Below are 107,462 nucleotides of genomic sequence, written 5' to 3'. Positions count from 1 at the left end.
GATAGCTGCCCATCTGCAGGTCCGGATACTCGGCGGCCAGCGTGCGGAAGGGGGCTGCGATCTCTCCCTCTCCGCGGTCCACGCGCAGGGACTGGCTCAGCAGCGGCTGGCCCTTCGTCAGGCGGCTCAGGACATCGGCCAGCATCGCGTGGAACACGTCCGGCACGCCCGCCATCACGTGGACATTGCCGATGGTGAAGCCCGGCGCGATGGACACCGGGTTGTCGATCAGCGTGGCGCTGTCGGGGATGCGGGCCATGCGCTGGCGGGCCTCGTTGAACTCCCTCCCCGTGCGTTCGTAATGCGCGGCCAGAAGGGCGGCGGCGTCAGGGCGCACGTCGATCCGGTCGCCAAAGGCCGCGGCCACGGCGTCGGCCGTGATGTCGTCATGCGTGGGCCCGATCCCGCCCGAGGTGAAGACGTGGTCGTAGCGACCCCGCAGCGCGTCCAGCGCCTCCACGATCGTGGCATGGTCGTCGGCAATGAACCGCACCTCGCGCAGGTCGATCCCCGCCACCGTCAGCTCCTGCGCCAGATGGTGGGAATTGCTGTCGCGCGTGCGGCCCGACAGGATCTCGTCCCCGATGACCAGCATCGCGGCAGTGGGATTGGGCATGGGACGGTCCTTTCCTTCGCTGTTGCCCCAAGGCTTGGCGCAGCCGCGCGGCAAGGGCAAGGTCTGGCACTTGGCGCCAAGCGGGATTATGTAGGCGGGCAAGTGGGAAAGGACATCCGGTGGAAGACATTCAAGGCCGCGTCACGCGTCAGGGCATCCGCATCTATGATCCGGCGGATTTCGAAGGCATGCGCAAGGCGGGTCGCGCCGCGGCCGAGATCCTGGACGCCGTCGCCCCGCATGTCGTTCCCGGCACCACCACCGCCGCCCTCGACGCCTTCATCGAGGACGAGATCAAGCGCATGGGCGTCACCTCGGCCACCATCGGCTACAAGGGGTATCAGCACGCGTCCTGCATCTCGATCAACCATGTCGTCTGCCACGGGATCCCCGGGCCGAAGGTGATCAAGGACGGCGACATCATGAACATCGACGTCACCGTGATCGTGGACGGCTGGTTCGGCGACAGCAGCCGGATGTACGTGGCGGGCACCCCGTCCCGCAAGGCGGAGCGTCTGATCGAGGTCACGCATGATTCGCTGATGATCGGGATCGCGGCGGTGAAGCCCGGCAACACCTTCGGCGACATCGGCCACGCCATCCAGACCTTTGTCGAATCCCAGCGCATGTCGGTCGTGCGCGACTTCTGCGGCCACGGGCTGGGCCGGGTGTTCCACGCCCCGCCGAACGTGCTGCATTACGGCCGCCCCGGCACCAAGGAGGTGCTGGAGGAAGGCATGATCTTCACGATCGAGCCGATGGTGAACCTGGGCCGCCCGGAAACCAAGGTGCTGGCCGACGACTGGACCGCGGTGACCCGCGACAAGTCGCTGTCGGCACAGTTCGAACATTCGGTCGGCGTCACGGCCGACGGGTGCGAGATCTTCACCCTGTCGCCCGCCGGACGCTTCCACCCGACGAAGGCCTAAAGCCCCAGAAGCGCGGGCAGGTCGGCCATCCGGTGGAAGACCGTCGCGCCCTCCGCCTCCAGCCCCGGATGGGCGGCGGGGGCAAGGCCGAAGCAGGGGATGCCCGCCGCGCGGGCGGCCTTGGCGCCGGGCACGCTGTCCTCGATCACGGCGCAATCGGCGGGGTCGGTGTTCAGGAACATCGCGCAATGGCGATACAGGCCCGGATCGGGCTTGGGCATGTTCAGCTCCTGCCCGGAAAAGACCCGCCCCTCCAGCCGCCGCCACACGTCGGGATGCTGGCCCAGCGTGATCATCATCTTTTCGGTCGTGCCGTTCGATCCCACGGCATAGGGAATGCCCGCCGCGTCCAGCCGGTCCAGCAGCTCCGGCACCCCGTCCATCAGCGGCGTGTGGTGGCGCAGATCGGCATAGATGCGTTCGTAGATGTCCTGCACCCAGGTGTCCGGAAGGTCCGCGCCCATCTTGCGGGCGTCGCGGAACACGATGGGCATGGTGCTGCCCATGAACAGCCGTTCGCCCGCAGCAGGGTCCAAGTCCAGACCGTGGGCGCGCATGTCGTCCAGAACCAGCGACATGGTCTGATGCTCGCTGTCCACCAGCACGCCGTCGCAGTCGAAGATCACTGCCTTGACCATCATTCCGTCCTTTCCAGTATCGTCACATGCGTTTCGCCATAGCGACGCTGGTCCAGCATCGCGAACCCTGCGGGGGCCACGGGGGCCGCGCCCTCCTCCCACACGATCAGCGCGTCGGGGGCCAGCCAGCCGCCCGCCAGGCAGGACGACAGCGCCTTTTCCCCCAAACCCTTTCCGTAGGGAGGGTCCAGGAACACGAGGGTGTGGGGATCGCCTGCAAGCGCACCCAACCGCGTCGCATCGCGCCGCAGGATGTCAGTCACACCTTCGGTCCGCGTGATCTCAATGTTGCGGCGCAGCAGCGCGCGCGAGGCGTTCCCGTCATCCACGAAAGACGCATGGGCGGCACCGCGGCTGACTGCCTCCAGCCCCAACGCTCCGGTGCCAGCGAACAGGTCCAGCACCCGCGCCCCTTCGATCGGGTTGCCATAGCCACCGTTGATCAGAAGGTTGAAGATCGCCTCGCGCACACGGTCCGAGGTGGGGCGCAAATGGGCCGTCGGATCGCCCGCGCCGACCTCGGCCAGACGGGTGCCGCGCATGCGGCCGCCGACGATCCTCATAGCAGGTCCTTTGCTTGAACGGCGGTGGCCACGGCCTCGGGCGTGGGGGAACGCCCCGCCTCGATCAGCCGCTTGCCAACCATGTAGGCGCGGGGATCGTTCGCCGCGTCCACGGCCACCAGCCGGTCCCCCGCGAAATACCAGAACGAGGTTCCGCCCTCCACCCGCGTCACCACGCGGTCATGCCCCGCGTTCAGCCCCGCGATCTGCAGCTTCACGTCATACTGGTCCGACCAGAACCAAGGCTTGGCCACGTAGGGCTGTTCGGCCCCCAGCATGTTGGCCGCCACCGCCTCGGCATGGTCGATGGCGTGGGGAACGGACTCCAGCCGCAGCCGCGCCGCCCCTTGCGGAAAGGACGCGCAATCCCCCGCCGCCCAGATCGCGGGGTCCGAGGTGCGGCCGAACGCGTCCACCGCGATGCCGTTGTCCAGCGCGAGCCCCGCCCCTTCGGCCAGCGCCGTGGCGGGGGCGATGCCGATCCCCGCGATCACGAAGTCGCAGGGAATGCGGGTGCCGTCGGCCAGCACGGCGGCCTCGACCTGCCCCTCCCCCTCCAGCCCCGACAGGGCTGCGCCTTCCAGCAAGGTCACACCATGGGCGCGGTGCAGGTCACGGAAGAAGGCCGCCGTTTCCGCGCTGGCGACGCGGGCGAGGATGCGGGGCGCGGCTTCCAGAACCGTCACCTCCAGCCCCAGCTTTGCCGCCACCGCCGCCGCCTCGAGGCCCACATAGCCGCCGCCGACAATCACTACCCGCGCGCCCGGCACGAAGCGGTCCTTCATCGCGTCCACGTCGGCCAGCGTCCGCACGGCGAAAACGCCCCCCAGATCGGTGGGCAGACGCCGCGCGACCGATCCCGTGGTCAGGGCCAGCGCGTCATAAGGCAGAACGTCCTCTCCCACCCGCACGACCTTGGCGGCGCGGTCGATGGCCGTCACGCGGGCGCCGGTCCGCAGTTCGATCCCGTGGGCGGCCCAGAAGCTGTCGGCGCGCAGGGTCAGGCGGTCGACCCCCATCTCTCCCAGCAGGTAGGCTTTCGACAAGGGCGGGCGTTGATAGGGGGCGACCGGTTCGTCGCCCAGCAGGGTGATGCGGCCCGTGGCGCCCAGCGTGCGCAGCTTTGCCGCCAGCGCCGCCCCGGCCTGACCGGCCCCCACCACCACGATGTCCATCATCTTTTCCATTCCCACGCCTGTGGGCGGAGCCTATATCTGGGCCCCAGCGAAACGCAACACGAGGGAGATTTCAGGATGATCGCCAAAGGGGACCGTCTGCCGGCCGCACAACTGGTCAGGATCGGCGAAAACGGGGTGGAACAGGTCGATCTGGCCGCCCGCCTGAAGGGCCGCAACGTGATCCTGTTTGCGGTGCCGGGCGCCTTCACGCCCACCTGCCATTCCGCGCACATGCCCAGCTTCCTGCGCAACGCCGACGCCCTGCGCGCCAAGGGCGTGGACGAGATCCTTTGCGTCTCCGTCAACGACCCCTTCGTGATGAAGGCCTGGGGCGAGGCGACGGGCGCCACCGACGCCGGCATCACCCTGCTGGGCGACCCTAAGGGCGAGCTGACGCAGGCGCTGGGCTTGGCCTTCGACGCGCCGGGGCCGGGCCTGATGGGCCGTTCGCGCCGCTATGCCATGCAGGTCGTGGACGGCGAGGTGCGCGTCCTGCATCTGGAAGACACCCCCGGCGCCTGCGAGATCTCGGGCGGCGAGGAGATGCTGAAGGCGCTCTAGTCCTCGGCCTCGCCCCGGTCGCGGCGGAACGGACCGTAGGAGGTCAAGACCTCGATCTCCTCGTCCACCGCCGCACGTTCGGCTTCCAGATACTGCGCCACGGCGCGGCGGAAGGCAGGATCGGCGATCCAGTGCAGGGAATGCGTTTCCGTGGGCAGGTAGCCGCGGGCCAGCTTGTGTTCGCCCTGCGCGCCCGCCTCCACATGCGGGATGCCATGGGCGATGGCAAAGTCCATCGCCTGATAATAGCACAGCTCGAAATGCAAAAACGGGTGGTGTTCGGTGCTGCCCCAATAGCGCCCGAACAGCGTGTCGCGCCCGATGAAGTTCAGCGCGCCCGCCACCCAGCGCCCTTCGCGTTCCGCCATCACCAGCAGGATGTCGTCGGCCATGGTGCGATGGATCTCGTCGAAGAAGGCGCGGGTCAGATAGGGGCTGCCCCATTTGCGCCGCCCCGTATCCTGATAAAAGTGCCAGAACGCGTCCCAGTGTTCGGGCTTCAGGTCCGACCCCGTCAGCGCGTGGATCGTGCCGCCGAAGGCCTGGGCGCCTTCGCGTTCCTTGCGGATGTTCTTGCGCTTGCGCGACGACAGGTCGGAAAGGAACGCCTCGAAGCCCGCGTAATTCCGGTTCTGCCAGTGGAACTGCTGGCTGGCGCGGGGCATCAGGCCCAATTCGATCCCCGCTTCCGCTTCTTCCGCCGTGCAGAAGGTCGTGTGGACCGAGGACAGGTTGTTCTGTTCCGCCAGCGCCAGCGCGCCCTGCATCAGGGCGCTGCGGCCCGTCTCCTCGAATCCGGGCAGGGTCAGGAAACGGCGACCGGTGGCGGGGGTGAAGGGCACGGCGATCTGGATCTTCGGGTAATACTGGCCGCCCGCGCGTTCATAGGCGTCGGCCCAGTTGAAATCGAAGATGTATTCGCCTTGGCTGTGGGACTTCAGATACAGCGGGGCCGCCGCGATCATCCGCCCGCCGACGCTGGCCGTCAGCGGGCGCGCCTGCCACCCGCTGCGCCCGCCGGTCGAGCGCGATACCTCCAGCGCGTGCAGGAAGCGGTGGGTGGTGAAAGGGTCCGGCGGCACGCCGCCCTCGGGATTGCTTAGCGCGTCCCATTCGGCCGCGTCGATGCTGCCGAACCCGTCCTGCGCCGTCACTTCGGTCTGTGTGTCCATGCGCCGATGCTGGCGCATGGACGGGCGAAATCAAGATGGGATCGCCGCCGGATAGCCTTCGAAGGTCACATTCGCGGCAACGGTTCGGGCCTGCGCCTCCTCCTCGGGGGTGCGGATGGTCCAGCACAGGATCGCCGCCCCCTGCGCCTTCAATTCCGCCACGCGGGGCCGGTCCAGATCCCGGTGATAGTGCGAAAGGAAGGACGCCCCCGCCCGGTCATAATCCGGAATTTCGCGTAGCCGGGCGCGCTCCGCCTCCTCCAGATGGGGCCAATCCTCGGCGGAGTAGTCGCAGGTGGTCAGGCCGCGGGCGATGTCGGGGGCCAGTTCGGCCATCCGCACCACGGTTTCGGGGTTGAAGCCCATCACCGCCACCGGGCCGTCATACCCCTTCAGCAGGGCCGCCGTCGCCCGTTCCAGATCGCCGGTGAACGGTGTCTGGTCCTTGATCTCCACCAGCAGGGGAACCTTCCCGGCCACGATCTCCAGCACCTCGGCAAAGGTCGGGATGGTCTCGTCCCCGCCGGTCAGGGGGATGGTCGACAGGTCCTGCGCCGTGCGGGCCGCCACGGGCCCGGTCCGATCCGTCAGCCGGTCCAGATCGTCGTCGTGAAACACCACCGGCACGCCGTCAGACGACAATTGCAGGTCGATCTCGATCGCGTAGCCGGCGGCGATGGCCGCGCGGATCGCGGCGCGCGAATTCTCGACCCGGCCGGCCGCGCGATCGTGCAGCGCACGATGGGCCACGGGAAGGCGCAGGAAGTCGGGGTGCAGCATCAGCGGATCTCGAAGATGGCTTCGATCTCCACCGCCACCCCGCCGGGCAGCGAGGCGGCCGACACGGCGGACCGCGCGTGACGGCCCGCATCGCGGAACACCGCCACCATCAGATCCGACGCGCCGTTGATCACCTTCGGCTGGTCGATGAAATCGGGGACGGAGTTCACGAAGCCCACCAGCTTCACCACCCGCACGATCCGGTCCAGATCGCCCCCGAGTGCGGCCTTGGCCTGCGCGATCAGGCTCAGCGCGCAGACCTTCGCGGCGTCGGCCCCCTCCTCGGCCGTCAGGTCGGCGCCCAGCTTGCCCGTGATCCCCCGGCTGATCTGGCCGGACACGAACAGCTGCTGCCCCGTCACCACGAAGGGCACGTAGTTGGCCACCGGCAGCGGCGCCTCGGGCAGGGTCAGTCCAAGGTCGGACAGGCGGGATTCGATGGTCATGGCAGGCTCCTTTGGGTTTGGCCCGAACGCTAGGGGCCGGACCGACGGCTGGCAAGTCAGCTTTCCCGGAAGGCCCGGTCGAAATAGCTGGTGAAGGGGTGCAGCAGATAGCCCAGCGGCGACCGCGCGCCGGTTCGGATGAAGGCGTCCGCCGGCATTCCGGGGGTCAGAACCAGCCCCGGCGGTGCGGTCAGGGCAATGCGGGCGACATAGAAGCTCGCGCCCTCCTTATCCTGCAAGGTGTCGGCCGACACCTGCTGCACGATCCCCTCCACCTCGGGGGCGGTGCGGCCGGGGAAGGCCGGAAGGGTCAGGCGCACGGGCTGGCCTTCGCGCACCTCGTCGATGTTGACGGGGGGGATCCGCGCCTCGGCCAGAAGGGGTTCGTCCTGCGGCACGATCCACAGCACGGCGTCCGCCGCGCGGATCACGGCGCCCGGCGTGGTCACCGTCAGGCCCAGCACCCGCCCGGCGACCGGTGCGCGGATGTCCAGCCGGTCGAGCTGCCGGCGCAGGGCCGCGCGGCGTTCCGTCAGTTCGGCCAGCTGATAGGAAAAGTCGCGCAGCTGGGTGATCGCCTCCTCCCGCCGCTCCGCCGTCAGGGACAGCGCCCGCATGCGGTATTCGGTGATCCGGTCCTCCGCCTCGGCCAGATCGGCGACAAGGGCGCCGGCCTGCCCCTGAAGGCGCGCCCCTTCCCGTTCCAGCGCGCGAACCTGCGCCCGCTGGGTCAGACCCTTGGCCAGAAGCACGCGTTCGTCGGCCAGCTCCTCCTCGGCCAGCCGCAGTTGGGTGGCGTTGGCGACGGCCTGCGCGTTCAGCCCGTCGATCTGGCTGCGCACCTGCGCCTCGCGCTGGCGCAACTGGTCCTGCTGCGCGGCCAGGGTGGCGGCGCGGGCGGCGAACAGGGTGCGCTGGCCTTCCATCTGAAGCGCGACTTCGGCCCGGTCGGCGGGAAGGTCGGGCGGGAAGGTGATCGCGGCCCGTTCGTCCCGTTCCGCCGCCAGGCGGGCGTGGCGGGCCGTCACCTCGAACACCTGGCTTTCCACGATGGCGAGTTCGGAGCGAAGGGCGCTTCCATCCAGGCTGAGCAGCAGATCACCCGCCTGCACAACCTGCCCTTCGGCCACGCTCACCCCGGTCACCACGCCACCGTCCAGATGCTGCACCGCGCGGCGGTTGCCCGGCACCTGCAGGCTGGCGGGGGCGATCACCGCGCCGTCGATCCGCGCCAGCACCGACCAGCCGCCAAAGCCCGCCACCAGGATCGCCAGCGCCACGCCCCCGGCCACGACCTGCCCCTTGATCCCGAAGGTCATGCGGCGCCCCTTTCGCGCAGGATTTCGGCGTGGTTCCGGACCATCTGGCGCAGGATCTCGTCCCTCGGGCCGAAGGCGCGGCGCATCCCCGCCTCCAGCACCAGAAGGCGGTCGCAATCCTGAATGGCCGAGGGGCGGTGCGCCACGATCACCGCCGCGCCCCCGCGGGCCTTGTGGTCGCGCAGCGCAGCACGCAGCGCCTCCGTTCCCTCGGCGTCCAGGCTGGCGTCGGGTTCGTCCAGCACCAACAGGACCGGATCGCCATACAGGGCGCGGGCCAGGCCGATGCGCTGGATCTGCCCGCCCGACAGCTGCGCCCCCAGCGCCGTGACGCGGGTGTCGTAGCCTTGGGGCAGCGACAGGATCATCTCATGCGCGGCGGCCTGCTGGGCGGCGGCCAGCACGCGCTCGGCGTCCGGCGTGCCCAGACGGGCAATGTTTTCGGCCACCGTCCCGTCGAACAGCGTCACCCGCTGCGGCAGATAGCCCAGCCACGCCCCCAGCGCGTCGCCGTCATATTGCCCCAGCGCCGCGCCCCCCAGACGCACCTGCCCCGCCTGCGCGGACCAGACGCCCGTGATTGCCCGGGCGAGGGAGCTTTTCCCCGCCCCCGACGGCCCGATCACCCCCATCGCCTGACCGGGGGCGACGGTGAAGCCGATGCCACGCAGCACAGGCGCCCCGCCGTTGGGAGGAAGCACGGTCAGCCCTTCCACCTCCAGCCGGGCGACGGGGCGGGGCAACGGCAAAGGCATCTGGGGGGCCGGTTCCGCGATCAGAAACCCGTTCAGGCGGGTCCAGCCCTGCTGGGCCCGCACGACGGTGGCCCAATGGGCGATGATCCCCTCGATCGGGGCCAGCGCCCGTCCCATCAGGATGGAGGCCGCGATCATCACCCCGGCCCCGATCGCCTGATGCAGCACCAGCCATGCGCCAAGGCCCAGCATCGCCGATTGCAGGATCAGGCGCAGCACCCGCGTCACCGCGCCGATGCCGCCGTTCAGCCCCGCCGCGGCGGCCCCGCTGACCAGCCCTTCGTGCCGCAGGTCGTGCCAGCGGCGGAAGGCCGCGTCGGACATGCCCAGCGCGCCGATGGTTTCCGACTCGGCCAGCAGGATCTGCTGCGCGCGTTCGGCTTCGGCACCGAGGCGGGCCGCTTCGGCCAAGGGGGCGGCGGACAGGCGGCGGTTCAGTGCCGTCAGCGCCACCAGCACCGTCCCGCCCCCCAGGGCCAGCCAGCCCAGCGCCGGATGGAACAGGAAGATCAGGCCCAGAAACAGCGGCGTCCACGGCAGGTCGAACAGCGACGCGGTCACGGGGGAGGCGAAGGCCTTCTGCACCGCCTCCAGATCGCGCGAGGCGGCCAGCGCCCGCGCGTCGTCCGGCCGCCGCGACAGCCGCGCCAGCGCGGCCCGGAACACCCGCAGGTCCAGCCCGTCCTGAAACGCGGCCCCTAGACGGACGAGGATGCGCCCGCGCACCGCGTCCAGAAAGCCCATGACCGCGAACAGCCCGCCCGCCAGAAGAGACAAGGCCACCAGCGTTTCCACCGAGCGCGCCGCCAGCACACGGTCGTAGACCTGCATCATGTAAAGCGGTCCGGTCAGCATCAGAAGGTTGCAGAAGAACGAGAAAACCCCCACCGCCACCAGACCGCCCCTTGACAGCCGCAGGGCCTGCCGCAGTTCTGGTATTCCGGTTCCGTTCGTCATTTTTGCCACGATGCCCCTCGTCCCGTTTCGGCCGACGTTGTCATCGCCGGTCTGGCCGAATATGGCGTGAACCTGGGGCGGTGACGTTCAGTCACGATTTGATGGGGACATTAGGATGATGGTGGTTAACAAAGCTTTGTCGCGGGTATCGGCCTTGGCCGCTGTTTCGGGACTGGCCCTGCTGGCCGCCTGTGGCCCCGCCCCGCAGGCGACGGGGGTGAACGACCCGAACGAAGGGGTGAACCGCAACTTCCACGCGTTCAACAAGGGTCTGGACCGTCGCGTCCTTCGTCCCGTGTCCCACACCTATGGCCATGTGCCCAGTCCGGTGCGGACCAGCATCTCGAACGTGGCCGAAAACCTCGAACTGCCGGGCGATGTCGTGAACGGCGTTCTTCAGGGCCGCCCGGGCAGCGCCTTGTCGAACACCGGCCGGTTCCTCGTGAACTCCACCATCGGGGTGCTGGGCATCTTCGATCCGGCGACGCATCTGGGCATGCCCCAGAAGGACGCCGATTTCGGCGAAACGCTGTACACCTGGGGTGCGGGCGAAGGCGCCTATGTGGAAAACCCGGTCTTCGGCCCGTCCACCACGCGCGACACCTTGGGCCTGATCGTCGACACGATCACCAATCCCTTGAACTTCCTGATCGACAAGCCCGAAACCACCTACGCCTCCGTGGCCAAGGGCGGAGAGATCCTGGACACCCGCTACACCTACACCGACACGATCGACGATGTGCTTTATGACAGTGCGGACAGCTACTCGCAGGCGCGTCTGGCCTACCTGCAGAACCGGCGCTTCACGCTGGAGCAGAACGCCGGGCGGGGAACCGCAGAGGGGGATGGCGGGTTTATCGATCCGTATGCCGATGCACCCGGTGGTGCGGCCCCGGCCGCGGCGTCCGCAGATTTCATAGATCCCTACGAGGATACCAATGCTCAATAACACTCCCTTTGCCCCCGTTCTGACCCGCCGCGCTTTGGCCGGTGGTCTGGTCGTCGGTGGTCTGGCGCTGACGCTGCCCGGCTTTGCCCGCGCGCAAAGCGGTGCCGACGCGGCCCGCCGCGCGGTCGAACAGGCTGTCGCCTCGGTCAACCAGATCATCGCTTCGGGCCAGTCCGAGCAGCAGATGTACGACGACTTCGAGCGGGTCTTCGCGACCTATGCCGACGTTCCCACGATCGCCCGTTCCACGCTGGGCGTGGCCGCACGTCAGGCGACGCCGGCCCAGCTTCAGGCCTACACGCAGGCCTATCAAGGCTACGTGTCACGCAAGTACGGACGTCGCTTCCGCGAGTTCATCGGCGGCAAGATCCAGGTGACCGGTGTCAACCCGATCAAGAGCTATTACGAGGTGGTGTCCACCGCCTCCTCCCGCAGCAGCTCGGGGGCGGATGTACGCTGGCACGTGTCGACGAACAGCGGCAGCCCGAAGTTCTTCAACATCATCATTCAGGGCGTGAACATGCTCGCCTCCGAACGGACCGAGGTTCAGGCGATCCTGGACCAGCAGGGCGGCAGCATCGACCGCCTGACGCAGGCCCTGCGCCGCGCCTGAACCCGCCGGTTTGGAATGAAAAAGGCCCCGCCATCTGGCGGGGCCTTTCGTTTATCCCCCAAAGGCGCGCCGGACGTCGTTCAGGATGCGCTCGGCGACGTTGGGTTCGCCCTGCGACTGCGGCTGGGCCTGCGGGACCGGCTGCACCTCGGCCACGGGGGCGTTGGTGGGGGCAGAAGGGGGAACGCGGGCTTCGGGCACGATCTTGCGCAGCGGAACCAGCGGCTGGCCGTCCTCGATCCGGCTCATGACCTCGCGCCAGATGTCTGCGGGCAGACCGCCGCCCGTGGTACCCTTCAACGGCGTGTTGTCATCATAGCCCATCCAGACGCCCACGACGTAATCAGCCGTGAAGCCCATGAACCACGCATCGCGCGCGGCCTGCGTGGTGCCGGTCTTGCCCGCCGCCTCGCGCCCTGACGGAAGCTTCGCGCGCCGGCCGGTCCCCGTTTCGATCACCTGCGTCATCATGTAGGTCAGAAGCTGCGCCGCCTCGTCCGAGATCACGCGTTCGCCCAAGCCCCCGGTCTGGCCGATCAGGGGCGTGTCGTCGCCGCGCAGGCGCAGGCTGGTCAGGCCATAGGGATGCACGGCCATTCCGCCGTTCAGGATGCCGGCATAGGCGCCCGTCATCTCCAGCAGCGTCGCCTCGGACACGCCCAGCGCCAGCGAGGGGCTGTTCACCAGGTTCGAATGGATCCCGAAGCGCGATGCGACGTCGATGACCTTCTGCCGGCCCACCGCCTCGGACACGCGGACGGCGGGGATGTTCAGCGAATGGGCCAAGGCGTGGGTCAGCGTCACGACCCCGCTGAACGTGTGGTCATAGTTCGACGGCGTCCACGGGCCCGATCCGGGGATGTTCAGCGTGAAGGGCTTGTCTTCCACGAAGTCGGCGGGGCTGAAACCTGCGTCCATCGCGGCGGCATAAACGAAGGGCTTGAAGGACGACCCCGTCTGCCGCAGCGCCTGCGTGGCGCGGTTGAAGGACCCGGCCGGTTCCACCGTCCGCCCGCCCAGCATGGCGCGCACGGCGCCGTCCGGCGACATGACGACCACGGCCGTCTGGGCCTTCGATCCTTCGCTGACCTTGTCCTTAAACACCTGCGTCACCGCGTCCTGCGTCGCACGCTGAAGACGCTGGTCCATGGTGGTCTGGATCACCACATCCTCGGTCGTGTCGCGGGTCAGGAAGTCGGGGCCCGATTCCATCACCCAATCGGCGAAGAACCCGCCGGACCGGTCCTCGGCCGCGCCGGACAGCTGCGCCGGATTTGCCACGGCATAGCGGGCCTGTTCGGCGGTCAGGTAGCCCTGATCCTCCATCAGGCCGACGATGACGTTCGCGCGGTCAATGGCGCGCTGCAGGTTGTTCGTCGGCGCGTAATAGGACGGGGCGCGCAGAAGGCCCGCCAGCATCGCGGCCTCGGCCGGTTCGACCGCCTTCGCGGACTTGCCGAAATAGCGTTCGGCTGCGGCTTCGAACCCGCGCGCACCGGCGCCCAGATAGACGCGGTTGAAATAGATGGTCAGGATGTCGGCCTTGGAATACTTGGCCTCCATCGCCAGCGAATAGGGCACTTCCTTGATCTTGCGCCACAGGCTGGTGGTGCGGCAGTCGGCCTCGTACTCGGCTTCCGACTTCCACTTTTCGGGATCGTATTGCACACCGAGGCACAGCAGCTTCGCCACCTGCTGCGTGATGGTGGACCCGCCGTTGCCGTCGAACGGGCCGCGGCCCGCGCGCAGGTTGATCGCGACGGCCGAGGCGATGCCCCGCGGGCTGACCCCGAAGTGGCGGTAGAAGCGCCGATCCTCGGTCGCGACGACGGCGTTGCGCAGGTTGGCCGACGCATCCTCGGACCGGAGGGAGCCGCCATACACTTCCCCCCGCCAGGCGAAGGTTTCGCCGTTGCCGTCCAGCATGGTGACCGACCCGCGCACCCGCGCGTCCAGAAGGTCCGACACCTGCGGCAGGGTGGAAGCGAAGTAGAACGTGGCCCCGCCGATCAGAAGCGCCAGCACCAGGGCGGAGCGCCAGAAGACCCCCCACACCACGCGGCGCAGCAGGGTCAGCAGGCCCAGAACCAGCGCGACGACCGGGTTGCGCGGCCGGCGGGGCGCAGGCTTGCGCGGCGCGGGTTTCCTTGGCCCACCACCGTTGCCGCCCTGACCGCCGCCGGTCCGGCCCCCGCCATTGCCGCCGCCCTGACCGCCGCCCGCTGCCCCACGTCCGCTGCCGTTCGCCGCATAGCGCTTCTCCGCCACGAGAGGCGTGCGCCTGGTCGGTCCACTCATGCCTGTCTGCCCTTCTTTTTCTGTCGCAGCAGAATAACGTTTCTCGCCGGCTTTGTTGAGGGCTGTTTGTTTCCGCCCCGTTACCGCGCCGCAAAGTTTTTGCGCATTCCGCCGAAATAACAGGCGTACCGCCATATTGGCCTGTCTTCAGCCGCCTTGCGGTTCGGCGGATGATTGCCGGAAGCCCAAAAAGACCGCTTTCTGCCCCCAATGGCCCAAGGCCGCAATCACGAGGGGATGCACGGTGAAACTGATCATTGCAGCCATCAAGCCGTTCAAGCTGGAGGAGGTCCGCGAGGCCCTGACCGCCATCGGCGTGCGCGGGATGATGGTGACGGAAATCAAGGGCTTCGGATCGCAGTCGGGCCATACGGAAATCTATCGTGGCGCGGAATACGCCGTGAACTTCGTGCCGAAGGTCCGGCTGGAGATCGTGGTGTCGGACGCGATGGCAGAATCGGTGGTGGACGCCATCCAGGCCACCGCCAAAACCGACAAGATCGGCGACGGCAAAATCTTCGTGCTGGATGTGGAACAGGCCGTCCGTGTGCGCACGGGCGAAATCAACGACGATGCGCTTTGATCGCACGGGGGGACTGGGGACGATGAGACAAGTGATGAAGACCGCGGGTCTGGCCGCACTGGGCGCGATGGGCGCCCTTCCGGCGCTGGCGCAGGGCGCCGTGCCCGCCGCCGTGGTGGAGCCGGTCATGGACAAGGGCGATGTGGCGTGGATGCTGGTGTCCACTGTGCTCGTGCTGTTCATGATCCTGCCGGGCCTCGCGCTGTTCTATGGCGGCCTCGTGCGGACGAAGAACATGCTGTCGGTGCTGATGCAGTGCACGCTGATCACCGCGATGGTGATCGTGGTCTGGGTTCTGTGGGGCTATTCCTTCGCCTTCGGCGGCAACACGGGGCCGTTCTTCGGCGGCTTTGCCAAGATGTTCCTGGCCGGCGTCACGCCGGACAGCATGGCGGCCACCTTCTCGGCCGAATACGTGATTCCGGAATACGTGTTCATCTGCTTCCAGATGACCTTCGCCTGCATCACCCCGGCCCTGATCGTCGGCGCCTTTGCCGAACGGATCCGCTTCAGCGCGCTGATGCTGTTCATCCTGCTGTGGGTCACCTTCGTCTACTTCCCGATCGCGCACATGGTGTGGGACGCCAACGGCCTGCTGTTCGGCTGGGGCGCATTGGACTTCGCCGGCGGCACCGTGGTGCACATCAACGCCGGGATCGCGGGCCTTGTCGGGTCCATGCTGGTGGGCAAGCGCATCGGTCTGGGCCGCGACATGCTGGCCCCGCATTCGATGACGCTGACCATGGTCGGGGCCTGCATGCTGTTCGTGGGCTGGTTCGGCTTCAACGCCGGATCGAACCTGGAAGCCAATGGCGGTGCCGCGCTGGCCATGATCAACACCTTCACCGCCACCGCCGGCGCCACCCTGGCCTGGGTCGCGATCGAAGGGGCCGCCCGTGGCAAGGCCTCCATGCTGGGCGCGGTGTCGGGCATGGTGACGGGTCTGGTGGCGGTCACCCCCGCGGCCGGCCTGATCGGACCGGTGGGCGCGATCGTGCTGGGCGCCATCGGTTCGGCCGTATGCTACTTCTTCGTGGCCACGGTGAAGAACAAGTTCGGCTATGACGACAGCCTTGATGTCTTCGGCATCCACGGCATGGGCGGCATCGTGGGCGCGATCGGCACCGGCATCTTCACCTCCGCATCCTTGGGTGGCATCGGCTATGCCGAGGGCGTGACGATGGGCGCCCAAGTCTGGACGCAGATCCTTGCGGTTCTGGTGACGATCGTGTGGTGCGGCGTGGTGTCGGCCATTCTTTACAAGATCGTGGACGTGGTCATCGGCCTGCGGGTCACCGCAGATCAGGAACGCGAAGGCCTCGACACCACCTCGCACGGCGAAAGCGCCTATCACTACTGATCGCCCCTTCGGGCAAAGAAAAAGGGCGGAGCCGCGGCTCCGCCCTTTTTCACATCACGGGCTTCACATCACGGCGGCGATGGCGGCCGCCACGACCGGGATGTTGGCGTGGCTGAGGCCGGCGACATTGATCCGGCTGTCCCCCAGCATGTAGATCCCATGATCGACCCGCACCCGCTCCGCCTGTTCGGGGGACAGGCCAAGGCGCGAGAACATGCCTCGATGTTCCGCGACGAAGCCGAAGCGGTCGGTGCGGCAGGCGTCGCGCAGGGCCACCGCCAGCCCTTCGCGCAGGGCGATCATGCCGGTGCGGATGCCTTCCAGCTCGGCCCGCCAGTCGGCGCCCAGCGCGGGATCGGTCAGGATCGTGCTGACCACCCGCGCCCCGTGATCGGGCGGGAACGAGATCGACAGCCTGTTCAGCGCCGCCAGATTGCCCTGCACCCGCGCCGGATCGCCGCCCGTAGCCAGCAGGACCCCCGTGCGTTCGCGGTAGATCCCGAAGTTCTTGGAACAGGAGGCCGCCACCAGGACCTCCGGCAGGCGCTGAACAAGGAAGCGGGTTGGAAGCGCATCCTCCTCCAGCCCGTCGCCGAAGCCCTGATAGGCCAGATCGATCAGCGCCAATGCGCCCGCGCCCGTCAGGACCTTCGCCACCTCGGCCCATTGCACAAGCGAGGGGTTCGCCCCCGTCGGGTTGTGGCAGCAGCCGTGCAGCAGGACCACGTCGCCGGGTTTGACGCGGGTCAGATCCTCCAGCATCCCCTCGATGTCCAGACCACCGGTGGCCGCGTCGAAATAGCGGTATTCCGCGCGGCGCAGGCCCAGATAGTCGATGATCGCCGGATGGTTCGGCCAAGTCGGGTTCGACAGCCAGATCGTGGCGTCGGGGTTCATCATCCGCACCAGTTCCAGCGCCTGCCGCACCGCGCCCGTGCCGCCGGGCGTGGCGATGGCCGCGCCCCCTTCCGCGCCCAGGATCAGGCGCTGCATCGCGGCCAGGAACACGGGATCGCCGGGCATCGCGGTGTAGACCTTCGTGTCCTGCGTGTCCCAGATCATCCGCTCCGCCTCGCGCACGGCGCGCATGACAGGGGTGCGGCCTTCGGCGTCCTTGTAGACGCCCACGCCCAGATCCACCTTCACGGGGCGCGGGTCGTCGCGGAACATCTGCATCAGGTGCAGGATCGAATCCGCGGGTTGTGGTTTCAACGTGTCGAACATCAGCCCTTCTCCACCGGCAGGTCGGCGCGGCCGCCCCATTCCGTCCATGATCCGTCGTACAGCGCGTGATCGGGATGGCCCAGCCGTTCCAGCGCAAGGCTCAGCACCGCCGCCGTCACGCCGGACCCGCAGGAGGTGACGACAGGCTTTTTCAGATCCACCCCCGCCGTGCGGAACGCCTTTTCCAGCGCCTCCACCGGCTTCATCGTGCCGTCGGGGTTCAGCACCTCTCCGAACGGCAGGTTGCGGGCGCCGGGGATGTGGCCGGATCGCAAGCCGGGACGCCGTTCGGCCACCTCGCCCCGGAAGCGGGGGGCGGCGCGGGCATCCACCACCTGCGCGCGGCCGGTCGCCACCTGTTCGGCGGTGCGGACGCGGCCCAGTTGCAGGACGGGCAGCACGGCTTCGAACAGCAGTTCAGGGATTTCGGTGGTCAGGGGACGACCCTCCGCCTGCCACTTGGGCAGCCCGCCATCCAGCACGGCCACGGCGTCGTGGCCCATCAGGCGGAACATCCACCAGGCGCGGGCGGCGGAAAAGAGGCCCTTGCTGTCATAGACCACGACCTGCGTCGCGCCGCCGATGCCCATGGCGCCGATGGCCTGCCCGAACGCTTCGGCCGTGGGGGCCATGTGGGGCAGGTCGCTGTCCGTATCGCTGATCCGGTCGATGTCGAAGAAGCGCGCTCCGGGAATGTGCGCCTGCGCGTATTCGGCCGCCGCGTCGCGCCCGTCCGCCGGCATGTGCCACGAGGCGTCGAGCACCACCACCTCGTCCAGCCGCGCGGCCAGCCAGTCGGTGGAAACAAGGGTATGGGGATCGTTTGTCATGGGGACACCTCCGCCCCCTTCGTTACGCGCCGCTCAGCCCTGCTTCAAGAGGCGGGCCTGCTGGCGCTGCCAATCGCGCTTGGCCGAGGTTTCGCGCTTATCGGCCAGCTTCTTGCCCTTGGCGATGCCGATCTTCACCTTCACGACGCCACGGTCGTTGAAATACATCCGCAGCGGGACCAGCGTCATGCCTTCGCGCTTCGTGGCGTTCCACAGGCGCGACAGCTCCTTGCGGTTGACCAGCAGCTTGCGGCGGCGACGCTCCTCATGCCCCCAGGTCTTGGCCTGAAGATAGGGCGCGACATAGCCGTTGATCAGCCATAGCTCCCCGTCCTCCACGCTCGCATAGCTTTCGGCGATGTTCGATCCGCCCTGGCGCAGCGACTTCACCTCGGAGCCGAGGAGCATGATCCCCGCCTCGATGTCATCCTCGATGGCGAAATCGAACCGCGCGCGGCGGTTTTCGGCGATCAGCTTGCTGTTGGGATCGGATTTTTTCATGGGGCAGAGATAGGGGGCGCGGGCGCCCCCGTCCAGATGTCAGTTCAGCAGGCCCGCATGGCGCATGGCCGCGTCGATCCGCGCCTTCACCCCGTCGCTGACGCCCACCAGCGGCAGGCGCACCTCCTCCTCGCACCGGCCCAGACGGGACAGGGCGTATTTCGCGCCGGCAAGGCCCGGTTCCAGGAAGATCGCCTCGTGCAGCGGCATCAGGCGGTCCTGATACTCCAGCGCCTTGGCGTAATCGCCGGCCAGCGTCGCCGCCTGGAATTCGGCGCAAAGACGCGGGGCCACATTGGCCGTCACGGAAATGCAGCCCACACCACCGTGCGCGTTGAAGCCGAGTGCGGTCGCATCCTCGCCCGAAAGTTGCACGAAGTCAGGACCGCAGGTGATGCGCTGCTGGCTCACCCGCTCCAGCTTGCCGGTCGCGTCCTTCACGCCGACGATGCGGGGCAGCTTGGCCAGTTCGCCCATCGTGTCGGGCGACATGTCCACGACCGAACGGCCGGGAATGTTGTAGATGATGATCGGCAGGTCGCTGGCGTCGTGCAGCGCGCGGTAATGCGCGATCAGGCCCGCCTGCGTGGGCTTGTTGTAATAGGGCGTCACCACCAGCGCGGCGTCCGCCCCCGCTTCCTGCGCGAAGCGGATCAGGCCGATGCCTTCCACGGTCGAATTGGACCCTGCCCCCGCGATGACCGGCACGCGGCCCGCGGCGTATTCCACCACCTTGGCGACCACGGTGCGGTGTTCTTCATGCGTCAGGGTGGGGCTTTCGCCCGTCGTGCCCACGGGCACCAGCGCGGACGACCCTTCGGCGATCTGCCAGTCGACCAGCTTCTTCAGCGTGTCCAGATCCAGTGCGCCGTCCTTGAACGGCGTCACGAGGGCAGGAATGGAACCCTTGATCATGACACGCTTCTCCCCTTCGGCGGATTCGTCCGCATTGAAACGCGACTTCCTTACGCCGCAAGACGGCCTTTGCCAAGCTGGCGCGGTCGTGTGTTGCCCCGGGGGCTGCGCTTTGGCAGGATGCGCGGCATGAAAACCCTGCTTTTGTCCGCCTGCCTGATGCTTCCGCTGCCCGCACTGGCGGACGGGCTGAAGACCGCGCTGCAACTTTCAGCCCAGCACGACTGGGACGCCGCCCGCAACGCCGTGCAAAGCGACGTGGCGCGCGACATCGTCGAATGGCAGCGCCTGCGCGAAGGGGACGGCACGGCCCGCGACTACGAGACGTTCCTCGCCCGCCGTCCGGACTGGCCCGGCATCCCCCTTCTGCGCCAGAAGGGGGAAGCGGAGATCGCGGTTTCGGGCGATGCGGACCGGATCATCACCTATTTCGCGACGCAGCGCCCGCAAACGGCCAAGGGGGCCATCGCCCTGTCGCGCGCCTATCTGGCGCAGGACCGCGCGCCCGAAGCGCAAGCCGAAGCGTTGCGTGCCTGGCGCGACCTGTCGCTGACGGCCGACGAACAGGACGAGTTGTCCCGCATGTATCCCGTCCCCATCGCCGGTGAGGACATCCCCCGCACCGACCGCCTGCTGTGGAACGGCAAGCGCGCCGAGGCGGAGCGCATGATTCCCCGCCTGTCCGCGGGCTGGCAGGCGCTGGTGCGCGCCCGGCTGGCCCTGCGCGCGGACGAGGACGGCGTGAACGAGCTGATCGCCGCCGTTCCGCCCCAGCTGGCCGACCATCCGGGGCTGGCCTATGAACGATTCGCCTGGCGGATGCGCAAGAAGCTGTACCCCGAGGCGGCGGAGCTGATCCTGGCGCACAGCACGGGCGCCGCAGCCTTGGGCCGCCCCGACCTTTGGGCCCCCCGCCGCATCTTCCTTGTGCGGGAGTTCGAGGACAAGGACCCGCAGCTCGCCTATCGCATCGCTTCCTCCCACGGGTTGACGGAAGGGGGCGATTTCGCGGATCTGGAGTTTCTGGCCGGCCACATCGCCCTGCGCCGCCTGAACCGCCCCGCCGACGCGCTGGAGCATTTCCGCCATCTGGAACAAGGCGTGGGCACGGCGATCAGCCTGTCGCGCGCGCTGTATTGGCAGGGCCGCGCGCTGGAAGCGATGGGCAACTACGACGCCGCGATGACCACGTTCCAGAAGGCGGCGGCCCATTCCTCGGCCTATTACGGGCTGCTGGCGGCCGAACGGCTGGGGTTGAACACCGATCCCGTCCTTCTGGCCGGCAACGCCACGCCAGACTGGCGCACGGCGCCTTTCATGACCGGATCCGTGATGCAGGCCGCGCGCCTGTTGCTGGAAGCGGGGGATTTCCAGCAGGGCCGCCGCTTCCTTCTGCATCTGGCCGAATCGCAGGACGCGACGGGCTTGGCGCAACTGTCGGACATGGCGCTGGCGATCGACCAGCCGAACATCGCGCTGAATCTTGCCAAGATGGCGGCGGGGCGCGGCATCATCCTGCCCGCTGCGTATTATCCCGTCCCGGATCTGGTGCCGGACGGGCTGCCGGTGACGCGGGCCTTCGCGCTCGCCATCTCGCGTCGGGAAAGCGAGTTCGATCCGGCGGTGGTCAGCCCGGCCGGCGCGCGGGGGCTGATGCAGGTGATGCCCGAAACGGCGAAGAAGCTGGCGACCGGCCTTGGAGCCGATTTCAGCACGGCGCGCCTGACGGCCGATCCGGCCTTCAACGTGCGCCTCGGCTCCACCTACCTTGCCCAGATGATCGAGGAGTTCGGGCCGGCCGTGTCGCTGGTCGCCTCGGGCTACAATGCCGGACCCGGGCGGCCGCGCCAGTGGATCGCGGCCATGGGCGATCCGCGCGATCCGGCCGTGGACGTGGTGGATTGGGTGGAGGACATCCCTTACGCCGAAACCCGCAGCTATGTGCAGCGGGTCGTGGAATCGCTCGTGATCTACCGCGCGCGGCTGGCAGGGGTGCCCGTGCCCGTCCGCGTCACGGACGAGTTACGGGGGTAGGCTCCTCGCCCTTCTTTTCGGCGCGCCACAGGGTGAAGAGGCCGGCCGCCACGACGATGAAGGCCCCGATGACGATGTTCGGGGTCAGTGCCTCGCCCAGGAAGGCGACGCCGATGATCGTCACCCAGACCAGTTGCAGGAAGGAAAACGGCTGGATCTCGCTCGCCTCGGCGAAGTCGTAGGCGCGGATCATGCACCAGTGGCCAAGGATGCCCGAACAGGCCAGCAGCGCCATCCAAGGCGCGCTTCCCGCGCTGAGCGGTTGCCAGAACCACAGGCCCAGCACCGTGATGGCCGCCGCCCCCGCAATGCCCGCCCAGAAGAAGCTGACCTCTGCCCCGTCCTCGGCCGCGACGAAGCGGGTCAGCAGGCCGTAAAGCGCGAACATCAGCGCGGCGGCGAAGGGCAGGACCGACCAGACCGACAGCACCCCCGCCCCCGGCTGCAGGATGACGAACACCCCGACGCAGCCCACGGCCACCGCGAGCCAGCGCCGCCAACCGACATATTCGCCCAGGATCGGCCCGGACAAGGCCGCCACCAAGAGCGGGAAGCAGGTGAAGACGGCGTGCGTGGCCACAAGCCCCAGCTTCACGAAGGCCACGACCATGATGCAGATCTCGGCCACCAGCAGCACGCCGCGCAGCCCCTGGATCAGCGGATAGCGCGGCCGCAGCATTCGCCGCAGCCCGCCCGAGGATCGCATCGCGAACGCCACCACGAAGGCCGCGAAGACCCAGTAGCGGATCATCACGATGACGAAGACGTTGTTCGTTTCCCCCAGATGGCGGGACAGGGCGTCCTGCAGGGAAAAGATCATCGTGGCCGCGATCATGAAGGCGATGCCCTTGCGGGTATTGGCCTCGGTCATGGGGTCTCCTCCGGTCGATGGCCGACCGTCATGTGCCGTTTCGTTCCAAATCCCGCCCGGCGTTCCACCGCGAAGCCCGCGGCCTGAAGGGCGCGACGCACATGGCCCGCGGCGGTGTAGGTGGCGAAGGTGCCGCCGGGCGCCGTGTGCCGTCCCACCTGCGCCAGAAGGTCGTCCGACCACATCTCGGGGTTCTTGGCAGGGGAAAAGCCGTCAAGGAACCATGCATCCGCGGCGCCCTCCCAGGCGGGCAGGGTGTCACGGGCGTCGCCGGTCACGATCCGCGCGTCCAGATCGTCCAGCTGGATGTGGCGGGCGCCGTCGGCGTATTGCGACAGGAACGGGGCCGCCACCTCCGCCACCTCGGGGAAGGCGGACAGGGCGCGGGCCATGTCGGGCGCGGCCATCGGAAACGCCTCGAACGAGGTGAAGTGCAGCCGTCCCGGCACCCCCGCCGCCCGCCACGCGATCAGCGCCGCCAGCAGGTTCAGCCCGGTGCCGAAGCCCAGTTCGGCGATGTGGAACCCGTCGCGAAAGCGTGCGGGCAGGTCGTTTCCGTCCAGAAACACGTGCCGCGTTTCGGACAGCCCGCCCGTAAGCGAGAAGTAAGGATCGTCAAAGCGGGAGGAGACTGGAATCGCCCCGTCCCGCCAGTCAAGCTCTGCCTGCATGGGAATCTCCGTCGCCCTCTCCATGCTCCCGCCTTGCGCCAAGCGCAACACCCGTTCTGGCGGTCGGGGTCCGCATCCCGTAAGGAAGGGCGCATGACACCCGATCTGATCATCCACGGCGCCGGGATCTTCGGCCTGTCCATCGCGTGGGAGGCGGCGCGGCGTGGCGCTTGCGTGGCCGTGGTTGATCCCCATGGCATCGGCGCCGGCTCCTCGGGCGGGGTGGTGGGCGCGCTGGCGCCGCATGTGCCAGAGAACTGGAATCCGAAGAAGGCGTTCCAGTTCGACAGCCTGCTGATGGCCAACGCCTTCTGGCACGGGGTGGAGGACGCCTCGGGCCTGCCCGCCGGCCACGCCCGCACCGGACGCCTGCAACCACTGGCCGACGCCGCCGCCGTGGCCATGGCCGAAGCGCGGGGGGCCGAGGCGGAGACCCTGTGGCAAGGCCGTGCCATGTGGCGCGTGCGCCCGGCCCAAAGCGGGTGGGAGCCCCCTTCCCCCACCGGCCTGCTGATCGAGGATACGCTGTCCGGGCGCATCCATCCTCGCATGGCGCTGACCGCACTGGCCGAAGCCATCCGATCCAAGGGCGGCACGATCGGGCCTTTGGCGGAAGGCGCGCCCACCCTGTGGGCGACGGGCACGGCCGGCTTGGCGGACCTGTCCCGCGCGTTGGGCCGGAACGTGGGCACCGGGGTGAAAGGTCAGGCGCTGGTGCTGCGGCATGATGCGCGGGATCTGCCGCAACTGTTCGTGGACGGGCTGCACATCATCCCCCATGCCGACGGCACCGTCGCCATCGGATCGACGACCGAACGCGACACGCAGGACCTGTCCACCGACGCGCAACTGGACGCGCTGCACGCCAAGGCCGTCGCGGCCGTGCCGGTTCTGGCCGACGCGCCTGTGGTGGAGCGTTGGGCAGGGCTGCGCCCGCGCGCGAAGTCCCGCGCCCCGATGCTGGGGGCTTGGCCCGACCGTCCGGGGCATTTCATTGCCAATGGCGGCTTCAAGATCGGCTTCGGCATGGCGCCCAAGGTGGCGCAGGTCATGGCCGATCTGGTGCTGGGGGGGCGCGACGCGATTCCCGAAGGCTTCCGCGTCACCGATAACTAAAGGTCGAGATCGACCCAGACCGGGCGATGGGGCGCGCCCTCACCCACACCCGCGCCGCTGACGGTCAGGCCCGCCTGCGGCAGCACGTAATCCAGCCGCAACGGGCCGGTCTGCGCGTATTCGGCCGTGATGGTGCCGGGCAGCGGATCAGTCAGGGACGGATGGGCCAGAAGCGTGGCGATCCCCTCGCGCCGCCCGTCGCCGGCGTGCGGGTCGGCGTTGGCATTGCCCAAGATCACCCAGGGGCCCTGCGGGGATACGAAGGACAGCCGTCCGTCGATCAGATCGGTCCAGAACGTGATCTCATCCGCGTTGCGGCGGCCGTTGCGATCCTCGGGACCGTCGAAGACCGGCGTCGTGGCGTGGAAGGCCAGCAGCCGCAGCACCGGACCCGACGGCAGTTGCACCGGCACCTCCCAATGCGCGACGGAAGACAGGCGCTGCACGGCTTTCGCGTCCTCTCCCATCCCCTCGAACAGCAGGGCATCGGGTTTCGCGGTCCAAAGCATGTCCGAGAAGTCGCGCACCCCCTCTGTCAGGATGGGAAAGCGCGACAGCACCGCCATCCCGCCATCCCCGGCAAAGAAGCCGAAGCCCTGCCCGTCCGCCGCCCCGCCCAGTCGTCCGTCACCGTCCAGATCCAGACCGGTGCCCATGCCCGTGTTGGGCCGCAGCGCGAAACGGTAGGGATAGTCGGTGGCCAGAAGATCCGCGAAGGCGTTCAGCCCCACGCCGTGCAGGTCGTAATCCACGTCCTGCAGCACAAGGATGTCGGCCTTCGTCGCATCCACCGCCGCCACCGCTTTCGCCGCGTCCCCCCGCAGGATGTCGCGCAGCATCAGGCCCGGTCCCTTGGCGGACAGGTCCGTGTGGAAGGTGGCCACGCGCACCGGATCGGCCGAAGCCGCCAGTGGCATCAGCAGAAGGAAAAGGAAAAGCCCGACACGCATGGTGCCGGGCTATCAAATTGCGGTTAACGCGGGGTTAAATCCGTGGTTAAACCCAGGGCCGCGCGGTGGCCATCTGCGCCTCGAACCCCTGGATCGCGGGGGCCTTTTCCATGGTCAGGCCGATGTCGTCCAACCCGTTCAGAAGGCAGTGGCGGCGGAAGGGATCGATGGAAAACGCGAATTCCTTCCCGTCCGAGGTGGTGACCACCTCCCGCTCCAGGTCCACGGTGATGCGGGCGTTGGCGCCGCGCGTCGCGTCGTCCATCAGCACGTCCACCACCTCTTGCGGCATCACGATGGGCAGGATGCCGTTCTTGAAGCAGTTGTTGTAGAAGATGTCGGCGAAGGAGGTGGAGATCACGCAGCGCACCCCGAAATCGAGGAGCGCCCAAGGCGCGTGTTCGCGCGACGATCCGCAGCCGAAATTGTCGCCCGCGATGATGATCTCGGCGTTGCGATAGGCCGGCTGGTTCAGCACGAAGTCCGGATTCTCCACGCCCTGCGCGTCATAGCGCAGCTCGTCGAACAGGTTCTTCCCAAGGCCCGACCGATGGATCGTCTTCAGGAACTGCTTGGGGATGATCATGTCCGTGTCGATGTTCACGAGCGGCATGGGGGCGGCGACGCCCGTCAGTTGGGTGAACTTGTCCATTACACGGCCTCCTGCGTCATCAGTTCGCGCACGTCGGTCAGGCGTCCCGTCACCGCCGCCGCCGCCGCCATCGCGGGCGACATCAGGTGCGTGCGTCCGCCGCGGCCCTGACGGCCTTCGAAGTTGCGGTTCGACGTGGCGGCGCAACGGTCGCCCGGCGACAGCTGGTCGTCGTTCATGCCAAGGCACATCGAACAGCCCGCCAGACGCCATTCGAAACCGGCGTCCAGGAACACCTGCGCGATGCCTTCGGCTTCGGCCTGCGCGCGCACAAGACCCGATCCGGGCACGACCATCGCGCGGATGCCGTCCTTGACCTTGCGGCCGCGCAGAACGTCGGCCGCCGCCCGCAGATCCTCGATCCGGCCGTTGGTGCAGGAGCCGATGAAGACCGTGTTGATCGCGATCTCGTCCAGCTTCTGGCCCGCTTCCAGACCCATGTAGTCCAGCGAGCGTTGGGCCGCGGCCACCTTGCCGCCCGCGAAGCTGGACGGCTCCGGCACCACGCCGGTGATCGGCAGCACATCCTCGGGCGAGGTGCCCCACGTCACGACCGGGGCGATGTCCTCGGCGCGGATGGTGACGACCTTGTCGTAATGCGCGCCTTCATCGGAGAACAGCGTCTTCCAGTAGGCGACGGCGGCGTCCCACTGTTCGCCCTTCGGCGCATTGGGGCGGTCCTTGCAATAGGCGAAGGTCGTCTCGTCCGGCGCGACGAGGCCCGCACGCGCGCCGCCTTCGATCGCCATGTTGCAGACGGTCATGCGGCCTTCCATCGACAATTCGCGGATCGCCTGCCCGCAATATTCGATGACATGGCCGTTGCCGCCCGCCGTGCCGGTCAGCCCGATCACGGTCAGGGTGATGTCCTTCGCCGTCACGCCGGGGGGGAGCGAGCCGGTGATCTCCACCTTCATGTTCTTCGATTTCTTCTGGATCAGCGTCTGGGTGGCCAGAACATGCTCCACCTCGGACGTGCCGATGCCGTGGGCCAGCGCGCCGAAAGCGCCATGCGTCGCGGTGTGGCTGTCGCCGCACACCACCGTCATGCCCGGCAGCGTCCAGCCCTGTTCAGGGCCGACGATGTGCACGATGCCCTGCCGGATGTCGTCGATGGGATAGTAGTGCACGCCCGAGGCCCGCGCGTTGGTGTCCAGCGCGGCAACCTGGATGCGGCCTTCCTCATTCTCGATATGCGTTTCGCGGCCGGCGGTGGTGGGCACGTTGTGGTCCGGCACGGCGATCGTCTTGTCGGGCGCGTGGACCTTGCGACCCGTCATGCGCAGCCCTTCGAAGGCCTGCGGACTGGTGACTTCGTGCACCAGGTGGCGGTCGATGTACAGAAGGCAGGTGCCGTCGGCGTCGGCTTGGATGACGTGGTCATCCCAGATCTTGTCGTAAAGGGTACGGGGTTTGTCCTGAGCGGTCATGGCGTCCTCGGAAGGAATCATCGGGGAGGGGCTTTGAATGCAGATCAGCGGCGTGTGGGATGCCAAAAGGCACCCCGCCGCGTCAAAGCCGCGCGAGGATGTTGCGGGTCGCACCGAAGAACCGCGCCGGAAGGCGGGCATGGTCGGTGATGTTGAAGTAGATGAACCCTTGCATGGTGCGCATCATACCAGCACTGTCGCGGCAGGCAAGGTTTTCAAAAGGGCACGGCTTATGACGTGGTTGCTGCGGGCGGTGTTCGCGATGTTGCCGGCGGTGGCTTGGGCGGATGGAACGCGGTGGACGAGGGGGCAGGTGTCGGGGGGATCGAACTGAGGATGACGTTGTCGGACGGCCGCGCCCTCAGGTATCCCGAGGGCACGATCGACATCGTCCGCGAAAACCGGGACACGCAACCGGATGATCGCGTCGGAATGGCCCTGATGCAGGGGCCTGTCAGGACGGCACAAGGCGCGACCTACCGCTTCGCGGTGGTGGAAGAGGATCGCCAAAGGGCGGTGGACCTTTGGGATCGCACCGGCCCCCAGCGTGAATATCGCCCCTCCCTCTCGTTCTGCACGACGATGGAACGTCGGACCAAACCCTCCATCACCTACTCCCTGTATCGTTCCGGCTTCGGCAGCACGAAATCACAGAGCCTGAGCGCGGACAGCCTGCACGGGATGATGGCGAAAATCCGCCCCTGCCCCACCCCCTGAACCGCCCGTTGAGGTTGCGGCCCCTTGATGTTAACATGGACGGGATTTGCGCGGGCTGTCCCGCGCGCGACAGCTGGAGGACGATGTCCTGTCTCATTCCGATCCATCGACCGGTCTGCCGGTCGGGCCGCGCCCTGACATGAACGCGGCTTCCCCCGACAACTCGCAAAGCGAGGCGATCCTGGCCCGCGTCCTGCAGTCGCTGGACGACGACAAGGCCGAAGAGGTCGTGCAGATCGACCTGCGCGGACGTTCCGACATGGCCGATTACATGGTCATCTGCTCGGGCCGGTCCTCGCGTCAGGTGGCGTCCATCGCGGAAAAGCTGATGGACAGCGTCAAGCAGGACTTTGGCCGCATTTCCAAGGTCGAAGGCAAGGACACCGGCGACTGGGTGCTGATCGACACGGGCGACGTCATCGTCCACGTCTTCCGCCCCGAGGTCCGGGAATTCTACCAGCTTGAAAAGATGTGGCTTCCTTCGGACCAGCAGTCCCCCACGCTCTGATGAGGGTGCATCTGTGCGCGGTGGGCCGGCTTCGGCAGGGCCCCGAGCGTGAACTGGTCGACGACTACACCACCCGTTTCGACCGCACGGGCCGGGCCCTCAGCCTCGGCCCGTTGAGCGTTCACGAGGTGGAGGACCGCAAGAACGGCGGGATGGAGGCGGAGGCGGAGCTTCTGGCCCGCGCCGTCCCCTCGGGCGCGCTGGTGTGCGTGATGGACGAACGCGGGCGCACGCTGTCCAGCCCGGACTTTGCCGACCATCTGGCGCGGTGGCGCGATGGCGGGCGGCAGGATGTCGCCTTTGTCATCGGGGGTGCGGACGGGCTGGCCCCGGCGTTCCGCAACCGCGCCGATTTCGCGCTGTCCTTCGGGCAGATGGTGTGGCCGCACATGCTGGTGCGGGTCATGCTGACGGAACAGCTGTATCGCGCGGCCTCGATCCTGTCGGGCGCGCCGTATCACCGCGCGTGATCGGGGTGGCGCAGACGGTAGCCCGTCTTGCCGCGGTCGAAGCCCAACCCTTCATAGAAGCGATGCGTGGCGGGATCGCGGGATCCGGTCATCAGCAGGATCTTGTAGCACCCGGCCTGCCAGGCGGCGTTGATCGCGGCCTGCATGACCGCCGCACCATGGCCCTGCCGCCGATGGTCCGCATGGGTCACTACATTCTCGATCAACGCATAGGGCCGCCCCTGCCGCGTCAGGTTCGGGATGACGATCAGCGTGGCCGAGGCCACGATCGCGCCGCCGGACCGCAGCACGAAGACGCCGCTGCCCGGGTACAACGCCAGCTGCGTCAGCCGCTCCTGCGCCGAGGCGACATCCAGCACCGGATCCTCCGACACGAGGTGCTGGTACAAGGCCAGCAACTCGGCCGCGTCCGAAGGTCGGGCGAGGCCGATCATGTCACATCCCCGCCCGCCGACCGCCAAGCGTGACCGTTCGGGTCCAGACGCGGAGTGCTTGGTTGATGATGACCTTCAGCGGAACATGCGGTGCGCAGCGGTGGGTTGAAATCGGCCAGCAGGCCAGAGGGCGGATCCACGTCACAATAGCCTGACACGTCATACCCCCCTGTCCGGCGTGAAGAGCGACAGGTCGCCGCTTGAATGGCCCGGAGATGATGTGAACGTCACCAAGCCGCATGAAGCCGCCTTCCTGTTGCCCTACCATAGCTAGCGGGCACGGAAGGAAGGGGAAGCGCCACCTGTTCAACGCCCTGCACCCCGCATAGGATGCGGATCATGGAAATCCTTGTCGTTGCCCCCAACCTGAAGCGGCGCCTGTCCGGCGTCACCGCCACCATCGCCCGCCTTGTGCCGGTGCAGGCGCGCCAGATCGGCATCGTGGCCACGGGGCCCGGCCTGCCTGCGGGCGTGCCGCACATCCCGCTGCGGCGGGCGGCCACCCTGCCCCGCGACCGCTGGCGGGTTTGGCACGCCCGCCGCAACACGGAGATGCTGCTGGGCCTGATCCTAGTTTACGGGCTGCGGCGGCGCTACAGGCTCCTGTTCACCTCCGCCTCTCAACGCCGGCACACGGGGTGGACGAAGTGGCTGATCGGGAGGATGGACCGGGTGGTCGCCACCTCGGCCAAGGGTGCCGCCTATCTGGAGCGGGAGGCCGAGGTCATCCTGCACGGGATCGACACGGAAACGTTTGCGCCGCCGGCCGATCGCGCGGCGCTGCGCGTGCGGCTGGGCTTGCCGCAAGGCGTGCTGGTAGGCTGCTACGGGCGCATCCGGTCCTCCAAGGGAACGGACAACTTCGTGACGGCGATGATCGACCTGCTGCCGACCCGCGGGGATGTCACGGCCGTGGTCATGGGCCGCGCGGTGGACAAGGACCAGCCCTTTCTGGCCGATCTAAAGGCCCGCGTGGCGGCCGCCGGACTGGGGGGGCGCATCCTGTTCCTGCCCGAAGTGACGGTGGACCGGATGCCCGACTGGTATGGCGCGCTGGACCTGTATGTGGCCCCCCAGCGATGGGAAGGCTTCGGCCTGACACCGCTGGAAGCGATGGCCTGCGGTGTGCCCGTGGTCGCCACCCGCGTCGGTGCCTTCGAGGAGTTGCTGAGCGCCGACAGCGGCCGCCTCGTGCCCCCCGACGACGTGCCCGCGCTGACCGCCGCCCTTGTGCCCCTTCTGGACGGTCCGGCCCTGCGCGCCGGCATGGCCCGCGCCGCCCGCCAGCGGGTGGACAGCGCCTTCCGGATCGAGGATGAGGCGGAGGCCTTGATCGCCCTGTACCGCCGGATGCTTGCATGAACCGCTTCAGCTTCTTCGTCGCCCGGACGCTGCGCAACGAACACGGGATCGAATCGCTGTCCGTGCCGCAGCAGGCGGTGCTGGACGATGTCGCCGGACGCCGCGTGGCGTTGATCGGCAATGCGCGGGGATTGGCGAACGCCGCCCACGGGGCCGCCATCGACGCGGCCGATGTCGTGATCCGCATCAACCGCGCGCCGATGCCCAGCCCCCTGTCCCACGGGATGCGCACGGACATGCTGGCCTTGGCGACCAGCCTCGATCACGGGCAGCTGGACCGGATCCGGCCGAAGCGCATCCTGTGGATGTCGCACAAGCGCAAGCGGCTGCCATGGGCCATCGCGCGCAGCCCCGGCTTCTACCTCCACCCGCTGGCCGATTACGCGGCGCTGCAGGACCGTCTGGGCGCCCCGCCCACCACGGGGGCGATGATGATCGACCTTCTGGCCCGGTCCCGCGCGGCGCGGATCGACCTTTACGGCTTCGACTTCTTCGCCACCCTGTCGCTGTCGGGCCATCGCACCGCTGATCAGGTGCCCCATGACTTCGCCGCCGAGGCGGAATGGGTGAACAGCCTGATCGCGCAAGATTCGCGATTTATTCTGCATTCCCACGGATAATCCTTTCAACCGAAGGGGCTTCGGGGTAAGGGAACGCGTCCCTTCAACCGGAGGGGCACGCCCCTCTCAGACGAAAAGGAGGTCCATCGTGGGCTACAGGGTCGTCGTCGCGGGTGCCACGGGCAACGTGGGTCGCGAAATGCTGAACATCCTCGCCGAGCGCGAGTTTCCGATTGACGACATCGTGGCGCTGGCGTCGCGCAAGTCCATTGGCACCGAGGTCAGCTTTGGCGAAAAGACACTGAAGACCAAGGACCTCGACACCTTCGATTTCACCGGCTGGGACATCGCCCTGTTTGCCGTGGGTTCGGACGCCACGAAGATCTACGCGCCGAAGGCCGCCGCCTCGGGCTGTGTCGTGATCGACAACTCCTCGCTGTACCGCTACGACCCGGCGGTGCCGCTGGTCGTGCCGGAAGTGAACGCGGAAGCGGTCGACGGCTACACCAAGAAGATGATCATCGCGAACCCGAACTGTTCGACCGCGCAGATGGTCGTGGCGCTGAAGCCGCTGCACGACCGCGCGAAGATCAAGCGGGTCGTCGTGTCCACCTACCAGTCCGTGTCGGGCGCCGGAAAAGAGGGCATCGACGAGCTGTGGAACCAGACCAAGGGCATCTACGTCCCCGGTCAGGAAGTCGCCGCGTCCAAGTTCTCCAAGCAGATCGCCTTCAACGTGATCCCGCACATCGATGTCTTCCTGGACGACGGTTCGACCAAGGAAGAATGGAAGATGGTCGCGGAAACGAAGAAGATCCTCGACAAGGACATCCGCGTGACCGCCACCTGCGTGCGCGTGCCCGTCTTCGTGGGCCATTCGGAATCGATCAACATCGAGTTCGAGGATTTCCTGGACGAGCATGAGGCCCGCGACATCCTGCGCGAAGCCCCCGGCATCCTGGTCGTCGACAAGCGCGAGGCCGGCGGCTACATCACGCCGATCGAATGCGTGGGCGAATACGCGACCTACATCTCGCGCATCCGTCAGGACTCGACGATCGACAACGGCCTGAACCTCTGGTGCGTGTCGGACAACCTGCGCAAGGGCGCCGCCCTGAACGCGGTGCAGATCGCGGAAGTGCTGGGCAAGCGCTGCCTGAAGAAAGGCTGAGGATCAGGCGCCCCGCAGGGCGCCTTTTTCCATTGCGCCAAGGCCCGGCGGCGTCCAGAACCCGTTCAACCGCGAAAGGACGCCCCATGCTCGACACCCAGCAACAGATCCTCATCGAACAGCGCATCACGAACGAGGCGAAGTCGCCCGGTGCGGCCTATCTTCTGTGGTTCTTCCTGGGCACGTTCGGGGTGCACCGCTTCTATCTGGGCCACCTGAAAACCGGTCTGGCCCTGCTGGCGCTGATGCTGCTGGGGGTGGTGACCATGGGTGTCAGCTCGCTCATGGCGCTGCTGTGGTGGGTGGTGGATGCGTTCCTCATCCCCGGCATGATCGCCGGGGACAAGAACAGGCTGCGCGCCCGCCTGACGGCGGAGATGTCGCGCTGATCAGACCGGCGTGAACGCCCGTTCGCGCCAGTCGTAATGCTCCAGCCCGCCTTCGCCGATGTCGTTCCAGCAGCCGTGCAGGCTCAGCACGCCTTCGGCCACCGCGTCGCGCACGAAGGGGAAGGTCATCAGGTTGTCGAGGCTGGTCAGAACCGCCTCGTTTTCCAGCGCACGCAGGGGATCGGCGGGCTGGGCTTCCTTTACCCGTTCATAGCCCGGCCGCAGGATGTCCATCCAGCGCCCGACGAACGAGGTGGAGGCTTCCAGTTCCGGCGCGCGGCCTTCGCACATGTCGTGGCAGCCCTTCACGCCGCCGCAGCTGGAATGGCCCAGCACGACCAGATGCGCCACCTTCAGCGCCGTCACCGCGTATTCGATCGCGGCGGAGGTGCCGTGATAATCACCATCGGGATCATAGGGCGGCACGAGGTTCGCGACGTTGCGGTGGATGAACAGCTCACCCGAGTCGGCGCCGAAGATCTGGGCCACGTCCACGCGGCTGTCGCAGCAGGCGATGACCATCGCGCGCGGGTGCTGACCCTCGCCGGCCAGGCGGCGGTACCAGGCACGGTTGGCGGCATAGGTGGTGGCGCGCCAGCCGTGGTAGCGTTGGATCAGGTAATGCGGAAGGGGGCGTGAGTCCTTCATCAAATCTCCTTTTGCGCGTCTTCAGGCACAAGTCCTTTGGATATCGCGACTATTTTGCACGGAACCCCTCATGTGGGAACATGGTTCGTTTGTCAAAAGGGGCACGTGATGTCGCAGGCCCCCGGAAGGACTTCGCATGACCGCCACGATTCACACCCTGATCCCGCCGTGCCGCCTGTTCTGCGACCCTGCCCCCATTGTGGACATCTACCGCAGGAAAGGCTTCGAGGCATCGCGGTTTTTGCGGGCGTCGCTCACCGCGCTGGCCCTTGAAGTCACCCTGACGGACGATCTTGTGGCAGCCGGAAATCGCGCGGACCTGCCGCGACATGCGCGGAAGATCGCCGGAATGGCGCAGGATCTGGGCCTGATCTCGCTTAGGCAAACGGCAGATCAGGTGGCCGAGGAGGCCGGGCATCCGGCCTTGCCCGCCCTTTGGGCACGCCTCAAGCGGATGACCGAGGCGGCGCTGGACCCGCGCCGCGATCTGCTGGCCCGGTCGCGCTAGGGGTTGCGGCTGCGGTCCAAGCGGCTACCCTCCGCCCGCCACGACTGTTCGGAGCCTTCCATGATCCTGCCCTTGTCCCCCGCCGGCGCCCCTTCGCGCCCGCTGTTCGTCGTCCGCCCCGAGGCGCTGGAGGCGTGGATGTCGGGCCAGCCCGCCCATGTGGGCGCATGGTTGCGCGGCACGGGCTTTGCCGCCGCCTCGGGCGACCTGCGCCTGCTGCCAGGCGCGGATGGCGCGCCGACGGGTGCGGTGATCGGACACGGCACGGCCGCCCAGCGCCTCCGCACCCGCTTTGCACTGGCCCCCGCCGCCCGCCTGCCCGAAGGCGACTGGCATCTGGAGGGCGAGCTGAGCGAGGCGGAGCGGGACGAGGCGGTTCTGGCTTTCCTTCTGGGCGCCTACCGCTTCACCCGTTACCGCGATCAGCCCACACCCGGCGCCCGCCTGAAGCTTCCCGAAGGGTCCGAATATCTGGTACCGGTGGCCGAAGGCGAATGGCTGACCCGCGACCTGATCAACACCCCCGCCAGCGACATGGGTCCCGAGGAACTGGAGGCCGCGACCGCCGCCCTCGCCCGCCGTCATGGCGCGATGCTGGCGGTGACGCAGGGCGACGATCTGCGCAACGGCTTCCCCATGATCCACGCCGTGGGCCACGGGTCCGAACGCGCGCCGCGCCTGCTGGACATGCGCTGGGGCTCGGCCGGCCCCACGCTGACGCTGGTGGGCAAGGGCGTCTGTTTCGACACGGGCGGGCTGGACATCAAGCCCTCGGCCTCGATGCTGCTGATGAAGAAGGACATGGGCGGGGCGGCCACCGTGCTGGGGCTGGCGCATGCGATCATGGCGCTGAAGCTGCCGATCCGCCTGCGTGTGCTGATCCCGGCGGTGGAAAACGCCGTGTCGGGGCGCGCTTTCCGGCCCAAGGATATCCTCACCTCGCGCAAGGGCCTGACGGTGGAGGTCAACAACACCGACGCCGAGGGGCGGCTGGTGCTGGCCGACGCGCTGGCCTACGCGGCCGAGGAAGGGGCGGATCTCACCATCTCCATGGCGACGCTGACGGGGGCCGCGCGGGTGGCTGTGGGGCCGGACCTTGCGCCCTATTTCACCGATGACGCGGGCGTGTCTTCGGCACTGGACGCGGCGGCGGCGCAGGTGCGCGATCCGGTCTGGCGCCTGCCCTTCTGGGAGCCGTACGAGGCGATGATCGAACCCGGCATCGCCGATCTGGACAACGCGCCGGCGGGCGGCATGGCGGGGGCCATCACGGCCGCACTGTTCCTGCGCCGCTTCGCGGGCGACCGTTACGTGCACTTCGATATCTACGGCCACCAGCCCGCCGACGCGCCCGGACGTCCCAAGGGGGGCGTGGGTCAGGGCGCGCGCGCGATCCTGCAGGCCTTGCCCGACCTGCTGGGAATCTGACATGGACCGCCGCAGCACCCCCGCCACCCGCGCCGTCGCGCATGAATCCTTGAAGGGCCTGATCGACGCCCCCCGTTTCACCAAGGGCGAGGCGCGGCAGGTGTCTGTCGCCCTCGTTGACCTTCTGGCCGCACCGCAAGGCGCACGCGAACGGCAGATGGTGATGGGCGACGGCTTCACCGTGATCGACCGCGACAGCCACTTCGCCTTCGGCATGTCGGACAAGGACGGCTATTGCGGCTGGCTGCCCGCCACCGCGCTGGAACCGGCCCTGCCGCAGACGCACTGGCTCGCCTTCCCGGCCAGCCATCTTTACCCCGAACCGAAGGTCCGCGCCCGCGCGATCGAGGCGTTGACCATGGGCGCCCGCCTGACCGTCCTGGGCGAACAGGACGGCTGGGCGGAAACCACGAAAGGCTTCATCTGGGCCGCGCATCTGCGCCCCTTGGGCGAATGGATGGCCGATCCCGTGGCGGTGGCGGAACGCTTTCTGGGCACACCCTATCTGTGGGGCGGCAACAGCCGGGACGGGATCGACTGTTCGGGCCTTGTCCAGATCTCTCAGCTCGCCTGCGGACGGCCCTGCCCCGGCGACAGCGACCAGCAGCAGGCGTTGGGAACGGATGTTGAGGGTCCGCTGCAACGGGGTGATCTTCTGTTCTGGAAGGGCCATGTCGCGATGGCCATGGACGAACGTCGCATCATCCATGCGACCGGCGCCTTCATGTGCGTCGTGATGGAGGAGACGGAGGCCGCCATCGCGCGCATCGCCGCTGCAGGTTTCCCGCTGGTGGCGCGCCGCCGGCCCTAGTCGATCACGCGGATCGTCTTCTTTTCAAGGACCCGCAGCACCTGCGCCAGATCGTGCCCCCGGCGCAGGATCTGGCCGTCCATCCCCACGACGGAATACATGCCCTGACGCTGGCGCATCTTCGGACGCTTCTCGATCCGGTAGAGCGGATGTTCCGCCGTCCGCCGGAAGACCGAAAACACGGCCAGTTCCCGCAACGAGGAGATGCCGTAATCGCGCCATTCGCCCATCGCCACCATGCGGCCATAGACCGAAAGGATGGTGTTCAGTTCCCTGCGGTCGAAGTTGACCTGTTCGGGGATGTGCGGCGAAAACGGGATCGGGGCGTCCATTCGTCTGATGTTGCGATGAACGCCCGCGGTTTCAAGCCGCAAAGCCCCCCGACGTGCGGAAGAGACCGGTTTCCAACCCGCGCCAATTCGTCTGCACCGTGTCCAGCCGCTTGCGCGTGGCCGGATGGTCGTAGTCCAGAACCCCCAGACTTACCAGGATGCGGGCGATCGCCGCTTCGGCCGCGCGCACGCTGCCATCGGTGATCTTCAGCGCCACGCCCAGACGCTGTTCGGGCAGGATCGCGACATAGACCGCCTCGGCGCCGACCTTCATCGCGACGCCGTTCATGGCGCGCATCAGTTCGGTGTCCGCGCGCCCTTCGCCCGCGATCAGTTCGGGATGCGCGGCCATGGCACGGGTCAGCTGGTGGGCAGCCCGTTCGCGCGCGTTGCCCCCGTCCGTCGCCTCGGCGAAGAAGGCCATCGCCCGCGCCAGCCCCTGCACCGAGGTGGTGAAGTTCGGGGCCGAGCATCCGTCGATCCCGTAACCGGTGGAGGTTTCTTCCGTCAGATCCTCGAACGCGGCCTTCACGGCGCGCTGCACGGGGTGGTCGATCTCCACATACTCGCTGTCGCCGCCCAGATGGTGGTTCAGCGTCAGGAACCCCGCATGCTTGCCGGAACAGTTGTTGTGCAGCGGGCAAGGCTCCTCCTCGGCGCGGATCAGGCGGTCGCGTTCGGCGATGTCACCGGGCATGTGGCTGCCGCAGCGCAGGGCGTGGTGATCCGTGCCCAGATCGGCCAGCCACCGTTCGACCATCCGCACGTGCTGCGACGATCCCGAATGGCTGGCGCAGGCCAGCGCCAGCTGCGCCTCGGTCAGGCCGAAGGCTTCGGCGGCGCCCGATTCCACCAAGGGCAGCGCCTGAAGCATCTTGCTGGAGGACCGGGGGAAGATCACCGTCTCCGGATCGCCCCACGACTCCACGATCCGGCCACCGGGGCCGCAGATCACGGCGTGCCCCGTGTGGACGCTTTCCAGCATCCCTCCGCGCCAAAGCTCGGCCATCGCCACCGGTGCCGTCATGGCCGCATCCCTCTCACAGATGCGCGATTCAGGGGCAGATGGCCTTTGAATTCGCGCAGGTTTCACGGTAAGAACGGTAATCGAGTTGGACAGGCCCGCGCCACAGAAAAGCGCACGCAGGCGGCAGGCCGGGCCGAAGCAGAGAGGCTGGACATGAAACCTTTGACCACGCGCCTGATCGGCGCCGCCATGCTGTCCCTTGTGGGGATGGGTGCGTTCGCCCAGGAATCTACGAACCGCGTGGCGACGAAGACCGACTGGAGCGTGTTCACCGAGAACAGCCCCAAGGAATGCTGGGGCGTTTCCAGCCCGAAAAACACCGTGAACACGAAGGATGGCAAGCCCGCCCAGGTGTCGCGCGGCGACATCCTGCTGTTCGTGACCTTCCGCCCCGGCGCAGGCTCGGCCGGTGAAGTGTCCTTTACGGGCGGCTATACCTTTGCCAGCGGATCGACCGTGGACATGGCGATCAATGGCAAGACCTATTCCATGGCCACGGACGGCGAATGGGCCTGGCCGTCGGACAAGGCGGCGGACGCCACGATCCTGGCCGCGATGAAGGCCGGGTCCGAGGCGGTGCTGACTGCGCGTTCGGCCCGCGACACGCGGACGCAGGACACCTTCTCCCTCATGGGCTTCTCGGCCGCGATGACGGAAGCCGAGAACCGCTGCAAGTAAGCCATGCGGCACATGCAAGGCGCCCCGGCATCATGTCGGGGCGTTTTTGCATTTAAATTTTCGTCGGGATCGCTTATATGACGGCCTTCCCCACATCACGCCCCCGCCCCGAGGACGCCATGAACGCCACCGCCCCCATCACGCAGGACGTGCTGACCATTCCGCGCAAGCTGCCGGAAGGCGGCAAGACGAACATCATCGGCCTGACCCGCCCGCAGCTTCACGCCGCGCTGGTGGAGATGGGGACCCCGGAAAAGCAGGCGAAGATGCGCGTGGGTCAGGTGTGGCAGTGGCTGTATCACTGGGGCGTGCGCGATTTCGCGGCGATGACCAACCTTGCGAAAGACTACCGCCTGAAACTGGCGGAGCATTTCGAGATCGTCATCCCCGAGGTGGTCAGCCGCCAGATCTCGGCCGATGGCACGCGGAAATACCTGGTCCGCATCGCCGGCGGGCACGAGGTGGAAACCGTCTACATCCCCGAGGAAGGCCGCGGCACCCTGTGCGTGTCCAGCCAGGTGGGCTGCACGCTGACCTGTTCCTTCTGCCACACGGGCACCCAAAAATTGGTCCGCAACCTGACGGCCGGCGAGATCGTGGGCCAGCTGATGCTGGCGCGTGACGATCTGGGCGAATGGCCCGAACAGGGCGCACCCCAGGATGAAACGCGTCTTGTGTCGAACCTCGTTCTGATGGGCATGGGCGAACCGCTCTACAACTTCGACAACGTCCGCGACGCGATGAAGGTCGTGATGGACGGCGAGGGGCTGACCCTGTCGCGCCGCCGGATCACGCTCTCCACCTCGGGCGTGGTGCCGGAAATCGCCAAGACCGCCGAGGAGATCGGCTGCCTTCTGGCCATCAGCTTCCACGCCACCACCGACGAGGTGCGCGACAAGCTGGTGCCGATCAACAAGCGCTGGAACATCCAGACGCTGCTTGAGGCGCTGCGCGAATACCCCCGCCTGTCGAATTCCGAACGCATCACCTTCGAATACGTGATGCTGAAGGACGTGAACGACACGGACGCCGACGCACGGCGGCTGGTCAAGCTGATCGCGGGCATTCCGGCCAAGATCAACCTGATCCCGTTCAACGAATGGCCGGGCAGCGCCTATCAGCGGTCGGACGCGGACCGGATCGCGAAGTTCGCGGACATCATCTATCAGGCGGGCTACGCCTCGCCGATCCGCAAGCCGCGGGGCGAAGACATCATGGCCGCCTGCGGCCAGCTGAAGTCCGCGACGGAGCGGGAACGCAAGTCCCGCGCGCAGATCGCCGCCGAAGCCGGCGTCTGACGGGAACGCCAGCGCCCTTTCGCGGTTCACCTGCGAAAGGGAGATTCGGATGGCACAATTTCACAAGGGCGACCCGGTCCAATGGAACTGGGGCAGCAGCACGGCCGAAGCCAAGGTGACCGAAGTGTTCACCCGCAAGGTCCAGCGGACGCTGAAGGGCAAGAAGGTCACCCGCAAGGGCACGAAAGAGCGTCCCGCCTACCTGCTGACGCAGGAAGACGGGACCAAGGTGCTGAAGCTGGAATCCGAACTGTCGAAGGCCTAACGGACCAGCGGGCCAAGGGGCGGCGGCTGCCACGCGTCCAGCGCCGCCACCGCCTCCTCGGCCGTTTCCACATACTGGAACAGCTCCAGATCCGTGGAGGAGATGGTGCCCGAGGCTTCCAGCGCCGCCCAGTTGATGATCGAATCCCAGAAGGCGCGGCCGAACAGCAGAACCGGGATGCGCTTCATCCGGCGGGTCTGGATCAGGGTCAGCGTCTCGAACATCTCGTCCATGGTGCCGAAGCCGCCGGGGAAGACGCAGAGCGCTTCGGCCCGCATCAGGAAGTGCATCTTCCGCAGCGCGAAATAATGGAAGTTGAACGAGAGTTCGGGCGTCACGTAGGGGTTCGGCGCCTGCTCGAACGGCAGCACGATGTTCAGCCCGACCGACCGGCCGCCCGCCTCCTCGGCGCCACGGTTGCCCGCCTCCATCACACCGGGGCCGCCGCCGGTGCAGATGACGCCGGTGCGGCCGCCATCTGCCATGCAGCGTTCGGTCATCAGGTGGGCGAAGCGACGCGCCTCGTCATAGAAATGCGACAGTTCGGCCAACGCCGGGGTGCGGGCGGTGTCCTTCTTCGCGGGTTCGGGAATGCGCGCCCCGCCGAACAGGACGATGGTGCTGTCCACCCCCTCCTCGTCCAGCGACATCTGGACCTTCAGCAGTTCCAGCTGCAGGCGGATCGGGCGCAGTTCTTCCCGCGTCAGGAAATCCTGATCGGCAAAGGCCAGGCGATAGGCGGGCGATCGGCTTTGCGGAGTGTCCGGCACGCGGTCTGCGGTTTCGAGGTCCTGTTCCGAGTGGCGCAGCGGGTGCTTGCGGGTCTCTTCGTTCATCTGCCGTCCTTCGCGATTGCGGGGCATGCCCCCCACGTTTATAGCCGTTCCAACCCCAATGGAAAGGACCGCCCCATGTTGAACGCCGCGCTGGAAACCGCCATCGAAGCCGCGTGGGACGCCCGCGACACGATCACCCCCGCCACCACCGGCGAAACCCGCGACGCGATCGAGGCGACGCTTTCGGCGCTGGACGCAGGCACCCTGCGCGTGGCCGAAAAGCGCGACAACGGCGACTGGCACGTGAACCAGTGGGCCAAGAAGGCCGTGCTTCTGGGTTTCCGGCTGAAGGACATGGAAATGCAGTCGGGCGGCCCGCAGGGCGGCGGCTGGTGGGACAAGGTGGATAGTAAGTTCGCGGGTTGGGGCGAGGGTGAATGGCGTGCCGCCGGCTTCCGCGCCGTGCCGAACGCCGTCGTCCGCCGGTCGGCCTTCATCGCCAAGGGCGTGGTGCTGATGCCTTCCTTCGTGAACCTTGGCGCCCATGTGGGCGAAGGCACGATGGTCGACACCTGGGCCACCGTCGGATCCTGCGCGCAGATCGGCAAGAACGTCCATCTGTCGGGCGGCGTCGGCATCGGCGGCGTGCTGGAACCCATGCAGGCCGGCCCCACCATCATCGAGGACCACTGCTTCATCGGCGCCCGCTCCGAGGTGGTGGAAGGCGTGATCGTGCGCGAAGGGTCCGTTCTGGGCATGGGCGTCTACCTGGGCCAGTCGACCAAGATCCTGGACCGCGAAACGGGCGAGGTGAGCTACGGCGAAGTGCCGGCCGGATCGGTGGTCGTGTCCGGCTCGCTGCCGTCGAAGAACGGGGTGCACCTGTACTGCGCCGTCATCGTGAAGAAGGTGGACGCGAAAACCCGTTCCAAAACATCCATCAACGAGCTTTTGCGCGACTGATCGGCGGAACCCCGCTTCTGTTCCCCGCGTTGCCCCTGCGAAGTCAATATTTTAAGGGGAACAGAAACATGGCTGGTTTGGGTTGGATTGGCGCGATCATCGTGGGTGCGATCGCGGGTTGGATCGCTGAAAAGCTGATGAAGACCGACCACGGTCTGCTGATGAACATCATCCTAGGCATCCTGGGTGCGGTTCTGATGAACTTCATCCTCGTGAACCTTGTCGGCTGGACGACGGCCGGCGTTCTGGGCCAGCTGCTGGTCGGCGTGATCGGTGCCTGCATCCTGATCGCCCTGGGCCGTCTGCTGCGCCGCAAGACCTGAGTGTTTCGCAACATGTAACGAGGAACGGGGCGGTCTTCGGACCGCCCTTTTTCATGACCGCCCCCCCGATCTTGCGAAGCGCCCCCGAACCTGCCACACCCGAACGAACACGGCAGGGAATGGTCCATGAGCGAGAAGCGTCCCCAACAGGTTTACACCTTGGCCATCGAAGTGGGGCGCAAGCCCGGCGATGGCCTGCCCGACAAGGCCACCGGCGCGGGCCTGATCTGCTACGCCTCGGGCGTGGACGAGGCGGAGGCCGTGCGCGAAACGGTCGCGATCCTGAAGCAGGCCGATCTGGCCCCGCTGGACGTGTCCGGCTACGGCACGCTGGAGGAGCGGCTGAAGAACGGCGACGAGATCGACGACGAGGAGCGCGAGCTGATGGAGCGGGCGCTGGCCGAGAACTCCGTCATCGTCGCCCAGATGACCCCTTTCTACGAGTGATGCCATGACCGATCCCGTTGCCCTGACCGCCGAACTGGTCCGCTGCCCCTCCGTCACCCCGAACGAAGGGGGCGCGCTGGTCCTGATGGAACGCGTTCTGTCCGAGGCCGGCTTCGACTGCACGCGCGTGGACCGTGGCGGCATCTCCAACCTGTTCGCCCGCTGGGGCCGGCCGGGCGCGAACCGCACCTTCGGCTTCAACGGCCATGTGGACGTGGTGCCGGTGGGCAATGTCGCGGACTGGACGCACGATCCCTTTGGCGCTGTGATCGAAGATGGGTGGCTGTACGGGCGCGGATCCACCGACATGAAATCGGGCGTGGCGGCCTTTGCCGCCGCCGCCGTGGATTTCGTCCAAGCCACGCCGCCGGACGGCGCGATCATCCTGACCCTGACGGGGGACGAGGAGGCGGACGCCGAACATGGTACGGTCGCGATCCTCGACTGGATGGCCGAACACGGCGAGAAGATGGACGTCTGCCTTGTGGGCGAGCCGACCTCGGTTGCCGAGATGGGCGACATCATGAAGATCGGGCGTCGCGGTTCCGTCACCGTGAAGTTCACGGCCAAGGGCGTGCAGGGCCATTCCGCCTATCTGCACCGCACGAAGAACCCCGTCGCCGCCTTGGCCCGCCTGATCGCGCGGCTGGAGGAAACTCCGCTGGATCAGGGCAACGACCATTTCGACGCGACGACGCTGGCAACGGTGACCTTCGACGTGGGCAACCCCGCTTCCAACGTCGTTCCGGCCGAGGCGCAGGCGACGGTGAACATCCGCTTCAACGACATCCACACCGGCCAAAGCCTGATCGCGCATCTGGCCGCCGAAGCCGCCAGGATCGAGGCGGAGACGGGCGTGGTCATCACCCTGTCGTCCAAGATCAACGGCGACAGCTTCGTCACGCCGCCCGGCGATCTGACGCGGCTGGTGGCGGGGGCCGTGCAGACGCAGACGGGGCGTGTGCCCGAAGCCTCCACCTCGGGCGGGACGTCGGACGCGCGGTTCGTGAAGGATCACTGCGCCGTAGTGGAATTCGGGCTGGTCGGTCACCGGATGCACGCGGTGGACGAACGGGTGCGGGTGGACGACATCACGCAGCTGAAGGACATCTACACCCGCATTCTGGGCGACTACTTCGCCTGAGGATCAGGCGAGGTCGCGGGCCAGAAGCTGCCCGCCCTCGCCCAGCACCACCTCGAACCGGCTGACCTTGCGGATCAGGTCCGACAGCTTCGCGGCGCCATAGGTGCGGGTGTCGAAATCGGGATTGGCCTGCGTGATGTACTGGCCGATCTGGCCCAGCGAATACCACTCCCCTTCCGGGTCGATGGCGCGCATCGCGGCGGCGATCAGGGGGATCGCATTGGCCGGCGCCTCTTTCGTGGAACGGGGGGCGACAGGGGCCTCGGGTTCCGCCGGCTCTTCCCGCGCGGTCAGATTTTCCACGTAGATGAACCGCTTGCAGGCCATGCGGAAGGCTTCGGGCGTCTTCTTTTCGCCGATGCCATAGACGTCCAGCCCTTGTTCGCGCACCCGCGCGGCCAGCCGGGTGAAGTCGCTGTCCGAACTGACCAGCACGAACCCGTCGAACAGGCCCGAATGGAGGAAGTCCATGGCCGCGATCACCAGCCCGATGTCGGACGCGTTCTTTCCCCGCGTGTTGGAGAACTGCTGGTCGGCCACCAGCCCCAGATGCGCGACCTTTTCAGCCCAGTTCTTCAGGCGCAGGGCGGACCAGTCGCCATAGATGCGCCGGACCGACGCCTCCCCCAGCGACGCGATCTCCTCGAAGATCGCCTCGGCGTAATGGGCAGGCACGTTGTCGGCGTCGATCAGGACGCAAAGGCGGGGGGTGCGGCTGTCCATGAGGGCTCCTCTTTTGGCTGTTGTCGCAGCGCTTTGGCTGTTGTAGCAGAGCCTGTGGCCGACGCCAGCGCCCGCACTAGCTTCTTGCGCATAGGAGGACTTTTCATGAAATACATCGCACTTGCCGCCGCCGGTCTCGCTCTGGCCGCGTGCCAGCCGACGACCCGCACCACCGTCATCACGCCGGCGCCCGCCGCCTGTGACGCGACGCCCTATCAGCAATGGATCGGCAAGGATGCCTCCAGCCTGATCAGCATCGACACGCCCGACAACATGCGCGTGATCCGTCCCGACGCGGCGGTGACCGTCGACTTCGACCCGTCGCGCCTGAACGTCGAAACGAACCAGCGCGGCATCATCACCGCCGTCCGCTGCGGCTAACGAAGGCTCGCCAGCAGTGATGCGCTGGCATAGCCGTCGGGAATGAGACCGGCCGAACGCTGATAGGCGGTGATCGCCGAAACGGTGTTCGGCCCCACGCGACCGTCCGTGCCCTGCGTGTCGAACCCGCGGCGCGTCAGGCGTTCCTGCAATTCCTGCGTCTGCGTCCGGCTCAGCGGCGGTTCGGCATTGGCGGGAATGTTGCGGATCGGGCCGCGCCCCTTCAGCCGGTCGGCCAGATGTCCCACCCCTATCACGTAGCTGTCGGCCGCGTTGTAGCGTTCGATCGCGCGGAAGTTCGGGAAGATCAGGAAGGCCGCGCCCTTCGCCCCGCCCGGCAGCAGGATCGACGCTTCACCCTGCGGGAAGGCCCGCCCGTCCGCAGAACGCACGCCCTGCGCGGCCCAGGCCGCCGAGGACATGCGGTTCGTCTTGCCGATGCCCGAATAATTGAAGCCGGACGGCAGGGTCACTTCCATCCCCCAGATCCCGCCGCGCTGCCAGCCGGCCTTCGCCAGATAGTTCGCGGTGGAGGCCAGCGCGTCCGTCGGATCGTCCGACCAGATGTCGCGTCGCCCGTCGCCGTTGAAGTCCACCGCATATTCCAGGAAGGACGATGGCATGAACTGGGTGTGCCCCATCGCGCCCGCCCAACTGCCGACCATGTTCGCCGGGGTCACGTCGCCCGCCTGCACGATCTTCAGCGCGTCCAGAAGCTGCGTTTCGAAGAATTCCGCCCGTCGCCCGTGATAGGCCAGCGTCGTCAGGCTTTCGATCAGGTGGGTGCTGCCGCGGTTGCCGCCGAAGTTCGATTCCATGCCCCAGATGGCGACCACGATCTCCTTGTCGACGCCATAGCGGGCCTCGATCGCGTTCAGGGTCGTCGCGTGGCGGGACAGCATGGCCCGCCCCTGCGCGATGCGGTCGGCCGACACGGCGCCCGCCAGATACTGCCAGACGGTCTTGGTGAATTCGGACTGGCGGCCGTCCAGGCTCACCACCTCGGCGTTGTAATGCACGTCGGCGAAGGCGAGGTTCAGGGTGGCGGGGCTGATGCCCGCCCGTTCCGCGCGCGGCCGGAAATCGGCGATCCAGGCCTGCATTCCGGCTTCCGTTCCCACGCCATTCACCGGACCGGGCCGTGGGCGAAGGGAGGAGGTCACGTTTCCGGGGCTGGCACAGGCGCCCAGAAGGGTCAGCACCGAGGCTGTCAGGAGGATCTTCCGCATTGGTCGTCACCGCTCGATTTTTATCGTTGCCGCCAGTGTAGCGGCAACGACCCTCGGGGCAAAGAACTGCTTAACGACGCGACCGGATGACGCGGCGCTTCCGCTCCAGCTTGGCCGGTTTCCGCGGACCGCCGCGCCCGCGACGCACCGCCTTGCGGGGAAGCGCGTCGCCTTCCAGCTCCAGCAGCTCCAGCATCAGGCCGCCGGTGACGGGCGTCGCCTCCACCAGCCGAACGAGGACGCGCTGGCCGATGCCAAGGGTCAGCCCGCTGTCGGCGCCGGTCAGAACCTGCGCGTCGGCGTCGAAATGGAAGAACTCGTGCCCCAGGCTGCGGATCGGGATCAGGCCGTCGGCGCCCGATTCATCCAGCTTCACGAACAGGCCGAACCGCTGCACGCCCGACACGCGGCCGGTGAATTCCGCCCCCACGCGGTCCGACAGCCACGCCGCCAGATAGCGGTCGTTCGTGTCCCGCTCCGCCATCATCGACCGGCGTTCGGTGTCGGAGATCTGCTTGGCGGTTTCCGACAGGTTGTCGATGTCGAAGGCCGACAGCCCGTCCTTGCCCCAGCCATGGCCGGAGATCAGCGCCCGGTGCACGATCAGGTCGGAATACCGCCGGATGGGCGAGGTGAAATGCGCGTAGTTCTTCAGCGCCAGCCCAAAATGGCCAAAATTCTCGGGGTAATAATACGCCTGCGTCATCGACCGCAGGGTGGTGATGTTCATCAGTTCGTCGAAGTCGGTGCCCTCGGCCTGCGCCAGAAGGCGGTTCAGGTGGCTCGTGCGCAGCACCTGCCCCTTGGCCAGCGTAAAGCCCGACGCTTCGGCCACCTCGCGCAACGCGTCCAGCTTCTGGGCGTTCGGTTCCTCATGCACGCGGAACAGCAGCGGGCGGCGCAGGCGGATCAGCTCCTCGGCCGCCGCCACGTTGGCGAGGATCATGAACTCCTCGATCAGCTTGTGCGCGTCCAGCCGTTCGCGGAACGCGACGGAAGTGACCTTGCCATCCTCCGTCAGTTCGATCTTGCGTTCGGGCAGGTCCAGTTCCAGCGGCTGGCGGCGGGACCGCGCGGTCTTCGCCGCCTCGTAGGCCGCATAAAGGGGCGCGATGACGTGGTCCATCAGCGGGGCCGTCTGCTCGTCCGGTGCGCCGTCCTGCGCCGCCTGCACCTGACCATAGGTCAGGCTGGCCGCAGACCGCATGATGCCGCGCACGAAACGGTGGCCGATCTTCTCCCCCTCCGCGTCCAGATGCATGCGCACGGCCAGACAGGGCCGGTCCACATGTTCGTGCAGCGAACACAAATCACCCGACAGAACATCGGGCAACATTGGCACCACCCGGTCGGGGAAGTAGGTGGAGTTGCCGCGCAGCCGCGCCTCGCGGTCCAGCGCCGATCCGGGGGTCACGTAATGGGCGACATCCGCGATCGCGACCCAGACGATGTGCCCGCCATCGGGCAGGGTTTGGGCAAAGACCGCGTCGTCATGGTCGCGCGCGTCGGCGGGGTCAATCGTGACCAGCGCCAGATCGCGCAGATCCTCCCGGTCGTCCTTCGGGGCGGGCTTGGCCGCCTCCGCCTCGGCCACGACCTTGTCGGGGAAGTGGTCGGGAATGCCGTGCTGGTGGATCGCGATCAGCGAAATCGCGCGGGGCGCCGACGGGTCCCCCAGACGCGCCACGATCCGTGCGCGCGGCAAGCCTATGCGTTTCGAGGTCGCCTCGCCTTCCACCAGCTCGCCGTCGCGGGCGTCATTGGTGTCGTCGCGGCCGACCACCCATTCCTTGTCCTGCCCCTTATCCACGGGAACGATCCGCCCCCCTTCCGAAGACTTGCGGAAGATGCCCAGCACCCGCAGCGGGTTCGACCCGATCTTGCGGATCAGCCGCGCCTCGTAGTCGTGATCCTCATCCTCCACCGCCGTCAGGCGGGCCAGCACGCGGTCTCCGGCGCCCAAGGCGTCGGAGGGGGCCGCGCGCATCAGGATGCGGGGCGCGTCGCCTGCGCCTTCCCATTCCATCGGCTCGGCAAAAAGATCGCCCGCCTCGTCCGGGCCCAGAATCTTCAGGATGGACACCGGGGGCAGGCTGGAGGCGTCGCGATAACTGCGCGACTTCTTCGCCAGCTGCCCGTCCGCCTCCATCTCTTTCAGAAGGCGCTTCAGCTCGATGCGCAGCGCACCCCCCTTGATCCCGAAGGCCTTGGCGATGTCACGCTTGGCGGCCTGGGCGGGGTGATCGGTGATCCATTGAAGGATCTGCTCTTTCGAAGGCAACTGGTCCATATCCTGCAGCTAGCACGCGGCAGGGTCTTCGTCACGCAGAGGTTTCGGCGCAATGCCGGCGGAAGGCGCGTTTCAGAAGTTCCAGTTCGGCCCGCAGCAGGTCGATCTCGGCCCGCAGGTCGGCCTCCATGCCGTCGCCGGCGCCGATGGTGAAGTGGCCCAGAACCTCCTCGCCGTCGCGGATGACGAAGGTCTGCAGCCCGTCCTCCAGCGCCTCGGCGGGAATGGGAACGGACAGGCGGTGGCGACCGTCGCCCTCGTCCGTCACGCCGACCTCCGGCACGGGGGCGCCGTGCAGCAGCACCTCGATCCTCGGCTCGGTCGCCTGCAGCACCATGCCGTGCCACACGCCCGTGCGGAGGCCTTCACGTATCAACTGCGCCATTCTTACATCTCCGCCCGGGGTCTGCGCGTCATGGTCAGATCGCGCAGGACGATCCGGTTCATCCGCGGGTTCTCGAAGATCAGGTCCAGCCACATCTTCTCGGCCCGCGCTTCGTTCAGCTTGGAATAGGACAGATCGAACTCGGCCGCCGAATCCTCGTCGATCTCGGCCAGAATCTGTTCGGTATTGGGGCCGTGGCGCACGTTCAGGCGGGCGAAGATGCGTCCCCCACGTTCGGCATCCGCGGTCAGGGTCAGGGCCACCAGATGCTTGCGGCGCAGGCTGACCACCGCCTCGTCCGGAAGCTCGATCGCCAGCGACAGGAAGCCGCCCCGAAACTCGAACACGTCGATCTGCAACGCATAGGGCGTTTCCGAGGAGGAATCCCGGTTGCTGATCTGCTTCACCCCGACCTCGTTCAGGCCGCAGTCGTGAAACAGCGTCACGTCCTGGCAGATCACCGACCGGTCGGACGAGGCGAACCCCATGCGCTGCGCATGGGTGAACAGACCCGGCCGCCAGATCCAGTCGGTTCCCAGCGGGCGCGGGATGGCCGGCGGCACGCGAAGACGTTTTTCGCTTTGCGCGATCAGCCGGTCCAGATGATCCCGCAGCGACCAAGCGCGCCGGCGAAGCGTTTTCAGGCGGGGCAGTTCCGTCTTCTCGGCCTGCTCCGCCTCCTGGGCCCACTGGGCCATGCTGTGCCGAAAGAGCTTGCGCTCGATCCAGCTTCCCTGGTCCTGTCCCACAAGCAATAATCCTGCCGAATGATGCTTCCGTTGTTGTGGCGCGGAATCATCTTCCATGCAATCAAAGATTTGGAGGATGCGCCTCCCTTCCGGCAGGTCCCCGCGCAAGAGGATTTCCGCGCGGGAACCGGCAGGATCACTGATCCATGTAGACGTGTTTTTCGGCCGCAGCACCCGGATGGGTCGTCGCGCCATAGCGCGCGCCGCCGACCAGACGGGCGTATTTCCACAAGGCGCCCGATTCGTATTCCGTCGGGCGCGGGCCCTTCCAGGCCTGCCGGCGGCGGTCCAGTTCCTCATCCGTCAGATCGACCGACAACTCTCCGGTGACGGCGTTCAGGGTGATCATGTCGCCGTTCTGCAGAAGGGCGATCGGACCGCCATGTGCCGATTCCGGGCCGACGTGGCCCACGCAGAACCCGCGCGTCGCGCCGCTGAACCGGCCGTCGGTGATCAGCGCCACCTTCTTTCCCATCCCCTGCCCGGACAATGCCGCCGTGGTCGACAGCATCTCGCGCATGCCGGGGCCGCCGGCGGGACCTTCGTTGCGGATGACGATCACGTCGCCTTCGGCGTATTCGCGCTTCTGGACGGCCTCGAACGCCTCCTCCTCGCATTCGAAGACGCGAGCCGGACCGCTGAAGACCTGCTCGGCTTCGGACATGCCCGCCACCTTCACGATGGCGCCTTCGGGGGCGAGGTTGCCCTTCAGACCGACCACGCCGCCCGTCTTGGTGATCGGCGCGTCGATGAAGTGGATGACCTTGCCGTCGGGTTCATGCGTGATGCGGCCCAGGCTTTCGCCCAGCTCCTCGCCCGAGGCGGTCAGGCAGTCGAGGTGCAGGAGGCCGGCCCGCGCCAGTTCCTTCATCACGACCGGCACGCCACCCGCTTCGAACAGGTCCTTGGCGACGTATTCGCCGCCGGGACGCAGGTTCACGAAATAAGGCGTGTCGCGGAAGATGTCGCACACGTCGAACAGGTCGAAGTCGATCCCCGCCTCATGCGCGATGGCGGGAAGATGAAGGCCGCCATTGGTGGACCCGCCGGTGCAGGCCACGACGCGGGCCGCGTTTTCCAGCGCCTTGCGCGTCACCACATCCCGGGCGCGGATGTTCTTCTCGATCAGGTTCATGACGGCCTGGCCCGAGAAGTCGCCATACTGGTCGCGCGATTCATAAGGCGCCGGCGCGCCGGACGAATTCAGCAGCGCCAGACCGATGGCTTCGGACACGCAGGCCATGGTGTTGGCGGTGTACTGACCGCCACACGCGCCCGCCGAAGGGCAGGCCACGCGTTCCAGGATCTGAAGCTCGGCGTCCGACATGGTGCCGGCGGCGTGCTTGCCCACCGCCTCGAACACGTCCTGCACCACGACATCCTTGCCGTTCAGCTTGCCCGGCAGGATCGACCCGCCATAGACGAAGACCGACGGCACGTTCAGCCGCACCATCGCCATCATCATCCCCGGCAGCGACTTGTCGCAGCCCGCAAGACCCACCAGCGCGTCATAGCAGTGGCCGCGCATCGTCAGCTCAACGGTGTCCGCGATCGCATCGCGCGAGGCGAGCGAGGAGCGCATCCCTTCATGCCCCATGGCGATGCCGTCGGTCACGGTGATCGTCGTGAACTCGCGCGGGGTGCCGCCGCCCTTCTTCACGCCCATCTTCACCGACTGCGCCTGACGGTTCAGCGCGATGTTGCAGGGCGCGGCCTCGTTCCAGCAAGTGGCGACGCCGACCCAGGGCTGGTGAATCTCTTCCTCGGAAATTCCCATGGCATAGAAGTAGCTGCGGTGCGGGGCGCGCGAGGGCCCTTCGGTCACATGGCGGCTGGGAAGCTTCGACTTGTCGAAACGCGCGTTCTGCATCGGGAATCCTCCGGCTTTTGGCTAAGGAGCGTCATAAAGGGCATGATTGATGGCTTCAAGTCGTTATTTTGTTGCGTATACGGCCTTTCCTTCGCAACGACTTGCCAAGATGAAGGAAGGTGTTGCAGATCGCCCTGGCCTGCCTAACTTGAAGGGCATGAACCCTGTCACACGCCGCACCGATTATTCCCGTTCCGAATGGCGCAGCGATGCGACCGTGCATGTGCTGGGCACCGTTCTGGCGCTTGCGGCCGTGCCGGTGCTAATCACGCTGACCGCCTTTCTGCGGCCGGAGGTTCCGGCGCTGGTCGGCACGGCCGTCTACGGCACCACTCTGATCGCGATGCTGCTCTGCTCGGCGCTCTACAACATGGTGGGGATCCCGGGCTGGCAGGGGGTGCTGCGGCGGCTGGACCATTCGGCGATCTACATCAAGATCGCCGGCACCTACACGGCCTTCGTCCTTTTGTCCGGCGCGACGGAGGTGCCGCTGGTCATCCTGCTGTGGACGGCGGCGCTGATCGGGGTGGGGCTGAAGGTTGCGGCGCCCGACCGGTTCACCTGGGTGGGCTTCGGCCTTTATATCGGCATGGGCTGGGCCGGAATCGTCGCCGGCTGGCCGCTGTTTGCCACCATGACCGCGCCCGTCCTGACACTGATCGTGGTGGGCGGCCTGATCTACACGGTAGGCACGCTGTTCTACCTGCGCCACCGGATGCGGTTCCACAAGACGATCTGGCACGTCTTCGTTCTGGCGGCGAGCGGGGTGTTCTTCGCCGCCGTGACCACTCACATGGTCCAGAGCACCGGTTGAATCGCATAGCCGATGTAAAGGGGATGCTTCGGATGCCCCGCCGCCGACAGCCCCAGATGATAGAGCGGCAGGCCGGTGGCGCGCAGCAGCGCCTCCACATGCGGGCCACGGTTCAGGAAGGCGCCATGCGTGCCCCAGGCACAGACGATGGTGTCCGCCCAGAACGCGCTGTCCACGATGGCCTGATCGTTTTCCGCACCAACAGGCTCGGGCGCGGCGCGCATCTTCTTGGGATCGGTGTCGCGCCAGGCGAAGATGTTGCACACCCGGAACGCGCCGAAGCCCAGCGTCCGGGCCCGCCGCTCGCAACGCTCCACCGTCGGGTCGTTCTGGTATTCGGTCGCGGTCGACGGGTTCAGCATGATGAACAGCGCCTTCTTCCCCGCCGGATCCCAGGTGCGGGTCAGCAGGAAACGATACCGTTCGCAATCGGAATAAACGGCGGTGGAGGGGGCGTCCCCCTTCACATGCGTGCGTTCGATCATTCGACGAAAACGCGGCTGGGATGCAACTCGCCGCCCTTGTAGACGCCCACGGCCACCGCGCGCCCCTGGTAAGAGGCCCAGGCCTCCTCCCCATACTCCGCCCCCGTCAGGACCATGCCGGGATTGCCGTTCTTCAGCCGCGCGGCCCCTTCGGGCGTCGCCTGAAGCTGCGGCAGATCGGCCAGCCCCATCTCCAGCGGCTTCAGATGGGCGTCCAACTCCTCGGTCTTGGCCAAGCGGTCGATCTCCTCGACCGAGATGCCGTCTTCCGCAGTGAAAGGGCCGGACCAGGTGCGGCGCAACCATTGCACATGGCCGTGGCAGCCCAAAGCCGCCCCCAGATCCCGCGCGATGGAGCGGACATAGCCACCCTTCCCGCACACCATCTCCAACTCCACATGGTCGGCGTCGGGGCGCGACAGCAGGATCAGGCTTTCCACGAACAGGGGGCGGGCGGCCAGATCCATCTCCTCGCCCGCGCGGGCGATGTCATAGGCGCGTTCGCCGTCCACCTTCACCGCGGAAAACTGGGGCGGGACCTGCAGGATGTCGCCCCGGAACCGGGCCAGCGCCGCCGCGATCTGCCCATCGTCCGGACGGTCGGAGGATTCGGCGATCACCGCGCCCTCGGCGTCGTCGGTGGTGGTGGACTGCCCCAGCCGCACCATGAAGCGATAGCATTTCAGCGCGTCGGTGATGTAGGGGACGGTCTTCGTCGCCTCTCCCAAAGCCACGGCCAGAACGCCGGTCGCGGCCGGGTCCAGCGTGCCCGCATGGCCCGCCTTCTGCGCGCCAAACGCCCAGCGCACCTTGTTCACGACCGAGGTGGAGGTGATGCCCGCCGGCTTGTCCACGACCAGCCAGCCCGATACGGCACGGCCCTTGCGCTTGCGTCCCATCTGTCACCTCCGTTGAAGAAGCGGCCTGCTACACCGCGCAGGCCCTGCGGGTCAACGGTCTACGACCACCCCGACGATGGGGCCCAGCGGAAACCCGATGTCGTCGCGCCCCAGCTCCGGCGCGTGCAAGCGCGAGATGGAGCCATCGAAGAACAGCGCGTTCGGCACCTTCAGCGCGTCGCGGAACAGGCTGCCGAATTCGTGGAACGTCACCTGATCGGTGGAAATCACGAAATACGCCGTCTTCCCGTCGGCACTGACGCCCACCCCGTTGCGGATGTAGCGGCTGTCGCTGTCCACCAGAAAACGCGGATGCAACTTCCCGTCGATGACCAGCATCGGCCCCGATTGGGTGGCAAAGCGGCAGGACGGCGGATCGGCGGCAAAGGCGCGGGTTTCCACCACGCGGAAGCTGTCGCCGACGCAGAAGATGCCGTTCGGCTCCAGCCCGAAATTGCCCTCGGACGGGCCGACGACCAGATCCTTGCGGGTGACCCCATCCTCGATCATCAGGCCCACGGGGCTGCGGTCGGGGTGATACATGCCGGCGTTCATGGCAAAGGCCAGACGCTTGCCTTCGGTCCGCAGCGCGTTGTTCACGCGGGTGAAGCTGCCATAGGTGCGGCCATCCGCCCCCGTCTGGAAGATGCGCAGATCGTCAGCGCTCGTCGCCTCGCACAGCACGTAGCCCTGACCGCGATAGCTGATCGTCTCGCACGCATGGCCCGCGACGGGCAGGAACAGCGCGGCCAGCGCGCCGAGCAGCCTATTCCTCATCGGTGTCGTCGGTCGCGCGAAGGTCGCGCTGCACCTTTTCGTCGGCGAACAGGCGGCGCGTCTCGTCCAGACGGTCGAACGTTTCATCGGGGCGGAAGCGCAGGTCGGGGGCGTATTTCAGCGTCATCTCCCGCGCGACGCGGTGGCGCAGCTCGCCCTTGTTGCGGGCCAGGGCCGCGATGATCGCCTGCACGTCGCCGCCCCCCAGCGGCATGACGTAGACGGTCGCGATCTTCAGGTCGTTCGACAGCACCACCTCGCCCACGGTGATGGATGCGTTTTCAAGGTCGGGATCGTGAATCTCGCCCCGGTTCAGCATGTCGGACATGACACGGCGGATCAGCTCGCCGACGCGAAGCTGACGTTGCGAAGGGCCTTTGCCCGCGGAGAAACTGTTGCTTGCCATGTTCTGCGATGTAGTGGTTTCGCGTCCCCTTCGCAATCCGGCCTTTCCGCGTTATCACCCCCAAAACGGAGGATGCGATGACGGAACTTCCCGGAATGGTCGTGACGGGTGCGGCGGGCCGCATGGGCCGACTCCTGATCGGGGCGGTGCTGGCGTCGGACAAGGCGCGGCTGGCGGGCTGCGTGGTGCGGCCGGGCCATGCGTGGGTGGGGCAGGATGTGGGCGTGGCCATGGGCGGCGCGCCCGTGGGCTGCCTTGCCACCGACGATCCGCTGGAGGCGTTCGCCCGCGCGCAGGGGGTGCTGGACTTCACCACCCCAGACGCCTCGGTCGAATTCGCCGGACTGGCCGCGCAGGCCCGCGCCGTGCATGTCTGCGGATCGACGGGGTTCGAACCGCATCATCTGGCGAAAATCGATGCCGCCGCCCGCCATGCCGTCATCGTGCAGTCGGGCAACACCAGCCTTGGGCTGAACCTGCTGCTGGGCCTGACCCGCAAGGTCGCCGCCGCGCTGGACGCCGATTGGGATATTGAGATCGTGGAGGCGCATCACCGCATGAAGGTGGACGCCCCTTCGGGGGCGGCCCTGATGCTGGGCGAGGCGGCCGCCGAGGGGCGCGGCGTCCCTCTCGCGCAGGTGCGCGATTCGGGCCGCGACGGCATCCCCGGCGCCCGCACACGCGGCGACATCGGATTTTCGTCCATCCGTGGCGGGTCCATCGTGGGCGAACATGACGTGATCTTCGCCGGCGACGGCGAACGCATCACCCTGTCCCACATCGCCAGCGACCGGGGAATCTTCGCGCGTGGCGGGCTGAAGGCCGCGCTGTGGGGGCAGGACAAGAAGCCGGGCGTCTACTCTATGATGGACGTGCTGGGCCTGTGATCCGCCAGCTGTTCCCCGACGACTGGCAGACCTTCCGCGCCCTGCGGCTGGAGGCGCTGGAACTGGAACCCGACGCCTTCCTGAGCACCCATGCCGAATGGGTGACACAAACCGAAGCCGAATGGCGTGCGCGGCTGGACAGTTCCGCCGTGTTCATCGCCGAGGATCCCGATCCGCAGGGGCTGGTGGGGCTTCTGCCCGACGGATGCGTGGTGATGGTTTATGTCCGCGCCGCCGCGCGTGGAAAAGGGCTGGCGCAGGCCCTGCTGCAGCGGGTGCAGGACGAAGCGCGGGCAAAGGGGATGCCCCGCCTCTGGCTGCACGTCGCCTTGGGCAACCAGCCGGCGCAAAGCCTTTACGAACGGCTCGGCTACCGGTCCAAGGGGTCAGCGAACGGCGACCTCCTCATGGCGCGCGAGCCCTAGAAGTCGATAGCGAGGCCCTTCTTTTCCCAGTCGCCGTAGCGCACGGGTTCGGGGCCGTCGCGGCCGCCCAGTTCGGTCGGAAGGTCCTGCGCGGCCTGCTTGCGGCGTTCTTCGGCTTCGGCCAGGGCACGAAGGGCGGCGGGGGGCAGTTCGGAACGCTCGGTCATGGGCGTCTCCTTGTGAAAGGGGTGCGGCTGATATACCGCTGGAACCCGAAGTAACAAGGGGGCTGCATGGCGGTCGAGGGGTTTCGCACGCGGCTTGCGGCGGTGCATTCGCTGGGGGCGATCCTGTCCGAAGGGCAGCTTCTGGCGCAACTGACGGCTCAGCCGAACGGTCCGCTGGACGGTCTGCCGCCGGCGGAACGCGCCCGCGCGCAGCGGCTGGTGTCCATGGTGCTGCGGCATCTGGAACAGGCGGACCGCGTGCTGGAACCGCATGTCCGCCGCGCCCCGCCCAGGCTGGTGCAGAACGCCCTGCGGCTGGCCGTGGTGGAAATGGCCGTGGGCGGAACCGCCGCCTACGGGGCCGTGAACGCCGCCGTGGACATCGTGCGCCACGGGCGCAAGACGGCCCATCAGGCAGGCTTCGTCAACGCCGTGCTGCGCAAGGTCGCCGACACGCCCGACCTGTTCGAAGGCCTGCCGCCCCAGCGCCTGCCGCGCTGGCTGCGCCAGCCGCTGGTCCACACCTATGGGCGCGAAGCGGTGGCCGTGATGGAATCCGTGCAGGCACAAATCCCGCCCGTGGACCTGACGCCCCGGCGGGGCGCGACCGCCCTGCCCGACGGCACCACCCTGCCCACCGGCAGCCTGCGTCTGACCGAAGGGACCCAGATCTCGGCCCTGCCCGGCTTTGCCGAAGGGCAATGGTGGGTGCAGGACGCGGCCGCCGCCCTGGCCGTGCGGCTTCTGGCGCCGCAGGACGGCGAACGGATCGCCGATCTATGCGCCGCGCCGGGCGGCAAGACGCTGCAACTGGCCGATGCCGGGGCCAAGGTCACGGCCGTGGACATCTCTTCCCCCCGGCTGAAACGGCTGACGGAAAACCTCACCCGCACCGGCCTGAGCGCAACCGTGGTCGCCGCCGACGTGCTGACTTGGACGGACGAGCCCTTCGACGCGATTCTGCTGGACGCGCCCTGTTCGGCCACCGGCACGATCCGCCGCCACCCCGACCTGCCCTTCGTCAAGACGGGAGAGGAGGTCGCGGGCCTTGTGGATCTTCAGGCGAAGATGCTGGACCACGCGCTGAACCTTCTGAAACCCGGCGGGCGGCTGGTCTTCTGCACCTGCTCCCTTTTCCCCGAGGAAGGGGAGGCGCAGCTGGCCGCCGCGCTGGAACGTCACCCCGGCCTGACCGTCCTGCCCCCGCAGATCGACGGCCTCGACCCCGCCTGGGTGACGGAACAGGGCGGCCTGCGCCTGCGGCCCGATCACTGGGCCGAAAATGGCGGCATGGACGGGTTCTTCATGGTCTGCCTGCGCAAATAGGTCACAGTTTCGTCATCCTTGCCGATGACAGAACCTCAACCGCCGGTTATCCTTGGCCAAAGGGACGGGGATACGATGACAGGCACAAGGCTGGGCGACCGGATCGCCGCATGGCGCAGCAAGGGCACCGCTCCGGCGCAGCGCCTTCTGCCCATGCCGGCCCTGCCCCTGACCGGCGACGCCGACCGGGCCGAAGCGCTTCTGGCGCAGGATTCGGTCTGGGACGCGCCCGATGCGATGGCCTTCGGCTGGCTGGACGATCTGGCCGCGCTTGGCGATGAACGCACGGGACGTTTCGCCGCGCGTATGGCCAATGACTGGGTCACCACCTTCGGCACCGGCCGCGACTGGACGCCCGAGGCGACGGGCCTGCGCCTGCTGCGCTGGCTGGCCCATGCGCGGTTCCTGTATCCGCGCGGCGTGCCCGCCCATGTGATGGACACGCTGCCCCGTCAGGCCGCCTATCTGCAGAAACGCTGGCATGGCGCACCCGCGGGCTGGCCGCAGATGGCCGCGCTGGCCGGCCTGTCCGCCGCCGCGCTGGTTCTGGAACGTCCGGAGCTTCGCCCGGCCTTTCCCGCCATTCCCGCCCTTCCCCGCCGCCCCGACGACCTGCTGCAGGCGCTGATCCTGCTGCTGGCCCTGCGCGATACATGGCCGGACGCCCCCGTGCCGCCGTCGATCGAACAAGCGGTGGGCGCCCTGCGGATGATGCGCCACACGGACGGACGCCTGACGGGGCTGGCCGGGGGCCGGGACAGCGATCCGGTGCAACTGGACGCGGCTTTGGTGGCGTCGCGCGTGCGCGGGCCGGTGCCGCCACAGGGCATGGGGCTGATGCGGCTGTCGCGCAGCCGAAGCTCCGTCCTTGTGGACGTCTCCGGCCCCGATTTCGCCTTCGAACTGACCGCCGGCCGCTGTCCCATCGTCGTGGCCACGCCCCATCTGCGGGCCGGGATGCAGATTGCGGGAACGAAACAATCCCGGCCCGGAATCTCGGTCCAGCGAGGGGCCATGGACCTCGTGGCCGGGCATGACGGCTGGAAGGGCATGCTCTGCACCCGCAGCCTGACCCTGACGCCGGACGGCCACGCCCTGACCGGCAGCGACCGGCTGGAACCACGCACCCGCCGCCCCCGCCCGGTGGACATGTTCCTGTTCTTCCCGCTGCACCCCGACATCGCGGCCGAACAGGAGCCGGATGCCGTGCGCCTGACCCTGCCCAATGGCGATGTCTGGCGGTTCACGGCGGACGGTGCCCGCGTGGACGCGGCGCAACATGCCATCGCCCTTCCATGCCACGTTCCGCGGTTTCCCGCGCGCATCGACTGGACCTTTGCCAAATCCGACGCTACTCCGCTGACCATCCGCGATCTGCCGACAGGAGCCTGACCATGACCGACCTCGTGTATATCGGACGCGCGCTGCTGTCCGTTTCGGACAAGACGGGGCTTCTGGACCTCGCCCGCGCGCTGCACGGCCGGGGGATCGAGTTGATCTCCACCGGCGGCACTGCCAGCGCGCTGCGCGGCGACGGCCTGCCCGTCCGCGACGTGGCCGAGATCACGGGCTTCCCCGAGATGATGGACGGCCGCGTGAAGACGCTGCACCCCAACGTCCATGGCGGCCTTCTGGCCCTGCGCGACGACGACGAACACCTGGTGGCCATGGCCGCCCACGGGATCGAGCCGATCGACCTTCTGGTCGTGAACCTTTACCCGTTCGAGGCGACGGTGGCCCGCGGCGGCGATTACGACGACTGCATCGAGAACATCGACATCGGCGGCCCGGCCATGATCCGCGCGGCGTCGAAGAACCACCGCTTCGTGAACGTGGTGACGGATGTGCAGGACTATCCCGCGCTGCTGGCCGAACTGGACGCCCATGACGGCGCGACCAGCCTTGCCTTCCGACAGAAGCTGGCACTGACGGCCTATGCCCGCACCGCCGCCTATGACGCCGCCGTATCGGGCTGGATGGCCCAGACACTGGGCGAAACGCCGCGCTACCGCACCTTCGCGGGCACGCTGGCCTCCTCGCTCCGCTATGGCGAGAATCCGCACCAGAACGCGGCCTTCTACACCGACGGAACGGCCCGCTCCGGCGTCGCCACGGCCAAGCAGTGGCAGGGCAAGGAACTGTCCTACAACAACATCAACGACACCGACGCCGCGTTCGAGCTGGTGGCCGAATTCGCGCCCGCCGAGGGTCCCGCCGTCGCGATCATCAAGCACGCCAACCCCTGCGGCGTGGCGCGCGGTGCCACGCTGGCCGAGGCCTATGCCCGCGCCTTCGACTGCGACCGCACGTCTGCCTTCGGCGGGATCGTGGCGCTGAACCAGCCGCTGGACGGCCCCACCGCCGAGAAGATCGCCGAGATCTTCACCGAGGTGGTGATCGCCCCCGGTGCCGACGACGCGGCCAAGGCCGTGTTCGCGGCCAAGAAGAACCTGCGCCTTCTGACCACCCTGAACCTGCCCGACCCGAAGGCCCCCGGCCTTGCGTTCAAGCAGGTGTCGGGCGGCTTCCTTGTGCAGGACAAGGACACGGCGGCCCTGCCAGACCTTCGCGTGGTGACCAAGCGCCAGCCGACCGAGGCCGAGATGGCCGACGCCCTGATCGCGTGGAAGGTCGCCAAGCATGTGAAGTCGAACGCCATCGTCTATGTCAAGGACGCCGCCACCGTCGGCATCGGCGCGGGGCAGATGAGCCGGGTGGATTCGACCCGCATCGCCGCCCGCAAGGCCGAGGATGCGGCCGAGGCGATGGGCCTATCCGCCCCGCTGACCAAGGGCTGCGCCGCGGCGTCCGACGCGTTCTTCCCCTTTGCGGATGGTGTGGAAGTGCTGGCCTCGGTGGGTGCGACCTGCGTGATCCAGCCCGGCGGATCCATGCGCGACGCCGAGGTGATCGAGGCCGCCGACCGTCTGGGCCTGGCCATGATCTTCACCGGCCAGCGCCATTTCCGGCACTGACATGCGCGCCGTTGCCCTGACCGCCGCCCTGACCTTCGCGCTGGACCAGATGACCAAGCTGGCCGTGGTCTACGGCCTTGGCCTGATCCAACTGGGCCGGATCGAGGTGTTTCCCCCCTTCCTGACCTTCCAGATGGCCTGGAACCAGGGAATGAACTTCGGCCTGTTCGCGGGGGATGCCGTCACCACCAAGTGGCTGCTGATCGTGGTGGCCGTCGCCATTTCCGCCTGGGTCGTGTGGTGGATGCGCAAGCCCGGCCATTCGCGTCTGGCGCAGGTGTCGGGCGGGCTGCTGATCGGCGGCGCGATGGGCAACGTGATCGACCGGCTGTTGTACGGCGCGGTGGCGGACTTCCTGAACATGTCCTGCTGCGGGTTCGAAAACCCATATGCCTTCAACGTGGCCGACATCGCGATCTTTGCCGGCGCCATCGGCCTTGTGCTGTTCACGGGGGAGCCTAAGCCCCCGAAAGGCACCCCGTCAAAGACCGCGTGACGTGACGGGGCCTTTGCGCTAAACGAAATCCGAACGACGAAGGAGTTGGACATGCGGGCAGCACTGGCAATCGCGGGCGCGGCGTTCCTCACGCTCTCGGCCTGCGGGGGAAGCGATGACCCGAACCTGATCCGCCTTCGCGCCACGGGCAACGGACCGGACGAATTTTCCGTCGTGCCGCAGCGTCCCTTGGAAATGCCCCCGTCGCTGAACGAGCTGCCGCCCCCCACCCCGGGCGGCGTCAACCGGACCGAACCGAACCCGCAAGGACAGGCGATCGTGGCGCTGGGCGGCAACCCCAACGCCGGCACCGCGGGCGACCGCGCGCTGCTGACCGCCACGAACCGTTACGGCACGCAGGCCAATGTGCGCGGCGATCTGGCCACCGACGATCAGACCTTCCGCGACGGCAACCGGGGCCGCCTGCTGAACCGCGTGTTCAGCAACACGACCTATTACCAGGCCTATTCGGACCAGACGCTGGATCCGCGCTCGGAAGCGGCCCGCTGGCAGGAACAAGGGCTTCGCACGCCCGCCGCCCCGCCCGCCCGCTGACGATCACAACCGCGTAGGACGGCTTGCCCTTCGGTCGGGGCTGGGGTCACCTTGCCCAAACCGCAAGGAGGACCCCCATGCCCCACCGCTTGCCAGCCACGCTGGCCCTGTGTCTGTGCGCCGCCCCCGCCCTGGCCCAGGATGTGACGGAGTTCCGGCTGGACAACGGCCTCGACCTCGTCGTGATCGAGGATCACCGCGCCCCCGTCGTCACCAGCATGGTCTGGTACCGCACCGGATCGGCCGACGAGAAATCCGGCGAATCCGGCGTCGCGCATTTTCTGGAGCATCTGATGTTCCAAGGCACCGCCAACACCAAGCCGGGCGAATTCGCGGCCACGGTGTCCGCCCTGGGCGGGTCCAACAACGCCTTCACCTCGTATGACTACACCGCGTATTACGAACGCGTGGCCGCTGACAAGCTGGACCTGATGCTGTCGATGGAAGCGGACCGGATGGTCAACCTCGACCTGTCGCAGCCCATCGTCGACAACGAACGCAACGTGATCCTGGAAGAACGCAGCCAGCGGACCGATTCCAATCCCGCCGCGCAGTTCCACGAACAGATGAGCGCGGCGCAATACATGAACAGCCCCTATCGCCGCCCCGTGATCGGCTGGCGGACCGAGATGGAGGAGTTGAGCCGCGAAGACGCGCTGGACCATTACCGCACCTTCTATGCACCCAACAACGCGGTGCTGGTCGTGGCGGGCGACGTGGTGCCCGAAGACGTGCGGACGATGGCGCAGCAGCATTTCGGCGCGCTGAAACCGTCGGACAGCCTGCCGCCGCGCGTGCGGCCGCAGGAACCGCCGCAACTGGCCGAACGGCGCCTGACCTTCCGTGATGAACGGGTGGCGCAGCCCTACCTGACCCGCTCCTACCTTGCGCCCGAACGCAACGCGGGCGATCAGGCCGGCGCCGCCGCGCTGGCGGTTCTGGCGGCGCTGCTGGGTGGGGATCCCACCACCTCGGTCCTGGCGCAAAAGCTGCAATTCGGGGACACGCCCGTCGCGGTCTACACCATGGCCGGCTATGACGGGACCTCGGTCGATCCGTCCACCTTCACGCTGGGCGTGGTGCCCGCCGACGGTGTGTCCCTTCAGGCGGCCGAGGAGGCGATGGACAAGGTCCTGGCCGACTTCCTGACGGACGGCGTGGACGCCGCCCAGCTGGACCGCATCAAGACGCAGCTGCGCGCCAGCGACATCTACGACCGCGACGACGCCAGCGGGCTGGCCAACCAGTATGGCGCGGCGCTGGCCGTGGGGCTGACAGTGCAGGACGTGCAGGACTGGCCCCGCGCCTTGCAGGACGTGACCGCCGAACAGGTCATGGCCGCCGCCAAACAGGTTCTGGACCGCCGCCAGTCCGTCACCGGCTGGCTGGAGCAAGAGGAAACCACGCCATGAAGATCCTGCGTTATACCGCCGCCCTGATCGCCCTTGCGCTGCCCGTGCATGCCGCCACCGACATTCAGGAGGTCACCTCGCCCGGCGGCATCACCGCCTGGTTGGTGGAGGATCACAACATCCCCTTCACCGCGCTGGAACTGCGCTTTCGCGGGGGCACGGCGCTCGACCCCGACGGGCAGCGCGGTGCTGTGAACCTGATGACCGCCACGCTGGAAGAAGGCGCGGGCGATCTGGACGCCCAAGGGTTCGCCCAAGCCCGCGACGCGCTGGCGGCCCGCTTCGGGTTCGATTCGCACGCGGACGCCATTTCCGTCTCGGCCCAGATGCTGACGGAAAACCGCGATCAGGCCGTGGACCTTCTGCGAAGCGCGCTGGTGGACCCGACGTTCGAGGCGGGGGCCGTGAACCGGGTGCGGGGGCAGGTGCTGTCGAACCTCGCCTCCTCGGCGCAGGACCCGGAAAGCATTGCGGCGCTGGCCTTCCAGCACGACGCATATGGCGATCATCCCTACGGCACCGATTCCTCCGGCACGATGGACAGCGTGAAGGCGCTGACGCCGGAGCAACTGGCCGCCGTGCACAAGTCGGCCATGGCGCGAAACAACGTCCATGTCGCCGCGGCGGGCGACATCACGCCCGAACAGCTGGGTGGCCTTCTGGACCGGCTTCTGGGCGACCTGCCCGCCACCGCCAAACCCCAGCCTGCCGCCGCGCCATGGCAGGCCACGGGGGGCACGAACGTCATCGACTTCCCGACCCCGCAGGCCGTGGTGGAATTTGGTCAGCCGGGGCTGGACGTGCAGGATCCCGACTTCATGGCTGCCTTCGTCGCGAACGAGATTCTGGGCGGCGGCCGTTTCACCGCCCGCCTGATGGACGAATTGCGCAGCAAGCGCGGCCTGACCTATGGCGCCTACAGCCAGCTGGCCACGATGGATCTGGGCGATTTCGTGGCGGGCCACTTCGCGTCGGACAATGACAAGGCCGCCGAAGCCGTGTCCCTCGTGCGGGAGGAGTGGGAGAAGATCGCCAAGGACGGCGTCACGCAGCCGGAACTGGACGCGGCCAAAACCTACCTGACCGGGGCCTATCCCCTGCGCTTTGCCGGGAATGGTCCGATCGCCAGCATCTTGGTAGGCATGCAGATGCAGGGCTTCCCCATCGACTATCCGAAAAATCGCAACGCCCTGATCGAGGCGCTGACGCTGGACGAGGTGAACCGCGTGGCCGCCGAACTCTATGATCCGGCGAAGCTGCACTTCGTCGTGGTGGGCCGCCCGACGGGGCTGGACGCGCATTGACGCGTGGCGGGGCGGTAGCCAGCCGCCCCGCTTCCATGCTATCCCCGGGCCATCATGCCCGACACCCTTCCGCCCCGCCCCGTCATCCGCCAGCTGGACGAATCCGCCATCAACCGCATCGCTGCGGGCGAGGTGGTGGAACGTCCCGCCTCGGCCGTGAAGGAGCTGGTGGAGAACGCGCTGGACGCCGGCGCGCGCCGCATCTCGGTCGATTACGTTGATGGCGGCAAGACCCTGATCCGCGTGACCGACGACGGCTGCGGCATGGGGCCGGACGATCTGCCGCTGGCCCTGACGCGGCACGCCACGTCCAAGATCGACGGCAGCGACCTTCTGGCCATCCACACCTTCGGCTTCCGGGGGGAGGCGCTGCCCTCGCTGGGCGCGGTGGGCCGCCTTTCCATCACCTCGCGCTGCGAGGGGGGGGCGGGCGCGGTCATCGCCGTCGCGGGCGGCCGGGCCGAAGCCGTGCGCCCTGCCCCGGCCCGCAACGGCACCGTGGTGGAACTGCGCGACCTGTTCTTCGCCACGCCCGCACGGCTGAAATTCCTGCGATCCGACCGGGCCGAGGCGCAGGCGATCGCCGACGCGATCCGCCGTCTGGCCATGGCCGAACCGACCGTAGGCTTCACCCTGACGGATGCGGGCAGCGCGCGGGTGATCTTCCGCACGGACCCCGAGCCGGGCGACTTCTTCGATGCGCTGGCGGGGCGGCTGGGGCGCATCCTTGGCCCCGATTTCGTGACCAACGCCCTGCCCGTGGACATCGCACGGGACGATCTGCGGCTGTCGGGCTATGCCGCCCTGCCCACCTATTCGCGCGGATCGGGGACGCAGCAATTCCTGTTCGTGAACGGACGTCCGGTGCTGGACCGGATGCTGACCGGTGCGCTGCGGGCCGCCTACATGGACGTGCTGTCGCGCGACCGGCACGCGGCGGCGGTTCTAGGCATCACCTGCGACCCGCAACTGGTGGACGTGAACGTGCATCCGGCAAAAACGGAAGTGCGGTTCCGCGATCCCGCCGCGGCCCGTGCGCTGATCGTGTCGGGGCTGCGACAGGTGCTGGCGGGGGCGGGGCACCGCGCCTCTTCCACCGTGGGGACCGAGACGCTTGAAGCGTTCACCCCGGAACCGCCGCGCGTGTACCAGATGGACCGCCCTTCGCAGCCCGTGCTGACACGGAGCACGGCCTGGCAGGCGCCGCTGGGTTTTGCCGAAGCCCCCTCGGCCCGGGTGGAGGAGGCGGTTGCGGCGGACGAAACCCTTCCCTTGGGTGCGGCACGCGGGCAGGTGCATGGCAACTACATCATCGCGCAGACCGCGCGCGGCATGGTCATCGTCGATCAGCACGCCGCGCATGAACGGCTGGTCTACGAACGCTTGAAGACGCAGCGCGACGCGGCGGGCGTGGCCGCCCAAGCCCTGCTGATCCCCGACATCGTGGAACTGTCCCCGCCCGACGCCGCGCAGCTTCTGGACATGGCCGAGGATCTGGCCCGCCTTGGCCTGACCGTCGAAGCGTTCGGCCCGGGGGCGGTGGCGGTTAGGGAAACGCCCGCCATCCTGGGCCGCGTCGATGCGGCGGCCCTGTTGCGCGACATCCTGGACGAGTTGGCCGAAGGGGACAGCACCACGCTTCAGGCGCGGATGGACGCCATCCTGTCGCGCATGGCCTGCCACGGATCGGTCCGCTCCGGCCGCCAGATGCGGGCGGAGGAGATGAACGCCCTTCTGCGCGAGATGGAGGCGACGCCCAGATCCGGCCAATGCAACCACGGCCGGCCCACCTATGTTGAACTGGCCCTGCACGACATCGAACGCCTGTTCGGCCGGCGCTGACCCTTACCGGACCAGCAGTTCGGCGTGCAGCGCGCCCGCCGCGTCGATGCTTTTCAGGATGTCGATCATGTCATAGGGCGCGACGCCCAGCGCGTTCAGGCCCGCCACCACCTGCGACAGGCTGGTGGAACCTTCCAGTTCGGCCAGTCCCGTGCCCGGGTCCTGTTCCATCTGCACCCCCGTGCGCGGCACCACGATCGTCTGACCGGGAGAGAAGGGGTTGGGCTGCACCACCTGCGGCGTTTCCTCGATCCGCAGGGTCAGGTTGCCCTGCGCCACGGCCACGCGGCTGATGCGCACATCCTCTCCCATGACAATGGTGCCGGAGCGTTGGTCGACGACCACGCGGGCCCGTGTCTCCGGCTCCACCAGAAGGTTTTCAAGGGTGGCCAGAAGGTGGGCGGGCGACTGGCCCCGCAGGTTCAGTTGCACCGTGCCCGAATCCTGCAGGGTCGCGATGCGACCGAAGGCCTGATTCACAACCGCCTCGATCCGTGCGGCGGTGGTGAAATCGGGGTTCCGCAGGGCGAGACGCAGGGTCTGCAGCCCGTTGAAGTCGAACTCCACCTCCCGCTCCACCCGCGCGCCGCGGGGGATGCTGCCCGACGTGGGAACCCCCTGCACCACGCGCGCCGCCTGCCCTTCGGCCGAGATGCCGGCCGCGATGATGGTGCCCTGCGCCACGGCATAGATTTCCCCGTCCGCACCGTTCAGCGGCGTCATCACCAGCGTGCCGCCCAGAAGGCTTTTCGCGTCGCCGATGGCGGAAATGGTGGCGTCGATCTGGCTGCCCGACCGTGCGAAGGCCGGCAGGCTGGCCGTCACGAACACGGCGGCCACGTTCTTGGGGCGCAACATCTCCCCCGTGACGTTCACGCCCAGCCGCTCCAGCAGGTTGGCCATGATCTCCTCGGTGAAGGGGGAGTTGCGCAGGCTGTCGCCCGTACCGTTCAAACCGACGACAAGGCCGTAGCCGACAAGATCGTTGCCGCGCACGCCGTCGTAATCCACCAGATCCTTGATGCGGATCGGGGCCGCCGCCACGGGAAGCGCGAAGCAGACAAGAAACAGGACCAGCCGCCACATCACAGGAAGTCCGTCAGCGACATCTTCGACAAACGCGCGGTCACGGAATACAGCGTTTCGATCTGCGTCTGCGTCGCTTCCAGTCGGACGGCGCTTTCATAGCTGTCCACCGACAGGATGTCGGTGCGGGCCAGTTCCAGCGCCGAGATCTGCGCCGTGTTGCGTGTCTGGATGTTGGCCAGACGCCCTTCGCCCGCGCCAAGACGGGCCATCAGGTCCGTCCGCTCATCTCCCCCTTTCAGGATCGCCCCGCCAGCCCGCTGCGCCAGGTCCTGACGTTCGGCCGTCTGCCCTTCCAGCGCGCCTTGCGACAGAAGCGCCCCCATGGCCAGCCCCTTCAGGGTCTGCACGATCGCAGGGTCTGTCGCGGTGACCGAGGCCTGAACGCGGTCGCTTTCCCCCACGGTGTAGGGCGCGCGCTCCGCTCCGCCCTTGTAGGCGACGGCCGTGAAGTCCGAGGCGAACCAGTCGTTCACCGCAGCCTCCAGCTCCTGGGCCGTGCCGGCACCGGCCGTGGCCTCTCGCAGCGCCGACAGTATGGTGTCCGCATCGGCCAAGGGGGCGGTGTTCACTTCGGTGCCGCCGAACAGGCTTTGCCCGCTGACGCTGGTGTTCAGCGACGACACGGTCGCCTGAAAGGCCTGCAGGGCCGTCTTGCCCAGCGTGTCGACGGAGGAGGCCGTGCCGGTCATCGTCGGGTTCGACATCTCGATGCCCAGGGCGCCGATCGAGCTGTCAATCGCCTCAAGCGCATCCTGCGTGCCGGAGGTCAGCGTCGCCGCCAGCGTGGCCGCCGTGCCATAGGCCTCCAGACGCGCCAGGCTGCCGGTGATCGCGGAAAGTTCGGTGAAGTCGCCCCCCACGGCCCGCCCGGTGTCGGCGGCAAGGCCCGTGACCGTTTCCTGCGACAGGCGCTGCACTTCGGATTGCAGCGAGGTGTTGTGGCGGCGAAGGGCGAAGGTCTGGGCCATGTCGGCCAGCGTCACGGAAGCCATGTCACAACTCCAGCAGGGTGTTCATCATCGCATCCACGGCCTGAATGACCTTTGCGTTGGCGGAATAGGCCTGCTGGATCACCAGCAGGTTCGTCATCTCGGCATCAGAGTCGACGCCGTTCGCCAGTTCGGCGGTGCGCAGCGTATCATACTGCGCGGTCCGGAAGCTGGCCTCATCCTCGGACGCGATGCGGGCCGAGGAGACGCCGGACAGAAGATCCTTCGCCGCCCCTTCCGCCCCGCGCCCTTCCCCCATGGCAGACACAAGCGCGCCGAGGCGCGTGGCGTCGCCCGCCGCCCCTTCCATCGTGGCGCCAAGCCCGTCGCGAAGGCGCCAGGGCTCCTCCTGCAAGGCGGCGTTGACCTGAAGCCCGTCGGGCCCCGCCTCGATCAGGCCGCTGCCGGCAAAGCGGGTGGTCAGATCCTGCGCCACCGTGTCCAGATCGGCCTGCGCTTCCACCCCCAAGGCGTCGCGGATGTCGAACTGCGCGGCCAGTTCCCCATCCCCCAGCGAGGTCATGGGATGCCCGTTCAGCGTCAGCCCCGACAAGGCACCCGACTCGGTGGTCATCTCGGCCGTCATCGTGTTGACGGGGGAAAAGCCCAGCGTCGGGGCCTTTCCGTCCAGAAGCGTGGCCCCGCTTTGGGTCACCAAGGCGATGCGGCCGTCGTCCCGTGTCACTTCCCGCAGGGGGATCTGGCGGGCAATGCCGTCCACAAGCGTTTGCCGCTGGTCCTGCAGCGTCGTGACGTCCTTGCCCGATCCGCCCATGCTGGCGATCTGGGTGTTCAGGGTTTCCACCTGCTTCAACGCCGTGTTCAGATCGCGCACGGTGGTCGCGATCTGGCCGTCGGCCTTCAGGCGGGCGGCTTGAACGGTGTCGCCAAGGCTGTTGATCCGGCTGGCCAGCGTGTCCGCCGCCTGCACCGCCGTGCCCAGCGCCGTGGCCGATTGCGGCTGGCTGGCCGCATCGATCAGCGCCCCTTCCAGCCCCGAAACCATCGATCCCAGCGATCCCGTCGCGCCGGCCACCCCGATCGCCTCTTCCAGATCGCTGTGGAAGCTGGCGCGGGCGGTGCTGCCCGCGCTCCCCGCCTCGGCCGTGCGGCGGTCGGCGGTCACCGCCTGATCCACGAAGCGCGTGACCCCCGTCACCGCCACGCCGCCCGTGGTGCGCGTGGTCAGCGACATCTCGCGCCGGGAATAGTTTTCGTTCAGGGCGTTCGCGATGTTCTGCGAGGTGAGGTCGGCCGAACGCGACGCCGCGTTCAGGCCAGATTGCGCGATGGAAAGGGCGGAGCCAAGCGACATGCTGTCCTCAACGTTTCAGGTCGGTGGTTTCCTGCAACATCTCGTCCACCGTCTGAATGATCTTGGCATTGGAGGAATAGGCGTGCTGCGTCTGGATCAGGGCCGTCAGTTCATGCGCGACGTCGGTGGTCGACTCCTCCAGCGTATAGCCTTCGGTCGTGCCCACGGGGCCAGTGCCGGCATCCCAAAGATAGAAGGCGCCCGCCTCGTTGGTCAGCTCATACGTCTGGTTGTTCAGCGTCTTCAGCCCCTCGGGGTTGGGGACGTCCACCACCGGCACCTGATAGATGGTCCGGCTGAAACCTTGGTTGTAGATCGCGATCACCTGACCGTTCTGGTCGATCTCCACCGATTTCAGGCTGCCGATGGCCGAGCCGTTCTTCTGGATCGACGACGGGGTGTAGGTGTCCGACAGCTGCGTCATGCCGTCCCGCGCGCCATAGGTGCCGATGTCGAAGCTGACCTCCGTCCCGCCCAGGGTCATGCCGATCGTGCCGGTTTCGGGATCATAGGCGCCGCCGGACAAGGTCTGAACGCTTGACAAGGTCCCGCCCGCCGCTTGGTTGGTGTCGAAGGTCAGAAGGTAGCTGCCCGTCACCTCTCCCGACGCCTCGTCCCGCAACTCCATCGTCCATTGGTTGGAGGCGGCGGTGCCCGTCGCCTCCACCGGGGTGAAAGTGGCGGTCAGGGCCTGTGACGTCCCCATCGTGTCGAAATATTCCATCGTCTGCGTCAAGGGCTCGGACGTGGCGCCGGGGCGCGTGGCGGTGGCGGGCAGGTTCACCGCCATCGACATTTCGGTCGTCGGATTGGACATGGCCTGGTTCAGGTTGATCTGGACAGGCTGCAGCGCCGCCATGGATTCGCGCGCCACGGCCGGGATCGTCCCGTCGGCGTTGGCGGCCCAGCCCATCAGGGTCAGGCCCGAATCCGTGACAAGATATCCGTTGGCGTCCGTGCTGAACGATCCGGTCGTGGTCAGCACCGTGGTGTTTCCGTCGGCGGTGACGGGAATGAAGCCGCGCCCGTTGATCGCGATGTCGGTGGCGTTCGATGTGCCGATCAGCGCCCCGCTTTCCCCGATATCGCGCGAGGAGGTGGTCCGCACGCCGCCGGCGGCGTAGTTGCCGCCGCCCGAGCTGCCGGCGTTCACCATTTCATAGAACGAGGTGTCGACGCGCTTGTAGCCGTAGGTGCCGGAATTGGCGATGTTGTCCGAGATCGTGGCCAGCCGCGAGGAGTTTGCGTTCAGGCCCGCGACGCCGGCATTCATGGAAGAGGTGATCGACATGGAAATCGCGCCTTTCTGATGCAATGCCGGCAGCGTCGCCGACTCGGCTTAACATCGCCCTAACGGTCGTGGCGCAGCAGGATCAGTTCGATGCGGTTGTTGCGCACAGCCATCGGATTGGCGGTGACCGGGTCCCGGTCGGCATGCCCTTCCATCCGGCTGATCCGCGCCTGCGGAAGGCCCAGATCGGCCAGAAGACTGCGCAGCGCCTGCGCCCGCCCCGCCGAAAGATCCCAGACCGGATTGTTCTTCAGCGTGACTGGATAGGTGCGAACATGCCCCGACACCGCCAGGCCATTCTTTGTCAGCGCCAGCACATCGGCCAGCACCCATGCGATGTCGCGCATCACCGGGCGCGGCACGGACGTGTCCCCGTCGAACAGCGGCACTTCGGGAAGGTCGAACACCTCGATCACCAGGCCTTCGTCGGTCACGCGCGTCACGACATGGCGCAGAGCGTTCTGCATGGTCATGCTTTCGCCGCCCCGGGCGCGAAGCAGCTCGTCGATGTTGCTTTGCTGCTCTTTCAGGCCAGTGTCGCCACGGCCCGCGTCGCCCCGGGCGCGGTCCACCTCGGTCGGCAGGATCTGCGAGGCGCCGGAGCCGTTCTGGGCCATCTCCTCCTCGGAATAGACGCTGTCGCCGCCAAACATCCCGGCCCCGCCGCCCGACACGCGGTTGATCGGAATGGTGGGGTTGAAGAAGTCGGCGAGCCCCTTGCGCTGCTTTTCCGTGGTGGCGTTCAGCAGCCACATCAGCAGGAAGAACGCCATCATCGCCGTGACGAAATCGGCATAGGCCACCTTCCAGGCGCCGCCGTGATGGCCCCCGCCGGCGACCACCTTCTTGCGCTTGATGATGATGGGGCGGTTTCGGTCGGTCATGGGCGGCTCCTTTGCCCCTCGACCGGTAAAGGACAATCCTGAAGGGGGCTTTAATGGCCCAGGCGCCGGATTTGTTGACCATTCCGCATGGGATTGAAACTTGACTGTTTAAGTCAATAATCCTAAGGCCGCTGGGAAGGTCATTTGAAAAGGGTGGTGACATGATGGTTCGCGCTGGCGCCGTGGTTCTGGCAGGCTTGCTTCTGGCGACATCGGCCGGAGCGCAGGACGCGCCGCCCCCCGTCGCCACCGAAGCCCCGGTCCCGCAGGCCGCCCCCCCGTCCACACCCGCGCCGGCCGCCGAACCCGCGCCCGCACCAAGTGCGGCAACGCCGGTTCAGGACGCCCCCGCCGCCGCGGCCCCCGCGCCCAGCCCCGCCGCGCCGGCGGCCAAGCCCATCCTGCCCGTCCATGACCTGTCGGTGATGGGCATGTACCGCCAGGCCGACTGGGTGGTGAAGGCCGTGATGCTGCTGCTGCTGGCGGCCTGCTTTGCCACCTGGACGGTGTTCCTGTTCAAGACGGTGCTGTTCGCGGGCGCCAAGACGCGGCTGCGCCACTCCTCCCGCCAGATCCGCGAAGGGGACAACCTTGCCACGGTCGCCAAGGCGCTGGACGGCCGCCGCGACCCCGCCAGCTTCATGGTGCACGCCGCGCTGGACGAACTTCGCCGGTCCGACGCCGCGCTGGACGTGGCCGGCGTGGCGGGCGTGAAGGAACGCGTCCGTTCCATCGTCGAACGGATCGAGGCGCAGGCCGGGCGCCGCATGCGCAAGGGCACGGGCATCCTCGCCTCCGTCGGGTCGGTGGGGCCGTTCGTCGGCCTGTTCGGCACGGTCTGGGGCATCATGAATTCGTTCATCGGGATCGCGGAAAGCAACACCACGAACCTAGCCGTCGTGGCCCCCGGCATCGCCGAGGCGCTGCTGGCCACGGCCATCGGCCTTGTCGCGGCCATCCCGGCCGTGGTCATCTACAACACCTTCGCGCGGCGCATCGCGGGCTACAAGCAGGCCCTGGGCGATGCGGGCGCGGGCGTCGAACGGTTGCTGAGCCGCGATCTGGACTTCCGCCACGCCCCGAAACATTCCATGGCGGCGGAGTGATCTGATGGCCGGTGGTATCCGCGACGACGACGATCTGGAAGAATCGCACGAAATCAACGTCACTCCGTTCATCGACGTGATGCTGGTGCTGCTGATCATCTTCATGGTGGCGGCCCCGATTTCCACTGTGGACGTGGCGGTCGACCTGCCCAGTTCCAACGCCGCCCCCCAGCAGCGCCCGCAGGAACCGGTCTACCTGACCGTCCAGCAGGACCTGACGCTGAACCTTGGCAATGCGCCCGTGGCGGCGGACGCTCTGGCCGCGACGCTTGACGCGCGGACCGGCGGCGACAAGGAACAACGCATCTTCCTGCGCGCCGACGAGGCCGTGCCCTATGGCCAGTTGATGGGCGTGATGAACCAGTTGCGGGATGGGGGGTATCTGAAGGTCGCACTGGTGGGATTGGAAGGGGGCGCGCCATGAACGCGAACGGCGCCGACTGGCTGTCCCAGATGACCCGGGCCGAACAGCGGCGCGAACGTCTGGGCTGGGTGGGCGCCGCTGCGGCCGTGGCCGTCGCCGTGGCCGCCACGACCGCCATCGCGATGCACAGCGACCGCGAAGGGCAGCGGGACGAGGACGCGATCCTCATCAACCTGGAACCGCCCGCCGCGGCGCCCCCGGCGCAGGCCGTGTCCGCCCCCGCGCCCGAAGTGCCGCAAACCGAAGCGCCCGAGGCGCCGGAACTGATCGAGGAAGCCGCCCCGCCACCCGAGCCGCTGGCCGAGGACATCCCCCTGCCAGAGCCGGAGCCGCTGGAAGAACTCCCGCCTCCGAAACCGGACGAGATCGCCCTGCCCGACGCGCCGCCGCCCCCGCCGCCGAAAGTGCGGCCGGTGGAACGGCCGGAGCGTCCCGAACGCGTCGTGCGCGAGGAGCCGAAACGCGAACGCGCCGCACCCCCGCCGCAGAACGCGGCCCCGGCAGCCCCGTCCCGCACGCAGGGACAGGCGCAAAGGCAGATTTCGGCAGGTGCGGCGCAAGACCTGCGGAGGCAGTGGGGCGCGCAGATCAGCTCTCGAATCGAACGTCGTCTTAGAGGAGGAAGAGGCAAAGGAATAGCGACCCTGCAACTGACGGTCACATCGTCAGGGCAGCTTCTGGGCGTCTCTTTGCTCTCATCTTCGGGTGATCCGGCCTTGGACCAGAGGATCATGCAGGCGACACGATCCGCCGCCTCCAGTTTCCCGTCAGCCCCCGCTGGATTGACGGAAAGCCGCTACTCCTTCGAAATTCCAATGGGTCTGAAGTGATCGAGCCAGAAGCCGCCCCGTCACACGGGCGGCTTTCCCTTGGCCGTGCGCAAGGCGACGGTCAGCAGGAACAGCGTCAGGAACACGCCGAACAGGATCTGGCCTATCGTTTCGGCCATGCCATCGATGCCGGTGAAGCCGAAGGCGGCCGCCAGCATGGCGCTTATGACAAAGGTCAAGGGCCAACCGAGCATGAAATTCTCCTGTTGTCATGCAACGCAGAATTGCGAATCCATCATCGCCAACCAAGGTTTCACGTATTTGTTCCAAATCCTTTCGTCTCCATTTCGGAACCGGCAGGACATTCCCTTCGTTTTCCCCGCAACTGGCCGATGACGGAGATGCCGATGCCCTTCACCCAAAAAAAGCATGTGCGAGAGATGGATGAGGCAGTGACCCGGGCCGCGCGGGAAGCGCGTCGCCGTGCGTCGGATTTTGCTGATCGGCTGGACCACAAGGCGCATCGCAAGACCTGCCGCGGAAAGGCCGGAGCCCGGCTGGAGGAGGCGCAGGGCTGTGTGGAGGACGCGCGCGATTTCACCCGCCGCCACCCCCTTTCGGTGGTTGCAGGTGCTGCGGTGGCCGGCGCGGTTCTGGCCACCGTGCTGCGGCGCGGCAGATGACACCCGGGCGCCCCCCTCTGCCCGGCACGCCCTTGTCGGATCTGGCCACCATTCTGGGCCGGATGGCCGCGGACGAGATGGCCTTGGCCAAGGCCGAGGTCGCGCTGGGGGTCCGGCAAATGGCCGGAGGCGTCGCCTTTCTGGTGGTGGCGGTGGTGCTGCTGCTCGTGGCTCTGAACATGCTGGCGGGATCCGCTTCGGCGGGTTTGGCCTTTGCCGGCGTCCATCCGGTCCTGGCGCCGGCGCTTGTGGGGGGCGCGCTTCTGCTTCTGGCCGGTGGGCTGGTTCTGTGGGCCGTCTCGGCCCTGCGAACCTCGCGCCTGCTGCCGGTCCGCACCGCCGCGCGCTTGCGCCGTGACATTGAACTGATCAAGGAGATGATGACCCATGACTCGCAAACGTAACTTCCGCGACATCGAAGAAGATCTGGATCAGGATCGCGCCCAGCTTGGTTCGATCTTCGACAACCTGTTCAACCGCTCCACGGTGGACATCCTGATGCGCGAAGCGATGCACACGATGCGCGCCAATGGCGGGGCCCGTGAAACGGCCGAAGCCGTGATCCGCCGCAACCCGATGGCGGCGGGCGTCGTGGGTCTGGGCTTGGCCTGGATGCTGTTCGGCAGCACCCGCAAGACCAAGGTGGAGGAGGATGTGGAAGAGGCGAAGGATGACCTGCGCCGCACCGACCGCCGCGCCCGCCGCTTTGCGGAAGAGGAAGTCGAGGCCGTGGAGGACAGCGCCTGGGCCGACGCCATGGACCGCCTGCGGGCCCGCGCCTCGATCCACCTGCGGGAACTGGAAGAGGACGCCGCCGCCTACAAGGACGACCTCGCCGCGGGTCTGAGCGAGAAAGCCGACGAGGTGCGCGATTTCGTGGCCGAACGCGCGGCCATCCTGTCCGATCTGGCCGAAGACCTGCGTGAACGTTTCGCGGAGGGCTTGGACGAGTTTTCCGCCACCGCCCGCGAACGGATCATCAAGGCGCGTGAAGAAGCCTATGCCGCCCGCCTGAAGGCGCAGGAAGCCCTTGGGAAAAGCGGACGCGAGGCCAAGCGCGTGGTGGAAGATCACCCGATGGTTTCCGCCGCCGTGGTGCTGGCCCTTGGCACCGCCATCGGAACCGCGGTCTATCGCGGGCGCCGCAGCACGGCCGACCGGGTAGCCGAGGATCTGGACGACGCCGCCGATGCGGTCGAGGAAGAGGCCCGCACCCGCTGGCGCCGCCACAAGGCCCGTCGGGGCTGACACGGAAAGGCCCGCGACTGCGGGCCTTTTTCCGCTGAAGGTCAGACCATCTCTTCCGGCACCGGCACGGACTGGCCGAATTTCTCCGAGATGCGGAGGTCGTAGGGCAGGATGAAGCCCTGGCGTTCTTCGGGCGGCCGGTTCAGGTTCTGCATCGCAAGGCGGGCCCAGGCCTGCGCGGCCGTGTCGGGATCGAAGAACGCAGCGCCCGCGTTCATTGGCAGCCAGTGGGCCATGGCACGGCGGCGCAACTCCTCCACGTCGCGGGGAACGTTCAGGTAGACGCCGGCTTCAGTGTCCCAGCGCAGGCTGCGCCCGTTCAGGTTCGCCGAGGAGACGATCGCCGCAGTGTCGTCGAAGATCGACACTTTGGCGTGGATGTAGATGATGGGCGCGTCCTGCAGCCTGTCCCGATCAAGATCGGTTTCCCGCCCGGCCCGACGGGGCTGCGCCGCCCCGCCCACGAACATGCGGGGCCCGAACCCCTTGCGCAGGATGCGAAGGGCGCGGGCCTGAAGATATTCACCATACCGCACATCCAGACCGAAATGGTTCTCGAAGGCCACATCCTCGGGGGCGGCCGGCAGGATCAGGATCAGGGTCAGCTTCGGGTTGGCCCGCGCGGTCCGGGCCAGCCGACGGGCCAGGGACAGGCTGCGGAAGAACTGCGTTTCCAGATAGATCAAACGCTGGGCCCGATCGGCCAGCGCCTCATGCCCCTGCTGCAATTCGTGGGCCACCGTTACCGGCACGTAGTTCCAGATCTTCAGCCGCTTGCGCCGCGACAAGGTCCGCAGCAGGCGCCGCTGGGGCGACGGGTCCATGCGCGCTTCGGTCACGGCCATGAAGGTTTCCAGATGATTCTGCGCCTCCGCGACCACGGGGCCTTCCATCATCACCTGCACGTCATGCCAGGTCTGCGCAGCCGGACGGTCGTGCTGGGGCGTGTCATAGCGGCGTTCGTCCAGATCCAGACCGCCGATGTAAAGCTTCCGGCGGTCGAACACGGCCAGCTTCTGGTGATGCGTCGCCGGATAAAGGCGCGGCACGCGGAAGCGGCGGGTGTGGAAGGTGCCGTCCGCCTTCTGCCACAGCCGCCGCGCCAAGCCCGGCATGTCCCGCATCGCGGCGGCCCGGGTGGCGGGGTCCTGCCGGTTCAGCCAGCGGCAGATCCGGTCCATCCGGCGCTGCACCACCGGCCAGAAGGCCAGCCGGATCAGCAACCCCGTCCGGGCCGGATGCATGGCGGCAATGGCCTCAAGACGGGCGGCGGGACCGGCGAGTTCGGCCGCCGCGTGCAACATGCGGATGCTGCGCCATGTGCCGCGGTGCAGGGCCGACCGGGCGATCGGATCGAAATCCGTGATGCGGATGTGCAGGGCCACGCCCCTGCGCAGCACATGCACGATCAGGTCGAACCAGGTGCTGCCGACGGCCAGCCCTTCGGGCGAACGCAGCCGGGTGCGAAGGTCGAAAATGCGAAAGCTCGCATGGATTTCCACGCGGGCTTCCAGGAAAGCGCGCTCCAGTGCCGGGAACGCTTCCGACCCCGTGATGAAAACCTGCGTCGACGTTCGCTTGATGTCCCTCACGGTTCCTGCCTGCATCGCCTTCCGGCCGCCGCTTCGGGCGGCCGAACGTTCATCGCACGGCCCCCCCGGAGATTCGGGCCTCCCCTTCGTTCAGGGGCCGCACATCGAAGGTCACGCGCAGGGTATAGTTATCTTCATCCTGGGAAATGTCGACACGTCCCCCGACCTGTTGGGAAAAAGCGCTCAGCAATTGGGCACCAAGACCCGTGCCTTCGACCGGATGGGTGGACACGGGGCGCGGGCCCATGGTGTTCTTCACCTCCAGCACCGCCTGCGTGCCCCCTTCGCGCCACATCGACACCCACAGGCGAGGTTGGCCGTCATGGGAGCCTGCGTATTTCAGCGCGTTGGCCAGCGCCTCCGTCAGGAGAAGGGACAAGGGAACGGCCTGGTCGGGCGTCAGGCGGACATCGGCAAAGCTGTGTTCAAGGCCGATCTGCCGTCCCGGCCCCGTCGCGATCTGAACCACCTGACGGGTGATCTCCACCAGCAGCTCATCCGCGCGGATGTCCGTCAGGCCGCTGGTCTGGTACAGCCCGCGATGGATGGTCGCAAGGCTCATGACCCGTTCCTGAAGGCCCTTCATCAGGGTCTTCGCCTCGGCCGAATGGGCCTGCCGCATCTGCATGTTCATGATCGACGCGATGAGCTGGAGGTTGTTCTTCACGCGGTGATGCACCTCGCGCAGAAGAACCTCCTTCTGGTGAATCATGTCCTCCATCTCCGCCTCGTCGTGGAGGATGGTGTCGGTCATGTTCTCGAACGTTTCGGCCAGATCGCGGATTTCTGCAGGGGCGGTCGCCATGTCCATCTTGCCGATGATGCGCTTGCCGTCGCCAAAGCCCAGCATGGCCGAACGCAGCACGCGCACATGCCGCGTGACCAGACGTTCCACGGACAGGAAGGCGACCAGCAGGCAGCAGATCCACATCACCAGCGGCAGCGTGATCGAGGGCAGCGCGCGCAGGTACCACACCGCCTGGCTTTCGGATGGCCAGCTTCCCATCGCGTACAGCATGTCCGGCACGATCGGGATCACGGCATAGGCCCGCTGGGATCCGTCCAGCGTGCGGGCGGTGAAGGACATGTCCGTCGCTTCCCTCGCCAGGGATTTCAGCGAATGCGATTGCGGCAGGACGGTGTCGCGATCTTCGGGCCGCACGGTGGAGGTGAGGACGCTTCCTTCGCCGTTGAACGTCATCAGTTCGGGGCGAAGGCTGGCGCCGGCGGACAGGGCGCGGTCAACCAGCGCATCATGCGCCAGCGACAACGAGATGAAGCCCAGAAGCGTGCCCGCCGCATCACGGACCGGCTGGCCCACTACGATGACGGGCTGCTTCGACAGCATCCCTTGGGGCACCAGAAGGATCCAGGGCTTCACCTCCTTGAAGGCGCGCCGGAACGTGAGGCTTTCGCTGATGTCCGTGCCGGCCGCGGAGGACGCGCAGATCAGGCGCCCGTTCACGTCGGCAAAGGCGGCCAGCGTATAGAATTCGGATTTCGCCACCAGCGCCTGAAGCGATGCCGAGCAGCTTGCAGGATCCTGCAGCATCGGGAGGATGACGTCCGACAAGGCAGATACTGCCCCCCGTGCCTGCTGGACGACCAGAAGATCCGACTGCGCGGCGCGCATCGTTTCCCCCAGCAGGGCCGCTTCGGACCGGGCGCGGCTTTCCTTCAGCATCTCCGCGGATTGCAACGCCGACACAACGCCAAGGGGCAAGAGGGCGATGGCCAGAAGAAAGGCCAGCCTGAAACCCAACGTTCCCGTCAGGTTCCGAAACCTGGCCTTCCAGTTGATCATGCGGCGTTCACACCCGATTTCGACATCACGGCCATCGTGGCCCCGTCGACACCGGAGAACACTTGCTCGCCGTCGTCAAGATGAAGAAGCTCGGCCAGACGGGTGCGGGCACGGTTTGCGCGGCTTTTCACCGTTCCGACCGCGACGCCCATCATGTCGGCGGCATCCTCGTAGGAAAAGCCCGAGGCGCCGACCAGGATCAGGACCTCGCGGTGTTCCGGCGTCAGCTTGTCGAAGGCCGCACTGAATTCGGTGAAGGCCATGCGACCGTCATGATCGGGCTTCACGAACAGCGTCGCGGCGTGGGCGCCTTCGGGATCGGGCACCTCGCGGCGTGTCTTGCGCTTGTCGGAATAGAACGTGTTGCGCAGGATCGTGAACAGCCACGCCCGCAGGTTGGTGCCCGCGGTGAACTTGTCGAAATTCGTCCACGCCTTCACGATCGTATCCTGCACGAGATCGTCGGCGACGGACACGTTCCGGGTCAGGGAGATGGCAAAGGCCCGCAAGGCCGGCAGATGGTCGGGCAATTCGTCGCGCGGATCGCGCACACCTTTGGGCAACACCTGCGGGCTGGTCATGTTTGCGGACCTTTCGCGCGCAACTGCGCAAGCAGTTGCGTGAACCTGTCGGGAACATCCTGTTCCAGCGCTTCCTCGTAAACCCGCTTCAAATTGTCGTCGATCTGCTTGTAGGGTACGGGTCGATCGCGCTCTTTTGCCATCTGGTCCAAATCTCGCCACTTCCGATTTTGCAATCTTGTTGGGAACCGAACGTGATGCCAAGAGTTTGGTTCCCGAGAAAATGAGCTTGAAGGGAACATTCAATGCCGTCAGACGTCACTGCCGACCTTTCTTCCGTCATAGCGGCGAACCTTCCTTACCTTCGCCGCTATGCCCGGGCGTTGACCGGCAGCCAGTCGACCGGCGATGCCTTCGCAGCCGCCACGCTTGAGGCGATCCTAGAAGACACTTCGATCTTCGACATGACCGGCAACGCCAAGGTTGCCCTGTTCCACGCCTTCCACCTGGTCTGGGCCAGCGCCGGTGCCCCGCTGGGCGAACCCGACAGCCGCCTGTCCGAGAAGGCCCAGAACCACATGGCGCATCTGACGCCGAACACGCGTGAGGCGCTGCTGCTGCACGCCATCGAAGGCTTCACGCATGAAGAGATTGGCACAATCATGCAGGTCGAGGCGGGCGAGGCTTCCGAACTGATCGAGATCGCGCAGCGCGAAATGGCCAATGCCATCGCCGGCAAGGTCATGATCATCGAGGATGAGGCCATTATCGCGATGGACATCTCGGCCATCGTCAAGGAAATGGGCCACACCATCACCGGCATCGCCCGCACCCGGACGGAAGCCGTTGCCCTCGCCTCCTCGGAACGGCCCGACCTGATCCTGGCCGACATCCAGCTGGCCGACAACTCGTCGGGGATCGATGCGGTGAACGACATCCTCAAGCAGTTCGACGACGTGCCGGTGATCTTCATCACGGCCTTCCCCGAACGGCTTCTGACCGGCCAGAAGCACGAGCCGGCCTTCCTGATCACCAAGCCGTATCACGAGGATCAGGTGCGCTCGGCGGTGAGCCAGGCGATGTTCTTCTCCTCGACCGAGACGCTGATCGCCTGATGGCAAGATGGTGATGTCCTGTGTCATGCAGGCTTAACCACAACCGGCCGCTCATGTTCCAGAAGGGCGTCAGGGGAACCTGGCGCCCTTTCCTTACGTTCTGAGGGCATCGTCGCGAACGACCGCGACCCTTTCAGGAGAAGATGCCCATGCCTTCGAAATTCCTGCCTTCCGCCGCCCTTGCCGCCGTTCTTGCCCTGCCCTTCGCGCTTCCGGTCCACGCCCAACAATGGGCCGATTCGATCGATGTCGGCGTGACCGCGAACGAGATCACGAGCCCCGCCGCCGCACAGCGTTACGCCACCGTGGACGCGGACCTGACGGCCGCCATCGCCGAAGCCCTGACCGCCAAGCCCGACAGCGCCGAAGGCGGGGCCCGGATCACTGTGGATCTGGATGAAGTGGCCTTGGCCGCGCCGTTCGCCGGAACCCCCGGCCCGACCACGGCCGTGATGGCCGGCACGGTCAGCGTGGAAGATCAGGGCAGCTCAGGCAGCCAGCGCAAGTTCAATCTGGCCGTCGCGATGAACCAGATCATGCCCTACGTTCCTGGCAACCAGAACGTCACCGTGGTCGATGTCTCCAGCGACGCGGTGTATCAGGCCACCCTGAAAACCTTTGCCGCCGCCGTGGTGGACAACCTGCCGAAGTAAGGCTTCAGGCCTTCCAACCCTATGCCGCGCCGGTCTCCTTGGGGCCGGCGTCGTTTTGCGTCAGTCCGGCAGGACCAGCCGGGCGCGGACGGGAAGGTGATCCGACGCCCGCCGCGACAAGGCGGACACGTGGACGGTGAAATCCTCGATCCGCCCATGGCTCAGCATCACGCGATCTAAGGGGAGGATGGGGAACGGCGCAGGAAAGCTGGGCGCGCGGGCGCTTTGCGGGAAGTGCGGCAGGAACCCCTTCAGCGTCGCCTCGCCCCGCCGCCATTCGTTCGTATCGCCCATCAGGACGGTTGGACGGTCCGACAAGGCGGCCAGCTGGTCCAGAACCATGGCCACCTGCTTGATGCGGGACTGCCCCAGAAGCGCCAGATGCGTGCCGATGACCCGAACGGGCACGCCATGCACCACGAGATCGGCCACAATGGCGCCGCGGGGTTCCAGCCCCGGAAGGGCCAGACGTTCCACTCCCTCCACCTCGGTGTCGCGGCGCACCAGCATCACGTTGCCGTGCCACCCGTGGGAGCGTTCGCGCAAGCCCCGCACCTCCACCCTCTTCAGGCCCATCGTGGCCAGCCGGTCCAGATCCAGAAGGCCCCTGCGGTCGCCAAAACGGGCGTCCGCCTCCTGCAGGGCGACGACATCGGCCTGAAGTTCCTCGATGACATGGGCGATGCGGGTCAGATCGCGGCGGCGATCGATCCCGATCCCCTTGTGGATGTTGTAGGAGGCGACGGTGATGTCTGGCATGGTGGCGGTATCCTTTGGATGGGATATGGGCCGCCTTAACCCTTTGGGCAAATCCGCGCGCGAAGGACTGCCATCTGACGCGCGACCAGGGCCGCATCCCCCCGCGCTTCCACGTTCAGGCGCAGCAGCGGTTCTGTGTTGGAAGCGCGCAGGTTGAACCGCCAGTCGCCCATGTCGAGGCTGAGGCCGTCCAGATCGTCCGGCACCCCGTCGAACGCCGCCTGCACCCGCGCGATGGCGGCGGGCACGTCGTCAATGCGGAAGTTGATCTCTCCGGAAGACGGAAAAGCCGCGCGCCGCGCCGCCACCAGATCGGCCAGGCTTTGGCCCGTGCGGCCCATGACCTCGGCCACCAGAAGCCAGGGGATCATGCCGCTGTCGCAGCAGTGGAAGTCGCGGAAGTAATGATGCGCCGACATCTCGCCGCCATACACGGCGCCCGTATCCCGCATCGTCCGCTTCAGGAAGGCGTGCCCGGTGCGGGAGGCGACCGCGCGGCCGCCTGCCTGTGCCACCACGTCCCGCGTGTTCCAGATCACGCGCGGGTCGTGCACGATCGTCGCCCCCGGCTCTTTCGCCAGAAAGGCCTCGGCCAGCAGGCCCACCACGTATTCGCCGTCGACAAAGGCGCCCGTGCCGTCGAACAGGAAGCATCGGTCGAAATCGCCGTCCCACGCCACGCCCAGATCGGCCCCCGTCGCGCGCACGGCCCGTGCCGTGGCGTCACGGTTTTCGGGAAGCAGGGGGTTCGGGATGCCTTGCGGAAAGGTCCCGTCCGGATCGTGGTGATGGCGCAGGAACCGCAGTCCGGTTCCCTCCAGCCCCGCCGCCAGCGCGTCGAAGCTGGGCCCCGCCGCCCCATGCCCCGCGTTCACCAAAACGGTCAGCGGGCACAGCGCGCGGCGGTCCACGAACCCCAGAACCGTCCGCACCCAAGCCGCCCGCGCCTCGGCCGCGACGTCGCGGCAGGGGGCGGATCGTCCAGAAGGCGCCATATCCATCAACGCCCGGATCGGCTCCAGACTGTCCAGAGGGGCGGCCCCGGCACCCACCAGCTTCATCCCGTTGTAATCGGCCGGATTGTGGGATGCCGTGACCATGATCCCGCCGGACGCGCCGAAATGGGCGGTGGCGTGGTACATCTCCTCGGTCCCGCACAATCCAAGGTCCAGAACCTCCGTCCCTTCGGACCGGGCTGCCGTCATGATCGCCTGCGCCAGTTGCGGGGAGGAGGGACGGTTGTCGCGCCCCACCACGATGCAGGAGGCATTCAGATGCCGCACGAAGGCGCGGCCCAGACGAGCGGCGAAGCCGGCGTCCAGATCGACGCCCAGCCGCCCGCGGATGTCATAGGCCCCGAAGGCCGTCATGCCGCCGAAAGCCGGGCGTAGCGGCCGCCCGAAGCCTCCAGCTGCGCATGGGTGCCGGTTTCGGTCACGCGCCCTTCTTCCATCACCACGATCCGGTCGGCGTGGCGGATGGTGGCCAGGCGGTGCGCGATGATCAGCGTGGTGCGCCCGACCGAAAGCGCGTCCAGCGCGGCCTGAATCTCGCGCTCGGTTTCGGTGTCGAGGGCGGAGGTCGCCTCGTCCAGGATCAGGATCGGCGGGTTCTTCAGGAAGGCGCGGGCGATGGCCACGCGCTGCTTCTGACCGCCCGACAGCATGACGCCGCGTTCGCCCACCACCGTGTCCAGCCCGTCCGGCAGGGCCGCGATCATCGGCGACAGTTGTGCGCGATGGGCGGCTTCCAGAATCTGCTCCTCGGTCGCGTTCAGGTCGCCATAGGCGATGTTCTCGCGCAGGGTGCCGCCGAACAGGAACACATCCTGGCTGACGATGCCGATCTGGCGGCGCAGGCTTTCGATCGTCATGTCGCGGATGTCGGTGCCGTCGATGGTGATGCGGCCCGCCGTGGGGTCATAGAAGCGCGGCACCAGTGCCAGAAGCGTCGTCTTGCCCGCGCCCGAGGGGCCCACGAAGGCCAGCGTCTCGCCCGGCCGCACGTTTATGCTGACACCTTTCAGGATCTGGCGGCCCGACTCGTAACCGAAATGCAGGTCCTCGAAACGGATCGCGCCGGTCAGGGGGCCGGCGGGGCGGGCGTGGGGGGCATCGGCGATCTCCGGCTCGATGTCCATCAGCTCCTTGTAGCGGGCGAAGCCGGCGATGCCCCGGGGATAAATTTCGATCACCGAGGCGATCTTTTCCAGCGGGCGGAAGAACACGCTGACCAGCAGCAGGAAGGCCACGAAGCCGCCCGCGGACAGCTGCCCCGCCAGCACGAACCAGGCCCCCGTCACCATCGCGATGACCTGCACCGCGCGCATGCCCATGTAGTTCAGGGACACCGTCTGCGCCATCACGCGATAGGCGGCCAGCTTCGTTTCGCGATAAGCGGAGTTGTCGCGCGCGAAAAGCGTCTTCTCGTGCTCCTCGTTGGCGAAGGCCTTCACGACGCGGATGCCTCCCACGTTCTCCTCCAGCCGGACGTTGAAGTCGGCCACGCGGGAATAGATGGTGCGGAAGGTGTTGGTCATCCGGCCGCCGAAATAGATCACCAGCCCCACGGTGACGGGCACCACCAGCGCCGTGATCAGCGCCAGTTGCAGGTGGATCATCGCCATCAGGACAAAGGCGCCGGCAAAGGTCATGACCGCGATGACCAGATCCTCGGGGCCATGGTGGGCGACCTCGCCGATCTCCTCAAGGTCGCGGGTCACGCGGGCGACCAGCTTGCCCGTGCGCTGGTTGTCGTAATAGCTGAAGGACAGCTTCTGCAGATGCTCGAACGCGCGGCGGCGCATCTCCGTCTCGATGTTGATGCCCAGCATGTGGCCCCAATAGGTCACGATGGCCATCAGCCCCGAGTTGAACAGGTAGACGATCAGCAGCCCCAGGGCCGCCAGGATCGTCAGCGCCAGATCGCCCTGCGGCAGAAGGATGTCGATGAAGCCCTTGATGGCCAGCGGGAAGGCCAGTTCCAGCACGCCCGACAGGATCGCGCAGCCGAAATCCAGAAAGAACAGCGGCATCCACGGCCGGTAGTAGGAGAAGAATTCGCGCAGCATGGGGGCCTCCGGTCTGACCCCCTTCCCCTACGGTTTTGGTGCGGAATTGGCCAGCCTCATTCCCGCGTCAGCGCTTCCACCGGATCGAGGCGCGAGGCCGCGCGCGCCGGCAGGAAGCCGAAGGTCACGCCGATCACGCTGGACGACACCACCGCCGCGATGATGGAGGTGGAGGAGTAGATCAGGCTCATCTGCGGGATGGCGGCCTGAAGGGCCCAGCCAAGGCCCAGCGCGAGCGTAATGCCGAGCACGCCGCCCAGAAGGCAGACCAGCACCGCCTCGATCAGGAACTGGGTGATGATGTCGGCCCGCCGCGCGCCCACGGCGATGCGGACCCCGATTTCCTTCGTCCGCTCCGTCACCGAGACCAGCATGATGTTCATCACCCCCACCCCGCCCACGAACAACGAGATGACGGCGATCCCCGCGATCAGCATCGTCAGAGTGCGGGTGGTGGAGGTGATGGCCTCGCGGATCGTGTCGGTGTTGGTCAGGAAGAAGTCCTGCTTGCCGTGCCGCGTGGTCAGAAGCTGGGTGATCAGCGCCTCGGCCGTGTCCATGTCGAAATCGTCGGCCACGCGGACCGAGATGGAGTTGACGTAATCCTGCCCTGACAGGCGCGCCATCGCGGTGGTGTAGGGGATGAACAGGTTCAGCGCCGACTGGGGGCCGAAACTGGTGCCCGACGCCTCCACCACGCCCAGGATCCGCACCGGCACGCGACCCATCATCACGACCTGCCCAACGGGGTCGGCCGCGCCGAACAGGGCGGTGGCGCCGTCTGTGTCGATCACCGCCTCTTGCGCGTAATGGGACACGGCGGTGGCGTCGAAGGTGGCCCCGCCCACCGTCTTGAAGGCGCGGGCGGCAAAATACTCCACCCCCACGCCCGTGACGCTCGCCGACAGTTCGGTGGCGCCGAACCGGATCGTGGCGCTGGCCGACACGGTGGGCGACACGCCGGCGGCGTAGGGCTGGACGGCCAGCGCCTCCGCATCCTCGGCCGTCAGGGCACGGATGCGGTTGGCGCTGCGGTCCCCGAAGCCCGACCCGTTGCGGATGTCGATCGTGTTCGACCCGATGTTGGAGATGTTGGCCAGAACCTGCTGCTGGCTGCCCGACCCCAGCGCCACCACCGACACGACGGACGCGATGCCGATGATGATGCCCAGCATGGTCAGGAAGCTGCGCATCCGGTGCGCGGCCATGGCCTTCACCGCCATGCCGAACGCTTCGCGCAGACGGTCGAGGCCGGGGGCCAGCGCGCGGCGCGACGGGGCGGCGGCGCGCGGGGCGGCCGTGGCGCCGGCCGCGCTGTCCGACACGATCACGCCGTCCCGCATCTCCACGATCCGGTCGCACTGGGCGGCGATGCCGGGATCATGGGTCACGATGACGATGGTGTGGCCTTCGGCGTGCAGTTCCTGCAACAGCCGCATCAGTTCCGCCCCCGAGACGGTGTCGAGCGCGCCCGTGGGTTCGTCGGCCAGGATCACCTCGCCCCCATTCATCAGGGCGCGGGCGACGGACACCCGCTGCTGCTGGCCGCCCGACAACTCACCGGGGCGGTGGTCCAGACGTTCGCCAAGGCCCAGCCGCGTCAGAAGCGCCCGCGCCCGTTCGCGGCGGGCGCCCCGCGCCACGCCCTTGTAGATGGCCGGAACCTCCACGTTGCCCACCGCGTCCAGATCGCCCAGAAGCTGGTAGCGCTGGAAGATGAAGCCGAAATGCTCGCGCCGCAGTTCGGCCAGATCATCGGGGGCCAGATCGCCGATCTCGCGCCCCCCGAACCGGTAGGTGCCGGCGTTCGGCCGGTCGAGGAAGCCGAGGATGTTCATCAGCGTCGACTTGCCGGAACCGGACTGGCCGACGATGGCCAGCATCTCTCCGGCGTGGATGTCCAGATCCACGTCCTTCAGAACGGCGATGCGCTGGTCGCCCGCCGCGTATTCGCGACGGATGCCGCGGATGCGGATCAACGGTTCCATCAGAAGCCCATCGGCCCGCGGCGCCCGCCGCCCGTGGCACGGGATAGCCCTTCCGCAGCACCCGAGGCGAGGATGCGGTCGCCTTCCTTCACGCCGTCCGTGATCTCGGCCGTGACGTTGTCGTTCAGGCCGACCTTCACCGGACGCGGAACAAAGCCCGTGCCGTCCTGCACCTGTACAGTGTAGGTGCCATCCGCACCCCGCCGGCCCAGCGCGGCCGATGGCAGGGTCAGCACGTCCTGCACGCCCTGAAGGGCGATCCGCACCTCGGCCGTCATGCCGATGCGCAGCACGCCGTCCGGGTTTTCGACGTCGAACAGCCCGTTGTAATAGATCGCCTCGTCCGAGGAGATGGTGTCGCTGTCCTCGATCCCCGCGGGGGCGGGTTCGATCTGGCGGACCGTGGCCTGGAACGTCCGGTCCGGCGCGCCGAGGATGGTGAAGCTCACCTCCTGCCCCGGCTCCACGCGGACCACGTCCGCTTCCGAGATCTCGGCGTTGACGACCATGTTCTCCAGATCGGCCAGCTTCACGATGGTGGGGGTGGACTGGTTGGCGTTCACCGTCTGGCCGGCCTTGGTGACCACGGCCACGACGGTGCCGTTCATGGGCGCGGTGATGCGGGTGCGTTCCAGCTCCACCTCGGCATCCGACACGGCGATGCTGGCGTCGTCGCGGCTGGCCTTCAACTGGTCCAGCGACGCCTTGGCGATGGCCAGATCGGCCGAGGCCTGTTCGAACGTTTCCACAGTCAGGCTGCCGCCACGCGACAGGCGGGCGCTGCGGTCATAGGTTTGCTGCGCCTGCACCAGCGTCGCTTCGGCCGAGGCGATCTGCGCCTCGATCCCGGCCAGCGTGGCCTTGGCGCGGGCGACGGCATTTTCCTGATCGCGGCTGTCGATGCGGGCGATCAGGTCGCCGGCCTGCACGGTCTGGCCCAAGGCGACGGCCAGTTCCTCCACCTCGCCCGACACGCGCGCGCCCACGCTGACGAGGGAGGAGCTTTCGATCTGCCCCGAGGCCAGCACGTTCACCGACACGTCCCCGCGCTTCACCGCATAGGTCGCGGGCGGGATGGCGGCCTCACCGGACCTGTCCTGCCAAAGATACGCCCCCACCCCCAGCGCAGCCGTCACCGCCAGCGCGGGCATCCACAACCTGCGTCGTGCCATTCGTCCATCCGTTCCATCTGTCGCGGCGAATATGGGGTGATACGGCGGCGCCCGCCATATCTGTCGCGGAACCCCCGCCTTTTTCGCGGATTGACCCGCAAAGGAATGCGGAGGTTTCCATGATCCTGAACATCGCCCAAGCCTTGGACATCCTGTCCGCCGCCGACCGGGGCACGTGGACGGCACCCGACGGCGCGCCGCAGGACGCATTGACGTCGGCCTTCGTGGTGCGGGCCTTGTCGGTGGCGCATCCGGATCGGGCGTGGGCCGAGCTGGAATCGCTTCTGGCCGCGCAATGGCCGGACGGGATGGTGCCGCATCTGGTCTATCACCAGCCGACGGAGGCGTTCCCCGCCAGCGGGCTGTGGGTGACGGGGCGGCCGGTCACCACCTCCGGCCTGACGGCGCTTCCGATCTGGGGCAGCGTGCTGCGGCGGCTGCACGAACGCGCGCCCGATGCGGCCCGCGCCCGTGCGGCGCTGACGGTGATCGACCGCTGGCACGGCTGGTTCGGCACGCATCGCGACCCGCAGGGCACCGGCCTGTTCGCGATCCTGCATCCGTGGGAGTCGGGGCGGCCGGACGCCCCGGAATGGCAGGTTCCCTTTTCCCGTGTCCCGACCGAAGGGGTGGCGTCCTACCTGCCCGCAGCCGCGCCGGCAGCGCAGGCCCGCAGCGTCTGGCTGATCGAACGCTTTCGCTCACTCGGTTGGGAAACGCCGGAACTGCACGACACCTCCCCCTTCCGCGTGGTGGATCCGGGTGCGAACGCCGTCCTGATCCGCAGTTGCGAGGATCTGGCCGCCTTGGCCGACGCGCTGGAGGAGCCGGAGATGGCCGAAGGCAACCGCCTGATCGCGCAGCGCGCACGCGTGGCCATGGACAGGCTGATGCAGGACGGACGGTATCTGCCGCTGGACCGCATCACCGGCCACAGGATCCAGACCGCCTCGGTCGGGACGGTTCTGCCGGCTTGGGCCGGCCTGCCGGTGGAGGCGCAGGTGGAAGGCGTGGTGGAGCCTTGGGCGGCGGCGTTGGTTGCTGATGCCCCCGCCGTCCGGATGGAGGCGCCCGTGCCCGCGGACGATGTTCTGGCGGCCGCCCTGTTCATCGAAAACGCGACGGCCGCATCGGCGCGTTGACACTTTGGTCGCGCTGGCCCACGCTTTGCGCATGCCCACACTTCTTTCCCTTGGTCACGGATATTCGGCGCAGGCGCTGGCCCGCAGGTTGCGGGCGCAAGGCTGGCGGGTCATCGGCACGACGCGCGATCCGCAAAAGGACCTGCCCGACGTGGAGCGGCTGGTCTGGCCCGCGCCCATTCCCGAAGGGGTGACGCATCTTCTCGCCTCAGCCGCGCCGGACGAAGGGGGCGATCCTTTTCTGGCCACCCATGCCGACGCCATTGCCGCCCTTCCGCTGGAATGGGCCGGGTATCTGTCCACCACGGGTGTCTATGGCGATCATGCCGGCGGCTGGGTGGACGAGGCAACGCCCCCCAGCCCCACGACCCGCCGCGGCGCGTGGCGGCTGAAGGCGGAACAGCAATGGCAGGCGTGCCGGCCGGTCCACATCTTCCGGCTGGCAGGGATCTACGGTCCCGGTCGCGGCCCGTTTGAAAAGGTGAAGGACGGCACGGCGCGGCGCATCATCAAGCCGGGCCAGGTGTTCAGCCGCATTCATGTGGAGGATATCGCGCAGGTGCTCGACGCCTCGATCCGGCAGCCCGCGCCGGGGATCTACAACGTTTGCGACGACGATCCGGCGCCGCCCGAGGATGTGATCGCCGAAGCGGCCCGCCTTCTGGGCCTTCCCGTGCCCCCCGCCATCCCGTTCGAGGAGGCCGAGCTGACACCGATGGCGCGCAGCTTCTATGCCGAATCGAAGCGCGTGCGGAACGACCGGATCAAGGCGCTGGGCGTGCGCCTTGCCTTTCCGGATTACCGGGCGGGTTTGGCCGACCTTCTGGCATCGGCCACGGTGACGGCGAAGCAGACGATCCCCGCCACGGACAACAGCGCGCCCACGTAACCCGAGGCCTGGAAGCCGTAGCCCGCCGAGATCGCCGCGGCCGCGACGGCCGGCCCGATCGCGTTGGCGATGTTGAAGGCCGAATGGTTCAGGGCGGCGGCCAGGGTCTGCGCCTCACCCGCGACGTCCATCAGGCGCGATTGCAGCGGAATGGACAGCGCACCCGACATGCCGATCAGGAAGACCAGCGGGATCAGCGTGACCAGCGAAGCGGTGGCGGGCCCGTAGCACAGCATCAAGAGGCCGGCGATGGTCATGATGGCAAAGGGCGCCAGCGTCGGGCGGCGGTCCGCCACCCAGCCCACGACCAGCGTGCCCACGACCATGCCGCCCCCCATCGCCGCCAGCACGAAGGGCACCGCCGCCTCTCCGGCTTGGGTTACGTTGATGACGGTGGAGGCGACATAGCTGTAGACCGCGAAGAAGCCACCAAAGCCCACGGCGCCGGTCAGCAGGGTCAGCAGCACCTGACGGTTGCCCAGCGCCGACAGTTCGGACAGGGGGGAGCCGCTGCGCGGCGCTTCATCCCGCGGGGCATAGATCCAGATCAGCGCGACGCACAGCAGCGCCAGCACGGCCACGATGCCGAAGCCCCACCGCCAGCCCACCGTCTGTCCCAGCACGTTGGCAAAGGGCACGCCCAGAACCGTGGCCACGGTCAGGCCGGTCATCACGCGCGCCACGGCCTTGGACCGGTCCTCGCGCGGGACGACGCTGGCGGCCATCAGCGCGGCCACCCCGAAATACGCCCCGTGCGGCAGGCCCGAGATGAAGCGGTAGGCCAGCATTCCGTGATAGTTTTGCGCGAAGGCCGAGGCGACATGGGCCAGCGCGTAGACGATCATCAGCGCGATCAGCAGCGTCCGGCGCGGCCAGCGGGCGCCCAGAACCGCCAGAACCGGCGCCCCGATCACCACGCCGAGCGCATAGGCCGAGATCACGTGGCTGGCCGTCGTTTCGGCAATGCCAAGCGAGGGTGAGAAATACGGGATGAGGGCCATGGCCGCGAATTCGGAGGTGCCAATGGCGAATCCCCCGACGGCCAGCGCGAAGTGGACAATGCCGGGGCGCGTTTCCGCCCGGCCAAGGCTGCGGGTGTCCGACAAGGTCGTCCTCATGTGTGATGGCAGGTTCACGCCCATGCGCCACAAAGCGCCCCGGATGCCAAGCCCCTGATCTTTCGAGGATACCAGCCATGCGTCCGCCGCATGGCTGAACGTCGCTCAGGCCCGTTTCTGAACGGAGGAAATCCCCAGCGCCTCCAGCGCCTTCGCCTCGATCTGGGGGGCGTCGAGGCCTGCGATGTGATACATGGCCGCCGGGCTTGCCTGATCGATGAACGTGTCGGGCAGCACCATCGAGCGGAACTTCAGCCCGCTGTCGAACACGCCTTCATCCGCCAGAAGCTGCGCCACGTGGGAGCCGAATCCGCCCACGGCGCCTTCTTCTAGCGTGATCAGCGCCTCATGATCCCGGGCCAGTTGCAGGATCAGGTCGCGGTCCAGCGGCTTGGCAAAGCGCGCGTCCGCGACGGTGGTGGAGATGCCGCGCGCTTCCAGCGCCTCGGCCGCCTTTTCCGCTTCGAACAGGCGGGTGCCGAAGGACAGAAGCGCCACGCGGCTGCCCTTGCACACGATACGGCCCTTGCCGATCTCCAGCGGGGTGCCATGCAGGGGCAAGGGCACGCCCGTCCCTTCGCCGCGCGGATAACGGAAAGCGATGGGGCCGTCGTCATGCGCGGCGGCGGTGGCGACCATATGAACCAGTTCCGCCTCATCCGCAGCGGCCATGACCACGAAACCGGGAAGGTTCGCGAGGAAGGCCACGTCGAACGAACCAGCGTGCGTCGCCCCATCGGCGCCGACCAGACCGGCGCGGTCGATCGCGAACCGCACCGGCAGGCGCTGGATCGCCACGTCGTGCACGACCTGGTCGTAGCCGCGTTGCAGGAAGGTGGAATAGATCGCGCAGAACGGCTTCATCCCGCCCGCCGCCATCCCGGCGGCAAAGGTGACGGCGTGCTGTTCGGCGATGCCCACGTCAAAACAGCGATCCGGGAAGCGGCCGTCGAACAGGTTCAGGCCGGTGCCGTCCGGCATGGCGGCCGTGACGGCGACGATCTTCGAATCCCGCTCCGCCTCGTCCACCAGCGCCTGGGCGAACACCTTGGTGTAACTGGGCAGGTTCGACGAGGCCTTGGCCTGCGCGAAGGTCTGCACGTCGAACTTCGACGTGGCGTGGCCCTTGTCGGCGGCGCGTTCGGCAGGGGCGTAGCCCTTGCCCTTCTTGGTGATCACGTGGATCAGGACGGGACCGGTGGCCTTGTCCTTCACCGTGCGCAGCACGGGCAGCAGCGCGTCCAGATCGTGCCCGTCCACGGGGCCGATATAGGAAAAGCCCAGCTCCTCGAACAGGGTGCCGCCGAAGGCCATGCCCTTCAGCATCTCCTTCGCGCGGCGGGCGCCTTCCTGAAGCGGTTCGGGCAAAAGGCTGACGGCGCCCTTGGCGGCCGATTTCAACTCGTGGAACTTCGCGTTGCCGTACAGGCGCGACAGATAGGCCGACAGGGCGCCGACGGGGGGCGCGATCGACATCTCGTTGTCGTTCAGGATCACGAACAGGCGCTTGTCCAGATGACCCGCGTTGTTCATCGCCTCGAACGCCATGCCGGCGGACATGGACCCGTCGCCAATCACCGCAATCGCGTCGCCCGGCTGGCCGCCCAGATCCCGCGCCGCCGCAAAGCCCAGCGCCGCGCTGATGGAGGTGGAGGAGTGTGCGGCACCGAAGGGGTCGTATTCACTCTCGCTGCGCTTGGTGAAGCCGGACAGGCCGTTTTCCATGCGCAGCGTGCGGATGCGGTCGCGCCGCCCGGTCAGGATCTTGTGGGGATAGCATTGGTGGCCCACGTCCCAGACCAGCTTGTCCTTGGGCGTGTCGAAGACGGCGTGCAGCGCGACGGTCAGTTCCACCACGCCCAGACCCGCGCCCAGATGCCCGCCCGTGACGGACACGGCTGAAATCGTCTCGGCCCGCAGCTCGTCGGCGAGCTGGCGCAGCTCTCGGTCCGACAGACGCTTCATGTCGGCGGGGATCGTCACGCGGTCCAGGATCGGGGTCTCGGGTCGTGTCATGTTCTTCTCAGCTTTCCCGCGAGATGACGAAGCGCGCGGCTTCGCACAGGATGGCGGCGTCGTCACCGTAAGGGGCAAGGGCGGCCTCTGCCTCCCCCACCAGTTCGGCGGCGCGGGTCTTGGCGCCTTGCAGGCCCAGAAGGCTGACAAAGGTGGCCTTGCCCGCCTCGGCGTCCTTGTTCAGCCGCTTGCCCGCCTTGGTCGCGTCGCCTTCCACGTCCAAGATGTCATCGGCGATCTGGAAGGCAAGGCCCAGCGCGCCGGCATAGGCACGCAGCGGCGCGGGATCGGCCCCCGCGATCAGCGCACCCGCCTCGGCGGAAAAGCCGATCAGGGCGCCGGTCTTGCCGGCCTGAAGGCGCGTGATCTGATCGAGAGTCAGCGGCGTGGCGGCGGTTTCGGCCGCGATGTCCAGCGCCTGTCCCAGCACCATCCCTTCGGCCCCTGAGGCCTTGGCCAAGGCCAGCACTAGCGCGATCCGGCGGTCCGACGCGCCGATGACGGGGTCGGCGAGACATTCGAAGGCCAGTGTCTGCAGGGCGTCACCCGCCAGAACCGCTGTCGCCTCGTCCCACTTCACGTGAACGGTGGGCTGACCGCGGCGCAGGTCGTCATCGTCCATGCAGGGCAGATCGTCATGCACCAGCGAGTAGGCGTGCAGCGCTTCCACCGCGGCGGCCACAGGCATGGCCCGGTCGGCCACCCCGTGCAGCCGCGCCGATTCCAGCACAAGGAAGGCGCGCAGCCGCTTGCCGCCCCGCAGGGCGTAGCGCATCGCCTCCACCACCGGGACATCGTCGCGCGCGGCAAGGGTAGCCATCAGGTGGTGTTCGGTGTCGCGGGCGGCGTTGGCCAGACGGTCGGAAAAGCTCACAGCCCCTCCGTCGGGGTGGTGCCTGTGGCACGGCCTTCCTGCGCGCGGATCATCTCCACCTTTTCCTCGGCGGCCTTCAGCTTCGTGGCGCAATGGGATTTCAGCGCCGCGCCCCGTTCGTACAGCGCGATGGACTGTTCCAGCGGCACGTCGCCCTTTTCCAGCGCGGCCACGACACGCTCCAGCTCGGCCATGGCGTCTTCAAAGCTCATCTCGGCGATCTGCATGGGGCCTTCCTTTCGTATGTCGCCGCGACCATAACCGGAGGCACCGCGCAAGGCCAGTCTAGTCGGGCGCGAGCATGTAGCCCGATCCGCGCACCGTCTGCAGATAGCGCGGCTGGCGGGGGTCGGATTCGATCTTGCGGCGCAGGCGCGTGATCTGCACGTCCACGGCGCGTTCCTGCGTGTCCGTCGCCTCCTCGGACAGATCGCCGATCAGGCGGTCGCGGCCCACGGGTTCATGCGGGGCGGCGGCGAAGACGCGCATCAGCGCGGCCTCCGTCGCGGTCAGGCGCACGAGGTCGGACCCGCGCCACAATTCCCCCCGCTCCATGTCATAGCGGACATCGCCCAGATGCAGCATCTTCGGGCCGGCCTGCGGCTTCACATGCGGCACGCGGCGCAGGATGGCGTTGATGCGCAGCAGAAGCTCCTTTGGCTCGAACGGTTTGGGCAGATAGTCGTCGGCACCCGCTTCCAACCCCTCGATCCGGCTTTGCGTCTCGCCGCGCGCGGTCAGCAGCAGGATCGGCGTCATCATGTGGTCGCGCAGGGAGCGGGTGAGCGACACGCCATCTTCGCCCGGCATCATCACGTCCAGGATCAGCATGTCGAATTCCAGCCCCGACAGCAGCTTGCGCGCCTGCGCGGCATCGCGGGCGGCGGACACCAGAAACCCGTTGCGGACCAGAAACTTCTTCAGCAGCCCCCGGATGCGTTCGTCGTCGTCCACGACCAGAAGATGCGGTGCGTCGTTCATCATCTCTTCTCCTTCAGGTCGTGATACTGGCGAAGAAGCTCGGGGTCCATCATCGCCTCCAGCACCTGGCGGAAGCCCTGCACGGCGGCGGGACCGGCGGCGCGGTAGGCCGCCCGCATCCGGGCGCGCTGCGCGTCGGACAGTTCGCGCTCCAGCGCCTCGCCCGTCTCGGTCAGGTGCAGCAGGCGTTCGCGCTTGTCCTTGCGGCCGACCCGCGCCTCCACCAGTCCGTCCTCCAGCAACACGCGCAGGATGCGGTTCAGGCTTTGCTTCGTGACGCCCAGAACGGTCAGAAGGCGCGTGACGGTGATTCCCGGCGCGCGGTGGATGAAGTGGATCGCGCGGTGATGGGCGCGGCCATAGCCGTAATCCTCAAGAATCCGGTCGGGATCGGCGGTGAACCCCCGATAGGCAAAGAACATCGCCTCGATGCCCTTGCGCACCTGTTCATCGGTCAAAAACAGCAGCTGTTCGCCGCCCACAGGTCCGCTTGCCATATCCGCCCCCTTGCTTCGATCACAATTTACGGCAGGGACGTTGACATTCCAATATGCAACCGTTAGCGAAAAGCCATGTTTGGCGCAATTTTATGTCCGAACAAGACAGATGAAAGCAATATCGCTAAGGAGAGCGAAAATGGCTGGGGCCTACGACGACCGCGACGGCAAGATCTGGATGGATGGCACGCTGGTGGACTGGCGCGACGCGAAGGTTCACGTCCTGACCCACGCGCTGCACTACGCATCCTCCGTCTTCGAAGGGGAGCGGTGCTACAACGGCAAGATCTTCAAGGGCCGTGAACATTCCGCCCGCCTTCTGAAATCGGGCGAGCTTCTGGACATGCCGATCCCCTACACGGTCGACCAGATCGAGGAAGCGAAATACGCCATGCTGAAGGCCAACGGCTGGATGGACGCCTATGTCCGCGCCGTGGCCTTCCGTGGCGCGGGCGAGGACATGGGCGTTTCGGCGGCACGCAACAAGGTGAAGCTGGTCGTGGCGGGCTGGGAATGGGGCGCCTATTACGGCGACGCCAAGATGCAGGGCGCCAAGCTCGGCATCTCCAAGTGGAAGCGCCCGTCCCCAGAAACGATCCCGAGCCAGGCGAAGGCCGCCGGCCTTTACATGATCTGCACCATGTCCAAGCATGACGCGGAGGCGAAGGGCTTTTCCGACGCGCTGATGATGGATTATCGCGGCTATGTGGCCGAAGCCACGGGCGCCAACATCTTCTTCGTCAAGAACGGCGAAGTGCACACGCCGCTGGCCGACTGCTTCCTGAACGGCCTGACGCGCCAGACCGTGATCGAAATGCTGAAGGAAAAGGGCATCACCGTTCACGAACGCCACATCATGCCGGAAGAGCTGGAAGGCTTCGAGCAGTGCTGGCTGACCGGCACGGCGGCCGAATGCACCCCCGTCAGCCAGATCGGGGACTACCGCTTCGAAGTGGGCCAGCTGACGAAGGACGTCACGAAGGCCTACGAGGCGCTGGTCCGCGCCTGACACGGAAAGGGGGCATAGGCCCCCTTTTTCACGTCTCGCGTCCGCGCTCGATGCGGGCGTAGTGCTCGGCGCGGCGGTTGTCGTCGCCGCGTTCCGCCGGCCGGCGATGCACGGCCACGGTAGAGGGGTGGCTTCCCTCCTCCCTTTGCGTCTTTTCGATCTGGGTATAGCGTTTCAGTCGGCTGTCGTCGCTCATGGCGCGGTCCTCCTTCGGCTGGGCCGCATATAGGACGCGGCCGCCGCAAGGAAAGCCTAGAAGTCCAGATCCGAGTAATGGCGCGCGGGCGACTGGCCGGGAATCTGGTCGGACAGGATGCCGCGGAAGGCCGGGCGCGACTTGATCTTGGCGTACCAGTCCTTCAGCACCGCGTGCCGGTTCCAGTCCACATCCGACACGTAGTCCAGCGCCGAGATGTGCGCGGCGGCCGCGAAATCCGCCAGCGTCAGGTTGTCGCCCGCCAGCCAGCGCCGCTGGTCCAGCAGCCACGCCATGTAATCCAGGTGGAACTTGATGCGCTGCGATCCGAACTTGATGTTCTTGGCCTCCGGCACGCGGCCGCCGATCTTCAAACGTTCGTAGACCAGCTTGGAGGTGACCTCCTCGTGAAACTTGCCGTCGAACCAGGCGCACAGGCGGCGCACCTCGTACCGGCCCTCCAGGTCGCGGGGCATCAGCGGCGGGGTCGGAACCGATTCCTCCAGCCATTCGCAGATGGCCTGGCTTTCGGACATGAAGCGCCCGTCCACCCGCAGGACCGGCACCTTTCCGGCCGGGTTCCGGCGCAGGAAGTCCGGGTTCTGTTCCCAGAAGCGTTCCTCGACCAGCTCCACCTCGATCCTCTTTTCGGCCAGCGTCAGGCGAACCTTGCGGCAGAAGGGCGACAGCGGAAAATGGTAAAGACGATTCATCGTGGCATCCGGTTTGGTGTGCCCCATGACATGCCGCGAAGGGACGGTTGATGCAACCCGATCAGCCCTCGAAACACTGCGAACGCCCATCTGCGCGGATCGTTGCCGCCCCCGACGCGGCCGCACGCGCACGGCCGTCGACGAATTTCGTGGGCCGGATGGGATCGCGCCGCTTCGGATCGGGCAGGATCGCGGCCAGACGCGCGGCCTGGCTGGGGGACAGATCGGCGGCGTCGACGCGAAAATAATGCTGCGCCGCCGCCTGCACGCCGAAGATGCCTTCCCCGAATTCCGCCACGTTCAGATAGACTTCCAGAAGGTGCCGCTTGGTCCAGACCAGTTCCACCGCCGGGGTCAACACCGCCTCCAACGCCTTGCGCACCCAGCTGCGGCCCTGCCAAAGGAACACGTTCTTCGCCACCTGCTGCGACAGGGTGGAGGCGCCGCGATTCGACCCCTCTGCCACGGCGGAGCGGATGGCCCGCATGTCGAAGCCCCAGTGGCGGCAGAAATTGGCATCCTCCGCCGCAACGACGCTGCGCGCCATGACGGGGGCGATGTCGTCCATGTCCACGGTCTGGTGCGAGATTTCGCCCAAGCGGGCGCGTTCGGCCAGCATGTAGGGGGTGATCGGCGGGGTGACGACGCTGTAGATCACGATCAGCAGGCCCAGCGCGGCCAGGATCCCAAGGCCGATCCGGCGTATCCAAGGACGCAGCTTTGGCAGCGCGTTGAAGCGGGATCGGGAAAGGGAACGCTTTTTCGCCATGCGGGCCTTTAGCCATGAAGCCCCCGCAGGGGTCAATGAAAAAGGCCCGCTTTCGCGGGCCTTTCCTTATTCGGCGGGCATCGCCTGCGGTTCTTCCGACAAGGGATGCTTCAGGTGGATCAGCATCTCCTTCGGGCAGACCTGAAGGAAGTTCGACCGCTCCGCCTCCCAGTGGCGCAGGATGCGGTTGGCCTTCTGGCTGCCGGTTTCCCGCGCATGCTGTTCGACCAGTCCGCGCAGTTGCGCCTCCCAGTGCGGATGCGACACGGCACAGGTCACAAGCGTTTCAAGGTTCATCATGTCCTCGGCCACGCCGTCGGGATCGTAAAGATAGGCCATCCCGCCCGTCATCCCGGCCCCGAAGTTCGCCCCGATGGACCCGAGGATCACCGCCACGCCGCCGGTCATGTATTCGCAACCGTTGGTGCCGCAGCCTTCGATCACCACCGTCGCGCCCGAGTTGCGGACCGCGAAGCGTTCACCCGCACGGCCGGCCGCGAACAGGAAGCCGTCCGTGGCGCCGTAAAGGACTGTGTTGCCGATGATCGTGTTGTTCTCGGCCACCAAGGGACTGCCCATCGCCGGACGCACCACGATGGTGCCGCCCGACAGGCCCTTGCCGACATAGTCGTTGGCGTCGCCCTGCACCTCGATCTTCAGCCCCCGCACGGCAAAGGCCCCCAGCGACTGCCCCGCGCTGCCCGACAGCTTCAGCGACAGGTGGTCGGCCTGAAGGCTGTTGCGCATCCCGAACTTCTTCACGATGTGGCTGGAGGCGCGCGTCCCGATGGTCCGCAGCGTGTTCCGCACGGCGTAGGAGAGCTGCATCTTCTCCCCTTCCTCGAAGAAGCGGGCGCCGTCCTTCACGATTTCCGCGTCCAGCGTGTCCATCGCGTGGTTGCGGGGTTTCGACCGGTCGTAGGTGATGCGGCTGGCCCCATCCACCGTGATCAGCAGCGGGTTCAGGTCCAGATCGTCCAGATGCGCCGAACCGCGGCTGACCTGGCTCAGCAGGTCGGCGCGCCCGATGATCTCGTCGATGGACCGCGCGCCGATGGAGGCGAGAATCTCCCGCACCTCCTGCGCGTAGAAGGTGATCAGGTTCACGACCTTGTCGGCCGTGCCCGTGAACTTCTTGCGCAGCGCCTCGTCCTGCGTGCAGACGCCCACCGGGCAGGTGTTCGACTGGCACTGGCGCACCATGATGCAGCCCATCGCGATCAGGGCGGCGGTGCCGATGCCGTATTCCTCGGCCCCCATCATCGCCGCCATGACCACGTCGCGGCCCGTCCGCAGGCCACCATCGGTCCGCAGCGTCACCCGCTCGCGCAGGTTGTTCATGGACAGGACCTGATGCGCCTCGGTCAGGCCCATTTCCCACGGCAGGCCCGCATACTTGATGGACGTGCCGGGGCTGGCCCCCGTGCCGCCGTTGTGGCCCGAGATCAGGATGATGTCGGCCTTGGCCTTCGCCACGCCGGCCGCGATCGTGCCCACGCCCGAGGACGACACCAGCTTCACCGTGACCTTGGCGCGCGGGTTGATCTGCTTCAGGTCGTAGATCAGCTGCGCGAGGTCTTCGATCGAATAGATGTCGTGATGCGGCGGGGGCGAGATCAGCGTCACGCCCTTCGTCGAATGCCGCAGCCGCGCGATCAGCTCGGTCACCTTCATGCCGGGAAGCTGGCCACCCTCGCCCGGTTTCGCACCTTGGGCGACCTTGATCTCCAGCTCCTCGCAGGCGTTCAGGTATTCGGCGGTGACGCCGAAGCGGCCCGATGCCACCTGCTTGATCTTCGCCGACGGGTTGTCGCCGTTCGCGTCGGGCAGGAAGTGCGCCGGGTCCTCGCCGCCCTCGCCCGAGTCGGACTTGGCGCCGATCCGGTTCATCGCGATGTTCAGCGTCTTGTGCGCTTCCGGCCCCAGGGCGCCCAGCGACATGCCCGGCGTGATGAAGCGCTTGCGGATGGAGGTGATGCTCTCCACCTCCTCGATCGGCACGGGCTTGCCCAGCGGCTTGATCGCCAGCAGGTCGCGCAGGTGGATCGGCGGGTTCGCCTGAAGGGCGGCAGAATACTGCTTCCAGATGTCGAAGCTGGCGCGGTCGCAGGCCGCCTGCAGCATGTGCATCGTCTGCGCTTCCCAAGCGTGCTTCTCCCCGGCGCGGCGCGCCTTGTAGAAGCCGCCGATGGGCAGGATGTCATGGCCCGTCAGCCAGCCGCGGGCGTGCACCTCTTCGACCTTGCGCTGCAGGCCGTGCAGACCGATGCCCGAAATGCGGGACTGCATGCCGGGGAAGAACTCGGCTACCAGCGCGCGGGACAGGCCTACCGCCTCAAAGTTGAGGCCGCCGCGATAGGAGGACACCACGGAGATGCCCATCTTCGCCATGATCTTCAGAAGGCCCGCGTCGATGGCGTCGCGGTAGCGGCGCATCGCATCCGTCAGGTTGCCGTCGATCAGGCCACGCTCGATCCGGTCGGCAATCGAATCCTGGGCCAGATAGGCGTTCACGGTGGTGGCGCCGCAGCCGATCAGTACCGCGAAATAGTGCGGGTCGATGCATTCCGCCGACCGCACGTTGACCGAGCAGAAGGTCCTGAGCCCCTTGCGCGTCAGCCAGGAATGCACGGCGCTGGTGGCCAGGATCATCGGCAGGGGCACGCGCGCGTCGGACTGGTGTTCGTCCGTCAGCACCAGGTGGCCCGCGCCCGATCGCACCGCGTCCTCGGCCTCGGCCCGGATGCGGGTCAGCGCCTCGGCCATGTCACCGCCCACGGGGAAGGTGCAGTCGATGACCGCGACCTGATCGCCGAACTGCTTCAGCATCACCTCGAACTCGGCGTTCGCGACGAAAGGCGATTCCAGAACCAGGATTTCGGTCTGGCCCGAATTTTCGTCCAGCACGTTCTTGAGGTTGCCGAAACGGGTCTTCAGGCTCATCACCCGCGCTTCGCGCAAGCTGTCGATGGGCGGGTTCGTGACTTGGCTGAACGCCTGCCGGAAGAAGTGCGACAGCGGACGGTAGACCGACGACAGAACGGCCGCAGGGGTGTCATCGCCCATCGAGGCGACCATTTCCTTGCCGTCCTCGGCCATTGGGGCCAGAACCTGCTCCAGCTCCTCCAGCGAATAGCCGGCAGCGATCTGGCGGCGGCGCAGTTCGGCGCCCGCAAAGCGCGGCGCTTCCGGCACGTCGTGCAGCAGGACGCTCAGGTCCACGACCTTCTCGATCCAGTCGCCGAAGGGGCGATCGGCGGCGAGTTTGTCCTTCAGCTCCTGATCGTGGTAAAGACGGCCTTCGGCCATGTCGACCGCGATCATCTGCCCCGGCCCGAGCGCGCCCTTTTCCCGGATCGTCGATTCGTCCACCGGGACCATGCCGGCCTCGGACCCCGCGATCAGCAGGCCGTCCCCCGTCACGACATAGCGCATGGGGCGCAAACCGTTGCGGTCCAGACCGCCGCACACCCAGCGGCCATCCGTCATCGCCAGCGCGGCGGGGCCGTCCCACGGCTCCATCACCGCGTTGCAATAGGCGTACATGTCCTGCCACGCCTTCGGCATCTCTCCGGTCTGCTTGGACCAGGCCTCGGGCACCAGCATCGTCTTGGTCATGGGGGCGTTGCGGCCGCCGCGCACCAGAACTTCAAACACCGCGTCCAGCGCGCCGGAATCGGACGTGCCCCCCGGGATGATCGGCTTGATGTCGCCCGCCGCGTCGCCAAAGGTCGAGGACGCCATGCGGATCTCATGGCTCTTCATCCAGTTGACGTTGCCCTTCAGCGTGTTGATCTCGCCGTTGTGGGCCAGCATGCGGAAGGGCTGGGCCAGCGACCATTGCGGGAAGGTGTTCGTGGAATAGCGCTGGTGATAGATGGCAAAGGCACTTTCGAACCGTTCGTCCATCAGGTCGGGATAGAAGACCGCCACCTGTTCGGCCAGCATCATCCCCTTGTAGATGAGCGAGCGGCACGACAGCGAGCAGATGTAGAGGGTGGTGATGTTGGCTTCCAGCGCCGCCTTCTCGATCCGACGGCGGATGATGTACAGCTCGCGCTCGAACTGCTCCTCGTCGATGTCCTTGTCGCAGCGGATCAGGATCTGCTCGATCTCGGGGCGGGTCGCGTTGGCCTTGTCGCCCAGGACGGAGATGTCCACCGGAACGTGCCGCCAGCCGTAGATGTAATGGCCCATGCGCAGGACTTCCGTTTCCACGATGGTCCGGCAGCGCTCCTGCGCGGCGAAATCCGTGCGCGGCAGGAAGACCTGCCCCACGGCGATGCGCTTGGAGGTGTCGGGCTCATGCCCCGTGCGGCGCACCTGGTCGTAGAAGAAGGGAACCGGGATCTGCACATGGATGCCCGCGCCGTCGCCGGTCTTGCCGTCGGCGTCGACCGCCCCGCGGTGCCAGATGGCCTTCAACGCGTCGATCCCCGCCTGCACCACCCGCCGCGCCGGCTGGCCGTTCAGCGACACGACCAGACCGACGCCGCAGGAGGACTTCTCGTCCTCGAAACGGAACAGGCCGTTGTCGTTCATGAACTGGCGCTTGGCTTCCTCGGCGGCAACCCAGTGTTCGTCATAGATGGTCATGGCTGGCCTCCTTCGGCGGGGCTTGCGGGACGGCTGGCCGGTTGCGGCACATGTCCCTTGCGTCGAAAATAATCCTGTTCGGTTTCGCGGGGATGATCCCCCGCCAGACCCCAGCCGTCCGGTTTGCGGTCGACAAAGATCTCATGCGTCAGGCGCAGGTGATCCGCATCGTCCAGCAACCCGACCGGAATCTCGTAACTGGGGCGGCCGTCGTCGCGGAACCACAGCGTCGATCCGCAGATCCGGCAGAACGACCGCGTGCTGATGTCCGAGGAACGGTAGCGGCTCACATGCTCCTCCCCCTCCACCGTCACCTGCGCGTCCGGAACCTCGATCGCGGCGAAGGCAAGGCCGGTCCACCGCTGGCACATCTTGCAATGGCAGATGCCGAAATCCCGCGGAAGGTCGGTGATCGTGACGCGCACGGCGCCACACAGACAATGTCCCGTCGTCATGGCCTTCCCCCTTACGAACTTACGGCGTCGCAGTCGAAGATCGGCTGGCCCGCCTCGAACCCCTTGTCGCCGGGGAAGGCAAAGGTCATCGGGCTGCCATCCGACGGCCGCCACGTGCCCGTCCCGTCCCCGTGTTCGGTCGGCCCAGCAAAGAAGCTGCCCCGTTCGCGGCTGACATATTCCTGCCCCCGCGCCTGTTGCAGAACCACGCCGTCCGCATCCGTTTCGGTGAAGGAGAAACGGGTCCGCGCCAGGCTTTGCCCGTCGATGACCGAGGTTTCGCCCGTCAGCTTGTCGCGGCCGGTGACATGGCTGCGGCTGCCGTCCTCCCGCTCCAGCCAGAAGTCGTAGCTGTCCTGCCCTGCTTCGAACAGGGTACGGATGGAGCCGTGATCCTGCACCTCGGCCAGATGCTGCGCGCCCGACGGGGCACCGTCATGGCTTTGCAGCCATTCCCCTTCGATGTTCGTCTGCGTCAGGAAGAACGGGCCTTCCTGATCGGCGTCCACCCGCCATTGCGTGCCCGCCGGATCGTTCTGGCAGGTGTAGTAGTTCGACACCCGGCATTGCTTGGACTGCACCGTCATCGTGGTGGTGCAGCCTTCGGGCGGGGAAAACCCCGCCGCCTGCGCCGACACGGGCAGCGCCAGGCACAGAAGCGCCGCGCGGATCATTCCGCCGCCACCGCCGCCGGCGCGGCGAGGTAGTCGAGGATGGCCCCCGCCGCCTCGCGCCCGTCGCGGATGGCCCAGACCACCAGCGACGCGCCGCGCACGATATCGCCCACGGCATAGACGCCGGGGATGTTCGTCGCATGGCTGCGGAAGTCGGCCTTCACGGTGCCCCAGCGGGTCGTACCCAGATCCGGCGCGCTCCAGTGGGACGGCAGGTCTTCCGGCTCGAAGCCGAGGGCAGTGATCACCAGATCGGCCGGCTCCACGTAGTCGCCGCCCTCGATGATCTCGGGCGCCTGACGGCCCGACACGTCGGGCGGCCCAAGGCGCATCTTCTGCACGATCACGCCTTCGACGTGGTCGGTGCCGACAAAGCCCTTGGGGGCGGTCAGCCAGTTGAACTCCACGCCTTCTTCCTCGGCGTTCTGGGTTTCGCGCTGCGACCCTGGCATGTTGGCGCGGTCGCGGCGGTACAGGCACTTGACGCTGGTGGCGCCCTGACGGATGGCGGTGCGCAGGCAGTCCATCGCGGTGTCGCCGCCGCCGATGACGACGACGCGCTTGCCGGCGGCGTTCAGGTTGCCGTTGTCATAGGCCTCGACCTCGTCCCCGAAGCTCTTGCGGTTCGACGCGGTCAGGTAGGCCAGCGCGGGAACGATGCCCTGCGCGCCGATGCCGTCGCCCGACAGGTCACGCGCCTTGTAGACGCCCGTCGCGATCAGGACGGCGTCATGCTGGCCGCGGATCGCGTCGAAGCTGATGTCGGTGCCGACGTTGCAGTTCAGCACGAACTGGACGCCCGCCTGCTCCAGCTGCTCCACCCGCCGCATCACGACGTGCTTTTCCAGCTTGAAGCCGGGGATGCCATAGGTCAGCAGCCCGCCCGCGCGGTCGTAACGGTCGTAGACCGTCACCTGGACGCCCTGGCGGCGCAGCATGTCGGCGGCCGACAGGCCCCCGGGTCCGGCGCCGATGATGCCGACCGATTCCGTCCGTTCCGCGATGGGCAGGCCGGGCTTGACCCAGCCCCGCTCCCACGCGGCGTCCGTGATGTACTTCTCGATCGAGCCGATGGTGACGGTGCCGTGGCCCGACTGTTCGATCACGCAGTTGCCTTCGCACAAACGGTCCTGAGGGCAGATGCGGCCGCAGATCTCGGGGAAGGTGTTGGTGGCTTGGGACAGGTTGTAGGCCTCTTCCAGCCGCCCTTCGGCGGTCATGCGCAGCCAGTCGGGGATGTTGTTGTGCAAGGGGCAGTGCGACTGGCAATAGGGAACGCCGCACTGGCTGCACCGGCTGGATTGCTCCGCCGCCTTGGCGTCCGCGAATTCACGGTAGATTTCGTCGAAATCCTGCGAACGCAGATCCGGAAGACGCTTCTCGGGCATCTCCCGCTCGGTCGTGACGAATTTCAGCATGCGCTGGGTGGCCATGGCAGGGCAATCCTTGCGAAGAGGCGGTCAAACGCTTTCTTGCACAAGACATTTGCCTATAAAAGTCAGCAATGCTGACCTTTAAGCGTTAATTTTGCATTACCATGTCCAAATTCGGCAGAAGGCAGCGTTGTTATAGGTAAGTATAACTTACCTAGACATGTTCAGCCCCAAAGGGTCAGGGCGATCAGGGCCAAGCTGCCCACGATGATTCGCCACCAGCCGAAGACGGCGTAGCCGTGCCGGGCCACGTAACCCAGCAGCCAGCGGACCACGCACAGGCCGGACAGGAAGGCCGCGACGAAGCCGATGGCGATCAGGCCCGCCTGCCCCGCGTCCAGCTGGTCGCGCGTCTTGTAAAGGTCGTAGGTGAAGGCCCCCAGCATCGTGGGCATGGACAGGAAGAACGAAAACTCCGCCGCCGCCTTCTTGCTGCAGCCCAGCGCCAGCGCCCCCACGATGGTCGCGCCCGAACGGGACACGCCGGGGATCATGGCCAGGCACTGGATGATCCCGATGCGCAGCGCCGTCCACAGCGGCAGACGCATGGCGTCGTCATGTTTGGGGGCCACGGCCATCCGGTCCACGAACAGCAACACCACGCCGCCCAGGATCAGCATCAGCGCGATCAGGCGGGGGGTTTCGAACAGAACGGTCTTGATCACGTCATGCGCCAGAACGCCGATCACCACCGCCGGCAGGAACGCGATCAGGACCGAGGCCACGAAGCGGCGGGCGGCGGGATCGTGCGGCGCGGCGCGCAGCACCTCCCACAGGCGGGCGGCATAGACGCTCAGCACCGCGAGGACGGCGCCCAGCTGGATCATCACGGCAAAGCTGTTGCCCGCGCTTTCGAAACCGATGAAGTGACCCGCCAGAAGAAGGTGACCGGTGGAGGAAACGGGGATGAACTCGGTCAGCCCCTCCACCACACCCAGGAAGAGGGCTTCGAGCGCGTCATGCATCGGAATTCAGACTTTCAAAGTTTGATGGAAGGGCGCAGACGGGCATATTGCCCCGTCGGACGGAAGGGCCACAGGTATTCCGGAATCACCGCCTCGAAGGCCTGCGGGGTGATGTCCAGCTCGGCAAAACCACGGGCACCTGCGGACACGACGTTGTCGCGGGCCAGAAGGCGCAGCTGGTCACGGGTCAACGTCTTGTTCGACACCAGCCCGCCCGTCAGCCTTTGGACGCCGTCCAATGTACCAGCCATGAGGCTGGCGAGCCCGACCGGCAGATCCACCAGCGGACGCTTGCGCATCACGATGGTCAGCATCTGGCGCATCAGGGTCCGGAACTCCTCGGGCACCGGACCACCCAGTTCGTAGACGCCGGGGGCCCCACGCTCGATCCCGGCGACGACGGCCTTGGCCACGTCGTCGACATAGACAGGTTGGAAGCGCGTCTTGCCATGCACCACCGGCAGCACCGGCCAGCGGCGCGACATGGCGGCGAATCGGTTGAAGAACTCGTCCTCCGGCCCGAAGATGACGGACGGGCGCAGGATCACGGCCGTGGGGAATGCGGCCTGAACGGCGGCTTCCCCCGCGGCCTTGGTGCGGGCATAGGCGCTGTCGCTGTTTGCATCCGCCCCGATGGCCGACAGGTGCACCAGCCGCGTGGCGCCCGCTTCGGCGGCCAGACGCGCGATGCGCCCCGCGCCCTCGGCCTGCACGGCTTCGAACGTGTTGCGGCCATCGGCCTTCAGGATGCCCACGCAGTTCACCACCGCGTCCGCCCCCTGCAGCACCTGCCGCACCGAAGCGTCGTCGCGGATGTTGCAGAAGACGGGTTCCACCTGCCCCACGGAACCATAGGGTTTCAGGAACAAGGCCTGGTTCGGGCGGCGGACAGCGATGCGGATGCGCCACCCTTCACGGGCCAGGCGCTGCACCACATAGCGCCCCACGAAACCAGACCCTCCGAAGACCGTGACCAGCTTGCTCATCCCCAATCCTCCCGGGCCTTGGCTTTACATTGCTCGAGATACGCTGGCAGAGGGGGTCGGGCAAGTCTTGTGACGTTCTTGCAAAAATCTTCCGATTGCCCGTTGACAC

The 107,462-nt window shown here is 67.3% G+C and carries 113 protein-coding genes (1 of these 113 only partly in view); 48 read left to right on the top strand and 65 right to left on the bottom strand.

Translation table 11 applies throughout. The features are described from left to right. On the bottom strand, positions 1–616 hold the 5' portion of the coding sequence (locus ACSHZY_RS04295) for a competence/damage-inducible protein A (RefSeq protein WP_435165922.1). It extends 104 nt beyond the left edge of the window; the window shows 616 of its 720 coding nt (coding positions 1–616); its start codon is at positions 614–616; its stop codon lies beyond the left edge, outside the window. A gap of 119 nt (positions 617–735) precedes the next feature. Between ACSHZY_RS04295 and map the strand changes: the two genes are divergently transcribed. Further along, positions 736–1,545, top strand: coding sequence for a type I methionyl aminopeptidase (gene map / locus ACSHZY_RS04290; protein ID WP_435165919.1), 810 nt, complete (start codon positions 736–738; stop codon positions 1,543–1,545). Here the strand turns inward: map and ACSHZY_RS04285 are convergent. From ACSHZY_RS04285 to ACSHZY_RS04275, 3 genes are read right to left on the bottom strand one after another with little or no spacing between them, the layout of a single operon-like run. Then, on the bottom strand, positions 1,542–2,186 hold the full coding sequence (locus ACSHZY_RS04285; protein ID WP_435165916.1) for an HAD family hydrolase: 645 nt from the start codon (positions 2,184–2,186) through the stop codon (positions 1,542–1,544). The genes map and ACSHZY_RS04285 overlap by 4 nt on opposite strands. Further along, positions 2,183–2,746, bottom strand: coding sequence for a 16S rRNA (guanine(966)-N(2))-methyltransferase RsmD (gene rsmD / locus ACSHZY_RS04280; protein ID WP_435165913.1), 564 nt, complete (start codon positions 2,744–2,746; stop codon positions 2,183–2,185). The genes ACSHZY_RS04285 and rsmD overlap by 4 nt, the downstream gene beginning before the upstream one ends. Beyond that, positions 2,743–3,924: an NAD(P)/FAD-dependent oxidoreductase gene (locus ACSHZY_RS04275; RefSeq protein ID WP_435166913.1), complete on the bottom strand. Its 1,182-nt coding sequence runs from the start codon at positions 3,922–3,924 to the stop codon at positions 2,743–2,745. The genes rsmD and ACSHZY_RS04275 overlap by 4 nt, the downstream gene beginning before the upstream one ends. A gap of 75 nt (positions 3,925–3,999) precedes the next feature. On the opposite strand from ACSHZY_RS04275, the gene ACSHZY_RS04270 reads away from it, so the two are divergent. Then, the gene (locus tag ACSHZY_RS04270) at positions 4,000–4,485 is read left to right on the top strand and encodes a peroxiredoxin (RefSeq protein WP_435165910.1); all 486 of its coding nucleotides are present in this window, start codon (positions 4,000–4,002) and stop codon (positions 4,483–4,485) included. On the opposite strand, the gene ACSHZY_RS04265 is transcribed toward ACSHZY_RS04270, so the two are convergent. The 5 genes from ACSHZY_RS04265 to ACSHZY_RS04245 are packed head-to-tail and all read right to left on the bottom strand — an operon-like array spanning position 4,482 to position 9,923. Beyond that, on the bottom strand, positions 4,482–5,657 hold the full coding sequence (locus tag ACSHZY_RS04265) for a GNAT family N-acetyltransferase (RefSeq protein WP_435165907.1): 1,176 nt from the start codon (positions 5,655–5,657) through the stop codon (positions 4,482–4,484). The two genes, ACSHZY_RS04270 and ACSHZY_RS04265, sit on opposite strands and share 4 nt — an antisense overlap. 30 nt (positions 5,658–5,687) lie before the next feature. After that, positions 5,688–6,437: a glycerophosphodiester phosphodiesterase family protein gene (locus tag ACSHZY_RS04260; protein WP_435165905.1), complete on the bottom strand. Its 750-nt coding sequence runs from the start codon at positions 6,435–6,437 to the stop codon at positions 5,688–5,690. Next, positions 6,437–6,883 (bottom strand): RidA family protein, encoded by a 447-nt coding sequence (locus tag ACSHZY_RS04255; protein ID WP_435165903.1) that lies wholly within the window; start codon positions 6,881–6,883, stop codon positions 6,437–6,439. The genes ACSHZY_RS04260 and ACSHZY_RS04255 overlap by 1 nt, the downstream gene beginning before the upstream one ends. Positions 6,884–6,939: 56 nt before the next feature. Beyond that, positions 6,940–8,202, bottom strand: a complete 1,263-nt coding sequence (locus ACSHZY_RS04250; protein WP_435165900.1) for an HlyD family type I secretion periplasmic adaptor subunit — start codon at positions 8,200–8,202, stop codon at positions 6,940–6,942. Next, the gene (locus tag ACSHZY_RS04245; protein WP_435165897.1) at positions 8,199–9,923 is read right to left on the bottom strand and encodes a type I secretion system permease/ATPase; all 1,725 of its coding nucleotides are present in this window, start codon (positions 9,921–9,923) and stop codon (positions 8,199–8,201) included. Before ACSHZY_RS04245 ends, ACSHZY_RS04250 begins: the two co-directional genes overlap by 4 nt. A 109-nt stretch (positions 9,924–10,032) precedes the next feature. Here ACSHZY_RS04245 and ACSHZY_RS04240 point away from each other — a divergent pair, with 109 nt between their 5' ends. Both ACSHZY_RS04240 and ACSHZY_RS04235 read left to right on the top strand, forming a co-directional pair. Continuing rightward, complete coding sequence (locus tag ACSHZY_RS04240; RefSeq protein WP_435165894.1) at positions 10,033–10,863, top strand: MlaA family lipoprotein; 831 nt, start codon at positions 10,033–10,035, stop codon at positions 10,861–10,863. After that, entirely contained in the window at positions 10,853–11,476 is a 624-nt protein-coding gene (locus ACSHZY_RS04235) for an MlaC/ttg2D family ABC transporter substrate-binding protein (RefSeq protein ID WP_435165891.1), read from the top strand. Before ACSHZY_RS04240 ends, ACSHZY_RS04235 begins: the two co-directional genes overlap by 11 nt. A 51-nt stretch (positions 11,477–11,527) precedes the next feature. On the opposite strand, the gene ACSHZY_RS04230 is transcribed toward ACSHZY_RS04235, so the two are convergent. Beyond that, the gene (locus tag ACSHZY_RS04230) at positions 11,528–13,774 is read right to left on the bottom strand and encodes a transglycosylase domain-containing protein (protein WP_435165888.1); all 2,247 of its coding nucleotides are present in this window, start codon (positions 13,772–13,774) and stop codon (positions 11,528–11,530) included. Between the two features lie 244 nt (positions 13,775–14,018). Here ACSHZY_RS04230 and ACSHZY_RS04225 point away from each other — a divergent pair, with 244 nt between their 5' ends. Then, a complete protein-coding gene (locus ACSHZY_RS04225) occupies positions 14,019–14,357 on the top strand; it encodes a P-II family nitrogen regulator (protein ID WP_435165885.1) in 339 nt (112 codons plus the stop codon). 22 nt (positions 14,358–14,379) lie between these two features. Then, complete coding sequence (locus ACSHZY_RS04220; protein ID WP_435165882.1) at positions 14,380–15,717, top strand: ammonium transporter; 1,338 nt, start codon at positions 14,380–14,382, stop codon at positions 15,715–15,717. Between the two features lie 63 nt (positions 15,718–15,780). Here ACSHZY_RS04220 and ACSHZY_RS04215 read toward each other — a convergent pair whose 3' ends face one another. From ACSHZY_RS04215 to dapA, 4 genes are read right to left on the bottom strand one after another with little or no spacing between them, the layout of a single operon-like run. Then, a complete protein-coding gene (locus ACSHZY_RS04215; protein ID WP_435165879.1) occupies positions 15,781–16,941 on the bottom strand; it encodes an aromatic amino acid transaminase in 1,161 nt (386 codons plus the stop codon). Continuing rightward, on the bottom strand, positions 16,941–17,771 hold the full coding sequence (sseA, locus tag ACSHZY_RS04210) for a 3-mercaptopyruvate sulfurtransferase (RefSeq protein WP_435165876.1): 831 nt from the start codon (positions 17,769–17,771) through the stop codon (positions 16,941–16,943). Before sseA ends, ACSHZY_RS04215 begins: the two co-directional genes overlap by 1 nt. Before the next feature lie 33 nt (positions 17,772–17,804). Then, positions 17,805–18,272, bottom strand: a complete 468-nt coding sequence (gene smpB, locus ACSHZY_RS04205) for an SsrA-binding protein SmpB (RefSeq protein WP_435165873.1) — start codon at positions 18,270–18,272, stop codon at positions 17,805–17,807. Positions 18,273–18,311: 39 nt separating this feature from the next. Then, entirely contained in the window at positions 18,312–19,187 is an 876-nt protein-coding gene (gene dapA, locus ACSHZY_RS04200; RefSeq protein ID WP_435165870.1) for a 4-hydroxy-tetrahydrodipicolinate synthase, read from the bottom strand. Positions 19,188–19,316: 129 nt separating this feature from the next. Between dapA and ACSHZY_RS04195 the strand changes: the two genes are divergently transcribed. Continuing rightward, positions 19,317–21,221, top strand: coding sequence for a transglycosylase SLT domain-containing protein (locus ACSHZY_RS04195; RefSeq protein WP_435165867.1), 1,905 nt, complete (start codon positions 19,317–19,319; stop codon positions 21,219–21,221). Here ACSHZY_RS04195 and ACSHZY_RS04190 read toward each other — a convergent pair. Both ACSHZY_RS04190 and mnmD read right to left on the bottom strand, forming a co-directional pair. Beyond that, positions 21,199–22,092, bottom strand: coding sequence for a DMT family transporter (locus tag ACSHZY_RS04190; protein ID WP_435165864.1), 894 nt, complete (start codon positions 22,090–22,092; stop codon positions 21,199–21,201). The genes ACSHZY_RS04195 and ACSHZY_RS04190 overlap by 23 nt on opposite strands. Continuing rightward, on the bottom strand, positions 22,089–22,763 hold the full coding sequence (gene mnmD / locus ACSHZY_RS04185; RefSeq protein ID WP_435165861.1) for a tRNA (5-methylaminomethyl-2-thiouridine)(34)-methyltransferase MnmD: 675 nt from the start codon (positions 22,761–22,763) through the stop codon (positions 22,089–22,091). The genes ACSHZY_RS04190 and mnmD overlap by 4 nt, the downstream gene beginning before the upstream one ends. A gap of 93 nt (positions 22,764–22,856) precedes the next feature. On the opposite strand from mnmD, the gene ACSHZY_RS04180 reads away from it, so the two are divergent. Then, positions 22,857–23,879 carry an NAD(P)/FAD-dependent oxidoreductase gene (locus ACSHZY_RS04180; RefSeq protein WP_435165858.1) on the top strand — a complete coding sequence of 341 codons (1,023 nt, stop codon included), beginning with the start codon at positions 22,857–22,859 and terminating at the stop codon, positions 23,877–23,879. Here the strand turns inward: ACSHZY_RS04180 and ACSHZY_RS04175 are convergent. The 3 genes from ACSHZY_RS04175 to leuC are packed head-to-tail and all read right to left on the bottom strand — an operon-like array spanning position 23,876 to position 26,911. Beyond that, positions 23,876–24,829: an endonuclease/exonuclease/phosphatase family protein gene (locus ACSHZY_RS04175; RefSeq protein ID WP_435165856.1), complete on the bottom strand. Its 954-nt coding sequence runs from the start codon at positions 24,827–24,829 to the stop codon at positions 23,876–23,878. The genes ACSHZY_RS04180 and ACSHZY_RS04175 overlap by 4 nt on opposite strands. 46 nt (positions 24,830–24,875) lie before the next feature. Beyond that, complete coding sequence (gene leuD, locus ACSHZY_RS04170) at positions 24,876–25,481, bottom strand: 3-isopropylmalate dehydratase small subunit (RefSeq protein ID WP_435165853.1); 606 nt, start codon at positions 25,479–25,481, stop codon at positions 24,876–24,878. Further along, positions 25,481–26,911: a 3-isopropylmalate dehydratase large subunit gene (gene leuC, locus ACSHZY_RS04165; protein ID WP_435165850.1), complete on the bottom strand. Its 1,431-nt coding sequence runs from the start codon at positions 26,909–26,911 to the stop codon at positions 25,481–25,483. The genes leuD and leuC overlap by 1 nt, the downstream gene beginning before the upstream one ends. A gap of 279 nt (positions 26,912–27,190) precedes the next feature. On the opposite strand from leuC, the gene ACSHZY_RS04160 reads away from it, so the two are divergent. The 3 genes from ACSHZY_RS04160 to rlmH all read left to right on the top strand — a co-directional run bounded on the left by ACSHZY_RS04160 (position 27,191) and on the right by rlmH (position 28,606). Beyond that, the gene (locus ACSHZY_RS04160; protein ID WP_435165847.1) at positions 27,191–27,628 is read left to right on the top strand and encodes a hypothetical protein; all 438 of its coding nucleotides are present in this window, start codon (positions 27,191–27,193) and stop codon (positions 27,626–27,628) included. Between the two features lie 139 nt (positions 27,629–27,767). Then, entirely contained in the window at positions 27,768–28,136 is a 369-nt protein-coding gene (rsfS, locus tag ACSHZY_RS04155) for a ribosome silencing factor (RefSeq protein ID WP_435165844.1), read from the top strand. Beyond that, positions 28,136–28,606, top strand: coding sequence for a 23S rRNA (pseudouridine(1915)-N(3))-methyltransferase RlmH (rlmH, locus tag ACSHZY_RS04150; RefSeq protein WP_435165841.1), 471 nt, complete (start codon positions 28,136–28,138; stop codon positions 28,604–28,606). Before rsfS ends, rlmH begins: the two co-directional genes overlap by 1 nt. Here the strand turns inward: rlmH and ACSHZY_RS04145 are convergent. Next, complete coding sequence (locus ACSHZY_RS04145; protein WP_435165839.1) at positions 28,594–29,040, bottom strand: GNAT family N-acetyltransferase; 447 nt, start codon at positions 29,038–29,040, stop codon at positions 28,594–28,596. The two genes, rlmH and ACSHZY_RS04145, sit on opposite strands and share 13 nt — an antisense overlap. A gap of 339 nt (positions 29,041–29,379) precedes the next feature. Between ACSHZY_RS04145 and ACSHZY_RS04140 the strand changes: the two genes are divergently transcribed. The 4 genes from ACSHZY_RS04140 (at position 29,380) to ACSHZY_RS04125 (ending at position 32,522) form a co-directional block, all read left to right on the top strand. Next, positions 29,380–30,402, top strand: coding sequence for a glycosyltransferase family 4 protein (locus ACSHZY_RS04140; protein ID WP_435165836.1), 1,023 nt, complete (start codon positions 29,380–29,382; stop codon positions 30,400–30,402). Continuing rightward, complete coding sequence (locus tag ACSHZY_RS04135; RefSeq protein WP_435165833.1) at positions 30,399–31,022, top strand: glycosyltransferase family 29 protein; 624 nt, start codon at positions 30,399–30,401, stop codon at positions 31,020–31,022. Before ACSHZY_RS04140 ends, ACSHZY_RS04135 begins: the two co-directional genes overlap by 4 nt. 88 nt (positions 31,023–31,110) lie before the next feature. Next, the gene (locus ACSHZY_RS04130; protein ID WP_435165830.1) at positions 31,111–32,133 is read left to right on the top strand and encodes an aspartate-semialdehyde dehydrogenase; all 1,023 of its coding nucleotides are present in this window, start codon (positions 31,111–31,113) and stop codon (positions 32,131–32,133) included. An 86-nt stretch (positions 32,134–32,219) separates the two neighbouring features. After that, on the top strand, positions 32,220–32,522 hold the full coding sequence (locus ACSHZY_RS04125; RefSeq protein ID WP_435165827.1) for a TM2 domain-containing protein: 303 nt from the start codon (positions 32,220–32,222) through the stop codon (positions 32,520–32,522). On the opposite strand, the gene ACSHZY_RS04120 is transcribed toward ACSHZY_RS04125, so the two are convergent. Continuing rightward, on the bottom strand, positions 32,523–33,170 hold the full coding sequence (locus ACSHZY_RS04120; RefSeq protein ID WP_435165824.1) for a carbonic anhydrase: 648 nt from the start codon (positions 33,168–33,170) through the stop codon (positions 32,523–32,525). 136 nt (positions 33,171–33,306) lie between these two features. On the opposite strand from ACSHZY_RS04120, the gene ACSHZY_RS04115 reads away from it, so the two are divergent. From ACSHZY_RS04115 to ACSHZY_RS04105, 3 genes are read left to right on the top strand one after another with little or no spacing between them, the layout of a single operon-like run. Continuing rightward, the gene (locus ACSHZY_RS04115; RefSeq protein WP_435165821.1) at positions 33,307–33,678 is read left to right on the top strand and encodes a hypothetical protein; all 372 of its coding nucleotides are present in this window, start codon (positions 33,307–33,309) and stop codon (positions 33,676–33,678) included. A gap of 60 nt (positions 33,679–33,738) precedes the next feature. Beyond that, the gene (locus ACSHZY_RS04110) at positions 33,739–35,106 is read left to right on the top strand and encodes a leucyl aminopeptidase family protein (RefSeq protein WP_435165818.1); all 1,368 of its coding nucleotides are present in this window, start codon (positions 33,739–33,741) and stop codon (positions 35,104–35,106) included. Between the two features lies 1 nt (position 35,107). After that, the gene (locus tag ACSHZY_RS04105; RefSeq protein ID WP_435165815.1) at positions 35,108–35,917 is read left to right on the top strand and encodes an NlpC/P60 family protein; all 810 of its coding nucleotides are present in this window, start codon (positions 35,108–35,110) and stop codon (positions 35,915–35,917) included. On the opposite strand, the gene ACSHZY_RS04100 is transcribed toward ACSHZY_RS04105, so the two are convergent. Both ACSHZY_RS04100 and ACSHZY_RS04095 read right to left on the bottom strand, forming a co-directional pair. After that, entirely contained in the window at positions 35,914–36,249 is a 336-nt protein-coding gene (locus ACSHZY_RS04100) for a DUF2794 domain-containing protein (RefSeq protein WP_435165812.1), read from the bottom strand. The two genes, ACSHZY_RS04105 and ACSHZY_RS04100, sit on opposite strands and share 4 nt — an antisense overlap. A 31-nt stretch (positions 36,250–36,280) precedes the next feature. Then, positions 36,281–37,276, bottom strand: coding sequence for an asparaginase (locus ACSHZY_RS04095; protein ID WP_435165809.1), 996 nt, complete (start codon positions 37,274–37,276; stop codon positions 36,281–36,283). A 153-nt stretch (positions 37,277–37,429) separates the two neighbouring features. Between ACSHZY_RS04095 and ACSHZY_RS04090 the strand changes: the two genes are divergently transcribed. From ACSHZY_RS04090 to ACSHZY_RS04080, 3 genes are all read left to right on the top strand, one after another. Next, positions 37,430–37,954 carry an invasion associated locus B family protein gene (locus ACSHZY_RS04090; RefSeq protein ID WP_435165806.1) on the top strand — a complete coding sequence of 175 codons (525 nt, stop codon included), beginning with the start codon at positions 37,430–37,432 and terminating at the stop codon, positions 37,952–37,954. Positions 37,955–38,073: 119 nt separating this feature from the next. Beyond that, positions 38,074–39,252 (top strand): 23S rRNA (adenine(2503)-C(2))-methyltransferase RlmN, encoded by a 1,179-nt coding sequence (gene rlmN, locus ACSHZY_RS04085; protein ID WP_435166910.1) that lies wholly within the window; start codon positions 38,074–38,076, stop codon positions 39,250–39,252. Between the two features lie 49 nt (positions 39,253–39,301). Continuing rightward, positions 39,302–39,517 carry a DUF2945 domain-containing protein gene (locus tag ACSHZY_RS04080; RefSeq protein WP_435165803.1) on the top strand — a complete coding sequence of 72 codons (216 nt, stop codon included), beginning with the start codon at positions 39,302–39,304 and terminating at the stop codon, positions 39,515–39,517. On the opposite strand, the gene ACSHZY_RS04075 is transcribed toward ACSHZY_RS04080, so the two are convergent. Beyond that, on the bottom strand, positions 39,514–40,353 hold the full coding sequence (locus ACSHZY_RS04075; RefSeq protein ID WP_435165800.1) for a TIGR00730 family Rossman fold protein: 840 nt from the start codon (positions 40,351–40,353) through the stop codon (positions 39,514–39,516). The genes ACSHZY_RS04080 and ACSHZY_RS04075 overlap by 4 nt on opposite strands. A gap of 75 nt (positions 40,354–40,428) precedes the next feature. On the opposite strand from ACSHZY_RS04075, the gene dapD reads away from it, so the two are divergent. The 4 genes from dapD to dapE all read left to right on the top strand — a co-directional run bounded on the left by dapD (position 40,429) and on the right by dapE (position 43,170). Then, positions 40,429–41,256, top strand: coding sequence for a 2,3,4,5-tetrahydropyridine-2,6-dicarboxylate N-succinyltransferase (dapD, locus tag ACSHZY_RS04070; RefSeq protein WP_435165797.1), 828 nt, complete (start codon positions 40,429–40,431; stop codon positions 41,254–41,256). 68 nt (positions 41,257–41,324) lie between these two features. After that, positions 41,325–41,579: a GlsB/YeaQ/YmgE family stress response membrane protein gene (locus ACSHZY_RS04065; RefSeq protein WP_435165794.1), complete on the top strand. Its 255-nt coding sequence runs from the start codon at positions 41,325–41,327 to the stop codon at positions 41,577–41,579. Positions 41,580–41,705: 126 nt separating this feature from the next. After that, complete coding sequence (locus ACSHZY_RS04060) at positions 41,706–42,026, top strand: hypothetical protein (RefSeq protein WP_435165791.1); 321 nt, start codon at positions 41,706–41,708, stop codon at positions 42,024–42,026. Positions 42,027–42,030: 4 nt separating this feature from the next. After that, positions 42,031–43,170 carry a succinyl-diaminopimelate desuccinylase gene (gene dapE, locus ACSHZY_RS04055; RefSeq protein WP_435165788.1) on the top strand — a complete coding sequence of 380 codons (1,140 nt, stop codon included), beginning with the start codon at positions 42,031–42,033 and terminating at the stop codon, positions 43,168–43,170. 3 nt (positions 43,171–43,173) lie between these two features. Here the strand turns inward: dapE and ACSHZY_RS04050 are convergent, their stop codons facing one another. Then, entirely contained in the window at positions 43,174–43,893 is a 720-nt protein-coding gene (locus ACSHZY_RS04050; RefSeq protein WP_435165785.1) for an NYN domain-containing protein, read from the bottom strand. Positions 43,894–43,998: 105 nt separating this feature from the next. Here ACSHZY_RS04050 and ACSHZY_RS04045 point away from each other — a divergent pair, with 105 nt between their 5' ends. Beyond that, the gene (locus tag ACSHZY_RS04045) at positions 43,999–44,274 is read left to right on the top strand and encodes an I78 family peptidase inhibitor (RefSeq protein ID WP_435165782.1); all 276 of its coding nucleotides are present in this window, start codon (positions 43,999–44,001) and stop codon (positions 44,272–44,274) included. Here ACSHZY_RS04045 and ACSHZY_RS04040 read toward each other — a convergent pair. The 5 genes from ACSHZY_RS04040 to ilvD all read right to left on the bottom strand — a co-directional run bounded on the left by ACSHZY_RS04040 (position 44,271) and on the right by ilvD (position 50,797). Then, entirely contained in the window at positions 44,271–45,503 is a 1,233-nt protein-coding gene (locus ACSHZY_RS04040) for a lytic murein transglycosylase (protein WP_435165779.1), read from the bottom strand. The two genes, ACSHZY_RS04045 and ACSHZY_RS04040, sit on opposite strands and share 4 nt — an antisense overlap. Positions 45,504–45,573: 70 nt before the next feature. Further along, the gene (rnr, locus tag ACSHZY_RS04035; RefSeq protein WP_435165776.1) at positions 45,574–47,793 is read right to left on the bottom strand and encodes a ribonuclease R; all 2,220 of its coding nucleotides are present in this window, start codon (positions 47,791–47,793) and stop codon (positions 45,574–45,576) included. Between the two features lie 31 nt (positions 47,794–47,824). Then, positions 47,825–48,178: a hypothetical protein gene (locus ACSHZY_RS04030; protein WP_435165773.1), complete on the bottom strand. Its 354-nt coding sequence runs from the start codon at positions 48,176–48,178 to the stop codon at positions 47,825–47,827. A gap of 2 nt (positions 48,179–48,180) precedes the next feature. Then, complete coding sequence (locus ACSHZY_RS04025; RefSeq protein ID WP_435165771.1) at positions 48,181–48,984, bottom strand: DUF6478 family protein; 804 nt, start codon at positions 48,982–48,984, stop codon at positions 48,181–48,183. Positions 48,985–49,063: 79 nt separating this feature from the next. After that, on the bottom strand, positions 49,064–50,797 hold the full coding sequence (gene ilvD / locus ACSHZY_RS04020) for a dihydroxy-acid dehydratase (protein ID WP_435165768.1): 1,734 nt from the start codon (positions 50,795–50,797) through the stop codon (positions 49,064–49,066). Between the two features lie 157 nt (positions 50,798–50,954). Here ilvD and trhA point away from each other — a divergent pair, with 157 nt between their 5' ends. Next, a complete protein-coding gene (gene trhA / locus ACSHZY_RS04015; protein WP_435165765.1) occupies positions 50,955–51,611 on the top strand; it encodes a PAQR family membrane homeostasis protein TrhA in 657 nt (218 codons plus the stop codon). On the opposite strand, the gene ACSHZY_RS04010 is transcribed toward trhA, so the two are convergent. The 4 genes from ACSHZY_RS04010 to rbfA are packed head-to-tail and all read right to left on the bottom strand — an operon-like array spanning position 51,587 to position 54,178. Next, a complete protein-coding gene (locus ACSHZY_RS04010; protein WP_435165762.1) occupies positions 51,587–52,096 on the bottom strand; it encodes a DUF1643 domain-containing protein in 510 nt (169 codons plus the stop codon). The two genes, trhA and ACSHZY_RS04010, sit on opposite strands and share 25 nt — an antisense overlap. Beyond that, a complete protein-coding gene (gene truB / locus ACSHZY_RS04005; RefSeq protein WP_435165760.1) occupies positions 52,093–52,995 on the bottom strand; it encodes a tRNA pseudouridine(55) synthase TruB in 903 nt (300 codons plus the stop codon). Before truB ends, ACSHZY_RS04010 begins: the two co-directional genes overlap by 4 nt. Positions 52,996–53,046: 51 nt before the next feature. Continuing rightward, the gene (locus ACSHZY_RS04000; protein ID WP_435165757.1) at positions 53,047–53,772 is read right to left on the bottom strand and encodes a phosphodiester glycosidase family protein; all 726 of its coding nucleotides are present in this window, start codon (positions 53,770–53,772) and stop codon (positions 53,047–53,049) included. Then, positions 53,762–54,178 carry a 30S ribosome-binding factor RbfA gene (gene rbfA, locus ACSHZY_RS03995; protein ID WP_435165754.1) on the bottom strand — a complete coding sequence of 139 codons (417 nt, stop codon included), beginning with the start codon at positions 54,176–54,178 and terminating at the stop codon, positions 53,762–53,764. Before rbfA ends, ACSHZY_RS04000 begins: the two co-directional genes overlap by 11 nt. A gap of 77 nt (positions 54,179–54,255) precedes the next feature. Here rbfA and dapB point away from each other — a divergent pair, with 77 nt between their 5' ends. Together dapB and ACSHZY_RS03985 are read left to right on the top strand one after the other, a co-directional pair. After that, positions 54,256–55,065 carry a 4-hydroxy-tetrahydrodipicolinate reductase gene (gene dapB / locus ACSHZY_RS03990; protein WP_435165751.1) on the top strand — a complete coding sequence of 270 codons (810 nt, stop codon included), beginning with the start codon at positions 54,256–54,258 and terminating at the stop codon, positions 55,063–55,065. Further along, positions 55,062–55,490 (top strand): GNAT family N-acetyltransferase, encoded by a 429-nt coding sequence (locus ACSHZY_RS03985; RefSeq protein ID WP_435165748.1) that lies wholly within the window; start codon positions 55,062–55,064, stop codon positions 55,488–55,490. Before dapB ends, ACSHZY_RS03985 begins: the two co-directional genes overlap by 4 nt. Here the strand turns inward: ACSHZY_RS03985 and ACSHZY_RS03980 are convergent. Then, positions 55,487–55,657, bottom strand: a complete 171-nt coding sequence (locus ACSHZY_RS03980; RefSeq protein WP_435165745.1) for a DUF1674 domain-containing protein — start codon at positions 55,655–55,657, stop codon at positions 55,487–55,489. The two genes, ACSHZY_RS03985 and ACSHZY_RS03980, sit on opposite strands and share 4 nt — an antisense overlap. A 66-nt stretch (positions 55,658–55,723) precedes the next feature. On the opposite strand from ACSHZY_RS03980, the gene ACSHZY_RS03975 reads away from it, so the two are divergent. The 8 genes from ACSHZY_RS03975 (at position 55,724) to mutL (ending at position 65,567) form a co-directional block, all read left to right on the top strand. Then, positions 55,724–56,983 (top strand): RsmB/NOP family class I SAM-dependent RNA methyltransferase, encoded by a 1,260-nt coding sequence (locus ACSHZY_RS03975; protein WP_435165742.1) that lies wholly within the window; start codon positions 55,724–55,726, stop codon positions 56,981–56,983. 75 nt (positions 56,984–57,058) lie between these two features. Beyond that, positions 57,059–58,375 carry a heparinase II/III domain-containing protein gene (locus tag ACSHZY_RS03970; protein ID WP_435165739.1) on the top strand — a complete coding sequence of 439 codons (1,317 nt, stop codon included), beginning with the start codon at positions 57,059–57,061 and terminating at the stop codon, positions 58,373–58,375. A 2-nt stretch (positions 58,376–58,377) separates the two neighbouring features. Beyond that, complete coding sequence (gene purH / locus ACSHZY_RS03965) at positions 58,378–59,958, top strand: bifunctional phosphoribosylaminoimidazolecarboxamide formyltransferase/IMP cyclohydrolase (RefSeq protein ID WP_435165736.1); 1,581 nt, start codon at positions 58,378–58,380, stop codon at positions 59,956–59,958. A gap of 1 nt (position 59,959) precedes the next feature. Beyond that, entirely contained in the window at positions 59,960–60,454 is a 495-nt protein-coding gene (lspA, locus tag ACSHZY_RS03960) for a signal peptidase II (protein WP_435165733.1), read from the top strand. 51 nt (positions 60,455–60,505) lie between these two features. Then, positions 60,506–61,009, top strand: a complete 504-nt coding sequence (locus ACSHZY_RS03955) for a DUF3035 domain-containing protein (protein WP_435165730.1) — start codon at positions 60,506–60,508, stop codon at positions 61,007–61,009. 77 nt (positions 61,010–61,086) lie between these two features. Next, on the top strand, positions 61,087–62,421 hold the full coding sequence (locus tag ACSHZY_RS03950; protein ID WP_435165727.1) for a M16 family metallopeptidase: 1,335 nt from the start codon (positions 61,087–61,089) through the stop codon (positions 62,419–62,421). Continuing rightward, entirely contained in the window at positions 62,418–63,725 is a 1,308-nt protein-coding gene (locus ACSHZY_RS03945) for a M16 family metallopeptidase (RefSeq protein WP_435165724.1), read from the top strand. Before ACSHZY_RS03950 ends, ACSHZY_RS03945 begins: the two co-directional genes overlap by 4 nt. Positions 63,726–63,779: 54 nt before the next feature. Continuing rightward, on the top strand, positions 63,780–65,567 hold the full coding sequence (mutL, locus tag ACSHZY_RS03940; RefSeq protein WP_435165721.1) for a DNA mismatch repair endonuclease MutL: 1,788 nt from the start codon (positions 63,780–63,782) through the stop codon (positions 65,565–65,567). Between the two features lie 3 nt (positions 65,568–65,570). On the opposite strand, the gene ACSHZY_RS03935 is transcribed toward mutL, so the two are convergent. From ACSHZY_RS03935 to ACSHZY_RS03915, 5 genes are read right to left on the bottom strand one after another with little or no spacing between them, the layout of a single operon-like run. Then, positions 65,571–66,656 (bottom strand): flagellar basal body P-ring protein FlgI, encoded by a 1,086-nt coding sequence (locus tag ACSHZY_RS03935; protein ID WP_435165718.1) that lies wholly within the window; start codon positions 66,654–66,656, stop codon positions 65,571–65,573. Further along, a complete protein-coding gene (locus tag ACSHZY_RS03930; protein ID WP_435165715.1) occupies positions 66,653–67,648 on the bottom strand; it encodes a flagellin in 996 nt (331 codons plus the stop codon). The genes ACSHZY_RS03935 and ACSHZY_RS03930 overlap by 4 nt, the downstream gene beginning before the upstream one ends. A gap of 1 nt (position 67,649) precedes the next feature. After that, positions 67,650–68,960 carry a flagellar hook-associated protein FlgK gene (flgK, locus tag ACSHZY_RS03925; protein WP_435165713.1) on the bottom strand — a complete coding sequence of 437 codons (1,311 nt, stop codon included), beginning with the start codon at positions 68,958–68,960 and terminating at the stop codon, positions 67,650–67,652. Between the two features lie 7 nt (positions 68,961–68,967). Next, entirely contained in the window at positions 68,968–70,251 is a 1,284-nt protein-coding gene (locus ACSHZY_RS03920; protein WP_435165710.1) for a flagellar hook protein FlgE, read from the bottom strand. 59 nt (positions 70,252–70,310) lie between these two features. After that, positions 70,311–71,135, bottom strand: a complete 825-nt coding sequence (locus ACSHZY_RS03915) for a flagellar motor protein MotB (RefSeq protein WP_435165707.1) — start codon at positions 71,133–71,135, stop codon at positions 70,311–70,313. Positions 71,136–71,296: 161 nt separating this feature from the next. On the opposite strand from ACSHZY_RS03915, the gene exbB reads away from it, so the two are divergent. Genes exbB through ACSHZY_RS03900 form a run of 3 tightly spaced genes read left to right on the top strand, consistent with a single transcriptional unit; the run spans position 71,297 to position 73,495 of the window. Beyond that, positions 71,297–72,241 carry a tonB-system energizer ExbB gene (exbB, locus tag ACSHZY_RS03910; RefSeq protein ID WP_435165705.1) on the top strand — a complete coding sequence of 315 codons (945 nt, stop codon included), beginning with the start codon at positions 71,297–71,299 and terminating at the stop codon, positions 72,239–72,241. Between the two features lie 4 nt (positions 72,242–72,245). After that, on the top strand, positions 72,246–72,665 hold the full coding sequence (gene exbD / locus ACSHZY_RS03905) for a TonB system transport protein ExbD (protein ID WP_435165702.1): 420 nt from the start codon (positions 72,246–72,248) through the stop codon (positions 72,663–72,665). Further along, positions 72,662–73,495 carry a TonB family protein gene (locus tag ACSHZY_RS03900; RefSeq protein ID WP_435165699.1) on the top strand — a complete coding sequence of 278 codons (834 nt, stop codon included), beginning with the start codon at positions 72,662–72,664 and terminating at the stop codon, positions 73,493–73,495. Before exbD ends, ACSHZY_RS03900 begins: the two co-directional genes overlap by 4 nt. A 20-nt stretch (positions 73,496–73,515) precedes the next feature. On the opposite strand, the gene ACSHZY_RS03895 is transcribed toward ACSHZY_RS03900, so the two are convergent. After that, positions 73,516–73,689 carry a DUF1328 domain-containing protein gene (locus tag ACSHZY_RS03895; RefSeq protein WP_435165697.1) on the bottom strand — a complete coding sequence of 58 codons (174 nt, stop codon included), beginning with the start codon at positions 73,687–73,689 and terminating at the stop codon, positions 73,516–73,518. Positions 73,690–73,842: 153 nt separating this feature from the next. On the opposite strand from ACSHZY_RS03895, the gene ACSHZY_RS03890 reads away from it, so the two are divergent. From ACSHZY_RS03890 to ACSHZY_RS03880, 3 genes are read left to right on the top strand one after another with little or no spacing between them, the layout of a single operon-like run. Beyond that, entirely contained in the window at positions 73,843–74,118 is a 276-nt protein-coding gene (locus ACSHZY_RS03890; protein ID WP_435165694.1) for a hypothetical protein, read from the top strand. Further along, on the top strand, positions 74,115–74,522 hold the full coding sequence (locus ACSHZY_RS03885) for a phage holin family protein (RefSeq protein ID WP_435165692.1): 408 nt from the start codon (positions 74,115–74,117) through the stop codon (positions 74,520–74,522). The genes ACSHZY_RS03890 and ACSHZY_RS03885 overlap by 4 nt, the downstream gene beginning before the upstream one ends. Continuing rightward, positions 74,506–75,366, top strand: coding sequence for a hypothetical protein (locus ACSHZY_RS03880; RefSeq protein ID WP_435165689.1), 861 nt, complete (start codon positions 74,506–74,508; stop codon positions 75,364–75,366). Before ACSHZY_RS03885 ends, ACSHZY_RS03880 begins: the two co-directional genes overlap by 17 nt. 41 nt (positions 75,367–75,407) lie before the next feature. On the opposite strand, the gene ACSHZY_RS03875 is transcribed toward ACSHZY_RS03880, so the two are convergent. The 4 genes from ACSHZY_RS03875 to ACSHZY_RS03860 are packed head-to-tail and all read right to left on the bottom strand — an operon-like array spanning position 75,408 to position 79,486. Continuing rightward, positions 75,408–76,958: a phospholipase D family protein gene (locus ACSHZY_RS03875; protein ID WP_435165686.1), complete on the bottom strand. Its 1,551-nt coding sequence runs from the start codon at positions 76,956–76,958 to the stop codon at positions 75,408–75,410. A 49-nt stretch (positions 76,959–77,007) separates the two neighbouring features. Beyond that, positions 77,008–78,762 carry a sensor histidine kinase gene (locus ACSHZY_RS03870; RefSeq protein WP_435165683.1) on the bottom strand — a complete coding sequence of 585 codons (1,755 nt, stop codon included), beginning with the start codon at positions 78,760–78,762 and terminating at the stop codon, positions 77,008–77,010. Then, entirely contained in the window at positions 78,759–79,343 is a 585-nt protein-coding gene (locus ACSHZY_RS03865) for an RNA polymerase sigma factor (RefSeq protein ID WP_271974804.1), read from the bottom strand. The genes ACSHZY_RS03870 and ACSHZY_RS03865 overlap by 4 nt, the downstream gene beginning before the upstream one ends. Next, positions 79,340–79,486 (bottom strand): NepR family anti-sigma factor, encoded by a 147-nt coding sequence (locus ACSHZY_RS03860; protein WP_435165680.1) that lies wholly within the window; start codon positions 79,484–79,486, stop codon positions 79,340–79,342. Before ACSHZY_RS03860 ends, ACSHZY_RS03865 begins: the two co-directional genes overlap by 4 nt. Before the next feature lie 102 nt (positions 79,487–79,588). On the opposite strand from ACSHZY_RS03860, the gene ACSHZY_RS03855 reads away from it, so the two are divergent. After that, positions 79,589–80,398, top strand: coding sequence for a response regulator (locus tag ACSHZY_RS03855; protein ID WP_435165677.1), 810 nt, complete (start codon positions 79,589–79,591; stop codon positions 80,396–80,398). 149 nt (positions 80,399–80,547) lie between these two features. Next, complete coding sequence (locus ACSHZY_RS03850; RefSeq protein ID WP_435165674.1) at positions 80,548–81,051, top strand: hypothetical protein; 504 nt, start codon at positions 80,548–80,550, stop codon at positions 81,049–81,051. A 60-nt stretch (positions 81,052–81,111) separates the two neighbouring features. Here ACSHZY_RS03850 and ACSHZY_RS03845 read toward each other — a convergent pair whose 3' ends face one another. The 5 genes from ACSHZY_RS03845 to ACSHZY_RS03825 are packed head-to-tail and all read right to left on the bottom strand — an operon-like array spanning position 81,112 to position 88,040. After that, entirely contained in the window at positions 81,112–81,810 is a 699-nt protein-coding gene (locus ACSHZY_RS03845; protein WP_435165671.1) for an endonuclease/exonuclease/phosphatase family protein, read from the bottom strand. 35 nt (positions 81,811–81,845) lie between these two features. Then, complete coding sequence (locus ACSHZY_RS03840) at positions 81,846–83,180, bottom strand: phosphomannomutase (RefSeq protein ID WP_435165668.1); 1,335 nt, start codon at positions 83,178–83,180, stop codon at positions 81,846–81,848. After that, positions 83,177–84,880 (bottom strand): ABC transporter ATP-binding protein, encoded by a 1,704-nt coding sequence (locus ACSHZY_RS03835; RefSeq protein ID WP_435165665.1) that lies wholly within the window; start codon positions 84,878–84,880, stop codon positions 83,177–83,179. Before ACSHZY_RS03835 ends, ACSHZY_RS03840 begins: the two co-directional genes overlap by 4 nt. Before the next feature lie 56 nt (positions 84,881–84,936). Further along, positions 84,937–86,868 carry a MacB family efflux pump subunit gene (locus tag ACSHZY_RS03830; protein ID WP_435165662.1) on the bottom strand — a complete coding sequence of 644 codons (1,932 nt, stop codon included), beginning with the start codon at positions 86,866–86,868 and terminating at the stop codon, positions 84,937–84,939. After that, positions 86,868–88,040, bottom strand: coding sequence for an efflux RND transporter periplasmic adaptor subunit (locus tag ACSHZY_RS03825; RefSeq protein ID WP_435165659.1), 1,173 nt, complete (start codon positions 88,038–88,040; stop codon positions 86,868–86,870). Before ACSHZY_RS03825 ends, ACSHZY_RS03830 begins: the two co-directional genes overlap by 1 nt. 119 nt (positions 88,041–88,159) lie before the next feature. Between ACSHZY_RS03825 and ACSHZY_RS03820 the strand changes: the two genes are divergently transcribed. Both ACSHZY_RS03820 and ACSHZY_RS03815 read left to right on the top strand, forming a co-directional pair. Then, positions 88,160–89,182: an MGH1-like glycoside hydrolase domain-containing protein gene (locus tag ACSHZY_RS03820; protein WP_435165657.1), complete on the top strand. Its 1,023-nt coding sequence runs from the start codon at positions 88,160–88,162 to the stop codon at positions 89,180–89,182. A gap of 31 nt (positions 89,183–89,213) precedes the next feature. Then, complete coding sequence (locus ACSHZY_RS03815; protein ID WP_435165655.1) at positions 89,214–90,071, top strand: SDR family oxidoreductase; 858 nt, start codon at positions 89,214–89,216, stop codon at positions 90,069–90,071. Here the strand turns inward: ACSHZY_RS03815 and ACSHZY_RS03810 are convergent. The 6 genes from ACSHZY_RS03810 to ACSHZY_RS03785 all read right to left on the bottom strand — a co-directional run bounded on the left by ACSHZY_RS03810 (position 89,981) and on the right by ACSHZY_RS03785 (position 95,557). Next, entirely contained in the window at positions 89,981–91,189 is a 1,209-nt protein-coding gene (locus tag ACSHZY_RS03810; RefSeq protein WP_435165652.1) for an MFS transporter, read from the bottom strand. The genes ACSHZY_RS03815 and ACSHZY_RS03810 overlap by 91 nt on opposite strands. Positions 91,190–91,294: 105 nt before the next feature. Beyond that, the gene (dxs, locus tag ACSHZY_RS03805; RefSeq protein ID WP_435165649.1) at positions 91,295–93,205 is read right to left on the bottom strand and encodes a 1-deoxy-D-xylulose-5-phosphate synthase; all 1,911 of its coding nucleotides are present in this window, start codon (positions 93,203–93,205) and stop codon (positions 91,295–91,297) included. Positions 93,206–93,212: 7 nt separating this feature from the next. Then, a complete protein-coding gene (locus ACSHZY_RS03800) occupies positions 93,213–94,079 on the bottom strand; it encodes a polyprenyl synthetase family protein (protein WP_435165646.1) in 867 nt (288 codons plus the stop codon). After that, positions 94,076–94,306, bottom strand: coding sequence for an exodeoxyribonuclease VII small subunit (locus ACSHZY_RS03795; RefSeq protein ID WP_435165643.1), 231 nt, complete (start codon positions 94,304–94,306; stop codon positions 94,076–94,078). The genes ACSHZY_RS03800 and ACSHZY_RS03795 overlap by 4 nt, the downstream gene beginning before the upstream one ends. Positions 94,307–94,364: 58 nt before the next feature. Then, positions 94,365–95,063 (bottom strand): response regulator, encoded by a 699-nt coding sequence (locus tag ACSHZY_RS03790; RefSeq protein WP_435165640.1) that lies wholly within the window; start codon positions 95,061–95,063, stop codon positions 94,365–94,367. Further along, positions 95,060–95,557 carry a MarR family winged helix-turn-helix transcriptional regulator gene (locus tag ACSHZY_RS03785; protein WP_435165638.1) on the bottom strand — a complete coding sequence of 166 codons (498 nt, stop codon included), beginning with the start codon at positions 95,555–95,557 and terminating at the stop codon, positions 95,060–95,062. Before ACSHZY_RS03785 ends, ACSHZY_RS03790 begins: the two co-directional genes overlap by 4 nt. A 139-nt stretch (positions 95,558–95,696) precedes the next feature. Here ACSHZY_RS03785 and ACSHZY_RS03780 point away from each other — a divergent pair, with 139 nt between their 5' ends. Further along, positions 95,697–96,566 carry a branched-chain amino acid aminotransferase gene (locus tag ACSHZY_RS03780; RefSeq protein WP_435165635.1) on the top strand — a complete coding sequence of 290 codons (870 nt, stop codon included), beginning with the start codon at positions 95,697–95,699 and terminating at the stop codon, positions 96,564–96,566. A gap of 28 nt (positions 96,567–96,594) precedes the next feature. Here the strand turns inward: ACSHZY_RS03780 and ACSHZY_RS03775 are convergent, their stop codons facing one another. From ACSHZY_RS03775 to ACSHZY_RS03735, 9 genes are all read right to left on the bottom strand, one after another. Beyond that, positions 96,595–96,762, bottom strand: a complete 168-nt coding sequence (locus ACSHZY_RS03775) for a hypothetical protein (protein ID WP_435165633.1) — start codon at positions 96,760–96,762, stop codon at positions 96,595–96,597. Positions 96,763–96,818: 56 nt separating this feature from the next. Beyond that, positions 96,819–97,475 (bottom strand): FtsZ-binding protein FzlA, encoded by a 657-nt coding sequence (gene fzlA, locus ACSHZY_RS03770; protein ID WP_435165630.1) that lies wholly within the window; start codon positions 97,473–97,475, stop codon positions 96,819–96,821. Between the two features lie 61 nt (positions 97,476–97,536). Then, on the bottom strand, positions 97,537–98,244 hold the full coding sequence (gene mtgA / locus ACSHZY_RS03765) for a monofunctional biosynthetic peptidoglycan transglycosylase (RefSeq protein WP_435165627.1): 708 nt from the start codon (positions 98,242–98,244) through the stop codon (positions 97,537–97,539). Positions 98,245–98,310: 66 nt separating this feature from the next. After that, positions 98,311–102,840, bottom strand: a complete 4,530-nt coding sequence (gltB, locus tag ACSHZY_RS03760) for a glutamate synthase large subunit (protein ID WP_435165624.1) — start codon at positions 102,838–102,840, stop codon at positions 98,311–98,313. After that, the gene (locus tag ACSHZY_RS03755) at positions 102,837–103,295 is read right to left on the bottom strand and encodes a GFA family protein (RefSeq protein ID WP_435165621.1); all 459 of its coding nucleotides are present in this window, start codon (positions 103,293–103,295) and stop codon (positions 102,837–102,839) included. Before ACSHZY_RS03755 ends, gltB begins: the two co-directional genes overlap by 4 nt. Positions 103,296–103,306: 11 nt before the next feature. Continuing rightward, positions 103,307–103,969 (bottom strand): hypothetical protein, encoded by a 663-nt coding sequence (locus ACSHZY_RS03750; protein ID WP_435165619.1) that lies wholly within the window; start codon positions 103,967–103,969, stop codon positions 103,307–103,309. Then, positions 103,966–105,402: an NAD(P)-dependent oxidoreductase gene (locus ACSHZY_RS03745; protein WP_435165616.1), complete on the bottom strand. Its 1,437-nt coding sequence runs from the start codon at positions 105,400–105,402 to the stop codon at positions 103,966–103,968. The genes ACSHZY_RS03750 and ACSHZY_RS03745 overlap by 4 nt, the downstream gene beginning before the upstream one ends. A 164-nt stretch (positions 105,403–105,566) precedes the next feature. Next, positions 105,567–106,367, bottom strand: coding sequence for an undecaprenyl-diphosphate phosphatase (locus tag ACSHZY_RS03740; RefSeq protein WP_435165613.1), 801 nt, complete (start codon positions 106,365–106,367; stop codon positions 105,567–105,569). Between the two features lie 14 nt (positions 106,368–106,381). Beyond that, entirely contained in the window at positions 106,382–107,353 is a 972-nt protein-coding gene (locus tag ACSHZY_RS03735; protein ID WP_435165610.1) for a complex I NDUFA9 subunit family protein, read from the bottom strand. Positions 107,354–107,462 lie beyond the last annotated feature (109 nt).

This window comes from Falsirhodobacter sp. 1013 (assembly GCF_051195255.1).
Taxonomy (GTDB): domain Bacteria; phylum Pseudomonadota; class Alphaproteobacteria; order Rhodobacterales; family Rhodobacteraceae; genus Falsirhodobacter.
The sequence above is the reverse complement of the archived record's forward strand: the minus strand, read 5'-3'. Positions and strand labels throughout refer to the sequence as shown.

What these genes read in the sequence shown, in the direction of transcription:
- ACSHZY_RS04285 (WP_435165916.1), bottom strand. Translation starts at nt 2,186, where the DNA reads ATGATGGTCAAGGCAGTGATCTTCGACTGCGACGGCGTGCTGGTGGAC.
- rsmD (WP_435165913.1), bottom strand. Translation starts at nt 2,746, where the DNA reads ATGAGGATCGTCGGCGGCCGCATGCGCGGCACCCGTCTGGCCGAGGTC.
- ACSHZY_RS04275 (WP_435166913.1), bottom strand. Translation starts at nt 3,924, where the DNA reads ATGATGGACATCGTGGTGGTGGGGGCCGGTCAGGCCGGGGCGGCGCTG.
- ACSHZY_RS04270 (WP_435165910.1), top strand. Translation starts at nt 4,000, where the DNA reads ATGATCGCCAAAGGGGACCGTCTGCCGGCCGCACAACTGGTCAGGATC.
- ACSHZY_RS04265 (WP_435165907.1), bottom strand. Translation starts at nt 5,657, where the DNA reads ATGGACACACAGACCGAAGTGACGGCGCAGGACGGGTTCGGCAGCATC.
- ACSHZY_RS04260 (WP_435165905.1), bottom strand. Translation starts at nt 6,437, where the DNA reads ATGCTGCACCCCGACTTCCTGCGCCTTCCCGTGGCCCATCGTGCGCTG.
- ACSHZY_RS04255 (WP_435165903.1), bottom strand. Translation starts at nt 6,883, where the DNA reads ATGACCATCGAATCCCGCCTGTCCGACCTTGGACTGACCCTGCCCGAG.
- ACSHZY_RS04250 (WP_435165900.1), bottom strand. Translation starts at nt 8,202, where the DNA reads ATGACCTTCGGGATCAAGGGGCAGGTCGTGGCCGGGGGCGTGGCGCTG.
- ACSHZY_RS04240 (WP_435165894.1), top strand. Translation starts at nt 10,033, where the DNA reads ATGGTGGTTAACAAAGCTTTGTCGCGGGTATCGGCCTTGGCCGCTGTT.
- ACSHZY_RS04235 (WP_435165891.1), top strand. Translation starts at nt 10,853, where the DNA reads ATGCTCAATAACACTCCCTTTGCCCCCGTTCTGACCCGCCGCGCTTTG.
- ACSHZY_RS04230 (WP_435165888.1), bottom strand. Translation starts at nt 13,774, where the DNA reads ATGAGTGGACCGACCAGGCGCACGCCTCTCGTGGCGGAGAAGCGCTAT.
- ACSHZY_RS04220 (WP_435165882.1), top strand. Translation starts at nt 14,380, where the DNA reads ATGAGACAAGTGATGAAGACCGCGGGTCTGGCCGCACTGGGCGCGATG.
- ACSHZY_RS04215 (WP_435165879.1), bottom strand. Translation starts at nt 16,941, where the DNA reads ATGTTCGACACGTTGAAACCACAACCCGCGGATTCGATCCTGCACCTG.
- sseA (WP_435165876.1), bottom strand. Translation starts at nt 17,771, where the DNA reads ATGACAAACGATCCCCATACCCTTGTTTCCACCGACTGGCTGGCCGCG.
- smpB (WP_435165873.1), bottom strand. Translation starts at nt 18,272, where the DNA reads ATGAAAAAATCCGATCCCAACAGCAAGCTGATCGCCGAAAACCGCCGC.
- dapA (WP_435165870.1), bottom strand. Translation starts at nt 19,187, where the DNA reads ATGATCAAGGGTTCCATTCCTGCCCTCGTGACGCCGTTCAAGGACGGC.
- ACSHZY_RS04195 (WP_435165867.1), top strand. Translation starts at nt 19,317, where the DNA reads ATGAAAACCCTGCTTTTGTCCGCCTGCCTGATGCTTCCGCTGCCCGCA.
- ACSHZY_RS04190 (WP_435165864.1), bottom strand. Translation starts at nt 22,092, where the DNA reads ATGACCGAGGCCAATACCCGCAAGGGCATCGCCTTCATGATCGCGGCC.
- mnmD (WP_435165861.1), bottom strand. Translation starts at nt 22,763, where the DNA reads ATGCAGGCAGAGCTTGACTGGCGGGACGGGGCGATTCCAGTCTCCTCC.
- ACSHZY_RS04180 (WP_435165858.1), top strand. Translation starts at nt 22,857, where the DNA reads ATGACACCCGATCTGATCATCCACGGCGCCGGGATCTTCGGCCTGTCC.
- ACSHZY_RS04175 (WP_435165856.1), bottom strand. Translation starts at nt 24,829, where the DNA reads ATGCGTGTCGGGCTTTTCCTTTTCCTTCTGCTGATGCCACTGGCGGCT.
- leuD (WP_435165853.1), bottom strand. Translation starts at nt 25,481, where the DNA reads ATGGACAAGTTCACCCAACTGACGGGCGTCGCCGCCCCCATGCCGCTC.
- leuC (WP_435165850.1), bottom strand. Translation starts at nt 26,911, where the DNA reads ATGACCGCTCAGGACAAACCCCGTACCCTTTACGACAAGATCTGGGAT.
- rsfS (WP_435165844.1), top strand. Translation starts at nt 27,768, where the DNA reads ATGAACGCGGCTTCCCCCGACAACTCGCAAAGCGAGGCGATCCTGGCC.
- rlmH (WP_435165841.1), top strand. Translation starts at nt 28,136, where the DNA reads ATGAGGGTGCATCTGTGCGCGGTGGGCCGGCTTCGGCAGGGCCCCGAG.
- ACSHZY_RS04145 (WP_435165839.1), bottom strand. Translation starts at nt 29,040, where the DNA reads ATGATCGGCCTCGCCCGACCTTCGGACGCGGCCGAGTTGCTGGCCTTG.
- ACSHZY_RS04140 (WP_435165836.1), top strand. Translation starts at nt 29,380, where the DNA reads ATGGAAATCCTTGTCGTTGCCCCCAACCTGAAGCGGCGCCTGTCCGGC.
- ACSHZY_RS04135 (WP_435165833.1), top strand. Translation starts at nt 30,399, where the DNA reads ATGAACCGCTTCAGCTTCTTCGTCGCCCGGACGCTGCGCAACGAACAC.
- ACSHZY_RS04125 (WP_435165827.1), top strand. Translation starts at nt 32,220, where the DNA reads ATGCTCGACACCCAGCAACAGATCCTCATCGAACAGCGCATCACGAAC.
- ACSHZY_RS04120 (WP_435165824.1), bottom strand. Translation starts at nt 33,170, where the DNA reads ATGAAGGACTCACGCCCCCTTCCGCATTACCTGATCCAACGCTACCAC.
- ACSHZY_RS04115 (WP_435165821.1), top strand. Translation starts at nt 33,307, where the DNA reads ATGACCGCCACGATTCACACCCTGATCCCGCCGTGCCGCCTGTTCTGC.
- ACSHZY_RS04110 (WP_435165818.1), top strand. Translation starts at nt 33,739, where the DNA reads ATGATCCTGCCCTTGTCCCCCGCCGGCGCCCCTTCGCGCCCGCTGTTC.
- ACSHZY_RS04105 (WP_435165815.1), top strand. Translation starts at nt 35,108, where the DNA reads ATGGACCGCCGCAGCACCCCCGCCACCCGCGCCGTCGCGCATGAATCC.
- ACSHZY_RS04100 (WP_435165812.1), bottom strand. Translation starts at nt 36,249, where the DNA reads ATGGACGCCCCGATCCCGTTTTCGCCGCACATCCCCGAACAGGTCAAC.
- ACSHZY_RS04095 (WP_435165809.1), bottom strand. Translation starts at nt 37,276, where the DNA reads ATGACGGCACCGGTGGCGATGGCCGAGCTTTGGCGCGGAGGGATGCTG.
- ACSHZY_RS04090 (WP_435165806.1), top strand. Translation starts at nt 37,430, where the DNA reads ATGAAACCTTTGACCACGCGCCTGATCGGCGCCGCCATGCTGTCCCTT.
- rlmN (WP_435166910.1), top strand. Translation starts at nt 38,074, where the DNA reads ATGAACGCCACCGCCCCCATCACGCAGGACGTGCTGACCATTCCGCGC.
- ACSHZY_RS04080 (WP_435165803.1), top strand. Translation starts at nt 39,302, where the DNA reads ATGGCACAATTTCACAAGGGCGACCCGGTCCAATGGAACTGGGGCAGC.
- ACSHZY_RS04075 (WP_435165800.1), bottom strand. Translation starts at nt 40,353, where the DNA reads ATGAACGAAGAGACCCGCAAGCACCCGCTGCGCCACTCGGAACAGGAC.
- dapD (WP_435165797.1), top strand. Translation starts at nt 40,429, where the DNA reads ATGTTGAACGCCGCGCTGGAAACCGCCATCGAAGCCGCGTGGGACGCC.
- ACSHZY_RS04065 (WP_435165794.1), top strand. Translation starts at nt 41,325, where the DNA reads ATGGCTGGTTTGGGTTGGATTGGCGCGATCATCGTGGGTGCGATCGCG.
- ACSHZY_RS04060 (WP_435165791.1), top strand. Translation starts at nt 41,706, where the DNA reads ATGAGCGAGAAGCGTCCCCAACAGGTTTACACCTTGGCCATCGAAGTG.
- dapE (WP_435165788.1), top strand. Translation starts at nt 42,031, where the DNA reads ATGACCGATCCCGTTGCCCTGACCGCCGAACTGGTCCGCTGCCCCTCC.
- ACSHZY_RS04050 (WP_435165785.1), bottom strand. Translation starts at nt 43,893, where the DNA reads ATGGACAGCCGCACCCCCCGCCTTTGCGTCCTGATCGACGCCGACAAC.
- ACSHZY_RS04045 (WP_435165782.1), top strand. Translation starts at nt 43,999, where the DNA reads ATGAAATACATCGCACTTGCCGCCGCCGGTCTCGCTCTGGCCGCGTGC.
- ACSHZY_RS04040 (WP_435165779.1), bottom strand. Translation starts at nt 45,503, where the DNA reads ATGCGGAAGATCCTCCTGACAGCCTCGGTGCTGACCCTTCTGGGCGCC.
- rnr (WP_435165776.1), bottom strand. Translation starts at nt 47,793, where the DNA reads ATGGACCAGTTGCCTTCGAAAGAGCAGATCCTTCAATGGATCACCGAT.
- ACSHZY_RS04030 (WP_435165773.1), bottom strand. Translation starts at nt 48,178, where the DNA reads ATGGCGCAGTTGATACGTGAAGGCCTCCGCACGGGCGTGTGGCACGGC.
- ACSHZY_RS04025 (WP_435165771.1), bottom strand. Translation starts at nt 48,984, where the DNA reads ATGGAAGATGATTCCGCGCCACAACAACGGAAGCATCATTCGGCAGGA.
- ilvD (WP_435165768.1), bottom strand. Translation starts at nt 50,797, where the DNA reads ATGCAGAACGCGCGTTTCGACAAGTCGAAGCTTCCCAGCCGCCATGTG.
- trhA (WP_435165765.1), top strand. Translation starts at nt 50,955, where the DNA reads ATGAACCCTGTCACACGCCGCACCGATTATTCCCGTTCCGAATGGCGC.
- ACSHZY_RS04010 (WP_435165762.1), bottom strand. Translation starts at nt 52,096, where the DNA reads ATGATCGAACGCACGCATGTGAAGGGGGACGCCCCCTCCACCGCCGTT.
- truB (WP_435165760.1), bottom strand. Translation starts at nt 52,995, where the DNA reads ATGGGACGCAAGCGCAAGGGCCGTGCCGTATCGGGCTGGCTGGTCGTG.
- ACSHZY_RS04000 (WP_435165757.1), bottom strand. Translation starts at nt 53,772, where the DNA reads ATGAGGAATAGGCTGCTCGGCGCGCTGGCCGCGCTGTTCCTGCCCGTC.
- rbfA (WP_435165754.1), bottom strand. Translation starts at nt 54,178, where the DNA reads ATGGCAAGCAACAGTTTCTCCGCGGGCAAAGGCCCTTCGCAACGTCAG.
- dapB (WP_435165751.1), top strand. Translation starts at nt 54,256, where the DNA reads ATGACGGAACTTCCCGGAATGGTCGTGACGGGTGCGGCGGGCCGCATG.
- ACSHZY_RS03980 (WP_435165745.1), bottom strand. Translation starts at nt 55,657, where the DNA reads ATGACCGAGCGTTCCGAACTGCCCCCCGCCGCCCTTCGTGCCCTGGCC.
- ACSHZY_RS03975 (WP_435165742.1), top strand. Translation starts at nt 55,724, where the DNA reads ATGGCGGTCGAGGGGTTTCGCACGCGGCTTGCGGCGGTGCATTCGCTG.
- ACSHZY_RS03970 (WP_435165739.1), top strand. Translation starts at nt 57,059, where the DNA reads ATGACAGGCACAAGGCTGGGCGACCGGATCGCCGCATGGCGCAGCAAG.
- purH (WP_435165736.1), top strand. Translation starts at nt 58,378, where the DNA reads ATGACCGACCTCGTGTATATCGGACGCGCGCTGCTGTCCGTTTCGGAC.
- lspA (WP_435165733.1), top strand. Translation starts at nt 59,960, where the DNA reads ATGCGCGCCGTTGCCCTGACCGCCGCCCTGACCTTCGCGCTGGACCAG.
- ACSHZY_RS03955 (WP_435165730.1), top strand. Translation starts at nt 60,506, where the DNA reads ATGCGGGCAGCACTGGCAATCGCGGGCGCGGCGTTCCTCACGCTCTCG.
- ACSHZY_RS03950 (WP_435165727.1), top strand. Translation starts at nt 61,087, where the DNA reads ATGCCCCACCGCTTGCCAGCCACGCTGGCCCTGTGTCTGTGCGCCGCC.
- ACSHZY_RS03945 (WP_435165724.1), top strand. Translation starts at nt 62,418, where the DNA reads ATGAAGATCCTGCGTTATACCGCCGCCCTGATCGCCCTTGCGCTGCCC.
- mutL (WP_435165721.1), top strand. Translation starts at nt 63,780, where the DNA reads ATGCCCGACACCCTTCCGCCCCGCCCCGTCATCCGCCAGCTGGACGAA.
- ACSHZY_RS03930 (WP_435165715.1), bottom strand. Translation starts at nt 67,648, where the DNA reads ATGGCTTCCGTGACGCTGGCCGACATGGCCCAGACCTTCGCCCTTCGC.
- flgK (WP_435165713.1), bottom strand. Translation starts at nt 68,960, where the DNA reads ATGTCGCTTGGCTCCGCCCTTTCCATCGCGCAATCTGGCCTGAACGCG.
- ACSHZY_RS03920 (WP_435165710.1), bottom strand. Translation starts at nt 70,251, where the DNA reads ATGTCGATCACCTCTTCCATGAATGCCGGCGTCGCGGGCCTGAACGCA.
- ACSHZY_RS03915 (WP_435165707.1), bottom strand. Translation starts at nt 71,135, where the DNA reads ATGACCGACCGAAACCGCCCCATCATCATCAAGCGCAAGAAGGTGGTC.
- exbB (WP_435165705.1), top strand. Translation starts at nt 71,297, where the DNA reads ATGATGGTTCGCGCTGGCGCCGTGGTTCTGGCAGGCTTGCTTCTGGCG.
- exbD (WP_435165702.1), top strand. Translation starts at nt 72,246, where the DNA reads ATGGCCGGTGGTATCCGCGACGACGACGATCTGGAAGAATCGCACGAA.
- ACSHZY_RS03900 (WP_435165699.1), top strand. Translation starts at nt 72,662, where the DNA reads ATGAACGCGAACGGCGCCGACTGGCTGTCCCAGATGACCCGGGCCGAA.
- ACSHZY_RS03895 (WP_435165697.1), bottom strand. Translation starts at nt 73,689, where the DNA reads ATGCTCGGTTGGCCCTTGACCTTTGTCATAAGCGCCATGCTGGCGGCC.
- ACSHZY_RS03890 (WP_435165694.1), top strand. Translation starts at nt 73,843, where the DNA reads ATGCCCTTCACCCAAAAAAAGCATGTGCGAGAGATGGATGAGGCAGTG.
- ACSHZY_RS03885 (WP_435165692.1), top strand. Translation starts at nt 74,115, where the DNA reads ATGACACCCGGGCGCCCCCCTCTGCCCGGCACGCCCTTGTCGGATCTG.
- ACSHZY_RS03880 (WP_435165689.1), top strand. Translation starts at nt 74,506, where the DNA reads ATGACTCGCAAACGTAACTTCCGCGACATCGAAGAAGATCTGGATCAG.
- ACSHZY_RS03870 (WP_435165683.1), bottom strand. Translation starts at nt 78,762, where the DNA reads ATGATCAACTGGAAGGCCAGGTTTCGGAACCTGACGGGAACGTTGGGT.
- ACSHZY_RS03865 (WP_271974804.1), bottom strand. Translation starts at nt 79,343, where the DNA reads ATGACCAGCCCGCAGGTGTTGCCCAAAGGTGTGCGCGATCCGCGCGAC.
- ACSHZY_RS03860 (WP_435165680.1), bottom strand. Translation starts at nt 79,486, where the DNA reads ATGGCAAAAGAGCGCGATCGACCCGTACCCTACAAGCAGATCGACGAC.
- ACSHZY_RS03855 (WP_435165677.1), top strand. Translation starts at nt 79,589, where the DNA reads ATGCCGTCAGACGTCACTGCCGACCTTTCTTCCGTCATAGCGGCGAAC.
- ACSHZY_RS03850 (WP_435165674.1), top strand. Translation starts at nt 80,548, where the DNA reads ATGCCTTCGAAATTCCTGCCTTCCGCCGCCCTTGCCGCCGTTCTTGCC.
- ACSHZY_RS03845 (WP_435165671.1), bottom strand. Translation starts at nt 81,810, where the DNA reads ATGCCAGACATCACCGTCGCCTCCTACAACATCCACAAGGGGATCGGG.
- ACSHZY_RS03840 (WP_435165668.1), bottom strand. Translation starts at nt 83,180, where the DNA reads ATGACGGCCTTCGGGGCCTATGACATCCGCGGGCGGCTGGGCGTCGAT.
- ACSHZY_RS03835 (WP_435165665.1), bottom strand. Translation starts at nt 84,880, where the DNA reads ATGCTGCGCGAATTCTTCTCCTACTACCGGCCGTGGATGCCGCTGTTC.
- ACSHZY_RS03830 (WP_435165662.1), bottom strand. Translation starts at nt 86,868, where the DNA reads ATGGAACCGTTGATCCGCATCCGCGGCATCCGTCGCGAATACGCGGCG.
- ACSHZY_RS03825 (WP_435165659.1), bottom strand. Translation starts at nt 88,040, where the DNA reads ATGGCACGACGCAGGTTGTGGATGCCCGCGCTGGCGGTGACGGCTGCG.
- ACSHZY_RS03820 (WP_435165657.1), top strand. Translation starts at nt 88,160, where the DNA reads ATGATCCTGAACATCGCCCAAGCCTTGGACATCCTGTCCGCCGCCGAC.
- ACSHZY_RS03815 (WP_435165655.1), top strand. Translation starts at nt 89,214, where the DNA reads ATGCCCACACTTCTTTCCCTTGGTCACGGATATTCGGCGCAGGCGCTG.
- ACSHZY_RS03810 (WP_435165652.1), bottom strand. Translation starts at nt 91,189, where the DNA reads ATGAGGACGACCTTGTCGGACACCCGCAGCCTTGGCCGGGCGGAAACG.
- dxs (WP_435165649.1), bottom strand. Translation starts at nt 93,205, where the DNA reads ATGACACGACCCGAGACCCCGATCCTGGACCGCGTGACGATCCCCGCC.
- ACSHZY_RS03795 (WP_435165643.1), bottom strand. Translation starts at nt 94,306, where the DNA reads ATGCAGATCGCCGAGATGAGCTTTGAAGACGCCATGGCCGAGCTGGAG.
- ACSHZY_RS03790 (WP_435165640.1), bottom strand. Translation starts at nt 95,063, where the DNA reads ATGATGAACGACGCACCGCATCTTCTGGTCGTGGACGACGACGAACGC.
- ACSHZY_RS03785 (WP_435165638.1), bottom strand. Translation starts at nt 95,557, where the DNA reads ATGGCAAGCGGACCTGTGGGCGGCGAACAGCTGCTGTTTTTGACCGAT.
- ACSHZY_RS03780 (WP_435165635.1), top strand. Translation starts at nt 95,697, where the DNA reads ATGGCTGGGGCCTACGACGACCGCGACGGCAAGATCTGGATGGATGGC.
- ACSHZY_RS03775 (WP_435165633.1), bottom strand. Translation starts at nt 96,762, where the DNA reads ATGAGCGACGACAGCCGACTGAAACGCTATACCCAGATCGAAAAGACG.
- fzlA (WP_435165630.1), bottom strand. Translation starts at nt 97,475, where the DNA reads ATGAATCGTCTTTACCATTTTCCGCTGTCGCCCTTCTGCCGCAAGGTT.
- mtgA (WP_435165627.1), bottom strand. Translation starts at nt 98,244, where the DNA reads ATGGCGAAAAAGCGTTCCCTTTCCCGATCCCGCTTCAACGCGCTGCCA.
- gltB (WP_435165624.1), bottom strand. Translation starts at nt 102,840, where the DNA reads ATGACCATCTATGACGAACACTGGGTTGCCGCCGAGGAAGCCAAGCGC.
- ACSHZY_RS03755 (WP_435165621.1), bottom strand. Translation starts at nt 103,295, where the DNA reads ATGACGACGGGACATTGTCTGTGTGGCGCCGTGCGCGTCACGATCACC.
- ACSHZY_RS03750 (WP_435165619.1), bottom strand. Translation starts at nt 103,969, where the DNA reads ATGATCCGCGCGGCGCTTCTGTGCCTGGCGCTGCCCGTGTCGGCGCAG.
- ACSHZY_RS03745 (WP_435165616.1), bottom strand. Translation starts at nt 105,402, where the DNA reads ATGGCCACCCAGCGCATGCTGAAATTCGTCACGACCGAGCGGGAGATG.
- ACSHZY_RS03740 (WP_435165613.1), bottom strand. Translation starts at nt 106,367, where the DNA reads ATGCATGACGCGCTCGAAGCCCTCTTCCTGGGTGTGGTGGAGGGGCTG.
- ACSHZY_RS03735 (WP_435165610.1), bottom strand. Translation starts at nt 107,353, where the DNA reads ATGAGCAAGCTGGTCACGGTCTTCGGAGGGTCTGGTTTCGTGGGGCGC.